Raw genomic sequence first — 115,343 nt, 5'->3', positions numbered from 1 at the left:
GAATTCGGACGTAACCCTGTCGATCATCAATGGCTACGGATATGCGGATCTTCTGTGGGGCACTGATGCAGAAGCGGAGGTGTGGCCCTATCTCATCGACTGAGCGCTTCCTTTCTTTTTGAGTAACGCTATTTCCCGATGTTATTGCCAAAAGTTGTGGATTGATAGACAAATAAGATTATCCTCCAGTATGAATAGATATATATAATAATCAATGTTAAGGAGGATAGTTTTATGATTGAGGTCAAGAGGAACAAAGGAATATTTTCAGATGGAGGCACTAGCTGGTTTATTTTAGAAGAAGTTCTCAGAGAAGGAGCCCAAAAGATGCTCCAGGCAGCAATAGAGCAAGAGGTTGCCAATTTTATAGAAGAACATAAATATAGAAAAGATGATAATGGTCATCGCCTTGCTGTAAGGAATGGTTACATGCCTATGAGAGATATAATAACAGGATTAGGCGCAATTAAAATAAAGCATGAATGAGTAGATGTCAGGAAATTAAGAGATAGAAGAGATGGAGAGATGTTCACATGCCAGATATTACCCAGGTTTTTTAAGACGGATCCCGAGTATTGATAATTTAATTCCAGTATTATATTTAAAGGGTATATCTACAGGTGATTTCCCCACAGCTTTAACAGCCATATTGGGAGATGAAGCTAAAGGAGTATCCGCTTCAACAGTAGCGAGGCTGAAAAGTATATGGGAATCAGAGTATCAAGAATGGTTAAAGAGGGATTAAAGCAATAAGCAGTATGTTTATTTTTGGGTAGATGGAATATATTGTAATGTAAGTATGGAAGAGAAATCATGTATTTTAGTAATAATAGCAGCAGATGAGGAAGGCAATAAAGAACTTTTGGCAATAGCTCCCTTTAAAACCATTCTCTCGCATTATACGCGCTACCCGCCTTCTCGAACATCTGATATTACGCTTTCTTAACTCCCTGAATATCCTGGGGCTACCGTATAGCCTACGATTTGCCTCGTATATCTCCTGAATAATAACATTAAGATCTTCATAATCCATCTTATATCTATTCATCGGATTCTTAAGATAAGAATAATAGCGGCTACGTGATACCCCCAACACTTCGGCCATTTTCTTCACCGGAAACTTGCCGCTATGGTCTCTCATGAATTTATACCTCGCTTCTCGGTCTTTGAGAAAATGGCCACTGCTTTTTTTAATATATAACGCTCCAGTTTTACATCTGCTAATTCCTTCTTCAGCCTATATAATTCCTCATCCCGAGGAATACCTTTCCCAGGAAATGCTTTCCCATTATTATCCCTTATTTCTCTTCTCCATCTTGATAAAAGATCAGGCCTTATCCCTAAATCTTCAGATATCTCACTAGTTGTTTTACCGCTTCTCTCCAGCAACTCTACTGAATCAATCTTAAATTGTTTGTCAAATTTTCTTCTTGATTTCATTGACTCCTCCGTTAAGCTTATTATCATTTCTTTCGCTTAACTTCGCGTCCTCTTTTTTAGGGCAAGGCCATAATCACCATGTTAAGACGCATGGCGAATAGAAGCACAAATTCTCAAATGCTACTCGATTAGGTGTCAAGTGCATATATGTGTCTCGAACCACGTGCCAGCCATGTCGTACTTTAATAAAAAAAAGTATTTTCATCTTCTCACACCGAACATATTAATATATAGTTTCTGTATAATAACATATATAAATAACTAACAAGTCAAATTAAAAAAATTTGATACTTATATAGCTGGATAACATTCAAAATATAATAATATCCAGAAACAGGATATCCCCCCATGCTGCCCAATTCATCGCCTATATTGTTTTTGGTGAGGGCTTTTTTATATGTATCAGCAATTTTCATAATATCAAAGTGTTTTCATCTTCTTTGATATTATTTTATGCACAGAATTGATTAGCATTTAAAATCTTAAATCTCAGTACGAAGGGATACTAACCAATACAAGAAACATTATCTCCCAAGTTTGAAGAGTTATTACCTAGGTCGGGAAGAATATTACCTAGGTCATAGTTGTTCTCACCCGAACCAGAGCATTAATCTTCAGGGGAATTACCCTTTTGGCGTTTTTTTTCTTAAATTGTGACTACTCAACTATGGATACAATAATATTTATTTCACAAAAAACAGGTATAATGAGTTGAAGTTGATTAAAATGTCATTCCCCTGCATTCACAGAGCCTGCCCCTGTGCATACCAGGGAATGACATCTGTCACAAGTTCTACTCCCCCACTCTATGAGCATTGACTGGCATGGTAGTAGTTTAATTTAGTATGTATTTTTTTAATCTATGTTATTCCTAGGGAGGCGGGAATCTCTCATTATCCTAAAATAATGAGGAGCTTTCTTTAATATAAAGATTCCGGTATTCCACTCCGTCTCAACCGGAATGACATGTACAAAATAATGTAACCTACCCATTTAATTTACTAGCACTGGCATTTTCTATGAATATATACTTTTAAAGTTGACGTATTAAATTCAGAATGCAAAAATGTCTGACAAATATACAGACTCATCCTTCTCGTTATTTCTTCAATAAATACATTTTAAAACTAAAATAACAGGTGATAATTATGAAAGTAATTGATCTTCAAACGCAGATGACTACAGAGAAGGGCGCCCTATTCCCTAAAGATTTTAAAGCACATTTTGAGGCAACCTTCAAAACCATCATCCCCTATTATCAGACTGAAGAGGAGATGATGCAGGTTTTTAGAGAAGCAGGTGTTAAGGCAATCTTTTTAACACCAGCTCCTACAAATTATGAGATGATGGCAGAGATTGGTGAGTATATGCTAAAGGTAAAGAACGACTTCCCTGACGACTTTTATGGAAGTTGGGCGCCCTTTAATCCCGAATTCGACATCAAGAGTTATGTGATCGAATTGGAAAAATATATTGATAGGGTTGGATCCTTTGGAATATTCTATTATGGAGCTTCATGCGGTGTCCCTGCAAATGATCCCAAGCTATTCCCAATCTATGAACTCTGCAGCGCTAAAAATGCCCCGATTAAGATTAGTGTGGGTCATACTGCATTGGGAGCTGGCACGCCGGGCGGCATGGGCATAAGGCTGGGATCCGAGAGGCCCATTCCCAATATTGATGATGTCGCTGCTCAATTCCCAAACCTAAACATAATTGCCTCCCACTGCCCATGGCCCTTCCACAGTGAGATGATCTCAGTGATGGTTCACAAGGCTAATGTTTATAACGAAGTGCATGGCTGGTCTCCAAAATACTTTCCAGAAGAGCTAAAAAGAGAGATCAATGGAAGATTAAAACGCAAAATCATGTTCGGCTCTGATTACCCCTTCTTCTCCTTTGAAAGGCTCTTTCAGGATTGGGAAGCAGAGGGTTTTAAACCTGAAGCCATGGAAAATGTTTACTATAAAAATGCTGAAAATGTATTTGGTAAGCAATAATGCCCTACGAAACACGCCATAATATACATGAATGCACAGATTGCGGCGCCTGCAAAGAGTTTGTAGCATGTCCTGGGGCTAATGAAGAGATCTGCATTGGCTGCGGCGCCTGCAATCTCATCTGTCCAAACCAGGCTCTCGAATTAGTAGAGGCTAAAAGGAAAAGGGAAGTACAGATTGAGGTTAACGGCAAGGAAAAGAATGTGCCAGAGAGGATAACTGTAAAAGAGGCCCTCTGGGAGAGTGGCCATGGTATCAGCGCCTGTTTGCCAGGCAGTGACGATCTATTCGCCCCTTGCGGGGTCGGCGCGTGTGGGAATTGTGCTGTAGATATTGATGGTGAGATCAGGTTAGCCTGCGTAACAGAGGCAAAAGCGGGGATGAAGATAAAAACCGACCTGCCTGATGACTATATACCACGAAGGATTGTTGGTCCCTTTGGTGGACATCCTGATGGCGGGGTGGGCACCTCATGGGAATTTAGAAAAAATTCCACTTCTCAGTTTATAGAATTATGCTGCATTGTGGCTGGATGTAATTTCAGATGTCCACAGTGTCATAACTGGATGATTACGCATATGGGGAAAGGATTAGCCTTCACTCCTCAGGAAACAGCGAAAATGCTCACTAATAAATTAAAAGAATTAGGTTTAGAGAGCTTTTTGCTATCTGGTGGGGAAATAACCCTGAATAGGCCTTGGCTGATCCAATTAGTACAAGAGCTTAAACAGCTTAATCCGGAACCAGGAATCCGCCTTCACATCTCCACAAATGGATCTTTGCTAACTGAAAACTATATTGATGAGCTAATAGATGCTGGATTGAATGTCTTTGGGATTGACCTTAAGGCCCTGCATGTAGAGACCTTTATGAGAATTACAGGATTAAAGAATAGGGAATTGGCTCAAAGATGCATGGATACAGCCTGGAAGGCTGTAGCATATATTTCAGAGAACTATCATGATAGTGTATTTATGGGTCTGGGAGTGCCCTATAATGAAGAACTGATCTCTTTTGAGGAGATTCGACGCATGGGGAGGGAAATCTATAACATTGATCCATCCATCCAAACCACTGGCATGGCTTATTTCCATGGTGATTATAGAAGCCAAATAATGTGGCCCAGCTTTGATGAAATGAAGAGGGTTCGCCACATCCTGAAGGAAGCTGGGCTTACGACGGTTCAGTGCTTTGCCAAAGAGTTTATTGCGCCTTCAGATCCATAAAATAAAATTCTTTCTAATTATAGGCTTAAACTATGATATCCTCATCATCCATTTTCATTCTTAAACTTTAGCCTTTGGAGGCGTCAGGAAAAAGGAAAGGATAAAGCCGATCATCATTATTAGGATGATGATCATAAAGGCAAGGTCATAGCTGCCAAGGGCATCTGCTATATAACCGGCCCCCACCGGCACTATAGCCCCGATAACAACCAAGAAGGGCATAATAAAACCCATAACATTAGGGAACAGATCCTGTCCGAAGTAATTGGCGACTAACGCGGATATTAACACAAGGATAGTCCCGTAACAGACGCCAAAGAATGGCCCTGCGATCATCAGCATTGTAAAGCTGGGTCCCTTCCAAATGCCGATGAAGGAGATCGACATTACCAGGCAGGTAATATTGATAATCCATCGGGGTTCAATATAGTCTCCAAGCCAACCCATTGGGAAACGAGCCACGCCTCCTGCAAGGATAACAAATCCGATAATAGAGGCTGCCTGCATTTCAGAATACCCAAGATCAGTTATATGGAGCACCCCATGAACCACCATCATATACAGACCCATGATCTGGCTGATGTTTATTACAAGTGAAAACCACAAAAAACGCGTTCTAATAGCATCCGATAACATCCATTCAACAGGGGTCTTATAGGTACGCGCCACCCTTGCCTTCCCTAGCGCGACCTCTTCTTCATTTGGCGATATGCCGTCAGGATGCTGTCCCAAATCCACAGGATTATCCTTTAACCAATAGCTTATTGCTAGAGCTAACACACAAAACATCCCACAAATCAACCAGCCCCATCTCCAGGAGTTAGTATTCTGCATTATCCATGTAAAGGTGGGTGTGGCCACAAATCCACCCACCGATGCGCCGGACATCACTAATCCCAAAACTGCCCCACGTTTGACACTAAACCAATTGGTCACAGCAGTCTGATGAACTAGTAGGCCAGCAAGGGCAAAGCCGATTGACATGATAAAACCCCAAAGCAGTATCCAATGCCAGAGCTTGGTAACTGTTCCAAGAAAAAAGAGCACAATAATCATAATGAGAATACCTAAAGATAGCGTCTTCCTGCTACCGATCCTCTTTATCAAAAGGGCCACAAGGGGACTCAACAGGCCTACTACTATTCCCCTGATGGTGTGAGCTATGGCGGCCTCCCCACGACCCCATCCCATATCCTTAATCATATTGGGAAAGATCACTGAAAAGCCATAGAAGACGATACCGAGTCCGATGAAATAGGTAGTAAAGAGGATCCCGGCATTTTTCCAACCATAAAAACCTGACATTTTTTGTTGTTCATCCATAAATAAATCGCTCGCTTGTTATGAATACTCTTTGGGGGTCTGGTCAATACCAATCATCTCTCGCGCCTGCGCGGGTGTAGCGACCTCCCTGTTTAATTCATGCACTATGCGTACAGCCCGCTCAACCTGCTGGGCATTGCTCTTTGACAGTTCTCCCTTGCGATAATATACGTTATCCTCCATTCCTACCCTTATATGTCCGCCCATGATGAGGCTTAGTGCATTAACCGGAAGCTGCAGCGGCCCAATGCCAATAGCGGAAAAGAGGGACTTGGGAGGCATATTCTCTATCATCTCCAGAGCTGTCATAACAGTGGGCGGACTGCAGGCGCCATCCTGCCCAAAAACGAGCTGGCACCAATATGGTGGATCGACCAATCCCTTGCTGATTAGATTATCAACGAACCACCAGCTCTGGCTGTTGAAGACCTCGAGTTCAGCCTTTACATTATTGATCCTCATTGCCCGAGCAAGCTTTTCAGTTTTGCTATAACCCAGCGGGATCACTCCCTCGAACTGCATAAATCCATCATCAGTATGCTCAAATCCTCCGCCGGCCAGTCTACTCAAGGCATTATCATTTGATATCTCAGCCCCCTTTGGAGCCTTTATCCTAACGCGCATATAGAGCATACCAACGTCTAGCGAAGCCACCTCAGGATTACATTCAGCGAAGTGTTTAACCATCTTTTCCTCATCATCTGTATAGAATACTGGTGTGCCTGTATTATTTATGATTATATCCGGGCACCTCTCCCTGATAAGCTTATTCACCCTGTAAAAATCTTCTGCGCTCTGAGATTGCGAGGAGTAATTTGATTTTGGATCTCGGGCGTGGATATGCACGATGCTGCATCCTGCCTTGTATGCCTCATATGTAGAATCAGCCTGTTCCTCCGGTGTTTCAGGCAAATCCGGATTCGCGGCCTTCCCATGGATTCCACCTGTAATCGCGCAGCTAATGATTACTGGGGGCCATTTGGTAAAGTGCTCACGCCACTCCCTATTATCAGTGAACCTCCAACTCGTGTCATCTAGTGTTAAAGCCATATTATACCTCCTTAATTAAAAATAAAAATATTACTAAAGTCATTATCTGGTTGTTATTAATAGCATAGAAAAAATCTAGAGGAAATATCCCACAGCATTTCTGAATATGGACATCCCCTCCCCCTCTTCCGGGAGGCTTATACCCCTCCTCTTTGCCCACTCCTTTTGATAGGTCCAGTCATCGCGATGTGTGAATACTATATTCCTTTCAGGATGAGGCATCATGCCCAAAATTCTGCCGCTTTTATCGGTTATTGCCGCAATATCATTGATTGAGCCATTGGGATTGAATGGAAAAGCGCCATCCGCTGGCTTGCCATCAGGGTGAGAATACCTCATTACAACGAGATTGTTATTCTCTATTTTGTTTATTATGTCCTGAGGGGCATACAAATTCCCATCCATATGAGCGACCGGAATATGCAGCCTCTTAATACCCCTTGTAAATATTGATGGTGAATCCGCTTCAATCCTCAAATCTACCCATCTGCATTGATATCTCAGGCTGTTATTGGGTTCTAAAGAGACCTCAGCATCCCCAATGATCCCCTTCAGGCCGGGAATAATGCCAAGATTTACCATAATCTGAAATCCATTACAAATCCCAAGCATGAGGGTATCCCTTTCAATAAAATCTATAAACTCATCCAATAAATTGTTTTTTATTCTGTTTGCCATGGCCTTGCCGCTGCCGGTGTCATCCCCATAAGAGAATCCCCCAGGGAAAACAAAGATTTGATAATCATCGAGTATCAATGGATTTGAAATAATATCATTGATGTGTACAATCTTTGCGAGAGCGCCGGCCTTATCAAAGGCATATCTGGTCTCTTCATCGCAATTTATTCCATAACCGGTCAAAACAAGCGCATTCGGCTTTGACATGTTTCGTTCCTTTGATTAAAATAATTCACCAACCAGCGGCAGTCATTGCCATTATAGCCTGCTCAACCGGTCTTTTCCGAGGATAGAGCCTCTTCCCAATACCATGAGTTAGCCAGATTGGCAAACCTCCCCAACTCAAGATTCTAAGTCCATATCCAAAGGCAAGGACATCCTCTGTCTGATCCTCATCTTCACAGGGCTGAGATAATTCTGCCCGTGAGAATATATGAGCATAATCAAAAAACAGATTCACCCTTAAACGCTTATGTAGATTAAAACTGTATTTTAGGTTCATTAAACCGAATTCCTCAACAAATCTGAACTCATCCAGCGTGAATCCATGCACCACATCCAATTTCACATTATCAATGGTGGATCCGAATCTAGGTCTGGTAAGGAAGTCGTTATCCACCCCGCCCTTATATCGTAATCTCAATACAACATTGTGATTGTTATTTAATAACAGCCCTGAAGTTAGAATGGATGAATAAATAATAAAGGTTTTTGCCTCCCCTCCTATCTCATAATCGGGGGGTTCGCCCCATCTCCCCCATCTGCTCCTAATGCCATATCCGATCCAGGAGGTTAGTTTAATCCCCTCTGTAAGTTGGTCCACCCCTTTCTCCGTTAATCGATCAAAGCCAAAATCAATCCTTGGGAATATATTTATATGGTTTTTGGGCATAATAAAGTCTGAACCAGTATCCCTTTTAATAAAAAAATATTGTCTAGAGTCTAATGAGAATGCAAAAGAGGTACTCCATGGAAGAGAACATTTCAGGGAAATTATCTCAGAGATGTAATTAGTATAAAATCTCTTTTCCTTTTGTAAAATTCCGCCCGCAAACCCGAAGTTCGTCCCACTGGCATATAGAAACGATCCGATTACTGTCTCGCTCAGGGTGGTATTTCTCCAAGGAAATTTACGCTGTATGCATCTAGCCGTTAATTTATAACCAACCCATAATAACGATAAATCTATATTAGTATTAAATATATCCTCCTGTTCTGTTTTAAAGACCGGAGCAAAATTAGAGTTCCTGTCATCTGTAGGCATCTCGCCTATCAATAGTATAATTGTATTTATATCTTTAGGGGATTTTTCTTTTAATTGATTTATTTCAACCTCATCCTGACTAATTCCCATCTCTCTTGGAAATATCTCTTTCTCAGCAATATCATTATCCCATTCCTCTCTCTCAATTATACTCTCTCCTTCAATGGAAATCACTGGAAAGGGCGCATGTATCTGTGCTGTTGTAAAGATAAACAGCGCCTTAATGATGATGGAGATACTTTTTCCCTTCCGCTTGACTTTAGAACTGCGACTTCCGATCCTTATATTCATCACTTTCAAGTAAGTAAATCTATCAATCATCCTTCTGTACATTTATAGAATCACAGGACTATCTTTTAACAAATCAGCAAAAGGGATCGGCTTTCCCATCCCTAACAAATAATTGCTTTCAGGAAAAATTACTACCCTTTGTGATTATAATCCTTGAGATCCTATAGGCTCGTCTTTTGAGAGATGGCAAACCCAGGGTCAATGTTGATAAAATGGAGTAGAGTCTATTTGCATTTTTTATCATGCTAATCTCTATTGGTTTAGGACTCGACTCCAGGCCATATTTTTCTGGCTTGTCCTTCAGTATTGTGATCACATGAAGACCGCTGAATTGATCTTTACCATATATGCTCGCTTTAGGATACTCATCCTTAATCTTTTTGAGTCTCTTGCTAGCCCTATCCAAGACCTTTATCCTATCATCATAGAGTATAGATTTTGTCGGGCATACTGCAGCGCATGCAGGGATATCCCTTTCATTAACGGTACATGCATGGCATTTATATGCCTTGTTCTTCTTAATCGGTTTATCAATTCCATATTCGTTAAAATCCCTATCGCTTACATGGGGCACATTATAAACGCATTCTTCCTGACAGGCGCCACAACCAATACATATATTCTGGTCTATTACAACCCAGCCTCCCCTCTTGGAGATGGCCTTTACCGGACACACCCTTAAACAATTTGGCTCTTCACAATGATAGCATTTCTGATGCATTATCTGCCAAAGTGGCTTCTCAGGGTCTTCCCGATCCAATTCATAAAACCTCACAAGATTATAGGTTATTGCTGAAAGCCCTTTCGGATTCGTATACTCAGGGGCGGCAAAGAAGCTTGTATCCTCAGCAGGAAGATTATTCCACTGCTTACAGGCGACCTGACATGCCCTGCACCCCATACATTTGGTTGTGTCGATCAAGAATGCCTTTTCCCCCATCGGTCACTCCTCTTTGTTAATATCTACGAGAAAGGCAATAGGCTCATTATTCTCTAGGTTAATATTGTTATAATAAGGTCTGCCCCTGCCATAACCAAGGGCGAAATGACTGTGAATCCCAATTATCTCAATATCCCTGCCATTTATCCTAAGCGGCTGCAACCTCCCTGTTACCAAAGCAAAGGCGCTCATCCTGCCAAAGGGGGAGCTGATCTCAACCCTGTCCCTATTCCTTATCCCCTTCTCCCATGCCAGGCTAGGGCTGATCTCACAAAATATATCCGGAGACAACTCTGAGAGCCATGGCATATTCTTAGTCATAGCGCCTGATCGCCAATGCTCTGTCACCCTGAAATATGTGGCCAGATATGGAAAGGAGTCGGGCTTGACGTGTTTATTCACAATTATCTGTAAAATTGGATAATTATTCTGAGAACTCAATATGTTGATACTTGGGCTCCACTTTGACTCATAGTGTTCAGGTATGGGACCGCCTGTCATAGTATTGGCAAATAATCTTCCGACGCCCTCAGGCAGCATTATAAAGGGATTCATCATGTCAGGGGCGGCATCCTCGCCGCCATGGACCATATCTCCTTCCCATTCACTTCCATTCCAACTGGCAACCCGCTTGGCGGGATTCCATGGATCGCCCTCCCTGTTTACCCCAGCCCTGTTATAGAGCACTCGACTATTGGCTGGCCAACACCAGGCCCATTCCGGATACATTCCAAGCCTGTTAGACCCGTCCTTCATGCCCCGCCTGGCCATCATATTGCATCCATCATTATAGCTTCCACAATAAAGCCAGTTACCGGATGCTGTGGAACCGTCATTTTTCAAGGAGATAAAATCCCCTAAAGGCTTCTTTGTGTTCCAATCAAAACCATTGATCTCCCTGGCAACCATATGGGGACTTGGGGCATCCCCGTCATCATGAAAATTCCAGTAAGCATTTAATATTGGATCTGGGAACCTGGCCCCCTTGTCCCTCTCATAGAGTCCCCTGATTTTTCTGAATAAATTATCAACTATCCATAAATTATCCCTTATCTCATCTGGCGGCGAAACAGCCTTATATCCCCACTGAACCCATCTCCCTGCATTGGTGACACTGCCCTCCCTCTCAATTGAATTGGATGAAGGGAGGAGAAATACCTCGGTCTTGATCCTCCTGGGATTTGCACCGCTCCTCTTCCAGAAGTTAGATGTCTCTGTTTCAAAGATGTCAACAGCCGCAAGCCACTCAAGATTCTCCAGAGATTTTGCAGCCGCTTCATTATAGAAGCATCCGACTAGCGGGTTTGCGCCAATTAGGATAGCGCCCTTGTGCCTGCCATCGCCCATATTATTAAATACATCGACATTCCCATAGGCTCCGCTGACCTTAGGCAGCCAATCATAACAAAAATCATTCTCCCTATTGGCGGCATCTCCGTAAAAGGCCCTTAAAAGACTGACCATATACTTCCAATTATTCTTCCGCCAATTGATGCTCATCGGATCATTTGCTGAAGGTATTGTCTTGCTTATATATGCATCCAGATTTGGATGTTTCCTTGTTTCCGGTATTGGCAGATATCCAGGTAAAGAATGCCAATGAATGCAGTGATCCGTAGCGCCCTGAATATTCGCCTCATGTTTAAGGGCATTTATGCCGCCCCCCGCCACGCCAATATTACCCATAAGCAACTGAAGCAGGGCAAATGCATGAATAGCATGAGACTCTCCAGCATGTTGATCCTCATTCATAGAATACATTATTGTCGCCGCCCTGTCGGGCTTATGGGTGGAGGTAAATATCTCAGCGATCCTTATAAATGCATCCTCAGGACAGCCTGTCAGGCTTGAAATCCTTTCGGGCGTATATCGCGAATAGTGCTCCTTCAAGAGCTGATAAACTGAGTTGCGATTCCTGAGGGACACATCCATCCTGGGGACGCCCTTTCGATCCTTCTGATATGCCCAGCTCGACCTATCGTATTCTCTATTCTTAGCATCGTATCCGCTGAAGATACCATCGTGAAAACTGAATTCCGGATTTATCAGATATGCGCCATTAGTATATTCAATCATATATTTCCTGTTGATCCGATCATGTTGAAGGGCATAGTTGATGATTCCGCCAATAAAAGCGATCTCAGTCCCGGGCCGAATCGGCGCATAGAGATCAGCCAGTGAAGAACTCCTCGTAAATCTTGAATCAATGCTCAAGAGCCTAGCATCCCCCCCCTTTGCCTTCATTATATATTTGAATGAAACCGGAAAATCTTCAGCCGGATTGCTGCGGATCATCATTATTACGTCAGCATGCTGTATATCAATCCAATGATTTGTCATTACGCCATGCCCAAAGGCATTCTCCATCCCCTCAACAGTCGCTGAGTATCCCCTAATGCCCTGATTCTCTAGATATGTTATACCGAGTATCCGCGCGAACTTTGTCCAGGCATAACACTCCTCATTGGTAAGGGCGGTACCGCTGAATCCAGTTATACCGGCGGTTCTATTCACTATAAAGTTATCCTCCTTCTCGAGGAAGGTCTTATCCCTTGTCCTTTTGATCCTGTTAGCGATCTTTTTAATGGCCGCATCCCAGGATATCTCTCTCCACCTGGTGGAATAGGGAGCGCGGTATAACACCCCTTTGGGCCTCATGTCATTGAGAGTGGTCGCCTGATATAGGGCTATCCCCTTCGCGCAGAGGGAACCCCTATTAATCGGATGATCAGGATCCCCCTCAATGTTAACCACTACCCCATCCCTCACAGCGACAACCAGGCCGCACCCTACACTGCAATAGGGACATATGGTAGTAACCTCGATGGTCCTTTTCAGCTTATGAGGCTTTGTCTTACAGCTATTCAGGAATGGCACGCCCCCAAGGAATGTCCCGGAAATGGTCATCCCGGAGAGCTTCAGAAATTTCCTTCTGGTTACATCCATATAAATACTCCCGCATAATACAACTCAGAGAAGTCAAATCAAGGCTTGAGATATAGGGATCACACACCCTGTCACAATATTTTGAGAAGTATTTACCGTGAAATGAATATTAAGTCAATTTAATTATTTAATGAATGCTAATGCTATGGGCAAGTTCTCAAGAAATAGAAGGAAAATCCCCCAGGGGATAAACCCTCTCCCCCATGTACCCAATGGCTATCCCCAAGGGGATAAACCTCATCCCCTATGTACCTACGGCTATCCCCCAGGGGATAAGCCCCATCCCCTGTGTAACTACGGCTATCCCTCAGGGGATAAGCCCCTTCCCCTATGTGCTGATTGCTCTTTATCGATGATTATCGATGTCGTGAATTCTGATTATAATGGGATTGGCGCAAAGGGATGGCTTGATATCAGTCGCTTAATAAGCGAACCAGAGAACCTCTAGACGGGAGGCAAGCGCTCAGATTAAACATTAAAACGACGAGGTTTCGAAATGCGGACTCCCCTGCGCAAAGCAGGTTTGCGGTTAGGGATTATATATAAATCTGGAACTGGATAGTCCCCTTTTTCTCGCCAGAACTAGCCTTATGATCATTATTAAGGGGATTCTGATATTCAATCTTTAGGTTGGCATTATGCCCGTCAATAAAATAATTCACACCCCCAATAGCATATGCCCTTTCATAATCACCAGATACGTCCCCCCAGTCTTCATAGGTCCAGGAGAGGTATTTGCATACAAGTTGAATGTTTCCATTGAAGAGGAATCCTATCTGTCCAAAAAATCCATATTGATCATGAGCAGAAAAGGAATAATAGGGCCTGTTCTTCACATCTATAAAGGCACCCTGAATCGCAAGCGCCATGCCCTCCCCAAGGTCATAATCGATTACAGCGTCCACTGTCCAGGCCCTGTAGGCCTGAAGCCCGCCATATCCCCCTGTATTAAAATCATAATCTCGAAACGCATGGTTCTGATAGTCAAAACCCGCGCCCAGTGAGATGATCCTCTTTTCGCCAAGATAATTTCCGCTATAGTAGAAACCTGTCTCCGGATCCATCAGATTGATCTGGATTCTGCCACAATATCGCGGATAATCGTAGGGATTGATGTCATCGCTAGCAGTATCTTCAGTATAATTATAATTCTTAGAGACTCCCTGCCAGATCCCGATTCTGTAATCGATGAGCCCCTTCTTGCCATTCAGGGTATCCAGAAGAAGCCCCCTTACCTCTACCCCAGTGTCTCTCCATACATTTGTTATCCCCCTTAAGGGGATCACCTCCTCATTATAATCAACACCGAGAAGATGAGCCGAATACTGCCTGTTATGGTGCATAAAGGGCACTGATATCATTCCCGCTGCGATCTGAAGCTCATCCGCTGCCCTGTAATTGATATAAGCATCCTGGGTGAATGCCTTATTCTCGCCATCACTATCATTATCATACTCGCCTATTCTGAAATCATCGGTCTGCATAAAAAATGTTACATCCCTGGCAACCTGCCCCTCAAGAATAATTCTCGACCTTCTCACTATAAAATTCTTGGACCAAATGGCGTCATCACTCTCATTCTCACCGGATTGAGGAAAATATGTATTCTGTGTATACCCCTGTACCTGTAAAAGATAATGAACCGAAATCCATCTGTTCTCGCCAAAGGTTAATCTTGTAATGCGCTTATCCTCTGCTAATAGCGGCATTGCCAGCGACATAGTCACCATTAGTGTTACAATATATCTCGATATTCTTAACATATGATAATCCATAAATAGGTAATATTATTGTACGCTTAGTAATTATCATAAATTGCACCTGCAAAAGATGATAATCCCTAGGATGAATCAAGCTCTTTGGATTTATGCATTAAATCCTAAATAATTCAGTTATACCATTTAAGCCGATCAATATATATGCAAGCCTTGCTGAGCAGGGCAATAGGCATAGTGATAATCTATAATCGGTTGTAGGGGTGACCCAGTGGATCACCCCTACTAAACCCTTTTACCCCAAATACTCGCGTTGACCCTTGAATTTGCAAATTATAACAACATTTATAGGACTCATCGGTTTCTAAAACCTGAGTAAATAATTAACGATATTTATTCAAATAGAAAACTACAAAATCGAAAAAATCACATGTTGTAGTATTTATAGAACACTTCTTAACCTATGAGTAATAAGCTGCATAATGTTTATTGATATTGTAGGATTCTCTTTTAGTGTCAATAAAAAATCATTCCTCTTAATAGATAAAAACCTCGTTTTTTCCATGGTTTTCACGCTTGCGCTTCTCGGTTCTTTGTCAATAATGGAGAGTTCTCCGATACAGCTTCCGGAATTCAGCCTACTCAAGACCCGATCCCTTGTATAGACCTCAACCTCCCCTTCCAATATGATGAAGAGTTCGTCGCCAATTTCACCCTGTTTAATGATAACCCTATCCTTCGGAACCTCAATCTCCTGTGTAATATTTGAAATGTGGATCAGTTCATTTATCTGTAATCCACTGAATAGGGCATTCTCCTTTAGAAATGTAATCTTTTCAATAAGTGAAAGCATCTCAATCCCCTCCTTTGAGTTTATATCAATCGATTCAAAGGGATTCGTCTTGATATTTCTCAGGCTAACATCCTGGAAAAGGATAAATAGAGAGAAATTTAATATATCAAGGATCTCATTAGTAAAATTCTCGGTTAAATGGTTCAATGATTTTATTGATTCATCATTCAGAAATATATCTATTTTCTGATGAATCCTTTCTCCTTCAACAAAAATTGATAGGGCCTTTTTGGTCTGCCTTCCCGAGGTTTCAATATATTCAAGCAGACAGTTGTCTAAATCCCTATCCTTCAAGAATAGAATGGACTCATAGGCTTCTTCAATATTTGTGCCGGTAAGTATGGCTATAGCCTTTAATATGAGATGCTTGTGAAATTCAATAATATCCTCTATACAATTACACAGGAATTTAGGGATCATTGGATTACTAAGGGCATCCCCCCTGATCCCTTTTATTGAATCGATTAATTCTACCAGTTTTATTATCCTATTGATCTCAAAATCAATAAAGGTATCAATTGTATCCCTGGGCCTATGGTTCATGCTCATCATGTAATTAAGATAATTTGAGAGCCTTGCACAATCCTCTTCCTGAAACAACCGCCCTACAATTCTTACAGCAGTTGTTTCATCATATTTGAAAAGCCTTCCCATCTGGTCTTGAGAAATATCTTTCCTATAATCCAGCAGGATTGTCTTATCCGCCTCGCTTATTTTGCCAGCTAACATGGAGAGATTAATAAGATAATTGATCTCCGCATCCCGATAAACATGAAATATTTTTTTTAACTCACAGGCTGACAATTTATTTGAAAAGGGGATAAGGCTTTTCAAAAATTGAATATTTCCAGTTGCTAATGCAATATCCACAAGATGATTTAAAAAGTATAAATGAGGCAGAACCTGGATAATTATTACAAACTCAATGGATTCCATTTCTCCCTGTAGTATGCCCTCTTTGATCTCCATAACAGACTCAATGCAAAAACTATCCAGATCCCTATCATCGCTAATCATTCCATGCTTGGATAGGAGTATTGAAATTGCATATTCTTCGCTCTTCAGGGTTTTATGATATCTATGCCTGAGGAGCCTCTCCCTCTCTTCATATCCCAATTCCGTTAATAGGTACAGGGCCCTGCCCCGAATAAAGGGTTCCTCATCCTGGAGAGCCTTGGATATGATAGGCATAGTCAGATCATGCCTCTCAGCGTCTAAAAGATTTATGATGCCCTCCTTGGTGTGAGTTGATAATCGGTCGAAATGGCGATTAAGTAGGGGCAGCATATTCAGCGCCAGCTCCCGATTAAACAGAAACTCTATTGTCTCCAGATTTTCTTCCACCCAGATTGGATCGGATAAGAGGTTTGAATAATCATCAAATTTTGGATATTCCTCATCCCCCTCAATCGTGTCAAAGGAGAGCCTCTTCCTTAATGATTTTATATATGCCCTATTCTGGCAATATGTGAACAATAGATAAAGCGCCCCTATTGATAGTGTTAAAACATAGCCTTCATAGATTGAGAAGCCCTCGCTTATCAACAGGATAATCCCGCCCCCAATGATCATTCCAATGGGACTTATTATTCCGCTAATAAAGGATTTGAACTCCGCAATCCTATCCCTGGGAGATGCCGCAATAATCGTATTATAGATAGGGGTCCTTATAATTACGCTAAGATTCTTTCTCCAGAACCTTATCAATATCCCTATTATAATATTAGGGAAGGCGATAAATAATGAAATTAGCGATAAAAATGAGATGGGATAGACAAGGTTGGAATTCCGCACACCTATCCGATCAATTACCCCTGAGACTATAAAAAACTGAATAAAGAGGGTGATGAAGTCTGTAATAAAGGTATACATGGAAAGAAAAGCCGCGAGTTCATTTTTCGTATGAAAAATATTGTTAAAAATTCTGGAAAAGTAGAACTCAGAAATCTGATTGGCTATGGACATCATGAATACAGCAATAGCTGAATATAAAAAAATTGGCGATGAATATGTAATCTTAAATCTTCTGAAGATTTTTTCAAATACTGTATAATCCGGCAGCAATTCGAACCTGCTGATTCTTGCATGCTCCTTGCTGATGCCTTTAGAGAATCTCAGCAGGAGAAAGGGGATAAATAGCAGAAAAGCGTTTATTGCCCATATATAAATGCCGTATTCTGATATGCTCTCTGAAAAGAGGGTAAAGACTATGAGGCTGATCAGTATCCCCCCCAACTTGGCGCCGCCCATGAGGAAGGGCAGTATCCTCTTTGAGCTTCTCAAATTGAGGAATTGAAAGGCAAAATTAAAAAAATGCATATCCAGAAAAAAGGTAAAGAGGTAATTGCCCATATACATATAGAAGGGAAGCCATGAATAGTTGCCCTGTAAATAAACAGAGGCCAAGAGTATCATTATTGTGGAGAAGCCAATTAAAAAGATATAGGCCTTTTTAAGGGACATCTTTAATAAAAAATAATTGTAGCATATGCCTGCTGTTATAATGGCAGCTCCATTATATATAAAGAATCTCGACAAACCCTCTGCGCCGTATTCCTTTAAGAATATGGTTTCAGAGAATATCTGACCTATGGCAAAGAAGGAACCTGATAAAAAGTATAAGGCAAAGAGGGGTATCACAAAGCCAAGCTCATCCCTCCTAATGGAAAGGATATTCAACGCGGTTCTTCTAAAATTCATTATCGCTCTACTCCCCCCTCCCCTTCAATTATTGATCATCTTGATTTTAATATTAGTGGGAATTTTGTAAATTGAAAAACAACTTCTAATTTTTATGCAACTTCAAAATTGTATTCAATAATGTTTTTCCTGTTTTATCAATTAGGATTTTTAATGGGCTGTGTTGCACCTCAAATTTGAATTCCGGCCCCCTTAAGCATCTCATAGTTTACTAAAAAATGGAGCTTTTTAATAAAGTTCTACTAATTATACAATTTTGTATTTTTTATCATTTTTTAATATTGTTGAACAATTACAAAAATTATAAAATATTTATAATTTTTCCTTGACTCAATCTTCCATGTAATTTCTATTGTTTTTTGTGCTTATCAATCAATATTTTTTTAATAATACAAATATGAATATGGATGCTGAATATGACTGAAAAATATGGAGAAAAATTAGCTTTAGCCTTCATCATAATACTCGCTATAATAGGAATTATAGGATATTCCCTTCAGAGTTCAGAATCACCCATAAGAGTACTCTTTAAAACAAAGGGTGGAGCAGTGATTTTTGATCATCGAGCCCACCTTTCAGAGAATGAGTATGGAATAAAATGCATAGAATGCCATCACGACATTGATGATGAGACAAAGGCTAATGAAAAAAACTGTAGAAGTTGTCATGGTCCTGGAAAAGAATGTGATGCAATATGTGAGGATGCCCCTGTTCATAAGCAATGCATCGGCAACAACTGTATAGAATGTCATAACAAACAGGGGATGGACGCAGGCGAATGCAGTCTTTGTCACCGTCAATAATATCAGCAAATTTTTAGTAATTTACATAGATTAGAAAAAAACGGATTTAGGAAGATAACATGAATTTAAGAACAATATTCGGCATTCTGCCACCAAAGCTAATCTATTCAGATGACAATCTACCCATTGAAGAGTGTTCACTCCCCCAAAAGTCTATTATTCTACAAAGCAGCGAAGATCCAATAACGTTAGAGGTAGGCGATAAGCTAAAAAGTGGAAAAAAGTTGGAGTCATGCAGCATAGAGACGGGAATGTTCTCCCCTGTCACAGGTACCATCACGGAAATATCTACAATCAAGTGGACTGATGGAAAGGAGTTTACAGCAATAACGATTGAAACATCAGGTAGTGATGAATGGGATTCTTCTTTAAATGAAGGAGAGGATTTATCAAACAAGAGTTCAGAGGAAGCACAGGCTAAATTAAAGGAACTCGGTTTTGATCTTGGTATTTCTAATGATAAAAGGATTGATACAATAATAATAAATGGGCTTGACTCTGATTTGCTTGTTTCTAAAAACCAACAGATTCTCAGGGAAAAGCACGAGAACATCAAAGAGGGTGTTGAGCTTTTAAAGAAGATAACTGGAGCTAAGAGGGCAGTTTTGGCCATTCCCAATAACATATCAGGCCTCTCTATAGGCACAGAGATAACAGCGGTTAATCCTGTCCATCCCAATGGGATGTCCGACATGCTCCCCAGGTTAGTGTTAACCGATGGCGAAATTGATAATTCCTCAGTTTATAGTGTTGAATTATTGAACTCAATCGTTGAGTCACTTAAAAGTGGAAAACCTCCGGTTCATAAGGTTATTACACTAATAGATAAGGGAGGCAAAGCCCTTAAGAATTTACGTGTAAGGATCGGCACACCAATATCAGTCGTTCTTGAATCAAATAACATTGCCATCCAAGATAATGATAAGTTAATATTAGGCGGGCCAATGCTGGGCGAGGTCACATATCTTGCGGATTTTCCGGTTACCCATAAAACCGAAGCCATTTATATTCAGGATAGTGAAGAAGTAGCCCCTATCGCTAATATAACATGTATTAATTGCGGAAAATGTGTGGATGCTTGTCCCTATAATCTCCAGATCAATCTTTTGGGTAGATATTCTGAATTCTCATTATTCGAGAGATGTGAGGAGTTAGATATTGATTATTGCATTGAGTGTGGTCTTTGCGCATATGTATGTCCTGCCGGTAGGCCTCTTGTACAATATATACAGTTTGCCAAACATGAAATAAAGGAATTGAAGAATAAGGAAGAGGAAGAGAGTACACAATGACAACACAAGCAACAGCTTCTCAAAAGTTAGTAGTTTCTCCATCGCCGCATATTCATTGTGGCGAAAAAGTTTCACATCTATACTATACCATCTTAATAGCGCTTCTCCCTGCAGTCATTTCAGCAGTCTATTATTTCGGATTTCATGCGATAAGGGTTATGGCAGTGGCCATATCGAGCGCTATGGCATCGGAATGGATTATTCAAAAATTATTCAAAAAATCAGCAACAATAACTGATGGTAATGCCATTTTAATAGGATTATTGTTTGCATTGATAATCCCACCAAGCGTGCCCTGGTGGTTGGTTATTATTGGATGCTTTATTTCGATTCTTATAGGCAAGGAACTCTTTGGCGGTACTGGGTCAAATCCATTCGCTCCTGTGCTTATTGGATGGGCAGTACTCCGAATATCATGGGCAGACCTTATGAATTTCGATCTGGCCATGATAAATTACGATCTTGGAGTCTCCATGGAGTACCCTCTCTCAGTTTTAAAGAGATTAGGCGCATCTGGTGTGAGTAATATTCAAACATCAGACCTGTTAATGGGCAAGCAGGCTGGCGGAATGGGAGCATCAGCCATACTATGGATTATAATCGGCGGTGTATTCCTTATGATAAGGGGGGTTATACCTTGGAGGCTTTCCTTATCCTTCCTGATTGGAGTGATAATCTTTTCAACCCTCTTTCATCTCACTGATTCAACTAAGTATGCAGGTCCCATCTTCCATTTATTGACTGGTAATGTGATGATTGGAGCATTCTTTTTAGCAACTGATTATTCAAGCTCACCAGCAAATAAAATTGCCATGATTGTCTATGGGATTTCATGTGGTTTCCTTATTGTAATATTCAGGATTTGGAGCGTTTATCCTGACGGTGTTGTATTTGCGATACTAATTATGAATATCTTTAATCCTCTAGTTGATAAGATCACCCCAAAAATACCAGGCAAAAAAGAGTAAAGGATATAGTCATATGAAAGAAATCATTAAAATGATCGTTGTATTATCAGTGATATGCGGTGTTTGTGGTTTTTTATTGGCAATGGTTAAAGCGCAAACTGAAGAGCGTATCGAAGAGCAGGTCTTATTGAATGTAAAGGGGCCGGCAGTAAACAAGGTGCTTGCAGGCTCCACAAATGATCTTATTAAGGATCGAAAAAAGATCACCCTTGGCGAAGAGGAGATGGTGGTATTCGTAGGCAAAAAGGATAATGAACCCTGGGGGGTCGCCTATGAGATGAGCGCTGGAGGTTTTGGTGGCGACATTGGCGTTATCGTAGGATTTGATCTAAATACAAATACATTAGCTGGAATTGGTGTTACGACTCACAAGGAAACCCCTGGAGTTGGTTCAAAAGTAAAGGACGATAATGCTTATGCGGATAATTTTAAAGGAAAATCCATAAAGGATAATTTCAAGATAAAGAGTGATGGCGGTGTAATAGATGCTATAACCGGCGCAACGATTTCTTCAAGGGGCGTGTGTACAGCAGTACGTAATGGAGTTGGATTGTTTGAGGAAATTAAATCTAAAATGAAATAAATCACTATAATTAGGAGTTAATAATGTCTCTTATAAAGGATTTTACAAGGGGATTATGGAATGAGATACCACCATTCAGGCTGGTATTAGGTCTCTGTCCAACACTTGCAGTAACTAAGTCTGCGGATAATGGTTTAGGAATGGGTATTGCTGCAACATTTGTGCTCCTTTGCTCAAATATAATTGTATCATCACTTCGTAATATAATTCCTAAGAAGGTACGAATAGCGAGTTACATAGTAATTATTGCCACCTTTGTAGTAATTGTTGAGCTTACAATGCAGGCATATGTTTATTCACTCTATGAACAGCTTGGAATATTCATTCCATTAATAGTAGTTAATTGTATTATACTCGGGAGGGCTGAGGCCTTTGCATCAAAAAATCCGGTCATAAACTCAGCAGCCGATGGTTTAGGAATGGGATTGGGATTTACAATATCCCTCACTGTTCTGGGTGCTCTTCGTGAGGTATTAGGAAAGGGTACACTTTTTGGTTTGAATATTATGGGGGACGCTTTTCAACCATTCAACTTTATGGTTGAGGCTCCAGGCGCCTTTGTATGCCTTGGCGTACTTCTAGGGCTTATGAATGTTGTAAGTGAGTAGTGATAAATTCACGTATAGGTCACCAAATAGATCATCATTTAGCAACTCATTAGTATAGAGAGAGGATAGGATGGAATATATAGTACTCATAATCAGCGCTGTTTTAGTTAAGAATATTTTACTTGCAGAATATCTTGGCAATTGTCCCTTTGTTGGGGTTTCTAAAAAGATGGATACTGCAATAGGAATGGGAATGGCGGTAATATTTATCTTAACCCTTGCAGGATTAATCACCTGGATTGTTCAGAAATATGCATTGGAACCGCTTGATATTGTATATCTACAGACAATTATCTTTATTCTTGTTATTGCATCATTAGTTCAGCTCGTAGAGATGTTCTTAAAGAAATCAGTCCCACCACTATATCAGGCTCTTGGTATATTCCTGCCGCTTATCACTACAAACTGCGCAGTTCTTGGTGTTGCTATTATGAATATAAAAAAAGATCACGATTTTATTGAAATGTTAATCTTTTCCTTTGCTTCTGCTATTGGTTTTACCCTTGCACTCATTATGCTCGCAGGCTTAAGGGAGAGATTTGAAATATCAAACATCCCTAAACCCCTTCAGGGTACAGGCATTGCATTGATATCAGCAGGCCTCATGGCGCTAGCATTCTTCGGATTTGTCGGTGTTGACAGCGCTCTCAAGGCACTATAAAAACTAACTATAAATTTTTACTTATGATAATACCTACTATATTTTTACTAACTTTAGGCATGGCAGCTGCGGTTGGTTTGTCTATAGCCTCAAGGCTCTTTTATGTATGGGAAGATCCCAAAATCGTTGAGGTAGAAGAAGCCCTTCTTGGCGCAAATTGTGGAGGCTGTGGTTATGCTGGATGTTCAGCTGCAGCGGTAGCAATTGTAAGCGGTGAGGCATCAGCCAATGTATGCATTGCTGGCGGGCCTGATATAGCCAACAGAGTCGCTGAAATAATGGGAGTCACCGTTGAGATCGGTGAGCCAGAGTTGGCCAAGATGTATTGTCTTGGTGGAGAAAGAGCTGAGGATAGATTTACTTACAACGGTATAAACGATTGCAGGGCTGCCTACTTATATGCTGGTGGAGACAAGGAATGCGAGGTGGGTTGCCTTGGATTTGGCAATTGCATAAAGGTATGCCAGTTTGGCGCTATTGAAATGGGCAAATTAGGTGTGCCTGTCTTTAATCCAGATAAATGCGTATCCTGTGGGTCCTGTGTAAAGACGTGCCCTAAAGGGATCATCTCCTTAGTGCAGACGTCAACCAAGCTATTACACCTAAACACAAATGATGAATGCCTGGCCCCCTGTAGACAGCGATGCCCCGCACAAATTGATATTCCTTCTTATATCGATGCCATTCGCTATGGAGATTATGAGAAGGCTGTACAAGTTCTAAAAGAACGAAATCCTCTTATACTTACTTGCGGTCGCATCTGCCCTCACCCATGTGAGGATTGGTGTAGGCGTGGGGAAAGCGGCCAGGATGATCCAGTAGCCATAAACATGTTAAAGCGATTTGTTGCTGATTGGGAGATGAAATCCGGCAAAAGGATAGAGATTTCATTAGCCCCAAATACCGGTCATAAAATAGCTGTGATAGGGGGCGGTCCAGCGGGATTGAGCTGTGCCTATTTTTTACGCAGACTTGGTCATGATATTACTATTTTTGAATCAATGCCTAATCTGGGTGGGATGCTTCGCTATGGCATTCCAGAATACAGATTGCCAAAGGCAATTTTAGATTGGGAGATTAAGGGAATACTCGATCTCGGAATTGAAGCGAGAACCAACGCGCGTTTTGGGGAAGATTTTGACACTGGTTTCCTACTCTCATCAGGATATAAGGCAATATTCCTGGCAGCGGGCGCATGGATAAGTTCAGACATGCGTTGTGAGGGTGAGGATATGGAGGGCGTATGGGGTGGAATAGACTTCCTAAGACAAAGGGACCTTGGAATCGATGTAGATGTGGGCAAACGTGTAGTCGTAGTAGGTGGTGGGAACACTGCCATTGACGCAGCTCGAACCTCTAAGAGACTGGGCGCTGATGTAACCCTACTCTATCGACGCAGCCGAAAGGAGATGCCGGCAAATGAGGTAGAGATTATCGCAGCCGAGGAAGAGGGTATAAATTTTCACTTTCTGGCAGCACCCACACGTGTTATTGGAAATGATCAAGGGGTTGCAAGTAAGCTGGAATACATTAAAATGGAACTCGGTGAACCCGATGAATCAGGAAGGAGAAGACCAGTTGAGATACCTGGTTCAGAGACCACCCTTGAGGTCGACACCATTATAGCTGCAATTGGTCAAAAGGTTGATGTCTCTTATGTTGAAGAGAGTTCTAAACTTGAAAAGATACAATATACACGCTATAAAACAATAGATGCCAATGAGGATACTTGTCAAACAGATATTCCATATCTCTTTACAGCAGGCGATTACTTTACTGGTCCTGCTTTGGTGGTTGATGCTATAGGCGGTGGCAGGAGAGCAGCGCGAGCAATACATCTATTTGTATCAGGTAAAGACTTAATCCCACAAACAGATCTACAGAAAAAACGTATACCAGGAACAGAAATCAAAGCAATTGACGGTATAATCAAAAAAAAGAGAGTTGAAATGCCAGAACTTCCTGTGGATGAACGCATCACAAACTTTCAGGAAGCAGAACTAACAATAACCGAGGAAGAAGCTTTGAATGAGGCAAGGCGATGTTTGAGATGCGGACTCACCTGCTATTGGCGTGATGATGAAGAACGTATTGCTTAACATATTTTAAATACAAGAAGATAAGTCTTTAATAATTATATAAACATAACAATTTGCAGCTTTGCTGTAAAATGATCAGCAAAATCAGAAATCTATAAAAAGGGATTCAAGACATGCTAATACCAACCATATTTCTTATAAGCCTTGGCTTTGTGGCTGCTGTTGGCCTCTCAATTGCCTCCAAGGTATTCTATGTATGGGAGGATCCTAAGATCGAAGAGGTTGAGGATTCGCTACTCGGAGCAAACTGCGGTGGTTGTGGCTATGCGGGTTGTGCAGCAGCAGCGGCAGCGGTTGTAGCAGGAAAGGCTGGACCAGATATATGCGTAGCAGGGGGACCTGACATTTCCCTACGAGTTGCAGAGGTTATGGGAGTAAAGGTAGAGATAAAAGAGCCAGAGATTGCTTCTTCCAGCTGTAGGTATAGTATCGAGGAGGCTGACACAAAGTACAGCTATTATGGAGTAAATGACTGTAGGGCTGCAATGCTATTCGCTGGTGGCGCTAAGGAATGCCCAATCGGATGTCTCGGTTTGGCAACATGCGTAAGAGCATGCCCCTTTGGTGCTCTCTCTATGGGCGAGAACGGATTACCCTATGTTGATCAAAATAAATGCAGAGGGTGCGGAGTATGCGTAGAGTTGTGTCCAAAGAATATTATTAAGCTAACCTCCACCACGAACAGGATGATAGGTGAGAATAGATATGATGAGTGCACTACCCCATGTCAGAGGACATGCCCAACTGGTATAAACATACCGGCTTATATTAGGCAGATCACTTTAGGAAACTATAGAGAGGCTATCAGAATAATTAAGGAAAAAAACCCTTTGCCATTGATAGTTGGTAGGATCTGTCCAGCACCTTGCGAGTTTGAATGTCGTCGTAACTTTGTAGACGAGCCAGTGGCAATTAACAACCTCAAAAGGTTTGTTGCTGACTATGAGATGAATAATAAAGAAAGAGTACATCCATATAAAGCTCCAGAAACTGAGAACAGAGTCGCAATTGTAGGTGGTGGGGCGCAGGGATTGACAACAGCTTATTATCTTGCTTGTCTTGGACATCAACCAACTATTTATGAAGCAACATCAAAACTTGGAGGTATTGTTAGAAGTGTAATTGCAAAAACAAGATTACCTGATCATATCATTGACTGGGAAATTGATGGAATATTGAGTGCAGGTGTTAAAGCGAAAACGGATATGATCTTAGGAAACGATTATACAATTTCATCCCTTCTAAATGATGGATATGATGCGGTTGTGCTTTCAAGTGGAGGATTAGACAGCCGTAAGATTCTCAGGGGCAACATTGATCTTGAAGAGACGATCCCGGGTATATACATGCTTTTGGACTTTTTAGTAAGCTCATCAAGGGGAGAAAGCCTATCAATAGGCAAGAGTGTATATATAATCGGCGGTGGCAATTCCACACTACAGGCAGCAAGTATATGTAAAAAAAATGGAGCTGACAGTGTCACAATAATATATCCCTATACACGAGAGGATCTATTGTCAAGGGAGATAGATATTGAGAAGGCTGAGAGTGAAGGCATTAAATTCCTATTCTCAACAGTTGTCAATTCCCTTACTGGTGAAGAGGACCGTCTCTCCCAGATTGGGTTGAGAAAGAGTGATGGAACTACCGAAAAAAGAGATGTAGACACAATTATAGTAGCTACAGGACGTTTGTCTGACTTGGTATTTGTCAAAGAAAAAATCGACGAAGAAAATAAATCAACAACCAATTCAAAAGGATGGCATACACTCGAGACCTTCAAGATGTTTCCTGATAATAAAAGTGATGATATATTCAATCTTAGCGAGAATGCTATGATAAATGATAACATGGCTGTGGTTAAAGCAATTGGCAGGGGAAGAAAGATTGCCAGAGCAACGCATTTTTATCTTAATGAAAAGGAATTAACACCTCAAGAAAATATGATAAAAACTGATATGGAAATATTGGATGTTGAAGGTATTGAAAACGTTGATGCCATAACAAGGGAGATGATGCCAAAGAGCGAAATCGGTTTTCAGTATGGAGAGATTACCAGAATGTATGAGAAGACTGAAATCAATATAGGTCTAACCGAAGAAATGGCAAAGAAAGAAGCAAACAGATGTCTCGATTGTGGATTAATATGCTATAAGAAATCACAATAAATAACCATTATTATCTTATTTATTATATATAAGGGAGATGATTGATGACAATAAAGAGTGCTTATGAGATAACTAGTAATTTTAATAACTTCCTTGAAGTAGAAGAATTGGCCAAAAATAAAGAAACAGTTGATAACATATTATCTATGTATAAGAATAGACCGGGTGCCCTAATACCAGTTTTACAACAGGTACAACAGACATTAAAATATCTTCCACCTGTAGTGCAGGACTATATTGCACATGGTTTGAATATACCTTCAAGCGATGTCTTCGGTGTAGTCTCTTTCTATTCATTTTTTAGTATGACTCCTCGCGGTGAAAATATAATCAGAGTCTGTTTAGGAACAGCATGTTATGTAAAAGGCGCGGGGCAGATTGTTGAGAACCTTGAAAGAGGGCTTAACGTAAAGGTTGAAGAGGGAGGAACCACTGAAGACAGGAAGTTTACATTAGAGGTGGTTAGATGCATAGGGGCATGCGGATTGGCCCCGGTTGTTGTGGTTAATGAGGATACTTATGGAATGGTTGATCCTGCTAAGAGTATGGATATACTTAAATCCTATTAGTTGAATCAATATTTAATTTTATTTATTATTTTACTGCGGAGGTAAAATAAAATGCCCAAGCTAAAAATTGAAGACCTTAAAAAGATTAAAGAGGGGGTAAAAGGAACCCTAACCCTAAGAGAGGGAACACAGCGAGTAAAGATAACAGTACATATGGGAACCTGTGGGATAGCCGCAGGGGCAAGAAAGATAATGGACACCCTTCTAAAGGAGATAGAGAGTCGTGGAATTACAGATGTAATATTGACTTCATCAGGTTGTGCCGGTTTATGTAATCAGGAGCCTATGGTAACGGTTGAGATAAAGGGTGAAACGCCAGTAAAATATAGCAATCTGGATGAAAAGAAGATTAAGGAAATATTTGACCAGCATGTAATTAATGGCAAACAGGTCTTAGATTATGTGTTAGCTCGAGGTAGTGAGACTACAATCTAAAAACTATTTAATATAGATTAAGTAATTGAATTTCATATTTACAAATTTTAAACAATATTTAATTTAGTAGATTAGAAGGTAAACCATGGATAAATTATATCGTGTAAATCTCCTGGTTTGTGCAGGAACAAGTTGTGTATCAGGTGGCTCTCTCTTGTTAAGAGATGCACTTGTAGAGGAAATCCAAAAAAGGGGATTGCAGGATGAGGTTGCAGTTGAGACAACCGGATGCAATGGATTTTGCGCAGCAGGACCGCTTATGATTGTTTATCCAGATGAGATATTCTATAGACAATTAAAAGTAGAAGATGTCCCCTTTTTCGTAGATGAACATCTAATCAAGGGACGTATTGTAAGAAAGCATCTCTTTGAAGAATATGAGCAGAAGCAGTTGGTCCCCAAGATGTCTGATATAGGTTTCTTCAAAAATCAAATGCTTATTGCGCTGCGAAACCGAGGAATGATAAATCCAGACAAGATCGATGAATACATTGGAACAGATGGATATTTAGCCACAGCAAAGGCATTAAATGATATGCCCCCTGAGCAAATAGTTGATGAAGTTTTGAAGTCAGGCTTACGAGGACGAGGCGGGGCTGGATTCCCGACAGGCCGTAAGTGGCAATTTTGTATGAATGCAAAGGGTGACACCAAGTATATTTTATGTAACGCTGATGAGGGTGATCCCGGAGCCTTTATGGACAGATCTATCCTAGAGAGCGACCCACATTCTGTCTTAGAGGGGATGATAATTGGAGGGAAAGCAATTGGCGCCAATAAGGGTTACATCTATGTCAGGGCAGAGTATCCCTTAGCTATTGAGCGATTGAATACAGCCATAGCGCAGGCAGAGGATTATGGTTTGTTGGGTGAAGATATTCTAGGAAGTGGATATAATTTTAATATTGAACTCTATCATGGAGCTGGAGCCTTTGTATGTGGAGAAGAGACCGCATTGATGCAATCCATTGAGGGCAAGAGGGGTATGCCCAGGCCGCGCCCACCATTTCCGGCCAATAAGGGATTATGGGCAAGCCCTACGGTCCTAAACAATGTAGAGACCTATGCTAATGTTCCTAGAATTATTTTAAGAGGTTCTGAATGGTTTGCAAACATTGGCACAGAGAAGAGTAAGGGCACCAAGGTATTTGCTCTAACTGGTTGTGTGAGAAACATTGGTCTAATTGAAGTACCCATGGGAACACCACTCAGAACCATTGTTTATGATGTTGGAGGAGGTATCCCAGACTATAGGAAGCTTAAGGCAGTACAGATTGGAGGTCCATCAGGAGGTTGTTTGCCAAATAACTTTATAGATGTTCCAGTTGATTACGAATCCATAACAAAGACTGGTGCCATTATGGGTTCCGGTGGTATGGTTGTAATGGATGATACCAGTTGTATGGTTGATGTTGCCAAGTTCTTCATATCATTTACGGCTGATGAATCCTGTGGCAAATGCACACCCTGTAGAGTAGGAACTACTATTTTGCATAATAAATTAACAGATATAACTGAGGGTAGAGGCAAACCAAGCGATATCGAACTTCTTCAACACCTATCTAAAAACATTATCTCTTCATCCCTCTGTGGCCTAGGACAGACAGCACCAAACCCAATTCTAACAACTATCAAATATTTCAGAGAAGAGTATGAAACTCACATTAACGATAAAAAGTGTCCAGCAGGTGTATGCCGCGAACTGATTATCTTTACAATAGATGAAGAAAACTGTACAGGTTGTGGATTATGTAAAAGAAGATGTCCCCAGGATGCAGTTATCGGTGAAAAGAAGAAACCTCATTCCATTGACCAGAGCAAGTGTATCAAGTGTAGAGCATGTTATGACGCATGTAAATTTAATGCCGTGGTAATTACATAATTTAGGCGAATCTAAATCAATATAAAAGATATTTATCTTTTGCTGTTTAAAAAATTAGGTAGAAGATAAATGAATAACAAAGATTATTCATTATAAAAAAATATATTATATAGCGAGGAGCTATGAGTTCAGATAATATTATAATAATCAATGATAGAGAATATATTTTTGAAGAGGGCGAGACAATTTTAGAAGTAGCTACACGAAATGGGATTTTTATCCCAACCCTATGTCATCTCGAGGGCACAACCCCCACCGGGGCATGTCGGGTATGTGTTGTAGAGGTAAAGGGAGCCCGTAATCTTGTAGCTTCATGTACAATGCCTGCTTCAAATAACATGATAGTGCATACTGATTCACCAAAAGTAATTGAGGCCCGTCGCTTAATTATTGCGCTTCTCATGGCGTCAGGAAACCATAACTGTACTGCACGTGGAAACACTGAGAAAGACTGGACTGATTATCAGCTTGAAGTGCGAGACTATGATGGATTCACTGACATATGTGATAAGTATGGAACCTGTAAACTACAGGAATATGCATATCTTTATCAGGTATCGGACCTTAATCTTGGTGAAATAAAGCCAGACTATGAGATGGAGTCAGTAAATCCATTTATTATACGAGATTTTTCACGATGTATTATGTGCGGACGTTGTGTTAAGGCATGTAATGAAATACAGGTGAATAATGCAATTAATTACGGATATCGTGGTATAGCTGCAAAAATTACAACTAGAGGCGATGATCCACTCAATAATTCAGATTGCGTATTCTGTGGTGAATGTTTACAAGTCTGTCCTGTAGGGGCTCTAGTTGAAAAGGATAGTCGATATGTAAGGCCATGGGAACTTGAACGTGTGGAGAGTATCTGCACATATTGCGGTACAGGATGCTCTATAGACCTCTTTGTAAAGGATGGAAAGGTTGTAAAGGTATCCGGAACTGAATCAGGAGTAGTAAACAGAGGCAGTCTTTGTGTAAAGGGTAGATTTGGCAACAGCTTTATCCATAGTCCTGACAGATTAACAAAACCGCTCATTCGAGAGGGTGATCAGCTTAGAGAAGCCACTTGGAGTGAAGCCCTTGACCTAATCAGTTCGAAACTCACTGAAATAAAAGAGAAGGGAGGACCTGATAGCATAACAGGACTTTCATCAGCTCGTTGTTCTAATGAAGATAATTATATAATGCAAAAATTCTTTAGAGCGGTGATCGGTACCAATAATATTGATCACTGCGCCCGTCTATGACACTCATCAACAGTGGCCGGTCTGGCCACAGCATTCGGAAGTGGCGCAATGACTAATTCAATCGATGAGATCGATAAAACAGATTTAATACTATTAACCGGCACAAACACCACTGAGAATCATCCAGTTATCTCAAACAGAATGAAAAGAGCTGTAAACCAGAGAGGTGCAAAACTCATTGTCATTGATCCCCGCGAGATAGAGATAACAAGATTTGCTGATATATATCTGCAACCCAAGCCAGGAACTGATGTCGCCTGGATCAATGGTCTGATGCATGTAATTATAAATGAAGATCTTCATGACAAAAACTATATAGAGAGTAGAACAGAAGATTTCGACAAATTAAAAGAGATTGTAAAAAAATATAATCCTGAACATGTTGAAGGCATTACTGGAATACCAAAGGATAGTCTAATAGAGACGGCAAGACTATTTGCAAAGGTGAAAAAAGCATCAATATATTATGCAATGGGCATAACACAACATATTTCAGGCACAGATAATGTTAAGTCTTTGGCAAATTTAGCTATGATATGTGGAAATGTTGGTATTGAGGGAGGTGGTCTCAATCCATTAAGGGGACAGAACAATGTTCAAGGTGCCTGTGACATGGGTTGTTTGCCAAATGTATATCCAGGTTATCAGGCAGTTGGCGATGATGCTATTGCGGCAAAGTTTAGCAGTGAATGGGGCAAACAAGTCTCTACAAAACCTGGATTACCCTTGACTGAAATCTTTAATGGAATAGAAGAAGGCAGGGTAAAGGCTCTATATATTATGGGAGAGAATCCTCTTCTTAGCGACGCTGACTTAGACCATGTAGAGAAGGCTATCAAGGATGTAGAATTTTTAGTTGTACAGGACATTTTTTTATCTGAGACAGCGAGTATGGCAGATGTGGTTCTTCCAACATCATCATTTGCTGAAAAGGATGGAACCTTTACAAACACTGAACGGAGGGTTCAAAGGGTCCGTAAGGCTATCCCCTCACCTGGAGAAGCTAAGGATGACTGGAGAATATTTGTTGAACTATCAAAAAGAATGGGGTACGAGATGAATTATAATACATCCAGTGATGTATTTACTGAGATATCTAAATTAACCCCAAGTTACGGCGGTATAGACTATACTCGTATTGAGAGTGAGGGTGGAATCCAATGGCCATGTCCCACATCTTCACACCCTGGCACAAAATTTTTACATGAGGCGGCTTTTTCAAGGGGTAAGGGTCTTTTTCATGCTATTGACTACACCCCTCCTGCAGAGTTGCCTGATGACGAATACCCACTAATACTCAGCACAGGTCGAGTACTTCAACATTATCATACTGGAACCATGACACGAAGGATTGAAGGTCTTAACGAATTATATCCTGAAGGGATTGCAGAGATAAATCCCGTTGATGCTAAAAAGTATGATATTAGTGATTCAGATACAATAATGGTAACCTCAAGAAGAGGATCAATCAAGGTTACTGCAAAAATAAATCACCGTTCTCAGAACGGAGTAATATTTATCCCCTTTCATTTTGCTGAAGCGGCAGCTAACAGATTGACGAATCCAGCGCTGGATCCAGTTGCCAAGATTCCAGAATTCAAGGTATGCGCTGTTAAAGTTGAAAAATAACCGTCATTCAATTCATAAAAACAATAAAAAAGCCACATGAGAATAAATCGAATGTGGCTTTTTATTATTTTTAATTCAATTTTTATAAATTCTTAATCTAAAAGATGACCATCTCCTCCCTCAACTTGGATATCTCATCCTCTGATAAACCGAGACGCTCAGAGAATACATAATCTGTATGTTGACCGAATGTTGGTGATGCACTGTATTCTCTCTTAATTCCAGCCAACTCCCATGGAGCCCCGATAACGCTCTGCCTTCCAACAACAGGATGTTCAACCTCAACGGAGAAATTCCTCTCCTTAAGATGAATATCTTCATATAACTCCTTGCTGCTCAATGAAGGAGTAGCTGCCACACCGGATTTCTGAAGCATCTCCATTACTTCATAATGCGTGTGGTTCATTGTCCATTGGCTAATCAATTGATCCAATTCTTTCTCATTTTGCTTTCTGGAGTATGCATCACTGAATCTCTCATCCCTTGTCCAATCCAGATGATCGACTACATCACAGAATGCTTTCCATTCATCATCATTACAAATTGCTATGCTAACCCATTTATCCTCCCCTTTACATCGATAACAATTATGTGGGGCCATGATGCTATCTTGATTCCCCATCGGCGAGGCAACCCTCTGGTTCATAGTATAATCCATAATCTTATCACCGAGTAAGACGCTAATAGATTCTGTAGAGGATAGATCAATGTACTGCCCCTCCCCGCTTTTTTGCCTATGCACAAGGGCTGCCATTATAGCAAATGCGGCAGTAGCCCCGCTTATCAAGTCCATTCGTCCAACCATTGGATGTGGCATATCATCAAGATAACCATTAAGATATGCTGTGCCGCTTAGGGCTGCAAAGCTGACAGCAAATCCTGCGTATCGGCTCTCAGGCCCCTCGCTTCCCCTAGTGGAGGATGCTAGATATATCAGGTCCGGTCTAACCTCTTTCAAAATATCATAGCCCATTCCAAGTTTATCCATCACACCCGGGCGAAAGTTGTCTATTGCGATATCGCTGAGTGCAACAAGCCTCTTGGCTAATTCAACTCCCTTGGGAACTGTAATATTGAGTGTTATGCTATATTTATTTAAATTCAGATCATGAAATATTGTCGATTTTTCCTTCTCAAAGGAAAATTGTTGGGTAGTAATAGATTGAAATCTGGCAAAATCAGGCCGGGTATCACTCTCTATTTTTATTACCTCAGCGCCCATTTGAGATAGTAACATAGTAGCGTAAGGTCCTGCCCAAATTTGGCTAAAGTCAGCTATTCTTATTCCCTGTAATGGCTGTTCCATTATATGACACCTCCCATCCTTAATTTTACAAATTCATCATCGCTATATCCCAAACGATTAATATATATCTCTTCGTTGTGTTCACCGAGGAGGGGAGCTGCCATTCTAACCCTCCAGGGAGTTTTTGAAAATTGATATGAAGCGGATGGATATTTGAGTCTCCCAGCTTCAGGGTGATCTATATCTACAAAAAATCCACGCGTACTTAATTGCTTGCTATTGACAACCTCATCGATTGAGCATACCATACCAACCATCCCCCCACCGATCTGACCACCATGATATATCTCCTCCTTAGTAAAATTCAATAATTCTTCACCCATAAGTGTTTGAAGAACTTCCGAGTGTTCAATGCGAGATTCCATTGAGGCAAACCTCTCATCCTTAGCCCATTCCGGCTGACCCATCATATTTACGATCGATTCCCATTGGCGATCGTTCATCGCTACGGCTACCACATATCCATCCTTACACTTAATATAACTTAATCCCCCTTCATACACCTCTGTAGGTACCCGATGGGCGATCTTCCCCTGGTTCGGATAATGATCGAATTCAACCCTATCCAAATTAATTAAGGCCTGTTGCTTCGAAATGTCGATATGTTGCCCCTCACCTGTAATTGATCGACTAAATATTGCACTTAGGGTTGCTGTTGCAGCGCTGAGTCCACATAAATAATCATCCATAAACCCAGGGGCCTTTATCGGTTCTCTATCATAATTTGATGAACCAAGGGGATTCATAAATCCTCCGCCAGCAACATGTGATAAATTAAGATTGTATGCCTTATAATCTCGATATGGCCCTGTTTGTCCAAAAGGGGTAATGGATGTCATGATTAATTTTGGATTGATCTCCTTTAGATGTTGATATGACAATTCAAGCTTTTTCATAACTGAAGGTGGATTGTCCTCAATCAATACATCCATCTCAACTATCATCTCTTTAAATATCTCTCTACCCCTTTTAGTATTGATATCCATCGTTATTCCCATTTTGTTCGTGTTTAGATACAGGAATAGCCCACTTCTCTCTCTATGCGGCATATCACCTAAAAAGGGTCCCCTACCCCTGGCATCGTCTCCACCTTTAGGATCCTCTAGCTTAATTACTTCAGCGCCAAGATCAGCTATGAGTTTGGAGCAATAGGGACCAGAGATAAATCCAGCAAATTCCAATACCTTTACTCCATCTAAAGCCATTGTTGACATATTACACCTCCACCCTTAAAGATATCTTTTATTTTCTTGGGAATAATATTGTAAATATTAACCCTACATTAATAAAACACACTCATATCATAAGTGAATTCATCATAATATATGATCTGTTTAGAGAATCTGTAACAAAAGTCAAGGGGAAATAATGGGAAAAACTTGAAAAATATCCTATTGATTTGACGGCGAAGTTATAAAAAAAATCATCGGCAAGAGCTATGACCAATGATCATCACAATAGAATTCAATAATTTGAGTCTGTAGTGATCTCTTTATTGAACAATTCCCTCAACAGTAACACTATTGAGACTTTGAGCGATTGTATCCAATGCCTTGAAGGATGCGCATTGCCAACCGGAATTTTTATCGTATATAACTCTGGTAGGAATCTCTCGAGTATCAAGCAACTTAAATAATTTAATAATGCTGGGAACTGTTGATGAGTTCATATATTCTAATTTCAAAAAATCAATTGTTAGTTCAGCCCCATCAAAATTATCTATTATTTCATCAAAATATGGATTGATGACTGCCCCAGGATCCCTCTCCCTGCTCTTGCCAAACCAGGATATTACTACACTTTTTTCGTTATCCTCAACTTTTATGACAAGATCACCAGATATCAATTCTTTCATTTCCTTTCTCCTGATTAAGATAAATGTTGTATAGGAGTCTTCTCTTAATAATAATCAATGCATCAAGAGTAATTAGACAATTCCCATTATTATATTTTAATCTGTGCACTAACGGTTAATATGCTCTTATCATATGAGTAGTTCAGGTCGCAATGAGCCTCATAGGCCATACGATATAATCCTAGCTGGCTCTCAGAAACCTTGGAACTCTCCATTAACTCGATTAATCTGTTAGTATATAGAGTAAATCGATCCTCGCTATTCATTATTTTTTCAATGCTATATTTCAGGTTCTGAACATTTCTATCTGTTAATACTCCATTTTTTACCTTAACTGTTAAGGTATCATCCTCTATTCGAATCTCAAATTCTATACCTGATAGATTTGGTACCGTTTCACCATACTTAACAGCATTCTCTACCAGTTCTGTAGAGACCATTCTAACTGAATCAATTATCTCAACCGAAGCATCAGGCAGAATCTCCTCAATTCGATCATTAACATTTAAAACAATATTCCATGTTGGTTCAATAAAAACTTTAATTAATTTATTACTATCCATGTCATCAATATCAGTTAGATAATAATCGAGTTTCTGCTTCTCCTTCTTAGTTAAATTGATAAATTCAATGCCAAGATAATAGGAGGTATCATTCTTACTCAACTCACATCTAACTACCTTAGCATCACCCTCAAAAAATTCAAATGAATTAGGTCTTAAAAAACGGACATTTATCATTTTACCTATATCAATGGATTTGCTAAATTGAATTAATATTCCACCAGCACTAACATCAACTGATCTCCCCTGATCAATTTGTTGTTTTACATTATCCTTCATTTTGATCCTCACATTATACTCTCCCCTTAAACGCTTATATCTCCTTCGATCTCTTATCCTTAGATTATTCATCAAATTCCCTCCTAAATTAAGCATTTGCAGGAATTGAAATATTATCAATTATACCCACTTATAGTCTTGCTTGGACAAATACTCAAATTTAAATTATCTGTATCTGTTTGTGAATGCATGAATTACTAACAACCTATTTCACTTCTCTTACTGAAGCAATTAACTCAGATCTTTTAATAAAACCAATATATTTCGGATTGCCTGCTACCAATTGTATTATCCTTTCGCTTGATAACTCTTCTGGTAAAGATCCTCCAGAACGACTCTGCTTTTTAAGCCAAAAGTTATATAATTTATTTACAGTCATGTTTAGCTTCTGAGAACAGAATGCTTCTTTAATATTACTATCCCTGTTAATCAGAACCTTTATTCTATCTCCATTGGGCCATCTATCCTTAAAGCCCGTAAATATCATTAAAATCTGCCCCTGAGTTAGTGATGGCTGACTCTTGTTAACAATTACTACTATGTCAGTTGCCTGAGCATTAGTATAGCCCATATTGGTAAATGTAGTGATAATATATAATATTAACAGACTCTGTAATAGTAACTTATTCTTTAATTTCATCTAACTCCTCATTAAAAGGCCAGAGTAATAGATGCCTGATATGTATCCATATTATTATTTATATTCCTATCAAATGGACTTTGCATATTAACCGAATACCATTCAGCTTTGATTGTAACCCTTTGTTCGGGTTTAAGATTTATTCCAATAATATATGATTCCATTTGTTTAGCAAAAACTAATAATTGTGTGTCTTTACTCCCAGACTGTAAAGACTGATATCTAAAGTATGGGGTTACCTTACCATATATTTGATATTCTACTTGTATGTAATAGACATCAAGTTTAAATTCCTCATGCCCTCGGGGTTGCCCTGAAATTGTATATATTATCCGATCATCTTCAAATTCATCAATCCATTGTCGCATCCCCTCTGCTTGAACAATGAAAAGGCCATTAAATGGCAATGAGCCAATGGATATTCTGCAGTGAGCTAGCGCTGCTTCTTCCATTTGTTTTGCAAAAAATCTTTCTCCATATGATGGGTAATCCACATAATATGCAGTCATTGTGCCATCATTGCTAGGGATGTCCTCAATTGTACCAGTTTTGTACAGAAGCAACGATCTCTCACCCATGTATCCTGAGCATCCAAATTCTATATCTATAAATTCAGCAATTGATAATATAGTAAAGTTAAGAAATCCTCCAAAGGCTTTGTTCTTATCCTCATTATCAAAAATTGCATCAGTATTTGACACACCATTGCCAATATATGCAGCATAATCTAGCATAAAATTAGTATTATCAAACTGCATCTTACCCAGAAACTCAATTCCTGTCTGTCTTAAGGGCATTCCTATACTTTGATATGGAAAATTAACTAAATAAGGAACCCGTATGCTGGTTATAATATGAGCACCGTGATCCTGACTCCAAATGCCAAAAGGGGTGAAGTAACGACCAAATCGAAATGTAGCGTAGGGTAGATAGTTCCATTCAATATAGGCTCTTTCAATGTGAATGGAACCATATCTAAATTGCTCTGTTTGGGAATCAGCTCCCTCATTATCAAAGGGTGTAGATATTATAACATCTGGGATTCCATCATTATCCGAATCAATTAATGTACTTTCACTTTCTCCGGTAGGAGTATAAAGATATCTAATCTCAGCAAAGGCTAACCAATTCTCCGATGCAAAAAATGTAAAAAAAAGATTTAGGAGATTCTGCGTAAAATGACCTCCCCCCTTTACTCCTGTATATGAGGCTATAATATTATCATTTGATTCGTAATCGCGTTTCTGATATTGCAGATCAATAAATCCTGATATGTTGAATTTCTTTTCTTCATCTTCAATTATTGTTGTTGCCTCAGCATACAATATATGCTCCTTTAGTGACAAAATGAACATTTGAAGGTTAGAAATAAATAGAAGCAATATTACAGAAATAAATATTCTTCTCATTTTATCTCTCCTTAGACAATAAGCCTTCCTTGGTTTATGTTGTATTTCTTATTTGAGATCTCTTGAAAATTCTAAGTTCAAGTAACAGTATTGCTTCTCTTTTAATTATCTAATGCAAGGACAGGTAATATACTTATGCTACAAAATCCTTTGTGATTTCATCAATCTCAAATGGATTTCACTATACATTTTAATAATACAGAAACTCTTGATCTATAGCAGCAAGGTCTGCTGCATTTATTTTGTAAAAAACCCTTAAATATTTTTCTGATTACAATTATAACATTAACAAAATAATCATTCAAATATTATTTTTTGATATTAATATACAAAAATGTCCAGTTCATTCAACATTCTTATCATCAAGTAGTATATTTGATAATTCGACAAGAATCCCCTAATTATCTGTTGATCTTACTGCTTTTCTAAAAAAAACGTCACGCCCTTTTGAAGCATTTTATATAAAGTGTCCCATTTTACTTCTCTGGATGGCTATTTGCATGATCTTTTAATAAAAACGAGTCAATTGTGTAGAATAAGGTTGACTTTTCGATTCGATATTCTTATCTATTAAATAGAATTGAAAATAAATTCTCCTCGTAGCATGGTTGCAAGATATCAAAAACTAATATGGTCATTTTTCCGCAGAAGATCTGCTATGAATTAGACCCTAATAAAATTAAAATAAATGCATTCTTTCTAAGGAGGCATCACCATGAAACCCCAGGTATTAAAAACAATCACCATGGTTTTTATCTTAATAATGTTAGTTGCTCTGGCAATCAACACTGCCTGCAAAGATAACGACAGCAACGGAAACATGTACATCCCTTTTGTGACGAATGGACTAACTGGAACAATCAAAGACACAGAAGGCAACGCAATTGAAGGAGTAACAGTTACAGGCGGGAACAATACCTCCACCAGCAATAGTGACGGTACTTTCTCAATCCCAATGGTGGCCGGTTCGGATCAGACAGTACTTTTCAACCGGGAAGGCTATGTCGAAACATTGAAGATAGTGGATATCATCGAAGGCGAGACCACAGACATAACAGTTATATTAGCGATACAGGAACTGGCAGGAAGGCTGGATGCAGGAACAGGAGGCACTGTCAAAGGGAGCAGGAATGCTTCCCTTACGGCAGGGCCCGGCGCATTCGTGGATTCGTCTGGGGATGTCGTTTCAGGGGAAGTTGATGTTTATATAACCCCTCTTGATCCTACGAAACAGCAGGAAGCAAACGCGTATCCAGGCGTACTGAAAGGGAAAAATAAGGATGGAGAAGAAGTCATACTGCAGAGCTACGGAATAATGGACGTCACTGTTAAAAAGGACGGCGAGAAACTTCAGGTGACGCCGGGCAAGACAGTGAACATTCAAATACCGCTTCCTTCAGGAACTGGCGCCAGACCGGACACGATCAACATGTGGTATTTTGACATGGAATCCGGTTTCTGGATACAGCACGATAATGACGGGACTTATGATGCCCTCACAAATACCTACGCAGCAGGCATCAGCCATTTTTCATTCGAAAATAGCGATAATCCTTTTACACCTTCATGCATTTACGGCAAGGTAGTGGACTCCGAAGGCAACGGCATAGAGGGGGCTTATATAACCGCCCAGCAATATGGAGATGACGATAACGGCAGGGGCGTTTACTCGTGGATGTATACGAACCGGGACGGAAATTACTGTATGACAGTTGAATGGGATACAACGGTTTTACTGACAGCTGAATATGAAGATACTATTACAACCCGCATTATCACTGCCGGTAGTGAGAGATGTTTCAGTTATCCTGCCGACTGTGGAGAGGACTCGTGCAAGCATATACGGCCTATCGAAAACGGAACCCCTGATCCCGGGGAACTACTCGAGGCTGATTGCGAGATCGATTGGATGGATAATAATCCTTTCAGCGGCACCTGCGCCATGAATCTCGTCCGATTTTACGAGTGTTTCTCACCTGAAGGAGCCTGTTCGTATGTGATAGATCCCGGGTTTTTAGGTGGTATACCCACTTATGAGATGGAGTTTGCCAACGGCGCCAGAGTTGAATCAGATTACAATATGATTACAGGAGCAATAGAGTTTGAACACTACGGACCTACAGGTACGCTTTGCGGGACCATGACATATGATGAAGATACAGGGGGCACAAAAATTATTCTTGAGAACGGCGATGAATATATAATAAAAACAACTGAAGACGGAGGAGTTGAAATTGAATGCCCCGTCGGCTCATTTTTAGTGAACACAGAGCAGGAAATCGCCCTAATGGGTTGCACCGCCCAGGCCGGAGACGACAGCAGCGGAGTGGAATGCGAGGCTGAAGAGGGCTCATTCATGGCTCCGTGCGATTTCACTTCCGACTGCCAGGATGGCTATGAGTGTTGCGGCGATTTCATGGATGATCAGCTATGCATGCCTTCGTCCATGTGTTCAGCTTACGAGGATTCCTGTTCGACTAATCTTGACTGTGCAGAGTTCGGCCATGACTGGGTATGCTGTAATAATGGATTCTTTAAGTCATGTATGCCTTATGATGCCTGCGCGGAATTGGAATAGAGCCGGTAGCCGGTAACAAATCATTATATAGATTTATAGCCCGGTGTTCCAATGCACGGCGTATGTGGTATGATGTATGATGAACACCGCAAATACATTCGAATCTTCTGAAATTACTATTTTTAATTATTAACGTAACTGCTCAGCTAATGTCATTCCCCTGTATTCACAGGGCCAAGCTCTGCGAATGCAGGAATCTTAAATGTTAACAAAACCCTACTATTAATTGCTATAGATTCCGGCATTCCGCTACGCTATAGCCGAAATGACATACTTTAGACATCCATAACTCATCACCTTTATACATCTTTATCTATTAGTGTATATGAAAAACACCCGAGTAGATACTTATTATCGAAAAAAAATGATTGAAAAAATCTATAATAGATATAAGTATTTCAATATATTTCGGGATGTAGCGCAGTTTGGTAGCGCGCTGTGTTCGGGACGCAGAGGCCGGGAGTTCAAATCTCCCCATCCCGAATTGATTCTTGTTTACGTTATTATTTCCAAATGAGAAACATATTCTTTAAGTTCCATCCTAATTCAATATAATAAATCTTCTCATTTTTAACCCCAATAGACCAAGCAAAGGAAAACCTCTATGAATATCAATGGATTAAATATTATGGGGATATCTTCAACCCTATCGGATACCAAGGATGCGGCAGAAGCATTAGTAAAACTTATTGATATTGTTACATCCGCTATGCAAACAGTAACAAGCATGATAGGCTTTAAGGTGTTGCTCCTATTCTTGGCAGTTATATTATTATCATCTGGATTAGCATTTTTTGGCATACCCAGAGGCAAGGCATCATTCTTCATCTCACTCACTATCGTTAATCTATTCTGGATTGCGCTTGAGAGAAGCTTTAATACAGAATCCTATGATTATATATTCACTATGCTTAAAACAAATCTTGTATTACTTTTACCCTTTCTAATATTATTTATTCTAAGTAGATTACTGCCATCTATCATTAACAAGACCCTCCCGAAGATTCTGTCATTCATTAGAGCGCCACTTTTCAAAAAAAAGATCATTAACAAGATAGAGATTATCAATATATCTGAACAATATCAGGAGGTTAGTTCACAATTCCAGAGGTCATTACTAAGGGATATCCTTCACAACAAAAATGACTTAATAATCCTATCAAACTCAACGCTCAAGCACAAAGAGGAGTTGGAAGATATACTTAAAGGATTTCCTAAATTGATCAATTGAATCATGTAGAATGCGGGAATCGCATCATGATTCTATTCAATAAGGACTCCTACATGCACAAGGGCGACAGGGTGGCGATCATTACATCCCGCTTATTGTACAATTATGTAGATATCTCTACTCAGCCTTAGGAGATTTTCCTTGATTATTTCCTAATATTAGAATAATATGATTTATTGATGGATTGATATAAATCCATATATATGCGGAAATAAGGAGAATCATGATGGGAAAGCCACGGATCGGAATACTAACAGCCGGAGGGGATTGCCCCGGTCTTAATGCTGTTATTCGAGGGGTTGTGAAATATGCCATAATCAATTATGATTTAGAGGTTATGGGTTTTTTGGATGGCTTCAGGGGGCTTGTTCTAGATGACTATATTGAACTCAACTTTGAGACTGTCTCCAACATCCTTAACTCAGGCGGCACGATTCTTGGAAGTTCCAATAGAGATAATCCCTTTTCATTCTTCTATGATAATGACCAGGAAAAACCCTTAGATGTCTCTGACAAGGCTATTGAGACCTATGATAAACACAATCTATCTGCATTGATATGTATTGGCGGAGATGGAACGCTAACGATGTCATATTCCTTCACCAAGAAGGGGCTTAATATTGTTGGTGTTCCTAAAACCATAGATAATGATGTACAGGGAACTGATCAAACCTTTGGTTTCGACTCTGCTCTATCGACAGCTACCTTTTCAATTGATAAAATTCGCACAACAGCCGAGAGTCATCATCGAGTAATGGTAATCGAGCTTATGGGTAGAACAGCAGGGTGGCTTACCCTATTCTCTGGCATTGCCAGCGGGGGTGATGTAATTCTCATTCCAGAAATACCCTATAGCATAGATATCGTATGTGAATATGTTGCCAGAAGGAGCAAGGAGGGAAGAAGGTATAGCATTGTTTGTATTGCAGAGGGCGCAAAGCAAAAAGATAGTGACATCGTAATCCTAGAGAGGAGAAATAAACGAACCGGAGTGGTGCGACTGGGAGGCATCGGCAATGTTGTATCAAATGAAATTGAGAAGAGAACCGGTGTTGAATCCAGGGTAACAACACTTGGACATATTCAAAGGGGCGGCGCGCCAACCCCATTTGACCGTGTTTTAGCCACTAGATATGGCTGTAGAGCCTTAGAGCTTGTAATGGAAAAGCAATTCGGTGTTACTGTGTGTCTGAATGGCAATCAAATCAATCATTTTCCACTTGATAAGGTAGCTGACAATCCGAGGTTGGTTTCACCGAACTCTGAATATATAAAGATAGCCAAGGCAGTGGGTACTTGTTTTGGAGAAGAACCTTTTTCATAGGTAATAATACTTCACATTCCACTCTCTTACGGTGCAAAACCCCGATCTTACGGTGTAAATCCCGATCTTACGGTAGCCCCCGCTGCTGTCAGCGCGCTCAGCGCTTGCGGCGCCCAGAAACAGCCTTCAGTCTTCTGCTTTCAGTTTTCGCGCAAGCCCAAATAACATTTGAGTGTGGCCAAAAACAATATTTTAGGATTTAATACTATAAACTATTCCCAATTTTGTCTTCAGTATACCCGCTATTGCATCTTTATTGAATCATTAAAAAATCCATAATTCATATCCATCTGTGTCTGTATAAACTCTAAAACATAGCCTGCCATTATAGACTGTTAAATATGAAGAAAAGCTGCTTCCACTTCCGACATAGATATCAGCAGCCTCCTCAACTGCTCCAGTTGTCTCATAATAACAACATAATTCATATCCATTTATCCCGCCATCAGCGCTAAAATATAGCTTGCCATTATAGACTGATAAATATGCAGGATCGCTGTCTCCACTACTGTTTATACCGATCATATAGTATTTCTTTTCTACCTTAATATTTATAGAATCAAATTTCGAATTGTCCTCTACTGAAGTTGCAGTAACAGTTAGCGTTGCGGCACTGGCGGATAAAGAATTCATATCTACTGAAGTATACATGCCTGACTGGTCTATTACACCTTTATCGCTCTCTATTGCGCTGCTAACCGACCAGGTTACGCTGGTATCGGTAGCATCTGTTACTGTAGCTGTAAACTGAAAGGATTTGCCTGTAATTACAGTAACATCGGACTGATCTATGCTCACTGTAATTTACGGTGGAGTACTATCATCATCATTTTGATCCAGGGGCAAAGGAAAATAACCGCTGCCCCCATCATCTTCGTTGCAGGAACAACTGTTGAAATTCATCATAAAAGCTATGATGAATATTGATGTTAATAACGAATATATTTTTTTAAACCTCATGGGATACCTTCTAAAAAAATTATTCTTTTTAACGGGAAGAAAAACCCTCGCCTTTAGGCGAAGGCTTTAGTATATTTTCGGTATAAAAAATTACAGAAGATCGAATCATACCATCTATGATGGTAAATATCATATTGTCTGAGTAGCCAAATACCACAAGCCTTTTTTCGCGGGGGAATTGCTGAAGGTATTAGAAATTTAATCCATGAGATACATCTCGCAAATGATATTGAGATAATAAAAGAGCATGTATCGAAAGATCATGTATACAGACAAAGGGTATAATTAACGATTTTTATTCATGTATTTATGCCGCAGATTTTCGCAAATAAACACAGATTTTTTTATTTTTTTGAAGTTTTTAAGCGATTGAAACTAAACAGCCAACGATAACTTTGTTTAGTTTGTAAAAGTTCATATGAATATACAATCCTTTTAATCTGCGTTCATTTGCGGCATAAAATCACAGATTATCACCATCTTAAGTATACATATTTTTGTATCAGTTCCCCCTCATCTATCAGTAAGCAAGTTAGTTCAAAGCATTAAGGGGAAGACGACTCGTAAGATGTTGATGGAATATAAGAGACGGAATAGGGAATTTAGGGAACGCCATATGTGGGCTTGTGGATATTTTGTAGCGAGCTTTGTGACTATAACAGATAAAGTAACAATAGAGTATATAGAACTGCATGGCAAAGAGCCCACAGTCGACGATTTTACGGCTAATGTATAGAGTGTAGGCTTGCGGTTTACGAGTGTTTTTTCAAGCTACCGCCTTAAGAGGGTAGTAGTTGACTTGTATAATAAAATTATAATTTATACTCCTTTAGTGAGTGATTTATGGAACATACATCCCCCTTTTGATTGATTTGATCCTTATCCATGTCTTCTTTTTCAGGGGTGTCCTCCTCTTAAATTCCCTTGGAATAAATCTGAACCCTTCAAAAATACCCTTTAGATAACTCTTGAGTTTCCCATCTTTGGCAGCGATTATAAATGTGATAATCAACCTGGGGATTATAAAGATCAGGCCCTTGATAAAGGGATAATACCTAACTACCATCCATAATTGATTTCTTCGATGATAATAGTATTCTCTTATACCTAAACGTTCAACCCTTGACTCATTCTTCACTACATTATGATAGACTATTACCGAGGGATAATAGAGAATATTGAAATCATTATCTAAAATCCTAAGGGCTAGATCAGGCTCTTCATTATGCATAAATAAATCCTCTGAAAACAGGCCGGCCTTTTCAAAGACCTCTTTCCTAAAAGCGACCCCTGTTCCACTAAAATAATCGGAATAGAATTCTTTATCATAATAATCATCTAATGGCATGGGATGCCACCATCTATCTATATCATCTTCTTTGTTATAGTGTTTAAGAATTCTAAATGCCAGGCAGGCTATTTGAGTATTTTCTGCAAATTTCTGATCTATCTTGTGTAAACCATCCCTATCCTGGAACATTACATCACTATCTATGCAGATAATTATATCCCCTTTTGCATCCCTTATGCCCATATTCCTGGCAACGGCTGGCCCCTGATTTTTATTAAGAGTAATGATCCTAGTCTTTGGATATCTCCTCTTTATAGATATGACAGAATCATCGCTTGAATTATCATCTACTACAATTACCTCGAAACTGTTATGATCTTGATTATAGACGGAATCCAATGCCCTTAACACATCATCTTTTCGATTATAATTTGGAATAACTATTGAAAATATCATATTCATCTCATTTTATAAACAATATAGCTATATCATTATTAGTTAGGATATCAATTGTAATTTATACTATTGATCCAAAATACAAAGTCAAGAAGAATTGTTTGAACCTGAATCATATTAACTCCCCTTTGAAAGGGAAAAAAAATGAATCTATGATAATTCCCCTTACAAAAAGTAGACCCACTCATAAATTATTTTCTATAGATAATTGATAAAGTGAAATAATTTGTATAGTTTTCTTGACATTCAAAAATAAATTTCATATTATATGTAACATCTAGTGATTTAGATGAATCATCCTAGAATATTTCTTCATAAAACTAAAAATATATTGACTCTGCACTATTTTTCTGCATTAGAAGAGATGAGTATTTTAAAATATGTAATTTTAGCGTATCATAATCTCAATATATCATTAAAGGCAATTTATTGAAATTTTCAAAGGGCGCTACAATTATCCATAAAGGTACTTTTAATTTGCATAAATAAGCAGAAAATTATCAGCGGATACTATATTTTATTTGGGAGTTGAATTATGAGCATATCCATTGGAATTAACGGATTTGGACGAATAGGTCGCAATGTTTTACGTGCTATCACACAGGATCAAAATAAGTATGGAGACATAAAAGTAGCAAGCATAAATGACCTTACTGATGCTGCTACCTTGGCACATCTATTGAAGTATGATTCAATTTTTGGCATTTTCAAGGGTGACATTATTCATACTGATCAATCCATCATTGTTAATGGTAATGAGATCAAGGTTCATTCTGAAAAGGATCCCAATAAGCTTCCATGGAAGTCAGAAGGGGTTGATGTTGTAGTTGAAGCTACCGGCATATTCAGAAGCAAGGACAAAGCCATGGCTCACATCAATGCAGGGGCAAAGAAGGTCATTATTACCGCGCCTGCCAAGGATGAGGATATTACGATTGTGCTTGGTGTTAATGAGGATAAATACAATCCGAAAGAACATCATATCATTTCCAATGCATCCTGTACCACTAACTGTCTTGCTCCAATTGTAAAGGTTATAAATGATTCCTTTGGAGTGGAAAAGGGTTTAATGACAACAGTACATTCCTATACAAATGATCAAAGACTACTTGACCTGCCTCATTCTGATTTCAGGAGAGCCAGAGCTGCTTCACTATCCATGATACCAACAACAACAGGAGCAGCGAAGGCTGTTACACTGGTTATCCCTGAATTGAAGGGAAAGCTCGATGGCCTTGCGATTCGAGTTCCCACTCCAAATGTATCTATAGTAGATTTCGTTTGCACAGTAAATGCTTCCATATCCAAGGACGATGTTATTTCAGCCCTTAAGGAAGCTGCAAAAAATCATATGAAGGGCATTCTGGATGTTTGTGAGGAGGAATTGGTATCAGTAGATTTTACAGGCAACTCCTTTTCATCAATTGTTGACGCCCCGGCTTCTTCAATTATTGATAAAAATATGATAAAGATCCTGAGTTGGTATGATAACGAATGGGGGTATTCCAACAGGGTAGTTGATTTAGTAAAATATATTATGAAATAGGACTTGAAACCAAATTATTATTATCCTTTTACACTCCTCCGCCTTCAATGGAGGAGTAATTATTTTTTATAAAAGCGCTGTTATATACCTACAATAATATTGTAATCAGTTTTGATGCGAAGGAGGCTGAAGTTGGGAAGAAGAATGATATTCGCAGGGAATTGGAAGATGAATAAATGCTTCCAAGAGGCCATAGAGCTGACAAATGACATTATTAGCGGTTTAGATGATATTGGGGAAAGGGAAGTGATAATCTTCCCGCCCTCTATATACGTGAAGGAAATCATTGATAAATGCAAGAACACAATAGTAGAGGTTGGTGTTCAGAATATTTATTATAAGAAAGAAGGCGCTTTTACAGGTGAGATATCACCGATGATGGTAAAGGACGTTGGCGCAAAATATGTTTTAATCGGCCATTCGGAGAGAAGGCATGTCTTTGGGGAGACTAATGATGATGTTGAGAGAAAGGTTAAGGCAGCCTTTGAATATAATCTAAATCCTATACTATGTGTGGGTGAACTCCTTGAGGATAGGGAAAAGGGATTGTCTGATGATGTTGTAAAAAAACAGGTACAGGAGGCACTGAAGGATATCAGTGAGGAAAACATACAAAACCTGATTATTGCCTATGAACCAGTTTGGGCCATTGGTACAGGGAAGGTCGCTACACCGGAGATTGCTGAATCCATGCATCATTTTATAAGAAAAACGCTTATGAATCTTTATAATGATAAATTAGCCCAAGAGATACCAATTCTATATGGCGGCTCAGTTAGTCCAGACAATATTAAGGGCCTGTATTCAATGAATGAAATCGATGGGGTTTTGGTTGGCGGAGCTAGTTTAAAGTCAAAATCTTTTCTTGACATAATTCATGTAGATAGATAGTTGTGTTCTAATATAATTTATTAAGTGAACTCATTATATTTTGCAATAAACTTCAGAGGTGCATATATATGGATATTTTGATATCAGTAATAACGGTATTCTTTATGATTTTAGCTGTATTATTGGTAATAATAATTCTTCTTCAATCGGATAAGAGTGCAGGAATGGGTATATTAGGTGGTTCAAGCCAATCTACGTTTGGGTCATCTACATCAGATGTTATTACTAAAGTTACATCTATTATGGTTGGCCTCTTTATGGTAAGTTCTCTGGGTTTGGCAGTCCTTGAATCCTTTAAGCTTAGTTCCCTGGAAAAAGATTTTACATCTGAGGAATCCAAACCCGCTGAATTTAAAGAAGGTATAGACAATAATGAAAAGAGTAAAGATCAACCACAAAACGAAATGCAGAGCAATGGTAATAAATAATCTCCTATGAAAGGGAGACTATAACATAATTTAAATGAATGTAATTATTCAGAGTAATTGCTAGAGATTCACGAAGTATTAAGAGGATAAGCATAACTTTCAGGAATTACTATTGTAAATTGCTTTATGACGGAAATTACTATGATTAATACCAATTGTCGATTATGCTTAAGGATATCAATACTTTTGCTTATAACTCATAAATATTATTCTTTGTGTACAAGCGGCTGAATAGTTGATTCTAATTTAAAATCACACATATCTTATTAGATTTAAGGAGGATTTTCGCATATGGCTAAAGAAGTTTACGTTGATGAGAGTGAATGTACAGGTTGTGAACTCTGTGTGGATACCCTTCCCGATGTTTTCGAGATGAAGGGAGATGTCAGCGTTGTTCATAATCCTAATGGAGCAAGTGAAGAGCAGATTCAAGAGGTTATTGATGATTGTCCCTCTGAGTGCATTAAATGGAAAGAGTAGATAAGATAAATTAAATACTCTGATATTAAAGAGATTATTGAATAATAACGAATAATTAAATAGAGGCATATTACTTCCCCTTCATTCGAGAAGGGGAAGTTTACAAAATTTAAATAGGATGTTCATAAATGGGAGAACCAAACATTAGGACCTTTGCCTATAAATGCAAATGCGGATTTGTGCGACATGTTTTTATTGATTTTGGAATTCCAAAGGAATTCACAAAATGTCTTAATTGTAAAAATGATATAAAGCGACAAGATCTATAAAATATTTCGTTAAAATTACACAAAGCAGAACATTAGATATTCTCCTCCTACTATTACTTGATAAATGTTATATAAATAGATGGAAGCGATATATAATTTCACAAATAATGATATATCCCTGAATACATAAATTATTTTGCGATTAAGTTATTATTCCTGTAAAAAAATCCAAAGAATCGCCCAAAGGTGCCAAAGACATAATTTCATTATTATGATTATATTATGAAACAGTTAAGTATATCATCTAATAAAAAAATTGTAATAGCAGTAATGCTATTATCTTTATTATCAAGTTCTATTGCGCTTTCCGTTGAAACCTATTTAAACGATACAATAAGTGAGGATATTGAACAGAGCAATAACAACAACATACAGCCCAATGATAAATCAAAGAATGCAAATATTGATATGAAAATTGTCTATGGTTATCAATATAATAATGTACTTTCAACTATTAATCTATCTCAAGAGGGAGAGGATTTTGTTTATCTCTTGAGTTCACATTTTAAGAGATCTAACGATTTTGGTTACAATGGTCGGAAATACACTAATTCGAGTTTTAATGAGAATAGAATTGGATTTACGGGCAATTCCAATATACTTGAAAGAATGAAATTAACATTCGACGCAGTTGTGGATAGCGATTCCAGAGGTATGTTCAACAATCCTGTTTATAGCCGAGAAGAAAAGGATAAGTTTGAACTCTCTATCAAGAATATTTATGAGTATTCAACCTCCTCTGAATGGTATCTTAGCCTTGGTGGTGCCGGTTATGTTCATAGGTTGAAGGCTATTGAATTTGATGATAGAAAAAGCAAATTAAACCAATTTAATTTCGACACTGGCAGCGAATATATTTGGTCTGCACACAATAGGATTAGATTTGGAATAGGAGGATTCCTGTATAATTATTCCGTAAGATATATTGATAATGATAGATACCTTGATTTTGAGATTATAGATGATATAAATGTCTCAAGTAATTTTGGAATAAGTATAGGTCTGGGTTATGATTGGAATAAGGATGAAGATCCCCTTCTCTTCCCCTTCCCAATAATTGGTTTTTCTCTTAAGGGCTATAAACATATATCTTCTTTTATTTTATATCGATATGATATAGTCCCCTTTAAGCCAGAGGAGTTCTATCTTGGACAGAAATATATTAAACCTAGCTATGACCTTCCACCAGGGAGGGTGCATCATGGGGATATAAGATTAGAATACAGGATGAACAGTAGACTAAACTTGAAAGGAAATCTGGAAATCGAAAAAAATAATAATTTCTATAACTACGCAACTGTTAATGGGAATGTACTTAGTGCAGATACTATTTCAGTGATACATTATAACACAAGGATTGATACAAATTTGATATTGTATAAAAAGATACTGGAACTCGCTTTTGGTTTTGAGTATTCCTATTTTGATGCAGATAAAAATATTACCTATATTGCCAACAGAAAGTTTTCTAACACGATTAAGTATAATGGAAAGAAGTGGAAGCTGGAATGGACAAATAAGTATATTGGTAGAGTTGACACTGATCCTGATGAAGACAATAAACTTGAAGAGGCTATGATAGGTTATTTTGGTATACAGAGGCAGGTTCATGACGGATTTTATGCATATGCCAGAATTGAAAATCTTTACAACAATAAATATAACCTTCGTGAAGACTATCCAGAGCCTGGGTTTCAACTACTTGGCGGCTTGAGAATATTGATATAAAGTTCAATTGATGAAAAGCGATGTTATTATCTCCCTTTTCGATTCCATCCCATTATGGGTCATGATCCTCCCTATAATATTATGCTCAATCGTTAGTCTGGCAATTATCATTGAAAGAGTCATATTCTATAAAAGAATTAAGCATGATTACAGGCTAATTGTCCGGAATATCTTAACTCTTACAAGCTCAGGCAAGATTGAAGAAGCAAAGGCCTTCTGCTTTAATTATAGAGGCCCAATTATCACAATGATTCGAAATGTGCTTGAAACCTCCTCTAAGAAAGATGATACTGAAAGAATAATTTTGGAATATTCAGGAGGTGTGATTAGGGTACTTGAAAGAAATGTTGGAGTCCTTTCAACAATTGCAACCATATCACCGATGTTAGGATTATTGGGGACTGTTACAGGAATGATGAAGTCCTTTAGCGGGCTTTCACGGGTTGGTCCTGTAGCTCACGATCTTCTAGCATATGGCATATCCGAGGCTTTAATAACTACCGCCTTTGGATTGCTTGTGGCAATCCCTTCTTTAATCTTTTACAATTATATGGTAGATAAAATTGGATATTATATTACTGAATTAGAGTTTGTCGCTAAAAGCTTAGAACCCAGATCATCTCTTTATTCACAATGATAAATAGTATATAATGTTCAGGATTTTAAGCCCTTATCCCAGCCATCTGAAATAGACACTATATTTGAATTTTCTATAGTTTTATTTATCAAGGATAATAGGAGATGCTTTTCAATATTTTCACTTGCTGATCCTTCTCAACCTGAGGTTGTAGTGATGTTTGGCAACTTTATTTTATATACATGTTATCTCCATCAGTAAAAAATGAATTACAAGAGGGTTGAATGACCCAAAGATTTAGCAGCCGGTTTCAACATAAAGCTCAGATTGATATTACATCCCTAATAGATCTAGTATTTTTACTGGTGGCTTTCTTTATGGTGACCTCTAGTCTTGGAAAGGTATCCTCAATCATCGTCCACCTCCCGAAAGCGGTACAGACAGGAGAACAAAAACAGAGTAATATTATAATTTCGATAACCGAAAGGAATGAGGTATTTATAAATGATGTAAAATATGATATAAACTCCCTTTTAGATGAAATAAAAAGGATACAGGGTAACGTTAAAGATAAAACTGTGATAATACGAGGAGATAGGAAGGCTAATTACGAAACAATTGTAAAGGTAATGGACTATTTAAATCAGGCAGGAATACCCAAATTTACACTATCCACTGTCAAATAAAGAACAGCCTATTGTTCTTATAAATATTTCCAAAATGAGAGAATACTATCTGTTGTCCATCCTCAAAAAATTTACTATCCTGACAGCATTTTGAGTCGAGTATAAAAAAATACAATGCACTAAGGAAGTGGTAATATTTTCTCATACTACCATCAAGTCATCCAAGTCTCTCCTAACATTTATAATGTTGAACCATTTATTCATATTTCCTTGACATAGAATTACAGACAAATTAAAGAGACCTGAACAAGGAGATATCCCTATATTATTAAAAAGTGTATGAAAACCTATTTATTTATGAGAAGTATTTTAATACTGACTTTATCCATCTTGGCTGTATTAACGTTTAATGGAGGATTTTCATTACCTTCAAAGTATGAGGGGATGATTGTCCGTAAACTCGAATTTGTTGGCCTCGAAAACATAGATATTGATGATTTACTTGACGTAATGATTACTGAAGAGGGGTTTCCACTCAAGGCCTCAGAAATAAGGGAGGATATTAAGGCTGTTTTTCGAGAGGGGAAATTACAGAATGTATTGGTAGAGGTAAAAGAGCATCTTGATGGAGTTCGAGTGAGATTTATATGTAAAGAGCGACCAATTATTAAGGAAATCAAGTTCAAGGGCACAGAGGAGCTTAGCGAGGTTGAGTTAACAGAGATAATCTCTATTAAAGACGGAGATGTTTTAAGAATTAATATTATAGAAAAAAACATAAAGCTAATCAAAAAGAAGTATGAAGATGATGGATTCTTTAATGTTGTTGTAAAGTATGAGATTAAAAGAGATAAAGAGGATGAAAATATTGTAACTCTTATATTTATTGTAGATGAGGGTGAGGAGATTAAGGTTGCAAAGATTTCGATACTTGGTGCAAGAAAGATATCAGCTGACAAGCTTACTGATGCTATGGAGACTAAAGAGGATGGGTGGTTTAGGGATGGCACATTCAAAAAGGGGATTTATGAGGAGGACAAGAGTAAGATAATTGCATATTACAGGGAAAACGGTTACCTCGATGCTGATATAATAGAAGATAAGGTAGATTATGAATGGGAGAATCCTGAAGAAAGAGAGAAAAGGGTTATCTTTATTACTATCAAGGTTATCGAGGGGGATCAATATTATTTTGATGGATATACATTAAGCGGGAATGAGGTTTTCGCTAGCAGGGTGTTTGAGGATAGATTTGAACAGCGGAGTAAAGGATCAATATTTAATGATACAAAATTCCAGAAAGATAGACAATTGATAAGCTTTACCTATGCCTCTAAGGGATACATTTTTGCTAGAGTAATCCCAACCAGGATCATACAAGAGAGAGAGGTGGATATTGATGGAGAGAAGAAAATTCAGAAATTTCTAAAGATTGACATCAAGATTGAGGAGGGAAAACAAGCTTATATAGAAAATATCATCATTAAGGGAAATAAAAAGACCAAGGACAAGGTAATAAGAAGAGAATTAATAATAAAAGAGGGGGAACTCTTTAACTCAAATAAGGTTCAGCTTTCAAGGGAAAAGGTGTTTAACCTGGGATTTTTTAAACAGGTCAATTTTGATATCAGGCCTGGCAGTAGAGAAGGTTTAATGAATCTAATAATTGATGTGGAAGAACAACCGACTGGGACGATCTCACTGGGTGGCGGTTATGGCACTAGCACTGGATTTTCCATCTTTACTGATGTGGGCGAGAACAATCTTCTGGGAAATGGACAAAGGGTTGGAGTTAGATTTGAGTATGGACCGAGGAAGAGTTCCATAACCCTCAGTTTTAGAGAACCCTGGTTATTGGATTTTCCAGTAGGCTTTACAGCCTCAATTTTTTATGAATTGTATAGAGTAACTGATGTGCAATCCATGTTTGTCAATTCCGATGATACAGCTGAGTATCAGAAACAGGCCTTTGGGTATTCTCTTGGGCTAAGCTACAGATTCTGGTATTATTATGGTGTTGGTTCTATATGGAGTCATTCCTTTAAGAGTTACCTCGATCCATCAGGGAATAGTCCGGATTATATCTTTTTTGATGTGGCCAAGGGATTACAGGAGAAGAGAACCCTCACTCTATATTCCTACCGCGACTCAAAAGATAATTATATGAATCCCACCAGGGGATCGAGGGTAGAATTCTCAGTTTCATTTACTGGCGGTTATATTCTAAGAGGTGAAGATCATTATATAAAATATAATCCTGAATTCTATCATTACTACTCCCCTTTTCATCTGCCCTTTTTGAGATCGCATCCCTGTGTAATAGAACTTAGAACAAACGCAACCTTTATCCGTCCACCCTTCAACAGGGGAAAGCTTCAGAAGATTCAACCCAGGGATGAAAATGAATGGTTGGATTCCTCTGATAGACTCTTCTTAGGAGGGGTTGAGACATTAAGGGGATATGGTATAGATGATATTGATCTGCCATATTCATGGCAGGAGGGGCTCTTTAACAGAATACTCTATGGGATTGAATTTAGAATACCGATTCATCCTCAGATGTTATGGATTGCACTTTTCTTTGACGCAGGTTCACTCTGGACTGAAAGTTTTTGGGAGGAGAATATGAGTGAGAAATATCAGGAGATAATAAGGAATGACAAAGAGATAGATCCAACTGATCCAAATGATGAAGTATTGCTCTATGATATCAAAGATTTTCACAAGGCTGATCTGATGTCTTATTTTAAATATTCCTGGGGATTCGGTTTCAAGATCCAGATCCCAATGATGCCACTCAGGTTCTGGTTTGGGAGGAAGTTGAAATGGGTTGGAAGGGATGACGGCTTTTTTAAAGAGATTAGCGGATTCGACTTTCAGTTTGGGATTGGCGATATGCGGTTTTAGTCATGAATGACAGCATATACAATCTCATATTGAAACCATTTGAACGCTCTGATTCTAATCCATATGTGTTATACAAGACAGATTGTATACCTTCTCGCTTATGGCAAACAAACTTTCTCCTCGCCTTTTGCACTAAAGTCATATTGGCAATAATGACGATCCTTATATATAGTTGTGGCACAACCATAGAGAATGTGCAGTATGAGGGATGCTCGAAGATTAGATGTGTTAACATTAATATAATTTTTGATTATATGGTAAATAATAATCCAGAAGCAAAAGCCTTAAGGGATCGCATAAATCAATATCATGAGTCTATTAATGAACTCAACATCGATCTTGATAAAATTAAAAATGAGGAAAAGAAAAAGCTCATTATAGATAAGAGAGAGAAGATCAATCTACAATTGAATAAGATCAAGGGGGATGAGGATTACTACAAGGGGATAATACTCAATGAAATAGATAGAGCGATTATAAACATAGCTAAAAAGAGAAGGATCGATTTTATTATTAATATAGGTGAGGGAGCAATCTTTTCAAAAAAGGAATATGATTTAACTGAGGATGTGATTAGAGAGATTGTAAGGTTTAAGAAGAGAAATGCTCCTGTGTCAAGATAGAGGGATTTATAATAATGAAACTTTCAATAATTGCTGAGATACTAAATGAAAACTATTATGGAGAAGATGTTGATATTCATAGAGTCGGGAGTCTCGATACAGAATATGAGAATGCAATCATATACGTTGAGGAAGAGAGATATCTGGACAAAGCCCTATCAAAAAATCCTGTTGCTATAATACTCCCCCATGGATTGGTCCCAGAGGATATTCCTTATATTGCTGTCACTGATACAAAACTTGCATTTATTAGACTTCTGGAGTTATTTCCGATGAGAAGGGAGTACCTTGGAATAGACAAAAATGCTCATATCCATAGTAGTGCACATATAGGTGATAATGTAACAATAATGACAGGCGCTGTTATTATGGAGGATGTTGAGATTAATGATAACAGCGTAATATATCCTAACTGTACAATTGAAGGAGGGGCAAGGATAGGAAGGAATTCAACCCTCTATTCTGGTGTAATAATAGGTGAAGAATGTGTTATTGGTGATTATTGTATAATTCATTCAGGAACAGTAATTGGCTCTGATGGATATGGTTTTTATGAGAAGGATGGCAAGATCATTAAGATTCCTCAAATTGGCAGTGTTAAGATTGGCAATAATGTTGAAGTCGGCGCAAATTGCTGTATAGACAGGGCTACAGTGGATATTACAGAGATCGGTAATGATACCAAACTGGATAATATGGTCCATATAGCCCATAATGTAAAAATTGGAGAGAGATGCTTAATTATAGCTCAAACCGGTATATCTGGATCGGTTACTATTGGCAATCATGTAACCATCTTCGGACAGGCTGGAATTGGAGATCATATATCTATAGCTGACGAGACGATTATTATTGGACAAAGCGGCATTCATAATGACATAAAAAAGCCGGAGGTTCTCTTTGGCACTCCAGCCAGGCCGCACAGGGAACAGCAGAAAATTCAGGCTGCAATGAAATATCTGCCAGAACTCCTGAAAAGGATGAAGAGATTAGAGAGGAAAATAAGAGAAACAAGTGACGATTCACAAGACAGCAATAATTGAAGGCGACGTTAACATTGGAGAGAATGTAACGATTGGCCCTTATGCCTTTATATCTGGCAAGATAAATATTGGCGCAAATAGCATGATTGGTCCCTATGTCCAAATTGAGGGAAGCATAAACATTGGGGAGGGGAACCAAATATTCCATAGCGCATATATAGGTGCTCCTCCTCAGGATGAGGGTTATGAAGGAACTGAAACCTATGTTGAGATTGGGAAGAATAATATTATTCGAGAATTTGTCCAAATTCACAGGGGCACTAAGGAGGGATCAGTAACTAGGCTTGGCTCGGATTGCTTTTTAATGGGTGGTGTACACATAGCTCATAATGTAAAAATAGGCAATTCAGTAATTATGGCAAACTATACGGCCCTAGCAGGTTACGTTGAGATAGATGATTATTCATTTGTCTCCGGTCTCAGTGGATTTCATCAGTTTACAAGGATCGGCAAGTATGCCATGATTGGAGGATGCTCAAGGATATCAAAGGATTGTCCCCCTTTTATGATAGTTGAAGGAAATCCGGCAAGGATTGCTGGAATCAATGTTGTTGGTCTAAGGAGAAGGAATTTTTCATCGGAAAGAAGGAGAGCAATAAAAGAAGCATATAGAATCCTATTCAGATCAGGGAAAAATATGACACAGGCCTTGAATGATTTAAAATCAGACGAAGGGAATGAAGATATCAATGAATTGATCCGATTTATTGAATCTTCAACTAGGGGTGTTACAAGATAAAGCCATCCCTATGGCTACGCTGGTAATAACGGACATGTAAAAAAATGGAATTTATTATTCTGTTATCTTAGCAAATAGGTGAAGGAATTATGATTAGAACTATTATACTCTTTATATCCCTCATAATTATATCATGCAACAGCAGAGAGGAGATTATTAAGAGGACATTTCAAGGCTATAATGGAAGATATCTCATCTATGTATGTAAAAGTGATTATACACTTAAGGTATATGACAGGGATTTCCGAATTATGACAGATTACAAAATTGGTTATGGTCTAAATCCTGATAAAAGACCAAAGCTATATTCTGGCGATAAGCGTACACCTGAGGGTGTATATCGAATCATTGAAATATTGAGCATGGATGCTGACAAAAATTCCAATGCCTATAAAAAGCTTAAGTCAATGAATCAGGTCTATTTTCGGGCTAAGGATGGTCATTATAAGTTTGGGAAAAAAGATATTGATCTCGGTGATAACGCCTATGGCCCTAGATTCTTTCGACTGGATTATCCCAACCTGAATGATAAGCATAGATACAAAGATGCCTTGCAAAATCGCGAGCTTCCTTTAATAAACCAAAGGACACCCTCGATTGGTTCAGGAATTGCTATACATGGCAATAATGATATTACATCTATAGGGCATCTCTCTTCTAGCGGTTGTATCAGAATGTATAATGATGATATTGTTGAACTTGGGGAATATATACAAATCCATACACCGGTGATTATTTCTCGTAAGTAAATTAAAGTGTTGACATATTCTCTCAACTCATTAAATTTTGAGGCGTAATCATTAACTTAATGGAGGAATAATGACTTTTAATCTAATAACATCAGCATTTGCACAGGGTAGTGATAAAATGAAGGGAAGCGATTCATTTGGTATTTTATTCCCGATTATTGCCATGATATTAATATTCTATTTCCTTTTAATCAGACCTCAGCAGAAAAAAGAAAAAGCCAGAAAAAGCATGATATCAGCAATAAAGAAAGGGGATAAGGTCTTAACAGTGGGTGGCATCTATGGGGTTGTAGTTAATGAAAAGGATGATGACACAGTGATTCTAAAAATAGCTGATGGAACAAAGGTAGAATTTTCTAAAGCATCGATACAGTCAAAAGTGTCATAACATGGTTTTATCATCAAATTACAATACATTTCTGGGGTATAGCGACCCATCCTGATTCAAAGTGATTTTACCCTGTTATGATTTCATCATATATAATTAAGAAGAGATTCTGATAACTTTCTATACTCAACACAAATTATTCAACTTTAATAATAAGATGGAAAGAAGAGTACCACCGCAGGTGTGGATTAAACCTCATTTATTTAGAGTTACAAATTATAATAAATACCTGAATGATGTTAATACATGCGTAAAAAAATCCATCAATCCACTCTAGTCTTCATTATAATTGCCCACATGTTTTATTACAATGGTAATGAGATATATGGGCAAACAGATATTCCCAATAAAAATGAACACGATACGAAGATTAAAAAAACAGAAATATCCGATGTTGAACCGACCTTAAAAGATAATCAAGTGGATAGTGTTGACAATGAAGTAAAGGCTGAAAACCCTCCTACTCAGAAGGAGACTCAATCATCTGAGAAGAAAGAGAGGGGCAAGGAAGAGGAAGTAATTAAAGATATTGAAGATAAAACAGATGTTGATTTAAAAGTAAAAGCAGAAGCGCCTAGGGATAAGAATAAAAAGCGAAATAATCAGATCAAGGACTATGGATTATTAGAAGTGATTGAGGGTGAATTCAAGTATAAAAGAATCCCTGGATACAAAACTTCTGATAAAACTGACACCGAAATCCTATCCCAGGATAGATTACAGAGCCATCCCATAGATAATGAGAGTTTAACCCCAAAAGGGGATGGACTTGATGATACCAAGAAGAATAATTTTGATACCTTAATAACTATTGCTCTTATTTTAATTGTTGCACTGATATTTATTCTATATAGGATTAGATCTAAAGAGAGGAGTAGAGGCAGTGTTCTAAAAAGATTCCCCAAAGGTTAGTAAAGTATATCCTGCGTTTATACCAATATTATTTACTTTCTCTTCATTTAAAATTAAGGGAATAATTTATTAAGGGTGTATCTTATCTAAAGGTATAAGGAGTATCGCTCTTCATTGCTGATAAAAGGCTTATAAGAGTTAAAGGCAATAGAGCTGGGATGCGATTTTTCACCATAGATACTCAGGGCAGGGTACAAAATCGACTATCAGTGTATTGACGACAATTACACTGATAATTCAATAAATGTATCGGATTATGCTATAATCCGAATTAAATGAATGTAAATTTAATATTACTAAAGAGGTATGATGTCAAGAGGAATGATATATAAACTAATATTTATATTATTTATTATTGTCTTCTCAATTATCCTCATCTTCCCAACAATAGGGAATAAGAAGATGGAGATAGTGTTAAACCTAGATGCATCTCTTAATGATATTGATGCAATAAAAAAGAGATTCTCTAGTGGGGATTATTATGTAAGCAAAGAAGATAATAAAATAATCGTTGAGGGAATCAATTTAAATGATGCAATAATGAATGAGGTTAAAATATTCCCTGGGGTTAAGGAGACAGAGATTGTTCCTCATTGGGCGGAGAAGGCTGTTCTTGCAAAGAAAATCAATTTAGGTCTCGACCTTCAGGGTGGAATGCATCTGGTTCTTAGGGCTAATTTCGGTAAAATTGAAAAAAAGATGAATAAGGAATTAACCAAGAGCGATAAGAATGAGATTACTCAGCAAGCCCTTGAGTTGTTGAGAAACAGAATCGACAAATTCGGCGTATCTGAACCATCGATACGTCCAAGGGGAAACGAAGCAATCGAGATACAATTGCCGGGTGTAAAGAATCCCAAGATCGTAAAAAAGGTAATTGGCACAACCGGCAGGGTTGAATATAGGCTCGTTGACGGTGAATATTCTAAGAAGGCAAATAATTGGCTGAAGTTAAATTACAAGGATGAAGAACTCCCTCAATCTTCTGATGAACAGACTCTATTATTAACAAAAATCTCCAGAGGAATAAAACTCCCGCGAAACCTTGAATTATTATTTTTTTATAAAATGAATAAGGAGATAAAAAAAATATACCCTGCGCACATAACTGCTCTTGAAAAAAATGTATCTCTCGCTGGCAATGATATAAGCAAGTCATGGGTTGGACAGGATGAATATGGAAGGCTAGCGGTTCATTTTACAACCACACCTGATGGCGCAAGCAAATTTGCACAGGTAACGTCAGAGAAAAACCATGGGAAAAAGCTTTCCATTATAATTGATGATAAAGTGAGAAGCGCACCACAGATCAACGTTCAGATCACAACAGGGCAGGCTGTTATTCAAGGTGATTTCACACCTGACGAGGTGAACACTCTAGCACGGATAATCAAGGAAGGAGCCCTACCCGTTGATCTGGAAATAATCGAAGAGAGAACAGTTGGTCCTTCACTTGGCCAAGATTCGATTGAATTCGGAATAAATGCAATTATGATTGGTTTTATTGGAGTAATGATCTTTATGATTTTCTATTATAAAGTTGCTGGAATAATAGCTGATCTCGGTCTTATGCTCAATATGATATTCATGCTTGCGCTCCTTTCCTGGCTCGGTTTTACCCTTACACTGCCTGGTATTGCAGGTTTTATACTCACAGTAGGTATGGCGGTTGATGCAAATGTTATTATATACGAAAGGATTAAGGAAGAGCTTCGAAATGGCAAATCAATCAGAATGTCTGTTGTAAATGGTTTTGATAGAGCATTTTGGACAATCTTTGACGCTAACCTTACAACGCTAATCGCAGCCTTTATACTCTCTCAGTTTGGGACAGGCCCTATTAAGGGTTTTGCCGTTACACTTTTTATCGGAATAATCTGCAGCATGTTTGTGGCCTTATATATAACAAGGTTCATCTATGAGATCATCTCATTAAATAAAAGGGTGAAAAAATTAAGAATATAGGTTTACTTTTAATCTTGCCTTTCACCTATTAGCTTCTTCCACGAATAACTGAATTGGGGAATATAAAGTGGAAGCTATAAACGCATTAGATATAAGGAGTTTAGATTGGAAAAAAATATTGAGTTTCTTAAATACAGATACATTGCTATTGTACTATCCATAACGATTTTTATACTCTTCTTAGTACTTGGTTTCATTAGAGGCGGAATGAACTGGGGGATTGATTTTGTGGGAGGAGTCAAGATAATAGCCAAGTTTGAGAAAAGTGTAGATATTACAAAAATTCGAACAGAATTGGGCAATCAGAATGTAACTGCTCTGGTGCAACAGATTGGCAAAGAGGAGCAGAATGAATATATTATTGCGACAAAATTGCTAAACAATGAGGAGGCCTCAGAGGATAGGTCAAATACCATAAAAGAAGCTTTAACTAAAGTCTTTAATGTGGAATTTCTGAGTACTGAGACGGTAGGACCCGCAATCGGTGATTTTCTAAGACAGTCTGCATTAAAACTCTTTGTTGTAGCACTCGTCTTAATTACACTCTATCTCTCCTTTCGTTTTGAATTTAAATATTCAGTTGGTGCAATTGCTGCACTTCTGCATGATATCATGCTATCAATTGCCTTCTGTGGTATGACCGGGGTAGAGATCAGTATTCCAATTGTTGCTGCCTTCCTATTTATATTTGGTTATTCTGTTAATGATACTATTGTCATCTTTGATAGAATACGAGAAAATGTTGAGGTAAAATCAAAACAAACATTTTTTGAAGTTATAAACAGATCAATCTCACAGTCAATATCCAGAACACTGCTTACATCCCTTACTACTATGTTTGCTGTTTTAGCTCTCTATATTCTTGGCGGAGATGTAATCAATGACTTTGCGCTTGTTTTGCTCTTTGGCGTTATCATCGGTACTTTTTCTTCAATCTATATTGCTTCACCAATACTTCTCGCTTGGGAGAGATTCTCCACAAAATAGAGTATTCAAAATGAATTCACTCAGATTGAATCTTGTCTTTATTATCATCTTTATATTTTCTCCGAGATATCTCGTATTTCCAAAAACCAATAAAGTAAAAATCGACTCACATTTTAGCTCCCTAGCAATTTTAGAATTTTCTAAATATCTCATCTCCAAGGAAGAATACTACAGGGCATATGTTGAACTATTGAGATTGAACTCCTATTATCCAGGACATATTGATAATAGTATTTTCTATACTACCGAACTATTTCTATTATTCAAGGGAAATGACTTTAATACCCTATTACATAAAAGATATGCATCTGAAAATAGGAGTATTGATTATATTGAAGTAATATTTAAATCTGATGTTTATCTTGAAAGATCAGAGTATTTAAAGGCAAACTCCATTCTTCTCTCCTCCTATCAGTTAAAGAGTAAAACAACTCTCGATATATATATTTACAAACGATTATTTCTGTCATATCTATTATTAGACAGGGTAATTGCGGCTAGAAGACTCCTCGATGAAACAGAAAATGTGGAAAGTGGTATATGTACTGAAAAATATGAAGAGCTGGTAAAGTATTCAATCATTAAACACCATGAGTTAAAAAATCCGATCTACTCGTCTATACTTGGGCTAATACCAGGTATGGGATATGTATACTCAGGGAGGAAACCTACGGGTATTATCGCCCTACTATTAGTATCGGTGTTCTCTACATTGACATACCTCTCTTTTAAGACTGATAATAAGGCAATTGGTATAATTGTTGGCACGGCTGGGACATTCTTTTATACAGGGAGCATTATAGGTGGTTTTCTGTCCTCAAAGAGATATAATAGAGAAATTACCAATAGGATGAAAACAAGATTGTTTAAGGAGATGTCTCTTTTACAGGATAGGGAAAATATATATAAAGGCCATGGGATATATAACATCAGATAGAGATAGAGGTTATATGGAGAAGGCTCTCCAATTGGCTTTCTCAGCATTGGGTAAGACATCTCCCAATCCATCTGTAGGAGCTGTTATAGTAAAGAATAACAAGATTATTTCAACTGGCAGCACATCCCCCTGTGGACAGGAGCATGCTGAAGTTGTAGCAATAAGGAATGCTGGTATAGATATAGATGGTTCTGAACTCTATGTCTCCCTTGAACCCTGCTCTCATCATGGGAGGACCCCACCATGCACAGATGCTATAATTCACTCGAAGATTACTAGGGTCTTCATACCTCTCCTCGATCCTAATCCCTTAGTTGCGGGGAATGGCTTAGCAAGGCTGCGTAAGGCTGGTGTGGAGGTCGTATTGCTCTCAGAAATGGCAGATTATGCATCGGATCTAATAAGGCATTTTAAGAAATATATTTTACATAACAAGGGATACATTATTCATAAATCTGCAATTACCATTGATGGGAAGATCGCAACAAGAGAGGGAGACTCAAAGTGGATAACATCCGAATATTCGAGATATATTGTTCACAGATTGAGGGCAATTGTTGATGCTATCATAATTGGGAAAAATACCCTGCAGATGGATAATCCTACACTAAATGTTCGATTGGGTTCATTCTCAGATGAAGTGATAAAATACTTTGAAAATTCGAATATTAAAATAATAGGGAGGGACAGCCTCTTCTTGAAAATGCTCTTTGAAGTAGGCAATAGAGTAGAGGATAGAACCTCAAGTAGAATGATAGTAGGATTACCGGAGCAGATAGATTTCACCAAGAATATCTTTTTTGATGATAATTTTTTCTTTTTTGTAAATGAAAGAGTGAAGGATAGCCTTATAGAGCGTGATGATTATAATATTATAAAAAAACTAATCAGAGATAATAAAATCTTATTTATTGCTGGCAATACTGGAAAAGAACAGATTATCAATATTGTTGATACACTATCACAACTCGGAAAGGTGATGGTTATGTTAGAGGGAGGTGGAAGGTTAGCGGGATCCTTCTATGATGCAGGTGAAATTGACCAATTATTATATTTCACATCTCCAAAGGTGATAGGCAAAGGGATATCCCCTATTGAGGGAGAAGGTGTGAGTTCAATTCAGGATTCATTAAAACTCTATGATATCTCCGCGGCTATGATAAAGGAGGATATCCTCTACAATGCATACAAAGAACCCTTTCATTATAATATGAGGTGAGATTAGTGTTTACAGGTTTAATTGAGAAAATAGGAACTGTGAAAAATATCCGCAAAGCGGGTAATGGAATCTACCTTACAATATCATCTCACAGCATCCTTAATGGAACCCAAATAGGGGATTCAATCAATATTGATGGAGCCTGCCAAACAGTAACTAAGATTGAAGGGGATTCTTTTACCGTATTCACCTCCAGCGTGACATGCAATCTTACAACATTAGGTAATTTTCAGGTTAATAGGAGGGTCAACCTTGAGAGGGCATTGTCTCCGAGTTCACGCATGGGGGGGCATATTGTACAGGGACATATAGACGGCAAGGGATTGATTAACAAGATGCTGAGGGATGGAAATGGGATGACAATCGAAATTACAGTTTCTGAGGATATATTAAAGTACATTGTAGAGAAGGGATCTGTTGCGGTTAATGGAATTTCTCTTACTGTGGTTTCCCTTACTGATAGCAGTTTCAATCTATATGTGATACCTGAAACAATTCAAAAGACCACATTAAATGAATCTGTTACTGGTACAGAAGTCAATATTGAAGTAGACATCCTAGCAAAATATGTTGAAAAGATGATCTTCAAAACAATTGAGGTAGATAAAGATAAAGGATTGAAAAAAAGGCTTATTGAAGGTGGATTCATGTAACAGATTGCTTAATAATAATCTAAGGACATATAAAGGAGCTGAGTTGGATTATTCTCATAGTCCAAAAATTCTCTTCAAGTTAATCATTGCAGGTTTTATTGGTAGTTCAATCCTCTTTTTAAGATGAGAAGAGAGATATATAGCATGAATAACCTCTAAGGCCTTATACCCATCCTCACCACTGGATATAATGTCTACAATCTTTCCATTGAGTAGTTTTTTTGCTTCTAAATATTCTCTCTGAAAATAGTTAGGACCTCCTGTTTTAGGGAAGGATTTCTCAGAGAGATCTCGAAAACCTGTGTATAATCTCGATTTTTTGGTTTGATAAAGATGCTCATATCCATTTCCAATTACAATCTTACCCTTAGTGCCTGATATTTCAAGTTCGAATAGGAAGTATTCCCTCTCACCACCAGCTTCAAGAAAAATGTCTATGCCGCTACTGCACTTCAGCCATGCGCAAACCCGATCCTCAAAACCGCTCTCTCTCTCCTTCCTCTCTATCTCACCCTCAACAGAATTAATTTCCCCAAAGAGGAATCTTATTATATCTATCATATGTGTTCCATCATGAAGCAGGGGTCCCCCACCCTCTTCAATCTTCGATTCCCCGTTATAACCTGATGTCAGAATCGATGCGTATATTGTTTTAACCTCGCCAATGCGACCATTATCTATAAGTCTTCTTACCATCCTATATCTATTATCATATCTTCTCTCGTGGTTTACTATCAAATCCACATTATACCTTTGGGTTGACTTTATAAATAATTGAGCCTGGGATAAGGTAGAAGCAATTGGCTTTTCACATATTATTGTCTTAGCTCCGTTCTTTGATGCAAATATTCCAATATCAGCATGCGACTCTGTCCATGTTGATATTATGACAAACTTTGGATTTACCCGTTCAATCAACTCCTTATAGTCAGCAAATAGATTCTCTTTGGATAGATTTGCACAGCTAGCGAATCTATTTAATCTTTCAACATTGATATCACAGGCATAATTTATTCTTAATCCAACAGAGTTGGCCCCTCCCCAGTGTGTACATGGCTTGTATCTTAAGGGATCAAATTCTAAGGAAAATCCTATTCTTCCACATCCGATGAGAGCGATATTTAGAGGTTTCATTTATCTTGTTTATAGCATAAATTTATCGATTAGAAAAAATAGAAGCGCCTATCTGAGAATTACTAATATAGAGGTATTACACTGTATAAGAAATATTTATAAACTTACTAATAATATAATGATAATAAGAAGTATAATGACCAGAATTCCAATAGCGATATATGAGACCTTAGGGTGGGTTGTATGTTTTGAATCTTTTGTGATCATTCCTTTAGGATTTAATTCAACATCATCAATACTTTTTTCTGATATAAGACCATTTACAGAGGGATTGTACATTCTAAGCTTCACCTGCCTCTCCTCTTCTGTACATTTTCCAAAAATTCCAGGTCCAATCTTTGTTAGAACCTCTAATGGTGTATTTGCTCCTTCCGATTTAATGTCAATTACCTCACAAGCTATTGGTTTGATAAAGTTTTCAATCCTTAGGTTTAGAAGATCAATAAAATAGTTTGCCCTATCGGAATCGGGAATAACCTTACTCATTATCTTATCCCCAACCTTAAGCTCATAAATGGGTGTACCTGAAACTGGTGCAAGAATCAATTGGATTGGGAGTATGACAGCCCCATCTTCCATTGGGTAATTCCCTTCAGATTGATCATTAGCATCTAATGAGGTAAACTCTCTTTGTCTATTCTTTCGAAATTCATCTTCTGAAATCTCCTGGATTGCAGTTTCCAGAATCAAATTCTTATCGTGAATAATCCTATTTATAATATCAGTTATAGTAATGTCAATATTATCGTATTCATAATTTCTGATGTAATCGTATAGATTTGATTTCTGATTCTCATCATTTGCAATTTCCTTAATAATATCCTGTAGATATGATGTCATACTCGGATTACACTCATTATTCCATCTCAATTTCAGAATGGATTCCTCATATTTCTCCCAAGAAGAATGTGGTTCAATTTCATAGGTGCTTGAATAGGTTGATACAAGTATGTGATAAGAATCCATATCTCCACGCTTATCAAAAATAATTAGGAATAACCCATAAAAATTTAGAGAGTTCGATTTAAATCTCCCCTTTAAGATTAGACGATTACCCTCTTCAACGTATTTCTTTTGATTATCTTCTGAAACCATTATAATATCCACGCACTTTGTTAGATAATGTACACACAATACTCGAAAAAAAACCTCATAATGTGGTGTAATCCCCGTTTATATAATTCAATAATGATCGTTTTCAAGGTTAGTCAAATGTGATATCTCTGTCAATATAAAAATAGTGTAACATCGATATTTGAATTCAGTGTAAACGAATATGGGCATAGTTATTTATTCTATTGAATAAATAAAATTTAATATGCGAAGGAGTAAAATAATAAAAATATTATTGACGATACTAAAACAAATTATTAACATTGTAACAAATAATATAGTAATCTGTCCAATATTGTAATGAATACAATTTATATTGACTAGCGAGTTTCATTATGTCACCAAAATGTAGAAATTGTGGATATGAAGGCACGAGAGATAAGTTTCGCTTTCTCAATTATGCTGAGGTTATGGGACCGAATGTCTACAGACACTGTCCCAAGTGTAAATCAGCGGTATATTGTGAAGAATTAGAAGAAGATGAGAAGGAACCGAATGATGAAATTTGGGGAACAGGTAGTTTACGAGGGCAGGTTTTTAAGAGATCCCGAAAATCTGAAAAAGGTAAAGAGTAGTTAATATTTAATAACTACATTATCATATATTTATATATATAACAGTTGTTTTGACCCTTCCCCCAATTTGCATTATACCCGATTGAACTGTCTTCAATCATAACATAAAGATAATAAAGCAATTATTGATATTTGGATAACGTATTAAATTATATTGGTAAATAATCACTTTAGATTGAAGGTATTAACTGGTATAGGATAAAAAACTATAAAGTAATAATTTTAATTTTGAGTTTTATTTGCTAACCTAAACAATTTTGAAAAAATGGGGTCTAAAGATGTTTTATTCAATCCTACAATAAATCAATAAAGGGGAGAGTCAATGAGCGAACAACTATTGGTTACACAGATTCAAAGATTTTCAGTAAATGATGGTCCTGGCTTTAGAACCAATGTCTTTTTAAAGGGTTGCAGCTTAAGATGTTTATGGTGTCACAATCCTGAAACACAGTCAACGGACAAGGAGTTGTATTGGAAAAAGAGGTTATGTGTTCAATGTGGAGCTTGCTTAGATGCTTGCCCCAAAGATGCTATCTACCCACCTATACCACCTGAAGAAGCTCAAATGGAAGGTTCCACATATTATAAAATTGATTGGGATAAATGTGATCTCTGTTTTAAATGTGTTGATGTCTGTGTATATGATGCCCTTGAGATTGTTGGCACACCAATGACTATTGATGAGATTATAGAGGAAGTTGAGCAGGATATTCCCTTCTATAATAATTCTGGCGGCGGAATGACCCTGAGTGGTGGGGAACCCATGATTCATGCAGACTTTGTTATTGACTTACTAAAAGGAGCTCGTAAAAAGGGACTGCATATTTGCTTAGACACGAGTGGACATTGCAAATGGGAATACCTTGAAACACTATTAGATGAAGATTTAGTTGATATATTTTTATTTGATATAAAGCATATAGACACCAATAAGCATAAGGAACTGACCGGTGTTGGTAATGAGTTAATACTTGAAAACTTGAAGAAGTTAACTGAAAGGAGAGCTGAGATTTGGATTCGAGTGCTCGGAATTCCGGGATACACTGATTCATTGGATTACCATAGGGACGTAGCAGATTGCTTAAAGTCATTGCCAGGACCAATTGAGAGGATTGACCTCCTACCCTTCCATAATTGGTGTCAGGATAAATATGGATGGCTTGGCATCGATTGGAAGATGGCTGAAGTTGAGGCTATGGAGCCATCGGAATTAAAATTTGCTTTAGAAATTTATGAAGCTGCTGGATTTAAAACCACAATTGGCGGTTCTGGTTTTGAAGATAAAGTGGCTTAATTTATGGAGAACATAATGGATGAGGAACGATATATAGGTGTAATAAATAATATCCAGAAGATGAGCATGAATGATGGCCCTGGATATAGGACAGTGGTTTTCTTTAAGGGTTGTTATCTCAATTGTGAATGGTGCCATAATCCTGAGGGCAAAAGGCGCTATCCGGAGGTCATACCTTATGTTTCCAATTGCATAGGATGTAGGAAATGCCTAGATGTCTGCCCCACTGGCGCCCTTTCACTGATTGAAGAGAAGAAACCACATATCGACTTGGGTCTTTGTTCTACATGTTTACAATGTGTTAAAATATGTAAAGATGACGCATTGATATGTTGGGGAAAGATTGTTACCGTAGAAGAGGTGATGGCTGAGGTTGAAGAGGATAGGGTTTTCTATAAAAACTCAGGTGGTGGAATGACCATCTCTGGGGGCGAACCCATGGCTCAACCTGAATTTGCTTATGCTTTAATGAAAACCGCCAGGAATCGGGAAATTCATACCGCCCTTGATACCTGCGGACATGCACCCTGGGAGGATTTTGAGCGTGTATTGGAATTCACAGACATAGTCCTCTTCGATATTAAAGTCATCGATCCTCAAATTCACCATGATTATTCTGGAGTTGGGAATGAGCTTATTCATGATAATGTTAAACGTATATCAAATATGAATATTGATATGAGAATTCGAGTCCCAATTATACCAGGACGAAATGACTCAGAGGAAGAACTATTAAAAATTGCCAAATTTATTGAGGAATTAGGCCCATCTGTGAAGGGCGTTGACCTGCTTCCCTATCATCCCTATGCAGGTGCAAAGTATAAAGCATTTGGTTTTGATTACCCCTTTCCTGCTGGAGAAGGAATACAAGATGATCCATTACGGCCTATAGTTGAAATGTTTTTAGATCATGTCGAAGAGGTAACTGTAGGTGGTTAGTAAAGAATATTAATAATAATACCAAATAAAAGGAGGTAAGGAAAATGCCTACATGTGTAGAGTGTAAGAGTTTCTTTGCTTTAGAAGAAGACCCCTCTCGAGGGGATTGTGTAATGAGAGTAGTAGACCCACGCCAAGCTTATTATAAGGCTAAACCAATGGCAGCTGATGAAGATGCATCAAAATGTACTTCATTTCAGAAAAAGTAAAAGTCTATTGGTTGTTTCAATTATATCTTTTCAGTCCCTTGCTTTTATCTAATAATTGAGGAGGAAGCATTTCTAATTGTATTGAAATAGTAAAATCTTCCTCAAAGGACTCGAAGGGATTGAAATAAATTGATATTAAATTGATGATAGAAAAAAGAAGTGATTAAAAATAAACAATATGTAATAGATATAGTATATAGAATTAATTCAACTATATCCTTAACATAAATTACATACATACCCTTCTCCAGTATAATATGATTGATAATACATCAATGCATATAATGAGATAAATCCCTTAAGTTTAAATTAATGTAATTAATAACTTAAGGAATTCAATCATATTGAGTAAAATACTGGAGGGGGTTTTTTATTAAACCAATATAAATGAAAAAAACTGATGATACAAAGCTATATAGATATTTTTCTATTATTACCCTTATCATTGCTATAATACTAGCCCTTATCTCTTACTACTCAATTCTTATAGTTGAGCCAAAAGTTAAGGAATTGTTATCCATGAGTGATAATATTAATGATAATTATAAAGAAGCGTATATTGAACTGAAAAATCCCCAACTATTTGCTGGTTATAACAATTACGATGCTATAGCTCGTCCAATAGAAAGCATAAAAAAGAATTTTAATAATAAGATTGATAATAACGAAGAGTTCGAGATTAACGATAAAATATATTTATCCATTCTATTGGAAAGAAGGATGCTAGGTTCAAGACTTGGTAGAAATACAATGATATTCTTTTTAATGTTGTCAGCTCTAGGTTTTGTATTTTGTCTGTACGAGATTAAGCAAAAAAAAACAAGATCAATAGATTGAAATATTTAGAAAAACAACGACTTCATCCAAAGATATAAAGATATATAGATTAAAGGGATAACTCACCGAGTCTTATAAATATGACATTACGAAGCACTACTAATAATGACTTTCAATTAGATTAAATTATAATTCAATATTTTTAATGTAATATTGTAATATAAGTGATCAAGGGGGAATACATGCCACATAGTAATCTAACACAAAAAATGTCACACTTCTGCAGCGACACTTGCCCTGTTTGTACTAGAGCACGCAAAAAGGGAGAAGGTTTTTTTTATAATTTTGTAAAATTAAAATTATATAGAAAATCATGCCCATTTTGTCGATCCTATGAAAAGGTACATGGTAAACCTGCATATAAATGAAAACATTCATTTATTAGCAAATTTTCCAATGTTTGTTATAGAATTATTCACCATTATATCTTAATTCCTAAAAATATATACTATTCTATATGATTTATACATTCCAAACGAAAATTGGCCAATAGCTGTTTATTGGTTGAATCAATATATTATAACGAATTGGAGTAAAATGAAGGGGATATGAGTTATATACCTAGCTATATATCTCTTTATGAAGAGGGAATACTCACAAAAAGAATAGAAGCTATTCGTAAAGGGATCGAAGGCTGTATGCTTTGTCCTCATAAATGCAATGTTGATAGAACCAAGCATAGAGATGGCAAGTGTAAGAGCGGTCAGCGACCAATTGTCTCATCCTTCAATGCACACTTTGGAGAAGAATCCTGCCTCGTTGGACGCTATGGATCAGGTACAATATTTTTCACTAACTGTAACCTTTCATGTATTTTTTGTCAGAATTATGATATCTCTCATTTAGGCTCAGGAAAAGAAATATCCTATAAGGATCTTGCTAACATTATGCTGAACCTTCAAGCAAAGGGATGTCATAATATAAACCTTGTTACACCAACTCATATGGTTTACGCTATTTTACGGGCACTTCCTATAGCAATTGAAGGTGGATTAAGGATTCCACTTGTTTACAATTCTGGTGGATATGATTCTATTGAGACTTTACACCTTCTTGATGGGGTGATTGATATATATATGCCTGATTTTAAATTTATGGATTACACAATCGCTGAAGAATTAAGCAATGCCAAGAACTACCCTAATATCGCCATGAATTCCTTACGAGAAATGCATAATCAAGTGGGAGACCTATTAATAGACGACAGAGGAATCGCTTATAAAGGATTAATGGTAAGACATCTTGTGCTACCCAACAATATTGCTTCTACTGATAGAGTGATTTCATTTATTGCAAATCTATCGAAAAATACTTATATTAACATTATGAATCAGTACAGGCCTGCTTTCAGGGCCAGAGAATGTTTTGATCTAAAAAGAAGGATTACTCTTGAAGAGTATGACAAGGCAATCGATGTTACCTCAAGTGTAGGCCTAAAGAGATTAGATAAAAACAACTTCTTTATAGGATGATTGTATGATTATACTATATCGTCATCAGGAATAGACTCCACTCCACACAGGCATGAAGGAACTATCTCATCAGTGTCATATTGCTACTATTTGAACAAGCCCACATCATTATCGATAAACCTATAGATTGATATTGCTCACAACGGTTGGTTGCTCGAAAGGTTCAGCAAGCCTGATATCTGGTTCAATGGCATATAACGCCTAAAAAATACACCGTCTGCAGCCTTTATATTTAATGAATAAATCCCATTAAAATATAATTTCTTGACTAAGGCAAGAATTACATGTATAATAAACCAGCATTAGTTATTCCTATATTAGTCCCTATGAGCATTCTTCTAATGAAGAATTAAATCTATCAATCTCTCTTAGTCTTATTATCTAAAATATCAACATTTGGCAATAACGCTTTCTTTATCTTTTTACAAATATTTTTTCAATTTATCTTTAGTATGAGATTCTACTAAGCAGTAAAAATAATATTTATGGTTTATAAAATGGAAAAAAAGAAGATACTTATTGCAGAAGATAATGAAGCAAATGCAGAGCTTTTGTTAGCGATATTAAGAAGGGCTGGATATTCGGCTGATGTTTCAAACAATGGCAAGAAAGCCTTTGATACTATAAAAAGAAATAAATATGATGCTCTACTTACTGACTGGATGATGCCTGAAATGGATGGCATTGAACTGATAAGAAGAGTCAGGGATACAATTAAACCAGTGCCGATTATAGTGATAATCACTGCTCTATCATCCCCAGAGGCTCGCAAACATGCTTTAGATTCAGGATCTGATGATTTTATTGTTAAACCCTACGATCCTCAGGATATAATTACTAGGCTCGACAATCTTTTCAATAGAGAGAAACAGCCCTTCCCTTCAGTAATACCGAAACAGACAAAAAAATATAATATATCCGCGCCATTCACTGGAGTCTGCATTGCCGCGAGTTCAGGAGGTCCACAGACTTTGAAAAAAATACTCAGCACCCTAACTGTCACAAAGGATGCAGCCTTTTTTATTGTACAGCATAGCCCTTCTTGGGCATTGGAGGACATGGCAAAACGTTGGAATGAAATCTCTACAATGGAGATAATTCTAAGCACTGATGGTATTGCTATTGATCCAGGTAAGATATATTTAGCGCCTGGTAAAACCCATATGACTGTTGAACCTGGCTCGATGAAAATTCGTCTGCTTGACGATCCACCTGAAAATTATGTAAAACCTGCTGCTGATCCTCTCTTTAGAAGTGTTGCGAAAAGTTTTGGGAAGCGCAGTATCGCTGTAATTGTAACTGGGATGGGGCGCGATGGCGCTCTTGGAGCATCTCATATTAATGCCACAGCAGGAATTGTTATTGCGCAGGATCCTGAAACAGCCATAGTAAAATCCATGCCAGCAACAGTAATCAAAACAATTCCCAGTACTATTGTTGTTCCCCTTTCTGAGATTCCTGAGACAGTCAATAAATATATTGAAAAGCTCTCTGTGAATAAAGAGAATAAAATATTACACAAAGTTTATAATTAAAATAATCAATCACAATTGATTACCCCAATCTATCAAGCCATCTGATCCAGCGTAATTATTCACTGCTAAACTAAAATTGACAAAAATTATCCTCTTGTATTATATTGATAGCAAAATACTGCTTTAGTTTCATAGAGGATACTAAAGGTGGAATCAGAATGTGTTATAGAATTCGCTCACATTCATCTTTTGGTTTGTCAGATCACCCTGGCTATTGGAACTAACAATGTTTATCTATTATCATCAATGCTTTTTTATAGAGGGAAGCTATAGGAAAATTCAATAGGTTTCCAAATAATTATTAATGAACTGATTCAAATAATACGATTTAGAAAGTATATTCACTATCTATAATCGCATACTGATTTTTATATTGAGGCAATAAAACATGACACAAAAATTTTTTAATATACATTATACATTCATCATCATTTTGTCATATTTTTTCATTCCTACATTAGCAGTATCACAGGTTATTAGTGTTGATAAAATTTCAAATATAGGTTCACCTATTAACACAATGAGTGATGATTTTTCTCCTTCATTAACCGCGGATGAGAAGATAATTGTTTTTAACTCAAAACGAGAAAATAGTCGTTATCAGGACCTCTATATTAGCTATTTCAATAATGATGGTTGGAGCAACCCAGAACCGCTTACAGCATTAAATTCTCTTTATAATGATGAAACACCATATATTACTCTTGATGGAGCATTTATATTTTTTTCATCAGACAGAGATGGAAGCTACGAGATGCCTGCAAATTCATATGGTCAAATAAAGGTGTCATATGATCTATATGTATCAAAAAATGTTAATGGCAAATGGGCAAATCCTATTAAGATACCAGGTACTGTAAATGGAGTGCATCACGAGCGCTCTCCAAGCCTTAGCATGGACTCCAATACTCTTTATTATACAACCTGGCCCTTTGGAGATATCAGCAAGGCAAAGATTATGTCGGCTAAATATGTTAATGGTGAATTTATCAATTCTACACCCATGCCATCCCCGATCAATATGAATACTCAGGATATTGGATTAATCCCAAGTTTGGATGGAAAGGGATTCTATTTTTCTTCCAGCCGACCAGGTGGATATGGTGGTTGGGACCTTTATTATATAAATTACCAAAATGGAAAATTTGGTAAAACCGTAAATCTTGGACCAGAGATAAATTCTGAGTATAATGAGACGCATCTCTCCATAATAAACGAATCACTCTATTTCTGTTCCAACCGTCAGAATGGATATGGCCTCTATGACATTTATTCATCTAACATAACTAAAGATGATCTTGCTTTAAATTTTTTTGTCCGTGATAAAAAGACCCAAAAACCATCATCAGTGCAGATGCATATATCAACCAGGATAAAGGAGAGTGAAGACAAGTCTGTCACATACGAGATTAAAAAGCAAACCGATACCAATGGAGAAGCGATTGTTGAATATCAACCACAGGCTAAGAAGCTGGATGTATTCATAAGCGAGGACGGCTACCTTCCCCTCTTTAAATCAATAGATATTCCAGAAACGAAGGGAGAAACCCAGTTATTGGAATTAGTACCAATTGAAAAGGAGGCTAGCTTTGAAATACATGCAATTCATTTCGATTTTGAATCTTCGAGAATAAAACCTGAATCATTCCCCTATCTCAATGCTCTTGTAGAATATTTGCGGAAAAATCCTACCCTCCGTTTTGAAATTATAGGTCATACTGATCTTCATGGCTCACATAAGTTTAACAACAAACTAAGCATGAGACGAGCGCAAGCTGTAACGAATTATCTTGTTGCCAGGGGGCTGGATGGTAACAGATTCATTGTGAGGGGAGCTGGTAAGACAAAGCCCTTAATACCCAAACTGGGTGCCGGCTATGATGAAAAAAACAGACGTACGGAATTTAAGCTGTTGAATAAATAACTAAGCATGTGGCATAGTATTTTGCATCACCTGTTGGCACACCCGATTCATTTTAGATAAGCTATTCTATTCAACATAGATTGTTGGCTCTATAACATTATTCCGGGAACGGGACTTGCCAAAGGGATACCTTACTCCTATATTTAATAAAAATCCGGACATATCCACCTCCAAATTACCCTTTTTCAGCTTTGCGCCGCGATACCCAAGCTCAGCAAGGAACTCAATACTTGATTCAGAACCAGGTTTTACAGTGGCTCCAGCTAAGAAATGCCAAGTGAATCCACTATAGAATTTCGTCTTATCCTCAGCTATAACTGTAACTCCTGTAACAGAGTCAGTATATGTGGGTTGTTCATAGTTATATATCATTAAAGAATAACCTAAACCAATCGTAAAATAGGGCAATACGAAGGTCTTTTTCTTTAAGTTAGGAAGACGGATTTGCGCATCCAGCAGAATAGGAAATAAATAGGCATTTGTATCAGCCTTAACATCAGCAGTATATTCACCCTGAGGTCTTGTACCCACCTTCCTATCCCATTTTATCCAATATATTCCTGGTTCAATGCCAGCGACAAAATAGGGATCCAGGTCTGCAAAATATGCAAAATTCAACTGTAATCCAAATTTTTCTGGATCAGTTGCATAAGCTGTCCCAATCTTTCCATCAAAAGTTCTTCCTGCTGCTTTCACTAAAGAAGTATTAATTACTGAAAAAGAAATAACAATGATGATAGATATTACATTTTTCATTAAGTTTGTCTCCTAACTAATTTAATTTTAGTGTAGAATGATTATAATATGTATATAAATAAATTGTGAAAACTTTAACAATTCATATAGAAATGTCAAGCGAGAAATAGAAATAAAAATATGTCTCATTATTATTTATACCTTATGGTTGCACCTAAGGAGATAAATCTCACTTCATTTTATCTGACATGAAAAAGAATTATCTGTAATTTAGTTGAATTTCCAATAAATACTTGACGATTGATAGAATATTACTATTATTTATATAAAAATAAGCGCTTATACTTTTAAATTTGTTATCGAAATAAATATGAATCCTTGACAGAGGAGAATAAATTAAGATATGATCAAAACTAAAGATATTGATAGCAATAAAGACTTTAGGGTTGAACAGAGTAAGGAGAAGCTGAGATTATCATCACTTATGATAAATAAGGGACTCAACAAAGAATCACTAATATTTTCATATCTATCTATGTTCTACTCTATAAGGTTGTTACTTATTGATAACAACGATGACTCTGATAATTATAATAAAATTTTTGAATTGATTACAAAATATTTTGAACCTACCGGTTGGACATCAATTAATATTCTTGATGTTATAGATGAGACGAAAATACTTCAAGATTCTGCGAAGAAAAGAACAGATACAATCATCACGAAAGAGGAAGCATATACATTTTTAGAAAAAGCTAAATCCCTAAATGATGAAGCATTAATGAGATTACCAACTTAATGCAATTTTATCACTTATATATCATTTCGAAGGAACTCCTTCTTCCATATGGGAACAGTCTTCTTAATAGTATCAATAATATATCTCGCTGCTTTAAATGCCTCATCCCTGTGAGGGGAGGAAACCGCTATAAAAACACTGGCCTCCCCTATTTCCACCCTTCCATATCTATGATTGATAATACAATCACTTAAGGACCATCTGGATATGGCATCCTTTGCAATTTTTTCAATCTCCTTTTTAGCCATGCATTCATAGATTTCATACTCAAGAAACATTACATCTTGATCATCTGATTTGTTTCTTACCATCCCGATAAAAGTAACAATAGCGCCATCAGCATCAACACCCATCTCATACAATTCTCTGTTAATATCTAAGGGCTCTTCCTGTAATACGATCTTTAACATTTATAATTCTTAATAATACCTAACAGGGTATAGGGTTAAAGAAGATTATACTTATTTTTATATACAATCAAAATGTTTTTATTATTCGATATTGCCTCTTGCCATCACTTAACCACCGCTTACTGGCGGAAAGATTGCTATTATATCGTCCTCAAAAAGAATTTTACTCTCATCACAATAACTCTCATTTACTGCAAATAGCAATTTATCCTTCATACATTTAAGTGACTCAAATTCCTCTACAAGTCTTCGATACACTTCACCAACTGTTGAATTACATGGAACCGACATACATCTTTCCTTAAATCTACAGATATCTCTCACAGCAGCAAATGTAAATACTCTAATTTTCATATAATCCCTTAATTATCAATTACCCATAGTACTCAAAATCAAACAACAATTGATCATTAAAGCAATTGAGCTATTTATTTAAACGATCCCTTTTGACCATAAAAAGGTAATGCTTAATATATGGTTGAATATTTTCCGAAAAATTATTTAATTCTAAATCCTTTGGATTATTGATAATAAGGTCTAGACTTGATTTGGTGATGTCATCTGATGAAGAAAAGATTGTGGTTTTAAAACGCTTTATTATCTCTTTATCATTAGCATCAGCTGCATATTTGCTCATCATTGAGCATAATCTTAATAGATTTGTTTTTCTTTTTTTTTCAGTACCCTTTTTCTCAGCTTTCGTTCCTTTGCTTGTTCCCTTACTTGTAGATTTCCTACTCTTTCCATTGAGATTACTTTTTGTTGTCATTATTACGCACTTCCTTCTATAAATAATCCGAATATTGGCGATATTAGGTTCTTAACTTCAGTTCTGTAAACAAATTTTTTATAAAATCAAAAAAAACTAAATTCAATATTAGCTGTTAAATGATTCTCAATTATTTCCTTTTATGTTAGATGCGAGTTTATCACCAATCTGATTAATACACAAAATTAAAATCATAAGAATAGCAGAAGGTGGCATGATAATCCAAGGGGCGTCAAAGATAAACTTTGCTCCCTCCTGAATCATCAATCCCCATGAGGATATCGTATCAATAGATGAAGCTCCTCCCAAACCAAGAAATGATAGCGTGGATTCCATCATAATACTCGTGGCAATCCCTGTTGTAAATACAGGAATTAAAACAGGTATTAACGATGGAATGATATGATAAAAAATAATTCTAAGACCGCCTGCCCCAGATGCCTTTGCTGAAATTATAAAATCCTCACTATTTATTTCTATAACCTTTACTGAAACAAATCTAGCAACAGGAGCCCATGTGCCAATAACTATTGCTATTATTATGGTTCTATACCCTTCACCAAGGGCAACAGCCAATCCCATAGCGAGGAGAAGTGAAGGAACTGCAAGAAAGACATCCAAAATACCATTGAGTAGAGACCTTATCAATCGAGTACTCAATCCCACGACAAGTCCTATTATTAGTCCCATCAAGGTGCTGCCCATCCTGGATATAATACCAATTATAATTGATATCCTACCTCCAATTAGCGTTCGACTCAGAATATCTCTACCAAGAAAATCAGTACCCAACACATGCCTATCACCGGGCGGGGACGCGCCAGTAAAATCTATTTTAAAAGGGGAATATCCGGATATTTCCTCAGCAAATATTGCAGAAAATGCTATTAGAAAAATTACACTAATATATGATAATATTTCAATATTGTTCTTCCTCAATTTCTTTGCCAACATATTAAGAAAAAATACAACCTAAACATTGTAGTTACTCTACTTTTTTAACGATTATACCCTGCATTAAATCTATTATAAGACCTATAATTAGGAATAAGAGAGTACTAAAGATAATGACACCCTGGATGACCGGTATATCCCTCTTATAGAGCGCAACAATCAAGAGTCTTCCAATTCCAGGCCATGAAAATACAGACTCAGTAACAACAGCCCCACCAAGATAGGTTCCAAAATCCAACAGTATAATAGTCAAAACCGGCGCTAAGATATTCTTAAAGGCAAATAAAAAAATTACCTTGGCCTCATGAAATCCAAGGGATCTCACTGTTCTTATATAATCCTGATTCAACACATAGATCAGTTCATTCCTAACAATTCTCACCAACAAAGCAAGGGACCTGGATGCAAGAGCCAAAGATGGTAATATTATATAAGAAGGGTTAAGCCCATCCCTCCCTGAAGGTGGCAAGAGGTTAAAGTAGTAAGAAAATGTTAAAGATAATACAATACAGCTCACAAAAATTGGAGTTGAAATAAGAATCGATGATATCCATAAGGATGCTCTGTCTAGGAATCTTCCTTTATTAATAGCAGATATTGCCCCAAAAACAATACCCAAAACCGCGGCTATGATCATTGAGGTGAAAGCAAGTATTAGTGTTGCTGGAAACCTGTCAAATATTAACTTATCAACCGGGATATCGGAATGGAGTGACCGGCCCAGGTTAAGCGTGCATAATCTCTCTATATATTTGAAATACTTTACCCAGAATGACTCATTGAGGGAAAGTTCTCTTCTTATCTCATCAATATCATCCTGGCTGGCATATTCCCCAGCAATCATCATAGCTGGATCACCAGGAATAATGTATAGTAGAGAATGAACAATGAGCACAGCCCCAAGCAGTATAAACAAGAGGCGAACAATCCTGTTTGTTGTTGAGATAATCACGATTATGATTCACTTACCATTTCAGTCCCCAACCGAAGGTCCTTATTGATAAAACGGGATTTAAGAAAGACTAATAGCCTGGAGGAGATGTATTATACAGATGATATATATCCAAAATTCTTATCTATTTTAATCCTTTTGAGGTGTACATCCACTATTCTTCCAACCATTTTTTGATTAAGCGGCGATTCTTGAAGTGAAATCTTAATATAATTATCGCTAGTAGCGCTAAACCCTTCCCCACTTCTATTATCTTCAATAACAGATGACAAGGAATGACCCTCAAATTTCTCTCTATACCTCAGTCCAATCCCCTTCTGAACCTGCCTCATTATTTCCTTTCTTTTCAACAACTCTCCATGAGTACAATTCTGTTTCATAATTGAAGCAGGTGTAGTTGATCTCTGAGAATAAGTGAACTGATGAACATATGAGAATCCCACCTCCTCTATCAATTTCAGACTCCCTTGAAAATCTTCCTCTCCTTCACCTGGAAATCCAACTATCATATCAGTCCCAATTGCTATATCTGGTAATCTTGATCTTATTTTATCTATGATTTTCATATAATCATTAATGCCATAGGGTCGCTTCATCATTTGAAGAATCCTGTCTGATCCGGATTGAATAGGAAGATGTATATGTGGACATAACCTCTCACTCTCAAATAGATCAATAAGCTGAGGATTAATATGATTAGGCTCAATGGAGCTGATCCTAACCCTGAATCTTCCCTTTAGAGCGATTATCTCTTTTATTAATTCAGCCAAATCCTTTTTCTCATCAGAATATCTGCCTATAGAGATACCTGTGAGTATTATTTCCGGGCACCCAATCTCTATAAGTCTTCTTGAATGCTCCAGAATATCATCATATCGCCTGCTCTTGGGTATTCCCCTTACAGTGGGAATAATGCAATATGTACACTCTCCATCGCATCCATCCTGTATTTTCATGAAACCCCTGGTACGAAAATACGGGACAGGAGGCTCAATATCATTATCTACCCCTCCACTTGATATAGGATGAGAAATATCTTTAAACTCAGAGTATGTTTTTGTTAAAGGGTTTGGGCAATAGGGTGATTTTGTATCGTCAATTGTCTGAAAAGTATCATTATTCAGTTCCTCAATCCTTGAAGATATTGATCCCTTTTCATTATTCCCAAATACTTCTAAAACCTCAGGCATTCTTTTCAGGCTAAGGGGATCTCTCTGCGCAAGACATCCAGTTACTATTGTTTTTCCCCACCTTGACACCCTTGCTCCTTGACGAATATAATTCCTGCACTTTTTGTCGCTTCTATCTGTAACAGTGCATGTGTTTACAATAACGATATCAACCCTTTTGCCAAAGGGTTTTGCAATCCAACCCATCTGTAATAATTGGTTTGCTATTTCAGATGATTCATATTGGTTAAGCTTACAGCCTAGGGTTTTAATTGAGAATGTCTTATCCATCATGGTTTTCTAAATTTTTTATTTTTTTAAATATTTCAACAATCCTTACTATAGCTGTATAATTTGTTAGTACAGCCATTAAAAAAATAATAATCATCATTGGATATTCAGCCCTTATGCCATAATTTGAAAGAACTATCTTGAGAAAGGGATAAATCACTGATACTATTGAGAGAGAAGCTACCCTCTCTGGTCTCTGCATTATTCCCCGCTCTGTTGTCACACCTATTGCTTCCCCTCTAGCCTTTGCATAGCTGACGAGTTCAGAACCCAAAAGGGCAAAGAGGGATACAGTGAGCATACAAAAATCATCCCTAAAGTATAGGGCTATACCAATTAAAACGATACCATCACTATATCTATCAATACAAGAATCGTAGAAGGCCCCCTCCCTACTAACCTGTTGGGTAACCCTAGCCAATCTACCATCGAGAAGGTCCATCGTGCCACAAATTATCAGGACCCAACCGGCTAAAGCAAAATCGCCTCTGTAATAAAAATATCCTGATATTAATGCAAATACTAAGGATATCCCTGTTAACATGTTCGGAGTCAATCCTAATGCCTTGAAGATAGAGATAAATGGATTGACTACCCAGTACCAGAATTCTCTTATAAAAACACCAATGAATGATTTATGCATACGTCCCAGTACTTCAGGATCATTAGGCCTCTTTGGGTAAAGAAATGCAAAGATAATTAACGCTGCTATTACAGAGCTATTTACAATAATTAGTGGTAGTAATGATATCAGAATCTCATTATTTATCATAGTATGTTATCCAATACTAATTCAACTATTATACTTATGGGATGATGCCATATAGCACAAATGAACAATACTAAATCTATTTTAATGTTAAAATTATGCTAAAGTGTATGTAATAGTCAATACAATTATTCCAAATGATAAAGTATCAGATTATTTTTTAATCCCAAATTGATTTAGGATAATAAAAAGAATTTTATTATTGACTTAATTGCTCTGTAAATTCTCAATACTCTTGAGATGAATAGGAGAGAGATGGCCTCACCACAGCCATTAGCACCTCCCCTTCCCATTATTCAAGAAATACAGTTAAACCACGTATTGATATTAATACTGCTTTATGATTACACAAAATTCAGTATGTTTAAGGCATAACAATTAACCTAATAAATAATCATTAGTTCTTCTCGAGAAAAAAGCTATGTCAAGAATACTATCTGGAATACAACCATCCGGGCAACTACATATTGGTAATTATATGGGCATGATGAAACCGATGATAGAGTTGCAAAGTAAACATGAATTGTTCTGCTTCATAGTTAATTATCACGCCTTGACAACTATCCAGAATGGGGAAAAACTCAGGAAGAACACGATATCAGCAGCGCTTGACTTTCTGGCCCTTGGCATTGATCCTGATAAATGCTACTTCTGGGTTCAATCAGATATTCATGAAGTGGTTGAATTATCCTGGATACTCAGTTGCAACACATCTTTAGGACTACTCGAAAGAAGTCATAGTTATAAGGATAAGATTGCTAAAGGAATAGTGCCCAATTGCGGTCTCTTCTGCTATCCTGTTCTAATGGCCGCTGATATCCTCCTCTTTCAGGCAGAGATGATCCCAGTTGGGAAGGATCAGAAGCAACATATTGAGATGACCAGGGATATTGCTCAGCGGTTTAACTCAACATATGGGGAAACCTTTGTGCTTCCAGAACCCTTGATTTCTGATGATATTGCTATTATTCCCGGCATTGATGGACTGAAAATGTCCAAGAGCTATGACAATGCAATATATATATTTGAATCTGAAAAGGACCTGAAAAAAAAGGTGATGAGGATTGTCACTGATTCCACACCAGTTGAAGATCCAAAGGATCCCGATAGATGCACTGTCTTTCAGTTATACAAACTCTTTGCAGATAGGGATAGGGCTGAGAAATTGCGAGGTCGATATCAGAATGGTGGAGTTGGATATGGAGATGTCAAAAAGGAGTTATTCGGACTAATGTGGGACTACTTCAGACCCTATAGGGAAAAGAGGGATATGCTCAGTAAAGATACAGGGGAGATATATCAAATTTTACAGAGAGGGGCGGAAAAGACTAAGGAGATTGCAAGAAAAAATATCGAGGAAGTTAAACATAAGATCGGATTAAGTTATAAATCCTAGCTAATAGCACTCTTAAATTTTCCATTTAGGACCATTATATACTTCAATTGGAATTATATTATAAAGCAAATACAATAATAGAATACACCCCGAATCTTCCTCAATATCCTTCCAATTGACAACTTATTCATCTCTTTAATTATGTATAAGTCAATTTCATCAATTGAAGTAATACAAAAATGAATAAAGATACCTATTTTTTGTTTACTTAGTGTAATGCACTTTATAGAATAGAAATATAACTATTAAAAAAGCCTCAACAAATGAGAAAATATATATTTATATCAGCTAAGATAAAGGAATATATATGTGATGAGTCTACTCTGAGAGATAATACATTTATATTAGTAGATATTAAACAAAAGATTTCTCATTTATTACATAAGAAGCACAATCCAATCTTCGCAGTCCTCTTTTTAGGCAAGGAGGATCTATTTGAGATAGTCCCCTTCCTCAATGAATTCAATTTCAAGGATATTTCATATAAAGTAATCTTATTTAGTACTGAAGAAGAACTGGGAACCCTGAACTCAGATAACATTAAACACATCTCCGATATCAGATCATCCACAATATCGATAAAGGAATACAACATCTTGACGCAAATAGCATTCCAGCAAATTGAGGAAAAATATTGGCAAAGCAATCTAAAGGATGAACAGATTCTGCATCTTTTGGACACAAAACGAGATCAGGAAGATTTGATTAATATTGGAATGGCTCTTTCAACAGAAAAATCTACAGATAAACTGATGAAATCAATATTATTACTCAGCAAAAAGATTACTGGCGCCGATGCTGGTAGCATATACCTTGCTGAAGAGACGGAGGATGGGAAAAAACAACTACGGTTTAAATACTCTCATACCTTTGAACGGGACCTCCCCTTTGAGGAGCATGTATTGTCAATTGACAAAAACTCCATCGCTGGATTTGTTGCTGTTACTGGTGAAGTGTTAAATATATCTGATGTCTATAAATTGTCTTCTGAGGATCCCCTATCCTTTAACTCCTCCTTTGATAAAACACATAATTATAGGGCTAAGTCAATGCTTGTAGTTCCAATGAAGAATCATGTGGATCATATTATTGGGGTAATACAACTCATTAACAGCAAGGAGAACACCAAGGAGGATACTCAAATAATGAAAAACGCGGCTTACGAGATTAAATTGGAAAATCCTAATGACTTTGAAACCAAGGTTGTTTCTTTTGACCAAAGATACGAGAGCCTAATGCAGGCTGTTGCCGGACAGGCTGCAATTGCAATCGAGAACAACAGGATGATTAAACAGATTCAAAATCAATTTGAAGCCTTTGTCAAGACATCCGTTAGCGCAATTGAATCAAGAGATATTGCCACATCAGGTCATTCCTTTAGGGTTGCTGAGATTTGCAAGGAGATAGCAAGATCAATAGATAGAGAGGATTGCGGGTCATTTAAGGATACACATTTTTCAGAGAACGAGATTAAGGAGATAGAATACGCATCTCTTCTTCATGACTATGGCAAGGTTTATATTGATTTAGCAATATTCAAGAAAGCAAAAAAGTTGTACCCCAAGGAATTTGAAAATCTAATATTAAAGCTAAACTATCTCTATAGATTTATTGAATTGCATTATACAATGCAGGAGAGTTTACTTTCAAGGGATCGGAATCTTTTCAATGATATTGTGCCCGATTTAGAGAGCATGAACCTCATTAAAGAGGATAAACTTCAAAGAATTAGGAGAATTAAGGATAAGGTAAAGGTCTTAAATGAACCAAGAATTATTGAAGGCGATCCAGAAAGGATGTTAAATGAAATCATGAATGATATTCAACAAGTGGAATGTTTTGATATTGAGGGAAATAAAATTGAGTTATTAACTGACAATGAAACCCTAAATCTAAAAATTAAAAGGGGTAGCCTGAATCCTATTGAGAGAAAAGAGATAGAGAGTCATGTTCTCCATACTCACTACTTCTTAAGCGATATTCCATGGCCCCCGGAATTCAAGAATATTCCTGATATTGTACTGAAACATCATGAGAAGCTTGATGGAAGCGGTTATCCCTTTGGCATATCCGGAGAAGAGAATATTCCAATACAATCAAGGATGATAACGATAGCTGACATATATGATGCCCTGATTGCATCGGATAGACCCTATAAAAGGGCGATCTCATGCGAGGAAGCATTATCCATATTAGAAGAAGAGGCAAAGTGCAATAAACTGGATAAAAATATCCTTGAAATATTCATTAAGTACAAAATTTATGAAAAGATTGACAAGAATGCTTTCAAATTGTAATATCATTATCGTGCGATTCCCACACATAACATACTACATAGTTCTCACAATACTTATAATCTTCTGGAGCAATATTGAACTATCCTCTAAAGAAAAAATTACTCTTGTATATACCAATTCATTGAATGGTAATTTTGATTACTGTCACTGCAAAGAAAACCCAAAGGGTGGTCTTGTAAAGCGGGCAACAGAACTAAGGAACATCAGAAATACCTTTGAAAATGTTTTTCTATTTGAGACAGGGGACATCTTTCCTTGCGATCCTGATCACATTATTGCTAAGTACTTAATAAAGGGATATAAGTGTTTGGAATATGATTCCATCATATTTGGGGATCAAGAATTCCTTATCGGCATAGAAAAATTTATCAAGTTCAAGAAGGAGCTTCCATTTATCTGCAACAATATTCTGTTTAAAACGGAGGAAGGATGGATTAGCAATTTTACTCGATTTCTTATTATTAAAAGGAATAATATAGCCATGGGGATTATTGGAAGCATATCAAAAAATGCATTCAGGTATCACCCCAAGGAGATTGTATCAAGGATTAAAATTTTGGATCAGATTAAGGAGATTAAAAGGGATATTGATGATATTCAGAAACAGGGGATAAATCTAATAATCCTGTTATCCCATTCCGGATATGATGAGGACCTACAACTCCTGAAGAAGATTAAGGGAGTGGATGTTACAATCGGAGGGCACTCACAAACACTAATAAAAAATCCAGAGCGAATAGGAGATTCCATCCTTGTACAGGCTGGGGCAAATGGCGCACATATTGGGATACTAGAGTTAATAGTGGATGAAGGAAAAATTCTGTCCTTCAAAAATTCATTCAGATTACCCGATGAGTTCCAACCAGAGGATGATAAACATATCCGCAAGTTGATTAATGAATACAAGAAGGAAATCAAAAAGGAGTACAATCGAATCAGGTTTGACTAATGATTGAGGTTAAAGAACTAAAAAAAGCAATAAAGGAATCCACTTACATCGTTATTATTTCTGTTATAATTGGATTTGCAGTTAATCTGCTTCATCCCAACGGATTTATCCTCATTAGCAAGGAGGAATATAACAATAAAAGGATTGTTTTAATTTCGAGCGAGGAAGCACAGATAAAACATACTGGATCCACGGGTATATTCATTGATTCAAGGTCTAAGGAGGAGTACTATGATGCCCATATCAATGGGGCTATACATATACCTGCAGAACCAGAATCGACTTCCATGCAAAAAATCAAAGCAAACCTTTCCATTCTGAAACAACAGAAGGAACCAGTTATATATTGCTCCGGCACTTCATGCGGAACTTCAGAGATTCTTGCTAAAAGGCTTATGCAGATGGGATTTTCAAGGCACATCTATATTATTAAACATGGATTTCCAGAATGGAGATCAGAAGGTTATCCTGTTGAATACGATACAACAGAAGAGATAATAAGGTATGACCATGATAAGAAATAAACTGAATGATCTATTCTATGGCAATAGGCTGACAGCAATATTGAGAATAATAATGGGGGCTCTCTTTGTATATTCCGCCTTCTATAAGGTTCTTGAACCAAACGCTTTTGTAAGGGTGATTATTAGGTATAATATTATACCTGAGATGGTTACACCCTATGTAGCCATAATCCTCCCATTTATAGAACTAATCCTCGGTTTCCTTCTTCTTATAGGCCTCAGGGTAAGGGCATCATCCTTAACATTAATATTTCTTATGATATTATTTATCTTTGCAATAACACTAAATGTAATCAGGGGAGAATCCTTTGATTGCGGTTGCTTCGAATTCACCAGATTTGGATTTAAAGAAACAATCGGGATATCTATAATAATCAGGGATGTTATTATTCTATTAATACTGCTTTTATTATTCAATGTTAAAAGACATTATCTCTCCCTTGATTCAATTATTGAGAGAGAAAATCTGAGTTATATAGATTAGAAGTCTATACACGGCTAACTCCTATCCCTTATATCTGTATAGCAATCCCTATAGCTGATTTTTGTAACAGGATCTACAATATTCGAATCAAGCTCTAAGAGATGCTTCATAATAAAGCCCCTACTTTTGATCTGAGGATGAGGTATCTTCAATACTTCTGTTTTGAGTATCACATCATCATATAATAGGATATCCATATCAATAATTCTAGGCCCCTTAGGAAGGGTTTTAGTTCTTCCTAATTTTAATTCGATTCCTTTTAATATTTCCAATAACTCAAAGGGTTCAATATCCGTTTCGATTCCAATAACCTGATTCAAGAACATTGGTTGATCTAAAAAATCAACTGGCCTCGTCTCCTCTACAGAACTCATTCTTATTAGCTTAATAGAAGAATATTGAATAAGCTCATATATTGAATTCTCAAGATTAAGTGATCTATTGCCGACATTGGATCCAAGGCCTATGTAAACAAGAGCCATCCCTATAATTTTTCCCTATAATCCTGACCGGATATCTCTAATACTCGACACATCTCTTTGATGCGAGAAAGGATTCGTCCATCCGCTGTATCCTTCAAATGCTTATTGGGATCATTGTTAGAGGTAAAGATAGTAAACCTTTCGGCCTCATATCTGGCATCTACAAGATTGTACAGAGTCTCCTGTTCCCAGACTGAATCGCGCTGTACTCCAAAATCGTCAATTACAAGAATATCAATCTCCGCTAACTCCTTCTCAATTTTAGTAGCCTCTCCATAAGAAGAAGAGCCTTCCACAAAGGTTGATCTCAATCTATTAAAAAAGGTCCTGGATATCTTAATAAGTCTCCCCTCAAGAGCATGTCTTGTAATCAATTCTGTTAATATTATCGCTGATAACAGGGTTTTTCCTGTCCCAAGACCACCCCATAAATACAAACCTTTCGTTATATTCGGGAACTTGCTGATAATGTCATATGCAGCGGATTTTGCCTCCTCTGTTGTCTTGTTTGTGGATTCATAGTTTGTGATGAATCTCCATCGATACTTTCGATCAATACCGGATCTGGAATAGGTATCATTGATTCTATCAATCTTCATTCTTATCTCCCTACAACAGCATTCCAGAATTGTATCATTATTATAATAGTAATAGGGAGATTCCCCACCACAACTACACTCCCAAAGCAGGCATTTGGGGCATGGGGATAATGGCACCTCTCCCATCTCCTGATAATATGGATTTCTTACAATACCAGTGTAATCACAAAAGGAGCAGTACTTTCTCTTGGCATTAACATTTAGCGCAGTTTCTTTTTTCATAAATTCTAACTCAGGTTATAGGTAAAGATAAATAATCCCTTACTTCAATATATGGTATATCGACAAAAGGCCTGTAATCCGATGTCTAAACTAATCTGTACTTATTACAAACAATTAGAAAAATTTTAATAATCATAACCTTTACAACAGTTATTATATTGATAATAACTATAGAATAATCCAACTCCCTGCATATAGTATGATTATAGTCTCATCATTAGATAAATAATATGACATAATCATATATTGTCAATAATTTAATTACTGAATTTCTAAAGTATAATCTTAATTCAAAACAAACCCAAAGGAGAAGGATACTCTTTATGAATCTCAAAAACAAAAATATTTTACAATAGGGGTAAATATATACTTATACAAATAACAATAAACTTATAGCCATAATAAGCATACCTGTAATCAATCCACCTATAGCGATATGATGTTCTCCATATTCTTCAGCAGTTGGCAAAAGTTCATCAAGGGAGATGTATACCATAATTCCAGCAACACCCGCAAAAACTACTCCAAAGGTTACTTCATTAAAAATACTTCTTAATACAAAATACCCGACAATAGCCCCCACTGGCTCAGCTAGTCCTGACATAAAAGACAACCAAAAAGCCTTTCTCCTGCTCTTTGAAGCATAGTATATTGGAACTGATACTGCTATTCCTTCCGGAATATTATGAATAGCTATTGCACCTGCAATACTTATCCCTAAGGCCGGGTCTGACAATGCACTCATAAATGTAGCCAATCCCTCAGGAAAATTATGAATCGCAATCGCCAATGCCGAAAATAATCCCATTCGAAGCAGCTTATTATCCTTATCAGGTGATAATGCATTCATTTTATTAATATTTTTAATCTCATGAGGATTTTCAGATGATGGGATAAGTTTATCAATAATGGCAATAACAGCAATTCCGACAAAAAATGCTATGCAACCATACCAATATCCTGTTTTATTCCCATATAATGGTTTCAAAATATCAATTGCCTTAGCATAAATCTCAACAAATGACACATAAATCATTACTCCTGCAGAAAATCCAAGCGACAAAGCTAATAATTTTGGATTAAATTCCTTTGAAAATAATGACATTACACTGCCGATACCTGTAGATAATCCAGCAAAGAGTGTTAATCCAAATGCTAGTAGAACACCTTGTGATTCCATATTCTCTCCATACTTTATTCATAACATTACACATAACGATTATCAACAAGAAACAAATATAAAAATGACGATTTTTATGCCTGCTTCAATTCAACTATGGGTTCGATTTACACAATATAAAATCATATTATACCCCAAAAGGGGCAGGTAATCCTCATCATTGGAGGGATTGCAACACATTTTATGATATATACAGAATTTCGATTTAATTCTCCATTTTTTATTGATTTTATAGATGTATCCAATATTATCGTCGACGTAATGCAACCTTTTTTCCAGGAGGTCATAAAATGTCAACTATAGAAATTTCATCAGAACGAAAAAGAAAACTCAAAAACCTTATTAAATTGATGAACAAACAAAATGAAAGGTTATTCCCACCAGTACAACCACTTATCGATTCATTTAATCTTGTTATAGATTCAGAAGAGCTTGATTTCCTTTTAAGGATGGGAACAGACAAGTATACCCTTCAGGAAGCAGTCTCAATCAGCAAGATGTCAGAAGATAAAACAAAATCAATCATTAATACACTTATTGGCAAGGGATTCATAACAATAAAATACAATGAAAAATCTGAAGAACACTATGTGTTAAACGCTATTATAGTGGGTTGGATTGAAGCGCAGGTTCCTTATCTTATGGGAAAATCTGAAGAAAAGGAATTCGCAAAAAAATTCCAAATGGAATTTATTCAATTTACCAGAAAATATAACGTTTTTCCTTTGAGAAATATAATGAATACCTTTATTAAACGCTCAATGAAAATACCCAATCAGAGCGTTGGATTTAATGAATTTCCTTTGAAAAGCAACAAGAAGAAAAAGATAGAGATAAACCGCTCAATATCCGAATCGGATTCAAAAATATATCCCATGAACAGCGTTAATGATTTAATAAAGGAATTCGGCAGCAAAAACATGATTGCTCAATTCCCATGCATGTGCAGGCATATGTGCAATATAGCAGATGATCCATGCCGCATAAAGATACCGAACAATGGAGGATGTCTGGGTTTAGGTGATATGGTAAAACCCTATGTCAAGCATGGACATGCTCGAATAATATCAATGGATGAAGCGCTGGATGTTATCCAGCTTGTTCGAGAAAATGGAGCTATTCATACTGTATTTCATGAGAGGGATGATGCAAATCTTCCACAAGTCGGCATCTGTAACTGTTGCTGGGATTGTTGCGGTCTACTGAGAGCTTATAACGCTGGATCCGCCCCCCTGCACTATAAGTGTTATTATTTAGCGCGGATTATTGATAATTCAGAATGTACTGGCTGTAAAAAATGCGAAAAATATTGCCCCACAAACGCAATTTCCATTATAGACAAGATGTGTTATCTCAATAGCAATAGATGTATTGGCTGTGGTCTATGTGTTTTTCAATGCCCAGAGAAGGGTGTTATCGAATTGATACCTAGTGAACGAAATGTATTTTTACCAATTCTAAAAAAATCTGAGGCCAGACTAAAGCTATGATATGAAAGGCGTTACTCAACAAATATCCTTTTTGAGATTAATTATGAAGAATGCACCTTCAATACTCTTTTGACTGAGTATAAAATAATTCTCATATACATCATTACCAAAGAATATGACATGATTGGTTATGATGCTAACCAATCATTTGAGGGATAACTGAGGATATCCGAATTGTTACGTGCGTAAAGGGTGTTATTGATGAAGAGAAAACAATATGAAGCGAATAAAACCACCATTCAGAAAATAGGATTGGTCTTAGGACCAATTTTATTCATATCAATGATGTTTATGGATTTAACTCCAGACAATCCCATCGCCACACGAATGGCCGCAGTAGCCATTTTGATGGCTGTGTGGTGGATTACTGACGCCATTCCATTGGCCGCAACAGCGCTGATTCCTATGATCATGCTCCCGCTTCTTGGAATCTTGAAGGGTAAGGAGACGGCTCCAATCTATTTTAATAGCATAATTTTTCTATTTATTGGCGGATTCATGATAGCCCTGACAATGGAAAAATGGAACCTGCATAAAAGGATCGCACTCTGGATTATCCGCGCTATTGGTGGTGGCACATCAAGGATTATTCTCGGTTTCATGTTAGCTGCCGCATTTCTATCCATGTGGATATCTAACACTGCCACTGCGGTGATGATGATCCCGATTGGATTAGCAATAATAACACAGATGGAGGAGCGATTTGAAAGTGAAAACAGCGCCAAATTTTCCACATCCTTAATGCTTGGGATAGCCTACTCCTGTTCAATTGGTGGTTTTGCAACTCTGGTGGGAACACCACCCAATCTTGCTTTTACTCGCATCTATGAAATGACCTTTCCTAATGCGCCAAGCATCACCTTTGGTAAGTGGATCTTTTTAGGAATTCCAATATCATTGATTATGTTAGGTATTGTATGGACCCTGCTCACACAGGTGTTCTTCAAAGTGCCTGCTTGCCTGCAGGTGGACAGAGACCTTATTGAAAAAGAATATAAAATGCTTGGTTCAATGAGCTTTGAAGAGAAGGGGGTGCTCACTGTGTTTATTGCCACAGCTATTTTGTGGGTGTTCAGGAAAAAGCTTGAATTAGGATTTGTATCAATACCAGGGTGGTCACAATTTATCCCCTATCCGAATATGATTGATGATGGCACTGTTGCCCTATCTATGGCTTTGATTCTATTTTTAATACCTACACGAAGCAAAGGCAACACTTCTTCCACAATTATGAGCGCAGATATTATTACAAAATTGCCCTGGGATATTGTGCTGCTCTTTGGAGGAGGTTTTGCCTTGGCTAAGGGTTTTCAGGTTGCCGGACTATCCTCACTAATTGGCAATCAGTTTGGTGGGCTGGAAGATCTGCATCCTATTCTGATGATAATGATAATATGCTTCTTCATCACTTTTTTAACTGAATTCACATCAAACACCGCCACTACACAAATCATTCTTCCTATATTGGCATCTGTGGCAGTTGCCATGAAAATCCATCCTATGATGCTCATGATACCAGCAACTATTTCTGCATCATGCGCTTTTATGATGCCTGTAGCCACGCCACCCAACGCGATCATATTTGGGAGTGATAGAATAAAAATTATAGATATGGCAAGAGTTGGAATTATAATCAACTTAATCGGGGTGATGATAATAGCTACACTATTCTATGTAATCGGAACACGGGTATTCTCAATTGATAAAAATACTCTTCCAGAGTGGGCTACTTCTATTGACTCTGTGTGACTCACAAAAAATTAATTAGGCCTCAACAATCAATAGAAGTTTTAATATCATACCAATTTTTTATAGCAGAATAGGGATAGCAATAAAGCAATTTCATTGGATCCAAATGATTTGAGATTCCGAGAGAAGCATAACCGTAAGGCTATCCTATACTAATTCACAGAATTCATTGAGCATGATGGCTATAAATTTCATAAACACAATTAATAATCTCTTGAATAAATTATGTTGATTTAAAACCTCTTCGTATACCTATGACAGTAGGGTTTTTTATTACTCTTACTGTAATAATCTTGATGATATTCTTCAGCCTTCCAAAAGATACTCACTGGAAGCACATTTGTTACAATATGATATCCCTTCTTTTTAAGAATATCTATTAACCTATAAGCAGTCTCTTTATCCTCTTTATTATTAACAAATATTGCAGATCGATACTGCTCACCAATATCCGGCCCCTGACCATTAGCTTGAGTTGGATCATGAATCTCAAAGAACAACTTAGCAAGATCCTCATAACTAACCCTGTTCTCGTCATAAGTTACTTCCACCACCTCTAAATGGCCTGTGTTTTTATTAACCACATCTTCATATGTGGGATTATTCAATGCACCTCCCATATAACCTGATGTTGCTGATATGACACCCTCTTCTCGCTCAAAAAAATACTCCACACCCCAGAAACACCCTCCTGCAAAGTAGGCTTTTTTCACATTAGCTTTTTCTTTCTCAGGTTTGAACCTCATCGAAATTGAATTAACACAATGTCTAACATTCTTCTCAGTTAATCCTTCCCCCTCAAAGACATGACCCAAATGCGCTCCGCAATTAGCGCATAATATCTCAACCCTTTTTCCATCAGCATCCCTTTCCCTTTTAATAGCTCCCTTGATTTCATCATCAAAACTTGGCCATCCACATACAGAAGCAAACTTATCATCCGAACTATAAAGCCGCGCATCACATCGCCTACAGTGATAATATCCCTTTTCAAAGAAATCGTTATATGCTCCAGTGAATGGAGCTTCTGTACCCTTATGTACAATGACTCTTTCCTCTTCAGGTGTAAGCTTATTGTAAATTTGTTTCTTCACAGGATGTCCCTCCGAGCATGAAAGAAAATAAATACCAATTCCTATAATAAATAATATTATCCTACACTTCTGCATGAATACTCCCCGATGCACATAACTATCTGCTTAATTCATTAGTATATAATGTAATACAATGATATTCGAAACCACACTGGCTTCTTAGAAGAGATAATGAAATTATCGATAGCTATTTCCTACTATATTTACAACCAAGTCTTACGTTATAAGAATCATCTCATCATTTTTTGTTACAATTATGTTTTCTTATAACCTATGATAATAAATACTCCTTTTTTAAAGATTTTTCATCTTCATTAAATAGAGATATAGCTTTTCTATTTTATATTCTGAAGTTGGGACTACCCTAAATTGTTCATCAGCAAAATGAAACTCGGTAAAAAACTTATAGAGTTGAATGTAGAGAACTTTTTATCTATATTTGAATTATTAACCGGTCTTTCATTTTTCTTTAAGGCTGCTTAATCTATGGCAATTATAAAAATTGAACTTATACTTCTATCAATCAGAGTCTATCTTTCAGCTAATATTGTTTCAATATACTTCACTAATCAAGTAATTTCAATTGAGCAACATACTTTATACTTGCCTCTTCCTCTAATATAAAACTTCCTGAAAAAATCAAAAGTTCTGAATATTTTAGAGTTTTCGAGATATAATGCTTGCTTTACATGCAAAAAATCTCCATGATTTTTCTCATGGAGATCCTTAGAAAAGGATTTACAGAGATGTAAAAAAATTACACGAAGTTCTTGACGATTTGATAAACGAGTATAATGGTGAAAGGACGCATACAGACAAGTATTGTTATGAGAGAATACCCATGTAAACAATTTTGATTCTAAAAGTATTTCTCTAAAAACAATGCTGGATAATAAATTACATACAACGTCTTAAACCGCTATAATCCCTACTGTTTATTAAGACCTTTCCAAATTTGATAGAATATAATACTTACCCTACAACGAAAAATATCTTCCCAAGCACTAATTATTTTTATATTGCATTATATTCTACTCTTTATTAAAGATGATTAGATAACTGCCGAAAAACTATAATTTTGAGAGGGGCAATGTTTGGCAAAAGAAAGAAAAAAGCAACAAGGTTTTGTACAATGTTGAATGTGCTTTTAATAAGGAGCATATTTTTGAAAAGGTCATTGAGATAGAGGAAGGCAGTGAAGATAGCGAATTAGAAATGCAGGCATATTGCCCATTTTGTGACGAATTAATGAATATAAAAATACAAGAGAAAGCGGTTTCGAATGCGGCAATACTTAGAAAATTTGACAACTATTAGCTACCCTTTACAGACGTCATTCTTGCAAATACATGAATATCATACAGATGTCATTCCTACCCCTGTATACAACAGGGGTAAACTCCTGAAGGAATCTCATCATGATTCTATATAAAATAGACTCCTGCATCCGCAGAACCTGCACCTGTGCATACAGGTGAGTGACCTTTGACATATGTCATTCCTGCGAATGCAGGAATCCAATAATGCAGGTGAGACAGTGTGGAAAACTGTGTTTACACCACGCTTTTTGAGCAGTATCCCATTCTGAATGAAGTGATGCTAATAAAATTTGATCACCTTTAGATAAGAGAAGCAATTAAGAAGAACTCGAGATTATTTTATTTTTCTGTAAGTTCTAAATAAGCGGCAGGATATCCCCACTACGTGTGGGCATAACAAGATTTTAACTGCCATTTATTGAAAAGCTACATTCCTCCTTGATCCTTTGATTGAATTATATACTTTGAAAGGAAAGATAATAATGATTTACAAACAGATCAATCCAGACATCAAAAATAAACAAACTGAAGAACTAAAAGAAGAGAACGCTAAGATCATCAAACATCTGGAACAGGGCTTTCCTCTTCGGGCTGATGTGCTCGAAAATATGAAGGCAATATTATCCAACATCATCAATTCAACGCGTGAATTTACAGATGTACTGAAAAAGATAAATAATTCAGGTGACTATTTTGTGATTCAGCTTTTGCACCATGACAATGAAATACTAAACCTACCCTGGATAATGGCTATTGATAAGATATCCAGTCAACCTCTTGGAAACATTCAACAGCTTATACTTACCAAATGTTTACCCGATTTTGTAGAAGATGTAAAAAAACCAAAACCTGCAGAACTTGCGCCCCCTCTCAAGATTTTGATTATGATCTCATCACCTGAGGTTGTTGATTATAAAGGCAGATTATCCTATGAAGATGAAGAATTTCAAATATTACAGGCATTTTACCCCTTGCTCCGTAAAGGCCAGGTGCAGATCGATTTTACTGATGACGGCTCGCTTGAGGCTCTGGAGACAAAGATAAAAAAGAATAGATACCATGTTCTGCACTATTCAGGACATGCCTCTTTTATAGACGGCACAGGTGTGCTAGATTTAGAGAATCCATTAGACTTAACCCTTAACAGGGTAAGCGCAAAGGAATTTGCAGACACACTGAATTGTAATCCTGATTACAAAATTCCATTAGTAGCGCTCGCTTCATGTCAATCTGCACAGGGCAGCAATGAAGAGGGTCTGCGTGGAATAACAAATCATCTGCTAAGAACTGGCATTTCAGCAGTCATTTCAATGGGCATGGCTGTTTTGGACAAATACGCGACCGAATTCAGCGCTCATTTTTATGCGCAGATTGCAAAAAAGCAGAATATTCTAGTCGCGTTTAATTCTGCAGTAACACACATGAAAGAGCAGGAATATAAAGACCAGATCAATGCAAAGGTCAAAACACCGCAACCTTTGCAGTGGATCATTCCAAACATCTATCTCTCAAAAAACATTGAACACCTTGTGGACTGGGATAGCCCACAGGAGAAACTGGAATTGTCCTCCTATCGTTTTATTTATGAAAAGGACAGGCTTCTGCTGAAACATGATAAGGATTATATATTTATAGGCCGCAGACTGGATAAGGCGAGGATTATGCCGCCTTTTTTTGCTAAAAAACCTGTTTTATTAAAGGGCATGGGCGGTGTTGGCAAAACCGCTATGTCAGAACATATGGTACAGCGCCTAATAGCATCATATCCGAAAACAGAGCCCTTTGTTTTTAATGAAAAGATCAAATCCTTCCAGGATATCCAGAATCAACTACAGGAGTTTCTTAAAAAAAAGAGTAAATTTAATAGTAAGGAATTTGGTTTGTGCGATAAGGGCATGGACCAGCTTATGTATCTCGTTGGCCAGACTGCAAGTGTATGCAGGCCTGTCTTTATTTTCGATAATCTGGAGACCTTTCAAAAGGGACCTGGCACAGAGATATCTGAAGAATACCAGGATATTAAGGATGTGATTGATTTCCTAATCCGTGTTCAAAACCACTATGTAATTTTGACCTCCAGGTATCCATTGCCCGATTTTAAAGGCATAGCCAGTTTTGACCTGAATCAGGTTGGCTTTAACGATTTCTGGAAAAAGTGTCACAACCTGGAGCTTTATGGAATTGTTGAACATATTCAAAAATTGCAGAATGAGAATCAGCCTTCATTTCAAAAAAAGCTCGAGTTTGTTGATATTGCAAAAGACCTGCACCAGTCATTTGGGGGCAATTACAGGGCGCTTGAGTTTTTTAACGAACTCTTTAAAAATGACCCTGGGAAAATCAGACATGCTCTCGATTCTCTGGAAACCTTTCGTAAAAAGTATGCAAAAGAAACCGAACAGGTGAAAATGAAGATGAGCCAGAATATTCTTATTGGCGAATTATTTAATCTGCTAAATCCAAAACACCAGGTCATGCTTGGGCTTCTTTCCAATTTTCAGATTCCTGTTCAGCAATTTGCCCTGCAATTGCAAATTCAGGATGCTGAAGATTTAAAGGATATTGAAGACATACTTTCTTATCTAAATGACCTTACACTGATTGAAATATCGCTAAACCCCGAAATAGATAAAGTCTATTTTTACTGCACTTCCATTGTTAAGGATATATTGACTGATGCAGATATTAACATTCCCTCCGCAGACTTTTCACATAAGCAGGCTGGAATTTATCATTATCACTGCTTTGAAAATATTGAAAATTCTATAACTGAGCTTGAACAGGCGTTTTTTCATTTTGAGGGCGCTAACATTAAAAATCGGACAGGGTCTATTGGGGACATGCTTTCAAGTCACTATTATGCCTATTCACTATACCAGAATTCTTACTATTATGCAATGAAGGTTTATCATTTGCTCGGTAAAGGAACAGATGCTTCAGTCCTAAACAGATTAGGATTACTATTACATTTATATGGAAACTATGAAGATGCTTTAGAATTTTTTAATACGACGTTGTTAAAATATGGAGAGATTGGGGATAAATCAGGCCAAGGTACTACGCTAAATAATATCAGTCAGATATACAACGCCCGAGGCGATTATGAGACTGCTCTAAAATATCTTGAGGATAGTTTAAAAATCCGTCAAGAGATTGGGGATAAATCAGGCCAAGGTACTACGCTAAATAATATCAGTCAGATATACGACGCCCGAGGCGATTATGAGACTGCTCTAAAATATCTTGAGGATAGTTTAAAAATAAGTCAAGAGATTGGGGATAAATCAGGCCAAGGTACTACGCTTAATAATATTGGTAGTAATTATTATACCCGAGGCGATTATGAGACTGCTCTAAAATATCTTGAGGATAGTTTAAAAATCCGTCAAGAGATTGGGGATAAATCAGGCCAAGGTACTACGCTAAATAATATCAGTCAGATATACGACGCCCGAGGCGATTATGAGACTGCTCTAAAATATCTTGAGGATAGTTTAAAAATCCGTCAAGAGATTGGGTATAAATCAGGCCAAGGTACTACGCTTAGTAATATTGGTAGTAATTATTATACCCGAGGCGATTATAAGACTGCTCTTAAATATCTTGAGGATAGTTTAAAAATCAGTCAAGAGATTGGGGATAAGAGCGGTCAAATTATAACATTGCACAATATGGCCATGATTGCTATAAAAAAGAACGATTATCAAAAATTTGTTGAATATGAATCAACTGCTTACAAATTAGCAGCAGAAACAGGTGATGCAATGGGATTATATCACGTTGGTCTTGCCCTTGGGCAATTTCTTTATGTAAATGGCAACAAAGAGGAAGGGCGTCAAATTCTTATAAGAAGCTATGAGATAGGCAGGCAGGCAAATTTTGCCGATATTAAATCAGTAGAGAAAATGCTTAAAGAGATGGGAGTGTTGTAGTGTGGCAAGGCTGTATCGTGCAATTTTTTGCGAAAAGATTACGACTATGCATGTGGAGCCCCCCTACCCCTAAATCCCCCCTGACATCTACCCACAAATTAGTGTAAAATAGGGGATAAGGGGATTATAGAGATAAGGTGATTGAATATAAAGAAGATAAACTAACTGAATTAATAATAAAGTCTATTATTAAGGTTCATAATACTCTTGGTCCAGGATTTTTGGAAAGTATTTATAGAAAGGCATTATTAATTGAGTTAAAAAATTGTAATATTACAGCAGAAAACGAAAAGGAAGTTATTATCTTTTATCAAGATGAACAAATTGGCTGTCATAGGCTTGATATTCTTGTAGAAAATAGAATTATTATTGAACTCAAGACTGTTGAAAATCTTAGTAAATCACATTATGCTCAAATTCGTTCATATTTAAAAGCAACCGGACTTAAAGTTGGTATTCTTGTTAACTTTGCTAAGGAGAGGGCAGATTTTAGAAGAATAGAAATTGATTAAATATCTCCATATCTCCTTAATCCCCACATCTCCTTGTTTTACACAAAAAAATGTGGGTAGAAGTCAGTAAATCCGCAGAAGGTGGACTTGAAGATTTGTTCTTGTTTTTGTTTTATAGTTGTAATGGTTATTTGTTTTTTATGAATGCTCATATTGCACCTCTGAAGTAAGTTATTTTGCTTGAAAGAGATATGAGAAAGAATATGACGCTTTTTAAGAAGATACTTTGGTAAAAGCTGAAAGACATACAGGAAGTCCCCCTTTTAGGGGATTTAGGGCAATATTATTAAGTTATGGAAACAATTGTCAGGTACTGTCATTCCTGCGAATGCAGGAATCCATTAGATTGAATTGCACGTAGTATTTTTTTTTTGCAAAAGGCTTAAAATCAGGTATTCTAAGTTACTTTCTCACTAAATCAGAATTTATTTTCTGTAGAGTATGAGTTCTTAGATTCCCGCATTCGCGGGAATGAGTGTGAGATAATGACATTTTGATTATAATAGTTTATCATCACAAAGAAGCGAACAAAATGGACAAACCAAAAACAATAAAAAGCACCAAACCTTCACCAGACACAAGAAGCTGGATTGAATACACATGGAAAGAGGAGCAGGACACGCCCAACCGTTTGGAAGACGCTGCCAAGTTTTTGGCAAGCATGATATCCATATCCTTAACAATCTTTCTGGCAATAGGCAAAAGCTCATTTGAGGTTAAAGAGACATCATGGTCAATTAAGGCTGCAATTATTTTATGGCTGATATCTTTGCTTGCTTCTTTTTTTGTGCTGTTCCCATGGCGTTACAGATATGCAAGCGAATCTGTCCAGTCCATCAAAGCCATGCACAGGAGGGTGGTTTTTGTTAAACGACTGCTGTTGGTTATAAGTCTGGTACTATTCTTAGCATCGCTGACAATTCTTGCAGTCACAATTTTTGCATAAAAGTCACTACATTTGCCTTGATTACTTGTTGCTAAGGACTCCGCTTTTTACAACAAGCAGAGTTGGACAGTTATCTATGTGCTGGGGACTGATCGAATTTATAAAACAGAATGATTGAATACTATGCTTAAACTTTTACATCATTACACAATTAAACAGTGGCAAAAAATAAATAAAGAATATATTGATAAAGACCTGCAAAACAGGATAGACAGCAGAGCGATTATTGTATTTCTGTTATTTACATTTGTTCTTGTGTCTTTAAAATATTTTGGCAAAAGCCCAACATTTTATCAACTTTTTGGAAATTATTTTCAAGTTTACCCGTATCCAGGAATATATTCAAATCTTTACTGGGCGTTCTTCAGAGTTTGCGTTTATTTTATTATTCCTGTAATGGTTATAAAATGCATGTTCAAAGAGAACATCAGGGACTATGGCTTCAGGACGAACAGGTCTCCGAGAGTAATGCTTCTTTATGTGGTGATGTTTGTTGCTGTTTTTCCGCTTGTATATATTGCATCCAAAGATCCAGGCTTTTTACGAACATACCCCTTTTACAAGCATGCTGCAAACACTTGGACTGAACTCGTATTATGGGAATCAGCTTATGCGCTTCAGTTTTTAACTCTTGAGTTCTTTTTCCGCGGGTTTATTCTCTTTTCCTTTTCCAGATACATTGGTGCTTATTCAATCCTTTTGATGTCAGTTCCATACACAATGATCCACTTTCAGAAACCTTTTCCAGAAACATTGGGAGCAATAATAGCTGGCATGTTCCTTGGAACCTTGGCATTAAGAACAAGATCAATTTTTGGCGGGGTAATCATTCATGTGGCTGTTGCATGGAGTATGGATATTACAGCCATGTTCCAAAAAGGACAGTTGCAGAGATTGTTTTAATCCAAAGCAGACTGAGTTTAGGTAAAATAAAATGTAAAGTAAAACTTTGTATAGTGAATAGATTTTGAGACCATTTCAGATAACTGATACGTTGATTTTTCAGCAGCACAATTATTGATTATTTATAACTACTCAGGTGTTTTTTCATATACACTATTAGATAAAATAGTATTAAGGAATTGAGTTGGGGCAGTGTAAAAGTATGTCATTCCGGCTGTAGCGCAGCGGAATGCCGGAATCTATAGCAATTATTAGTAGGGTTTTGTAAACATATAAGATTCCTGCATTCACAGAGCCTGCCCCTGTGAATACAGGGGAATGACATTAGCTGAGTAGTTACGATTATTTATAATTCCCAGGTATAATATAACCTTTTCAACACAAAAGAAACAAGCTCCCCATCAAAAGTCACTCTCTTGTCAGGAAGTTTCTTTTGGCTTGTAGATTAGCGCAGCCACTACCCCGCAGGCAGTAGTATCAATTAAGCCATAAACAAACCATTGAAGAGCAAGGCTGAAGGGGATTGGGTACACAACATATTGATTGAACATCCCCCCAATATACATTAAAAGACCAATCAGCAGTCCGTAACGAACACCCTCTGCAACCCCTTTGCCTTCATATCCTTTTGAGAAGATATAAACGAACAGGAATGAGAACACAAACGAGGTTGCAAGAAATATCCACATTTTCTGCATCATATCAGGGCGCCAGACATGTTCAAGAGTTTCATAGATGGAGCTTAGAATTAAAAACTGGAAAATTGAGTCAACAATCTGAAAAGTAAAGAAGACAGCAATGCTTGCAAGGATATACCTTTTAATGTTCATAATAATACCTCCTTAATTTATATCAATTATCTGCCTTAAGGATATATATCCTAATGGATAATTCAGTATATATTAGTTGTAGGGACGAAGGGCCCTTCGCCCCTACGCTCTCACTCAACAATCAATTTTAATTCCGATATTCCTAACCTGGACAAGCCAGAACCAAAAAGGAAAAGAATTAGACAGGATCACAGGATTTTAAAAATCCTTTTTACCTGTGATCTTGTAATCCTGTCTAATTCTTAAAAGTCTTGCTAAAAAACACAAATATTACTGTTAAGGTACTAAATATAGCATATTGTGAATAGAAGTTACTTAACGTTTCCTTGACGGCTATTGTAGATGATGCCTCCACTCTTAAGATACTGATTGAGAACAGCGGATGCCTCATAACGGCAAATATCCTGCAGCACTATTATTCCACGATCCTTGAGAGAATGCGTCCAATTGGATATCTTGGGCCCTTCATCAAAACCGATATTTCGAGCATCCACTTCCCTTGCGCCGCACACAAGCAGACGGATGCCGGACCAACATACTGCGCCAAGGCACATTGCGCAAGGCTCTGTGCTCGTTACTAGCTCGAATGAGCGCAATCCTTCATAGCCTAGATCATAGTGACCTATCATGTTTTGCGCAATCATTATTGCCATTATCTCTGCATGAGCCACAGAACAGTTGGATTGAGTCACAATATTTATGCCAGGTGCGAGCAATCTATTTGTATTCATATCAAAAATTCCGGCCCCAAAGGGACCACCTGTAGCATGTTCAATATTGAGACGTGAAAGGGTAATGACGAAACGCATGCGATCAGTCACTGTGGGAAAGGTGTGATCAGGATCTGGCAAAATCCCTTCAACCCACTCAGGCAAACGAAATAATATTTCTGGAAAGCGCATTTGATGACAAATTCTATAGTATAATGATATAGAGATGACAATCCTTGGCTAAGCTCTATTAGTTATAAAGTGCTAAATTTATTAACAATCGCTTCAGAGATTTTCTTCTTGTCTCTGATCAATTTTTTATAAAACTCAAAAAGTTCGAGGTCTTGATTCTTCCATATCATCGGTTGCCTTGCTTCAATATCAGCATGCGGTTTCTGTTCTTGAACTGAGCTATTATGCGTCATTCCAACCTCAGTACCGTAATAGATTATGATGGGTTGATTCAATTTGAACTGCACCCTTGCAGCGGATTTTAGCTTTTCTTTGTCATTTGCGCATTCGAACAAGAAGCGGTTCATGTCATGATTATCCAAAAAAATCGCAAGATAATAACATTTTGGATAATGAGAACAATGCATTTCTATTTTTTCTTGAAGCGTCTTTGCATCATAACATGAGGGGGCATGTGCGATATGAGTCTTGATTAGATCCTGAAATTTAAAATCTAATATTCCGTCTAACTCGCCATAATATTCTCTTTGAAGGCTATCCTGGGATATGCCAAAAATCCATCTCATGATTTTTTTTCTAATGTTGATTGAATTAAAATTATCAATCCGAACTCCATCTAAACAGGCTTCACCAATGAGAACTGAGTCAGGGTAATCCCTCTTAATATTTTCCCTAAAATATCTCCAGAAGGAATGTTTAACACCTACAACATGATCAATCCGAAAACCATCAAATCCAATAGAGAGCCAGTATTTAGCTGCATTGATGATATAATCTCTAGTATCAGGATTGTCAAGGTTCAGTTTAGGAAGCTCTCCAAAGTTAAAAAAACAAAGATAATCATCCGGCCATTTGTTAAATATAAACCAATCATAGTATTTGCTGCTTTTATCATGTAATGCTTCTTGAAAATATGGATGCTTGTTTGAACAGTGATTTGGAACAAAATCTGCAATTATGCGAATGTCAAATTGGTGTGCTCTCTGAAGAAACTCCTTAATATCATTTAGATTGCCAAAACGAGGCTCCACTTTCATGTAATCCGTGATGTGGTAACCATGGTATGCGGTTGTCTCATAAAAGGGAGATAGCCAAATAGCATTTACTCCCAGTTCTTTCAAGTAATCGAGTTTCTCAGTTATTGCAGGAATATTTCCTCCAATAAATTCAGGCTTACTCCAGTCTGTTGATCTGTACCCAGCAAATCTATCAATCAGTATCTGATAGACTATGGCTTTCCTAAACCACTTAGGCCACACATATTCGATTCCCGACATGGCCTATCTATCAAGCGCAGCAAAGGCAGGCAGCGTGTCACCCCCAAGGAGTTCAAGAAACGCGCCGCCGCCGGTGGATATATATGACATCTTGTCAGCTAACCCTGATTTATTTACAGCTGTAACACTATCTCCACCTCCGATTATGCTTAAGCTATTGGATTCCGCTATCGCTTTAGCAACCTCGTTAGTCCCCTTTGCAAATGAGGGCATTTCAAACGCTCCCATTGGGCCGTTCCACACAATAGTTTTTGCATTTTTAATTTTTTTGATAAACAACTCAATCGATTCAGGGCCGATGTCAAGACCCATCATGTTATTTGGAATTTCATTAACCCCCACAACCTTTTGAGGAGCATCATTTTCAAAAGCGGGAGCAACTACAACATCAACAGGTAATAATATCTCTACTCCCTTTGAATTATCATCAAGCATCTCCTTCGCTGACACAATTAGATCTTCTTCAAGCAGCGATTTGCCAACCTCATTACCCTTTGCTTTAAGGAATGTAAAAACCATCCCTCCGCCAATTATAAGAGTGTCGACCTTCTTAAGTATGTTTTGTAAAATATTGAGTTTGGATGACACCTTGGCCCCACCTATTAGAGCTATGAGAGGTCTTTCAGGGGTTGTGATCGCCCTTTTAAAATACTCAATCTCATCCTTCAATAGAAAACCGGCAGCACATTCGCTTATATGTCTGGTAATCGCTTCATTAGATGCATGTCCTCTATGAGCCGTAGCAAAAGCATCATTGATATAAACATCCCCAAGCTCAGCTAACCTCTTACCAAAATTTTCTTCATTTTTTTCTTCTTCTGGATAGAATCTAATATTCTCCAGAAGCGCCACCTCTCCTTTGGGCAAACTTAAGATTGTTTCTTTAACCTCATTACCTAATGGTTTATCAATGAATTTCACTTCCTTTCCAAGAAGTTCAGATAACCTCTCTGCAACTGGTCTTAAGCTTAACTCTGGAACCACTTTACCCTTAGGCCTGCCCAAATGGGAGATAAGGATTATACTTGAGCGTTTCTCCAAACAATATTTAATTGTAGGTAGAGTGGCAGTGATCCTAGTGTCATCTGTAATCTTCATTTCATTATCATAGGGAACATTATAATCAACCCTTATCAGAACCCTCTTTTCATTAAGATTTATTTCATCGATATATTTAATGGTCATAGCAATACCCCCATACTACCTTCATAAATTTACTTAAGTAATCTGATATTACTATATGCTATCAATATTAACATAGTCAAGAGTTTTGTTAACTACTATTGAAATCTTTTTTCTTTTTCGTCTTTACTACTATTTTGGAAATGATAATGGAGATTTCATACAACAACATTACAGGGATTGCCAGCATCATCTGGGTGAGTACATCAGGAGGGGTAATCATAGCAGCGCCTATCCAGGATAGAACAACAGCGTATTTCCTCTGCCTAATCAGCAAGGCGGGAGTTATTATTCCAATTTTTGATAGGATCATTACTAAAATGGGCAACTGAAACGTTAGTCCCATCCCAAGACTGAAGAGCAGCACAAAATTAAGATACTTGCTCGCTCCAATGGTATTAGCCATCACCTCCGGAGTAAAACTTATAAGCATCTTAATTGCAAATGGCAGAGTGAGTAGATATGTAAAGGCAACTCCTAAGTAAAAGAGTAGTATTGATCCTAATATTGAACCAAATATAAATTTTCTATCGTCGGTATTTATGGCTGGCTGAATGTATTTCCACAATTCATAAATAATGAGCGGAAGGCTGATGAGCACGGCTGCGATGAGTGAAGCCTTGAGTCGTAATATAAATCCTTCAGTTAGATTGAAAACATTTAGCTTGAGACCAGTTGCCAGAAAGGGTCTATTAATAATCTCAAGTATCTGCTCAGACAGGAAAAAGCTACCCAAGGTAATGATTATTATGGCAGACAAGGTAATAATTAGCCTTGATCTGAATTCATCAAGATGCCCAACCACACTCATGGGCACATCCCCTCTCTCAAGTGCCTTTTGCGACATCTCATCAGCGACCTCAAGTTCCCTCGATTTATCCTCCTTCTCTTTATGTATTGAGATGAACCCTTTTGATGAATCCTTTTTAGCCATTGCTTTCATCTTCTTTTGAGTGGTATTTTTTTTATCGCCCTTTTGGGGAATAGTTGCCTTTTTACTCGCCTTACTCTTATCAATACGTTTATCTTTCTTGTGAGTAGTGTTACTAGAGTTAGTTGTCTCGGGAGTGGTTTTCTTCTTTTTCTTAACTACTGAAGATTTGTCGGTCTTTTCGCTTTTCTGTTCTGATTTTTTGGAGGTGGGTTCTTTATTCTTGGCCAATTGAGGATACCTTAAATACTTTATATGATTGAATATAAATTTATTGTCAGTGATATTGTCAAGTCTTTTGATATTTCATATAGAAAATAAATCTATGAGAATCAACTCTTACTAAATTTAAAGATAATCCTGTTTCATATTCTTGAAGGGAAAATGCATGTGTTTTTTCATATTAAAATAACCTTTATATCTCAAATATCTATGCTAATCAAAATTAATCCTGAATATAGCTGATTAGCGAACAGGCTTCACATTGCTTTTACTATAAATCCTCATTCTAATTTCATTTTAAAAAAATATTAATAATGATTTTTTTGTTGACAAATTATTTCTAGTTATTTAATTACATTAGTGGTAATATATTGCATTAATAACTTTAAATGGAATCGCTTTAAATCTATATTTACTGAATGGCTCTGTTTATAACAAAAAGTTCTTTATAGAATTATCAATTAGGATGTGAATATTATGAATATGAAGAAAATTCTTCAATCAAAAGTGAGGTGTTATCACAATACACATTGACGCATCAGTAGATGAAACTTTTCAATTACTAAACCTGCACAAGATTAGAGCATTATTGGTTATGGATATAACGGACAAGAAGGGAAATCTTGTTGGAATTATTACCGAAAGAGATAGATTAAGTGTATGAATAAAATGAAAAGCACTCGTAAAGAGTAAAAGCTTATTGGGAGGATCAATCATAATGATGAAAATCTCTACTAAGGGCAGGTATGGATTGAGGTTGATGTTGGATCTTGCTCTCTATATTAATGAAGGACCTATCTTTCTAAAGGATATTGCTAAACGACAGGATATCTCTGAGAAGTATTTGGGGCATCTTATTCCTCCATTAAAGGTTGCAAATTTGATAAACTCTAGTCGTGGAGCACACGGCGGATATATGCTAAACAAATCTCCATCTGAAATAACTCTTGGGGAAGTAATAAGAGCCTTAGAGGGCAATCATTGCATTTCTGAATGTGTCATCACACCTGAGATATGCTCCAGATCTTCTATCTGCATCACACGTGATATATGGAGTGAGGTGAGTGAGAAGATGATGGATGTTATGGAGTCTATCACACTTCAGAATATGCTTCAGCGTCATAAAGAAAAGCTGAAATCTCAGCCAATAATGTATAATATTTAGAAACATCAGAGGTATTTGATATATGAGAATAGCAGAGGATGTTACAAAATTGATAGGGGATACACCCCTTGTTAGGCTGAACAGGATAACTAAAGGAATTGGTGCTTCAATTGTTGCAAAGTTGGAATCATTCAACCCGCTTTCAAGCGTAAAGGACAGAATTGGGGTAAACATGATTGATGCTGCTGAGAAGAGGGGGAGCATTAATAAAGACACAATAATCCTTGAACCGACGAGTGGGAATACTGGCATTGCCTTGGCTTTCGTTTGTGCTGCCAGGGGGTACAAATTAGTTCTCATTATGCCAGATACAATGAGTCTTGAGAGGAGAAGCCTGCTCAAGGCTTTAGGAGCTGATTTAGTATTAACCCCAGGAAGTGAAGGGATGAAGGGCGCGATAATGAAGGCTGATGAATTGGTAAAAAGTGACTCAAGATATTTAATCCTCCAGCAATTTGAAAATCCTGCTAATCCCGAAATTCACCGTAATACTACCTCTGAAGAGATATGGAGAGATACAGATGGGAAAGTGGACATTGTTGTTTGTGGGGTAGGCACAGGGGGGACAATCACCGGTATAACAGAGATTATTAAGGAGAGAAAACCAGAAGTTAAAACAATTGCTGTTGAACCGAAAGATTCTCCAGTGCTTTCAGGAGGCACGCCAGGACCACATAAGATTCAGGGCATTGGCGCTGGATTTGTGCCAAAGGTATTAAAAATGAATCTTGTGGATGAGGTGATACAAGTGACTAATGAAGATGCTCTTCAGACTGCTAGGAGATTAGCACGTGATGAGGGTTTGGTTGTGGGCATATCTTCAGGCGCAGCAGCCTGGGCAGCGATTAAGATAGGAAAAAGAGCTGAAAATAGGGGAAAACTCATTGTAGTAGTCTTTCCGGACACAGGAGAGAGATATCTATCTACAGGATTATTCAATTAGTATGAACTCATCATTCAGAATTAATTAAGGGTATGATTACTTTAATTGTATCATGGTCTCTTAAACATTATATACATATTTGTAATTGGGTTAATGAAATTGATATTGCATGAATAAAGTTGTAATCATAAATGGAGGCGAGAAAGAATGAGACAAATATACCTTGATTATGCGGCTACTACTCCTACTGCTCCAGAGGTAGTGAAGGCGATGAAACCATATTATACTGAAATATTTGGCAATCCCTCATCGCTATATTCATATGGTCAGGAAGCACGCAGGTCGGTTGAGGAATCGAGAGAGGGGATAGCTTCCTTTATAGGAGCTGATATATCAGAGATTATTTTTACCAGCGGCGGAACAGAGAGCAACAATTTTGCATTAAAGGGGATAGCCTATGCAAACAGGGGCAAGGGAAATCACATAATAACCTCTCAGATTGAGCACCATTCCATAACCGAGACATGTAAGCATCTTGAAAAAGATGGATTTAGAATTACTTGGCTTCCTGTTGATAGCAACGGATTGGTTGATCCTGATAATGTAAAGAATTCAATAACCGATAGCACAATACTAATTTCCATAATGCATGGCAATAATGAAATTGGGACAATTCAGCCAATAAAGGAGATTGCCAGTATCGCCAGGGAAGGGAAAATTTATATACATACAGATACTGTTCAAACCTTTGGACATTTACCAATAAATATTGATGAATTTGGCGTCGATATTTTAAGCGCTTCCGCTCATAAACTTTATGGTCCCAAGGGGATTGGTGCGATGTATTTAAGAAAGGGCACTAAAATCATACCCTTTTTGCATGGGGGTGATCAGGAGAGGAAGAGAAGAGCCTCAACGGAAAATCTTCCTGGAATTATTGGTTTTAGCAAAGCAGTTGAGTTGGCAAGCCATGAGATGCATGAAGAGGGTGAAAGATTAACCATGTTAAGAGATAAGCTTATAGAAGGAATCATTGAAAAAATCGAGGACACCTCGTTAAACGGGCATCCTGTAAATCGACTTCCCAATAATATCAATATGACTATATCCTATGTTGAGGGAGAGTCAATGATCCTAAACCTGGATATGGAAGGGATCGCATGTTCCACAGGCTCTGCTTGCACCTCATCAAGTTTAGAGGCATCCCATGTTCTCTTAGCAATAGGTTTACCTCCGGAACTCGCTCATGGATCCTTAAGGTTTAGTTTAGGGAGATGGACAGAGGAAAAGGATATTGATTATCTTCTTGAGGTTATGCCTGGTATAGTGGAAAGGCTGCGATCGATGTCGCCGCTATATACAAAGTAGCAAATATTGGACATTCACAATGTGGAGGATTCATAATGATATGACATTAAATGAAGAGGTTACAACATGGAGTTGATCGAAAAAATTATTGAATTAAAGAAAAAAAGAAATGCGGTTATTCTGGCTCATAATTACCAAATTCCTGAAGTTCATGATATTGCTGATTATATTGGTGATTCTCTTGGTTTAAGTATCAAGGCTTCTGAGACTGATAAGGAAGTTATACTATTCTGTGGTGTGTATTTCATGGCTGAAACTGCTAAAATACTCTCTCCTCACAAGACTGTCCTTATTCCGGATAAGGATGCAGGTTGTCCCATGGCAGACATGATCACCGCGAACCAACTTCAATCATTAAAGGAGAAGCATCCTGGCGCAAAAGTGCTATGTTATGTGAACACTACCGCAGATGTAAAGGCCAGATGCGATTATTGTTGTACTTCAGCAAATGCCGTCAATATGACAAATAAGGCTTTTAATAATGATGAAGAAATAATTTTTGTACCAGATAAATATTTAGCTAATTTCGTATCTACACAGGTTGATCGCAATTTCATTATTTGGCATGGATACTGCCCAACACATGTAAAAATATTATCGCAGGATATACAAAAACAAAAAGAACGGCATCCCGAAGCGCGAGTATTAGTGCATCCTGAATGCACACCTGAGGTTATTGAATTAGCTGATGAAGTTCTTTCAACTGAGGGAATTTGCCGATATGTTAAGGATTCGCAATACAAGGAGTTTATCATCGGCACAGAGGTGGGTATGTTGTATAGACTGGAATGCGAAAATCCTCAGAAACTATTTCATCCTGCCTCTGAGTTGGCAATCTGTCCAAATATGAAGCTTACTAATCTAGAAAAGATTATGTGGTCACTGGAGGAGATGAGACATGAGGTGACGTTACCATCTGATATAATTTTTGAAGCGGGCAAGAGCATAAATAAGATGTTAGACTTTAGGGATCAATGAGGTGCAACATGTACTAACCAGCATTTAATCTGACACTCTCGTTTTCTTTTGTTGTCTGTAATTTATTATCCAACATTTTTTATAGAGCAATATTCTTCGAATCTAGAAATGTTTGCATGGGCGTTTTTCCGTAACAATACTTGCCAGTATGTGACCTCTCAACATTATATTCTTTTATCCAATCGTCAAGCTCTTCTTGTAACTCCTCTAAATCTCTGTAAATCTTTTTTCTAAAAGCAACGCAATAAAATTCATTCAACACAGTCTTATGAAATCTTTCACAACAAATGCCATTCGATTGAGGGCTTCTGGCTTTTGTTTTAAAATGATCAATATTTTCAACTGCTAAATACAACTGATATTCATGGTTTTACATTTTCCCACAATACTCAGTCCCTCTATCTGATAATATCCTCAAAAGGGGAATCCCTTGCTCCTCAAAAATAGCAACACTCTGTCGTTTAAAATATCCGCAGCTGTAATAACAGTTTTAGTAGTGTAGAGTTTAGCAAAAGCAACCTTTGTATAAGTATCAATAAAACTCTGTTGATATATTCGGCCAACACCCTTCATTGTCCCAACATAAAACGTATCTTGTGATCCTAAATAGCCAGGATGTTCCGTTTTTAGCTCTCCATAGGCCTCCTTTTCCCTTTTGGCTTTCTCTAAAGCTACTAATTTTGCCTCCGTTAATACTAAATCATCCTGAGCAGCCTTTGACTCTAAGGCCTTAAGCCTCTTCTTAAATGTC

105 protein-coding genes, 1 tRNA gene and 1 pseudogene (1 of these 107 running past the window's edge) are annotated in these 115,343 nt (G+C 37.4%); 68 read left to right on the top strand and 39 right to left on the bottom strand.

Translation table 11 applies throughout. From position 1 onward, the window contains the following. The 3 genes from SVZ03_06740 to SVZ03_06730 form a co-directional block, all read left to right on the top strand. Nucleotides 1-103, top strand: the 3' end of a protein-coding gene (locus SVZ03_06740) for a hypothetical protein (GenBank protein ID MDY6933905.1). The gene continues 1,166 nt to the left of window position 1, outside the view; the window shows 103 of its 1,269 coding nt (coding positions 1,167-1,269); its start codon lies beyond the left edge, outside the window; the stop codon is at nucleotides 101-103. Between the two features lie 131 nt (nucleotides 104-234). Continuing rightward, nucleotides 235-486, top strand: a complete 252-nt coding sequence (locus SVZ03_06735; GenBank protein MDY6933904.1) for a hypothetical protein — start codon at nucleotides 235-237, stop codon at nucleotides 484-486. A 31-nt stretch (nucleotides 487-517) separates the two neighbouring features. After that, nucleotides 518-745 (top strand): hypothetical protein, encoded by a 228-nt coding sequence (locus SVZ03_06730; protein ID MDY6933903.1) that lies wholly within the window; start codon nucleotides 518-520, stop codon nucleotides 743-745. 75 nt (nucleotides 746-820) lie between these two features. On the opposite strand, the gene SVZ03_06725 is transcribed toward SVZ03_06730, so the two are convergent. Together SVZ03_06725 and SVZ03_06720 are read right to left on the bottom strand one after the other, a co-directional pair. Continuing rightward, complete coding sequence (locus SVZ03_06725; GenBank protein ID MDY6933902.1) at nucleotides 821-1,141, bottom strand: IS3 family transposase; 321 nt, start codon at nucleotides 1,139-1,141, stop codon at nucleotides 821-823. Then, nucleotides 1,138-1,440 (bottom strand): transposase, encoded by a 303-nt coding sequence (locus SVZ03_06720; GenBank protein ID MDY6933901.1) that lies wholly within the window; start codon nucleotides 1,438-1,440, stop codon nucleotides 1,138-1,140. The genes SVZ03_06725 and SVZ03_06720 overlap by 4 nt, the downstream gene beginning before the upstream one ends. A 1,148-nt stretch (nucleotides 1,441-2,588) precedes the next feature. On the opposite strand from SVZ03_06720, the gene SVZ03_06715 reads away from it, so the two are divergent. Together SVZ03_06715 and SVZ03_06710 are read left to right on the top strand one after the other, a co-directional pair. After that, the gene (locus SVZ03_06715) at nucleotides 2,589-3,440 is read left to right on the top strand and encodes an amidohydrolase family protein (protein MDY6933900.1); all 852 of its coding nucleotides are present in this window, start codon (nucleotides 2,589-2,591) and stop codon (nucleotides 3,438-3,440) included. Then, nucleotides 3,440-4,666 carry a radical SAM protein gene (locus tag SVZ03_06710; GenBank protein MDY6933899.1) on the top strand — a complete coding sequence of 409 codons (1,227 nt, stop codon included), beginning with the start codon at nucleotides 3,440-3,442 and terminating at the stop codon, nucleotides 4,664-4,666. The genes SVZ03_06715 and SVZ03_06710 overlap by 1 nt, the downstream gene beginning before the upstream one ends. A gap of 60 nt (nucleotides 4,667-4,726) precedes the next feature. Here SVZ03_06710 and SVZ03_06705 read toward each other — a convergent pair whose 3' ends face one another. The 6 genes from SVZ03_06705 to fdnG form a co-directional block, all read right to left on the bottom strand. After that, on the bottom strand, nucleotides 4,727-5,989 hold the full coding sequence (locus tag SVZ03_06705; protein MDY6933898.1) for an MFS transporter: 1,263 nt from the start codon (nucleotides 5,987-5,989) through the stop codon (nucleotides 4,727-4,729). An 18-nt stretch (nucleotides 5,990-6,007) separates the two neighbouring features. Continuing rightward, the gene (locus SVZ03_06700; protein MDY6933897.1) at nucleotides 6,008-7,039 is read right to left on the bottom strand and encodes a 3-keto-5-aminohexanoate cleavage protein; all 1,032 of its coding nucleotides are present in this window, start codon (nucleotides 7,037-7,039) and stop codon (nucleotides 6,008-6,010) included. Nucleotides 7,040-7,114: 75 nt separating this feature from the next. Beyond that, complete coding sequence (gene purQ, locus SVZ03_06695) at nucleotides 7,115-7,924, bottom strand: phosphoribosylformylglycinamidine synthase I (GenBank protein ID MDY6933896.1); 810 nt, start codon at nucleotides 7,922-7,924, stop codon at nucleotides 7,115-7,117. A gap of 25 nt (nucleotides 7,925-7,949) precedes the next feature. Next, entirely contained in the window at nucleotides 7,950-9,302 is a 1,353-nt protein-coding gene (locus tag SVZ03_06690) for a hypothetical protein (protein ID MDY6933895.1), read from the bottom strand. Nucleotides 9,303-9,390: 88 nt separating this feature from the next. Further along, a complete protein-coding gene (locus SVZ03_06685) occupies nucleotides 9,391-10,212 on the bottom strand; it encodes a 4Fe-4S dicluster domain-containing protein (protein MDY6933894.1) in 822 nt (273 codons plus the stop codon). Nucleotides 10,213-10,215: 3 nt separating this feature from the next. Further along, entirely contained in the window at nucleotides 10,216-13,158 is a 2,943-nt protein-coding gene (fdnG, locus tag SVZ03_06680; protein ID MDY6933893.1) for a formate dehydrogenase-N subunit alpha, read from the bottom strand. A gap of 145 nt (nucleotides 13,159-13,303) precedes the next feature. Here fdnG and SVZ03_06675 point away from each other — a divergent pair, with 145 nt between their 5' ends. Then, nucleotides 13,304-13,606, top strand: coding sequence for a hypothetical protein (locus SVZ03_06675; GenBank protein ID MDY6933892.1), 303 nt, complete (start codon nucleotides 13,304-13,306; stop codon nucleotides 13,604-13,606). Between the two features lie 88 nt (nucleotides 13,607-13,694). Here the strand turns inward: SVZ03_06675 and SVZ03_06670 are convergent, their stop codons facing one another. Further along, complete coding sequence (locus SVZ03_06670) at nucleotides 13,695-14,921, bottom strand: porin (protein ID MDY6933891.1); 1,227 nt, start codon at nucleotides 14,919-14,921, stop codon at nucleotides 13,695-13,697. Nucleotides 14,922-15,315: 394 nt separating this feature from the next. Beyond that, nucleotides 15,316-18,426 carry a cyclic nucleotide-binding domain-containing protein gene (locus tag SVZ03_06665; GenBank protein ID MDY6933890.1) on the bottom strand — a complete coding sequence of 1,037 codons (3,111 nt, stop codon included), beginning with the start codon at nucleotides 18,424-18,426 and terminating at the stop codon, nucleotides 15,316-15,318. A gap of 416 nt (nucleotides 18,427-18,842) precedes the next feature. Here SVZ03_06665 and SVZ03_06660 point away from each other — a divergent pair, with 416 nt between their 5' ends. From SVZ03_06660 to fdhF, 12 genes are all read left to right on the top strand, one after another. Beyond that, nucleotides 18,843-19,229, top strand: a complete 387-nt coding sequence (locus SVZ03_06660; protein MDY6933889.1) for a cytochrome c3 family protein — start codon at nucleotides 18,843-18,845, stop codon at nucleotides 19,227-19,229. A gap of 59 nt (nucleotides 19,230-19,288) precedes the next feature. Continuing rightward, entirely contained in the window at nucleotides 19,289-20,521 is a 1,233-nt protein-coding gene (locus tag SVZ03_06655; GenBank protein MDY6933888.1) for a 4Fe-4S binding protein, read from the top strand. Further along, nucleotides 20,518-21,489, top strand: a complete 972-nt coding sequence (locus tag SVZ03_06650; protein ID MDY6933887.1) for an RnfABCDGE type electron transport complex subunit D — start codon at nucleotides 20,518-20,520, stop codon at nucleotides 21,487-21,489. The genes SVZ03_06655 and SVZ03_06650 overlap by 4 nt, the downstream gene beginning before the upstream one ends. A 13-nt stretch (nucleotides 21,490-21,502) precedes the next feature. Further along, the gene (locus SVZ03_06645; protein MDY6933886.1) at nucleotides 21,503-22,072 is read left to right on the top strand and encodes an RnfABCDGE type electron transport complex subunit G; all 570 of its coding nucleotides are present in this window, start codon (nucleotides 21,503-21,505) and stop codon (nucleotides 22,070-22,072) included. A gap of 20 nt (nucleotides 22,073-22,092) precedes the next feature. After that, entirely contained in the window at nucleotides 22,093-22,680 is a 588-nt protein-coding gene (locus SVZ03_06640; GenBank protein ID MDY6933885.1) for an electron transport complex subunit E, read from the top strand. A gap of 70 nt (nucleotides 22,681-22,750) precedes the next feature. Beyond that, nucleotides 22,751-23,341, top strand: a complete 591-nt coding sequence (rsxA, locus tag SVZ03_06635; GenBank protein MDY6933884.1) for an electron transport complex subunit RsxA — start codon at nucleotides 22,751-22,753, stop codon at nucleotides 23,339-23,341. Nucleotides 23,342-23,400: 59 nt separating this feature from the next. Next, nucleotides 23,401-25,440, top strand: coding sequence for an FAD-dependent oxidoreductase (locus tag SVZ03_06630; protein ID MDY6933883.1), 2,040 nt, complete (start codon nucleotides 23,401-23,403; stop codon nucleotides 25,438-25,440). Nucleotides 25,441-25,553: 113 nt separating this feature from the next. Then, the gene (locus SVZ03_06625) at nucleotides 25,554-27,608 is read left to right on the top strand and encodes an FAD-dependent oxidoreductase (protein ID MDY6933882.1); all 2,055 of its coding nucleotides are present in this window, start codon (nucleotides 25,554-25,556) and stop codon (nucleotides 27,606-27,608) included. A 44-nt stretch (nucleotides 27,609-27,652) separates the two neighbouring features. Beyond that, nucleotides 27,653-28,177: an NAD(P)H-dependent oxidoreductase subunit E gene (locus SVZ03_06620; protein MDY6933881.1), complete on the top strand. Its 525-nt coding sequence runs from the start codon at nucleotides 27,653-27,655 to the stop codon at nucleotides 28,175-28,177. 51 nt (nucleotides 28,178-28,228) lie between these two features. Then, a complete protein-coding gene (locus tag SVZ03_06615; GenBank protein MDY6933880.1) occupies nucleotides 28,229-28,612 on the top strand; it encodes a (2Fe-2S) ferredoxin domain-containing protein in 384 nt (127 codons plus the stop codon). A gap of 85 nt (nucleotides 28,613-28,697) precedes the next feature. Further along, nucleotides 28,698-30,494, top strand: coding sequence for an NADH-quinone oxidoreductase subunit NuoF (nuoF, locus tag SVZ03_06610; GenBank protein MDY6933879.1), 1,797 nt, complete (start codon nucleotides 28,698-28,700; stop codon nucleotides 30,492-30,494). Between the two features lie 122 nt (nucleotides 30,495-30,616). Further along, nucleotides 30,617-33,376: a formate dehydrogenase subunit alpha gene (fdhF, locus tag SVZ03_06605; GenBank protein ID MDY6933878.1), complete on the top strand. Its 2,760-nt coding sequence runs from the start codon at nucleotides 30,617-30,619 to the stop codon at nucleotides 33,374-33,376. A gap of 97 nt (nucleotides 33,377-33,473) precedes the next feature. Here the strand turns inward: fdhF and SVZ03_06600 are convergent, their stop codons facing one another. The 6 genes from SVZ03_06600 to SVZ03_06575 form a co-directional block, all read right to left on the bottom strand. Then, entirely contained in the window at nucleotides 33,474-34,682 is a 1,209-nt protein-coding gene (locus SVZ03_06600; protein MDY6933877.1) for a CoA transferase, read from the bottom strand. Then, the gene (locus SVZ03_06595) at nucleotides 34,682-35,896 is read right to left on the bottom strand and encodes a CoA transferase (GenBank protein ID MDY6933876.1); all 1,215 of its coding nucleotides are present in this window, start codon (nucleotides 35,894-35,896) and stop codon (nucleotides 34,682-34,684) included. The genes SVZ03_06600 and SVZ03_06595 overlap by 1 nt, the downstream gene beginning before the upstream one ends. Before the next feature lie 278 nt (nucleotides 35,897-36,174). Further along, nucleotides 36,175-36,537, bottom strand: coding sequence for a hypothetical protein (locus SVZ03_06590; GenBank protein MDY6933875.1), 363 nt, complete (start codon nucleotides 36,535-36,537; stop codon nucleotides 36,175-36,177). A gap of 89 nt (nucleotides 36,538-36,626) precedes the next feature. Beyond that, nucleotides 36,627-37,451, bottom strand: a complete 825-nt coding sequence (locus tag SVZ03_06585; GenBank protein MDY6933874.1) for a PilZ domain-containing protein — start codon at nucleotides 37,449-37,451, stop codon at nucleotides 36,627-36,629. 133 nt (nucleotides 37,452-37,584) lie between these two features. Further along, complete coding sequence (locus SVZ03_06580) at nucleotides 37,585-38,019, bottom strand: hypothetical protein (GenBank protein ID MDY6933873.1); 435 nt, start codon at nucleotides 38,017-38,019, stop codon at nucleotides 37,585-37,587. An 11-nt stretch (nucleotides 38,020-38,030) separates the two neighbouring features. Beyond that, on the bottom strand, nucleotides 38,031-39,428 hold the full coding sequence (locus SVZ03_06575; protein MDY6933872.1) for a hypothetical protein: 1,398 nt from the start codon (nucleotides 39,426-39,428) through the stop codon (nucleotides 38,031-38,033). Nucleotides 39,429-40,143: 715 nt separating this feature from the next. On the opposite strand from SVZ03_06575, the gene SVZ03_06570 reads away from it, so the two are divergent. From SVZ03_06570 to SVZ03_06555, 4 genes are all read left to right on the top strand, one after another. Next, nucleotides 40,144-42,006 carry a carboxypeptidase-like regulatory domain-containing protein gene (locus tag SVZ03_06570; protein MDY6933871.1) on the top strand — a complete coding sequence of 621 codons (1,863 nt, stop codon included), beginning with the start codon at nucleotides 40,144-40,146 and terminating at the stop codon, nucleotides 42,004-42,006. 409 nt (nucleotides 42,007-42,415) lie between these two features. Beyond that, nucleotides 42,416-42,489: transfer RNA gene (locus tag SVZ03_06565), tRNA-Pro, on the top strand. A 121-nt stretch (nucleotides 42,490-42,610) separates the two neighbouring features. Continuing rightward, entirely contained in the window at nucleotides 42,611-43,237 is a 627-nt protein-coding gene (locus tag SVZ03_06560) for a hypothetical protein (protein MDY6933870.1), read from the top strand. A gap of 223 nt (nucleotides 43,238-43,460) precedes the next feature. Further along, complete coding sequence (locus SVZ03_06555) at nucleotides 43,461-44,561, top strand: ATP-dependent 6-phosphofructokinase (GenBank protein ID MDY6933869.1); 1,101 nt, start codon at nucleotides 43,461-43,463, stop codon at nucleotides 44,559-44,561. Between the two features lie 264 nt (nucleotides 44,562-44,825). On the opposite strand, the gene SVZ03_06550 is transcribed toward SVZ03_06555, so the two are convergent. Together SVZ03_06550 and SVZ03_06545 are read right to left on the bottom strand one after the other, a co-directional pair. Further along, on the bottom strand, nucleotides 44,826-45,359 hold the full coding sequence (locus tag SVZ03_06550) for a hypothetical protein (GenBank protein MDY6933868.1): 534 nt from the start codon (nucleotides 45,357-45,359) through the stop codon (nucleotides 44,826-44,828). A 6-nt stretch (nucleotides 45,360-45,365) separates the two neighbouring features. Beyond that, nucleotides 45,366-45,521, bottom strand: a complete 156-nt coding sequence (locus tag SVZ03_06545) for a hypothetical protein (GenBank protein MDY6933867.1) — start codon at nucleotides 45,519-45,521, stop codon at nucleotides 45,366-45,368. A gap of 448 nt (nucleotides 45,522-45,969) precedes the next feature. On the opposite strand from SVZ03_06545, the gene tnpA reads away from it, so the two are divergent. Beyond that, complete coding sequence (tnpA, locus tag SVZ03_06540; GenBank protein ID MDY6933866.1) at nucleotides 45,970-46,257, top strand: IS200/IS605 family transposase; 288 nt, start codon at nucleotides 45,970-45,972, stop codon at nucleotides 46,255-46,257. A 105-nt stretch (nucleotides 46,258-46,362) separates the two neighbouring features. On the opposite strand, the gene SVZ03_06535 is transcribed toward tnpA, so the two are convergent. Beyond that, a complete protein-coding gene (locus SVZ03_06535) occupies nucleotides 46,363-47,268 on the bottom strand; it encodes a glycosyltransferase family 2 protein (protein MDY6933865.1) in 906 nt (301 codons plus the stop codon). A gap of 535 nt (nucleotides 47,269-47,803) precedes the next feature. On the opposite strand from SVZ03_06535, the gene gap reads away from it, so the two are divergent. The 20 genes from gap (at nucleotide 47,804) to SVZ03_06435 (ending at nucleotide 66,935) form a co-directional block, all read left to right on the top strand. Next, a complete protein-coding gene (gene gap / locus SVZ03_06530) occupies nucleotides 47,804-48,814 on the top strand; it encodes a type I glyceraldehyde-3-phosphate dehydrogenase (protein MDY6933864.1) in 1,011 nt (336 codons plus the stop codon). A gap of 132 nt (nucleotides 48,815-48,946) precedes the next feature. Next, the gene (tpiA, locus tag SVZ03_06525) at nucleotides 48,947-49,705 is read left to right on the top strand and encodes a triose-phosphate isomerase (GenBank protein ID MDY6933863.1); all 759 of its coding nucleotides are present in this window, start codon (nucleotides 48,947-48,949) and stop codon (nucleotides 49,703-49,705) included. Nucleotides 49,706-49,773: 68 nt separating this feature from the next. After that, nucleotides 49,774-50,133 carry a preprotein translocase subunit SecG gene (secG, locus tag SVZ03_06520; GenBank protein ID MDY6933862.1) on the top strand — a complete coding sequence of 120 codons (360 nt, stop codon included), beginning with the start codon at nucleotides 49,774-49,776 and terminating at the stop codon, nucleotides 50,131-50,133. Between the two features lie 291 nt (nucleotides 50,134-50,424). Then, entirely contained in the window at nucleotides 50,425-50,613 is a 189-nt protein-coding gene (locus SVZ03_06515; GenBank protein MDY6933861.1) for a ferredoxin, read from the top strand. 128 nt (nucleotides 50,614-50,741) lie between these two features. Further along, nucleotides 50,742-50,882 (top strand): hypothetical protein, encoded by a 141-nt coding sequence (locus tag SVZ03_06510; GenBank protein ID MDY6933860.1) that lies wholly within the window; start codon nucleotides 50,742-50,744, stop codon nucleotides 50,880-50,882. Between the two features lie 222 nt (nucleotides 50,883-51,104). Continuing rightward, nucleotides 51,105-52,610: a hypothetical protein gene (locus SVZ03_06505; GenBank protein MDY6933859.1), complete on the top strand. Its 1,506-nt coding sequence runs from the start codon at nucleotides 51,105-51,107 to the stop codon at nucleotides 52,608-52,610. Between the two features lie 10 nt (nucleotides 52,611-52,620). Further along, nucleotides 52,621-53,247: a MotA/TolQ/ExbB proton channel family protein gene (locus tag SVZ03_06500; protein ID MDY6933858.1), complete on the top strand. Its 627-nt coding sequence runs from the start codon at nucleotides 52,621-52,623 to the stop codon at nucleotides 53,245-53,247. A 224-nt stretch (nucleotides 53,248-53,471) separates the two neighbouring features. After that, on the top strand, nucleotides 53,472-53,873 hold the full coding sequence (locus SVZ03_06495; protein ID MDY6933857.1) for a biopolymer transporter ExbD: 402 nt from the start codon (nucleotides 53,472-53,474) through the stop codon (nucleotides 53,871-53,873). Between the two features lie 297 nt (nucleotides 53,874-54,170). Further along, nucleotides 54,171-56,720, top strand: a complete 2,550-nt coding sequence (gene bamA, locus SVZ03_06490) for an outer membrane protein assembly factor BamA (GenBank protein MDY6933856.1) — start codon at nucleotides 54,171-54,173, stop codon at nucleotides 56,718-56,720. A gap of 2 nt (nucleotides 56,721-56,722) precedes the next feature. Further along, nucleotides 56,723-57,343: an OmpH family outer membrane protein gene (locus tag SVZ03_06485; GenBank protein ID MDY6933855.1), complete on the top strand. Its 621-nt coding sequence runs from the start codon at nucleotides 56,723-56,725 to the stop codon at nucleotides 57,341-57,343. Nucleotides 57,344-57,357: 14 nt separating this feature from the next. Next, nucleotides 57,358-58,386 (top strand): UDP-3-O-(3-hydroxymyristoyl)glucosamine N-acyltransferase, encoded by a 1,029-nt coding sequence (lpxD, locus tag SVZ03_06480; protein ID MDY6933854.1) that lies wholly within the window; start codon nucleotides 57,358-57,360, stop codon nucleotides 58,384-58,386. Further along, nucleotides 58,358-59,125 carry an acyl-ACP--UDP-N-acetylglucosamine O-acyltransferase gene (lpxA, locus tag SVZ03_06475; GenBank protein ID MDY6933853.1) on the top strand — a complete coding sequence of 256 codons (768 nt, stop codon included), beginning with the start codon at nucleotides 58,358-58,360 and terminating at the stop codon, nucleotides 59,123-59,125. The genes lpxD and lpxA overlap by 29 nt, the downstream gene beginning before the upstream one ends. A gap of 89 nt (nucleotides 59,126-59,214) precedes the next feature. After that, entirely contained in the window at nucleotides 59,215-59,874 is a 660-nt protein-coding gene (locus tag SVZ03_06470) for a L,D-transpeptidase (protein ID MDY6933852.1), read from the top strand. 70 nt (nucleotides 59,875-59,944) lie between these two features. Beyond that, nucleotides 59,945-60,262 (top strand): preprotein translocase subunit YajC, encoded by a 318-nt coding sequence (yajC, locus tag SVZ03_06465; GenBank protein ID MDY6933851.1) that lies wholly within the window; start codon nucleotides 59,945-59,947, stop codon nucleotides 60,260-60,262. A gap of 246 nt (nucleotides 60,263-60,508) precedes the next feature. Then, nucleotides 60,509-61,174, top strand: coding sequence for a hypothetical protein (locus SVZ03_06460; GenBank protein MDY6933850.1), 666 nt, complete (start codon nucleotides 60,509-60,511; stop codon nucleotides 61,172-61,174). Between the two features lie 321 nt (nucleotides 61,175-61,495). Beyond that, a complete protein-coding gene (gene secD / locus SVZ03_06455; protein MDY6933849.1) occupies nucleotides 61,496-63,139 on the top strand; it encodes a protein translocase subunit SecD in 1,644 nt (547 codons plus the stop codon). Nucleotides 63,140-63,244: 105 nt separating this feature from the next. Further along, the gene (gene secF, locus SVZ03_06450; protein MDY6933848.1) at nucleotides 63,245-64,126 is read left to right on the top strand and encodes a protein translocase subunit SecF; all 882 of its coding nucleotides are present in this window, start codon (nucleotides 63,245-63,247) and stop codon (nucleotides 64,124-64,126) included. Nucleotides 64,127-64,136: 10 nt separating this feature from the next. Then, nucleotides 64,137-65,063, top strand: coding sequence for a hypothetical protein (locus tag SVZ03_06445; protein ID MDY6933847.1), 927 nt, complete (start codon nucleotides 64,137-64,139; stop codon nucleotides 65,061-65,063). Further along, on the top strand, nucleotides 65,041-66,282 hold the full coding sequence (gene ribD, locus SVZ03_06440; GenBank protein ID MDY6933846.1) for a bifunctional diaminohydroxyphosphoribosylaminopyrimidine deaminase/5-amino-6-(5-phosphoribosylamino)uracil reductase RibD: 1,242 nt from the start codon (nucleotides 65,041-65,043) through the stop codon (nucleotides 66,280-66,282). The genes SVZ03_06445 and ribD overlap by 23 nt, the downstream gene beginning before the upstream one ends. 5 nt (nucleotides 66,283-66,287) lie before the next feature. After that, a complete protein-coding gene (locus tag SVZ03_06435; protein MDY6933845.1) occupies nucleotides 66,288-66,935 on the top strand; it encodes a riboflavin synthase in 648 nt (215 codons plus the stop codon). Nucleotides 66,936-66,989: 54 nt separating this feature from the next. Here the strand turns inward: SVZ03_06435 and SVZ03_06430 are convergent, their stop codons facing one another. Beyond that, nucleotides 66,990-68,069, bottom strand: a complete 1,080-nt coding sequence (locus SVZ03_06430) for a Gfo/Idh/MocA family oxidoreductase (protein MDY6933844.1) — start codon at nucleotides 68,067-68,069, stop codon at nucleotides 66,990-66,992. A gap of 96 nt (nucleotides 68,070-68,165) precedes the next feature. Then, nucleotides 68,166-69,164: a hypothetical protein gene (locus SVZ03_06425; GenBank protein ID MDY6933843.1), complete on the bottom strand. Its 999-nt coding sequence runs from the start codon at nucleotides 69,162-69,164 to the stop codon at nucleotides 68,166-68,168. Nucleotides 69,165-69,517: 353 nt separating this feature from the next. Here SVZ03_06425 and SVZ03_06420 point away from each other — a divergent pair, with 353 nt between their 5' ends. The 8 genes from SVZ03_06420 (at nucleotide 69,518) to SVZ03_06385 (ending at nucleotide 77,967) form a co-directional block, all read left to right on the top strand. Next, a complete protein-coding gene (locus SVZ03_06420; protein ID MDY6933842.1) occupies nucleotides 69,518-69,757 on the top strand; it encodes a hypothetical protein in 240 nt (79 codons plus the stop codon). 322 nt (nucleotides 69,758-70,079) lie between these two features. Then, nucleotides 70,080-71,051 (top strand): glycyl-radical enzyme activating protein, encoded by a 972-nt coding sequence (locus SVZ03_06415; GenBank protein ID MDY6933841.1) that lies wholly within the window; start codon nucleotides 70,080-70,082, stop codon nucleotides 71,049-71,051. Between the two features lie 15 nt (nucleotides 71,052-71,066). Then, a complete protein-coding gene (locus tag SVZ03_06410) occupies nucleotides 71,067-71,990 on the top strand; it encodes a glycyl-radical enzyme activating protein (GenBank protein ID MDY6933840.1) in 924 nt (307 codons plus the stop codon). A gap of 44 nt (nucleotides 71,991-72,034) precedes the next feature. After that, nucleotides 72,035-72,199: a benzylsuccinate synthase gamma subunit family protein gene (locus SVZ03_06405; protein ID MDY6933839.1), complete on the top strand. Its 165-nt coding sequence runs from the start codon at nucleotides 72,035-72,037 to the stop codon at nucleotides 72,197-72,199. Nucleotides 72,200-72,586: 387 nt separating this feature from the next. Further along, complete coding sequence (locus SVZ03_06400) at nucleotides 72,587-73,036, top strand: hypothetical protein (protein MDY6933838.1); 450 nt, start codon at nucleotides 72,587-72,589, stop codon at nucleotides 73,034-73,036. A gap of 548 nt (nucleotides 73,037-73,584) precedes the next feature. Continuing rightward, nucleotides 73,585-74,508 (top strand): radical SAM protein, encoded by a 924-nt coding sequence (locus SVZ03_06395; protein MDY6933837.1) that lies wholly within the window; start codon nucleotides 73,585-73,587, stop codon nucleotides 74,506-74,508. 497 nt (nucleotides 74,509-75,005) lie between these two features. Next, nucleotides 75,006-76,043, top strand: coding sequence for a chemotaxis protein CheB (locus SVZ03_06390; GenBank protein ID MDY6933836.1), 1,038 nt, complete (start codon nucleotides 75,006-75,008; stop codon nucleotides 76,041-76,043). Nucleotides 76,044-76,431: 388 nt separating this feature from the next. Further along, nucleotides 76,432-77,967 (top strand): OmpA family protein, encoded by a 1,536-nt coding sequence (locus tag SVZ03_06385; GenBank protein ID MDY6933835.1) that lies wholly within the window; start codon nucleotides 76,432-76,434, stop codon nucleotides 77,965-77,967. Nucleotides 77,968-78,033: 66 nt separating this feature from the next. Here the strand turns inward: SVZ03_06385 and SVZ03_06380 are convergent, their stop codons facing one another. After that, a complete protein-coding gene (locus SVZ03_06380; protein ID MDY6933834.1) occupies nucleotides 78,034-78,723 on the bottom strand; it encodes an outer membrane beta-barrel protein in 690 nt (229 codons plus the stop codon). A gap of 343 nt (nucleotides 78,724-79,066) precedes the next feature. Here SVZ03_06380 and SVZ03_06375 point away from each other — a divergent pair, with 343 nt between their 5' ends. Continuing rightward, nucleotides 79,067-79,462 (top strand): hypothetical protein, encoded by a 396-nt coding sequence (locus SVZ03_06375; protein ID MDY6933833.1) that lies wholly within the window; start codon nucleotides 79,067-79,069, stop codon nucleotides 79,460-79,462. A 14-nt stretch (nucleotides 79,463-79,476) separates the two neighbouring features. Here the strand turns inward: SVZ03_06375 and SVZ03_06370 are convergent, their stop codons facing one another. The 7 genes from SVZ03_06370 to SVZ03_06340 all read right to left on the bottom strand — a co-directional run bounded on the left by SVZ03_06370 (nucleotide 79,477) and on the right by SVZ03_06340 (nucleotide 84,779). Further along, the gene (locus SVZ03_06370; GenBank protein MDY6933832.1) at nucleotides 79,477-79,872 is read right to left on the bottom strand and encodes a molybdenum cofactor biosynthesis protein MoaE; all 396 of its coding nucleotides are present in this window, start codon (nucleotides 79,870-79,872) and stop codon (nucleotides 79,477-79,479) included. A gap of 108 nt (nucleotides 79,873-79,980) precedes the next feature. After that, nucleotides 79,981-80,226, bottom strand: a complete 246-nt coding sequence (locus SVZ03_06365; GenBank protein MDY6933831.1) for a MoaD/ThiS family protein — start codon at nucleotides 80,224-80,226, stop codon at nucleotides 79,981-79,983. A gap of 70 nt (nucleotides 80,227-80,296) precedes the next feature. Beyond that, on the bottom strand, nucleotides 80,297-80,641 hold the full coding sequence (locus SVZ03_06360) for a hypothetical protein (GenBank protein MDY6933830.1): 345 nt from the start codon (nucleotides 80,639-80,641) through the stop codon (nucleotides 80,297-80,299). A gap of 126 nt (nucleotides 80,642-80,767) precedes the next feature. Next, nucleotides 80,768-81,595: an ABC transporter permease gene (locus SVZ03_06355; GenBank protein MDY6933829.1), complete on the bottom strand. Its 828-nt coding sequence runs from the start codon at nucleotides 81,593-81,595 to the stop codon at nucleotides 80,768-80,770. A 31-nt stretch (nucleotides 81,596-81,626) separates the two neighbouring features. Continuing rightward, nucleotides 81,627-82,547, bottom strand: coding sequence for an ABC transporter permease (locus SVZ03_06350; GenBank protein MDY6933828.1), 921 nt, complete (start codon nucleotides 82,545-82,547; stop codon nucleotides 81,627-81,629). A gap of 92 nt (nucleotides 82,548-82,639) precedes the next feature. Beyond that, nucleotides 82,640-84,010, bottom strand: a complete 1,371-nt coding sequence (mtaB, locus tag SVZ03_06345) for a tRNA (N(6)-L-threonylcarbamoyladenosine(37)-C(2))-methylthiotransferase MtaB (GenBank protein ID MDY6933827.1) — start codon at nucleotides 84,008-84,010, stop codon at nucleotides 82,640-82,642. Continuing rightward, nucleotides 84,000-84,779 carry a CDP-alcohol phosphatidyltransferase family protein gene (locus SVZ03_06340; GenBank protein MDY6933826.1) on the bottom strand — a complete coding sequence of 260 codons (780 nt, stop codon included), beginning with the start codon at nucleotides 84,777-84,779 and terminating at the stop codon, nucleotides 84,000-84,002. The genes mtaB and SVZ03_06340 overlap by 11 nt, the downstream gene beginning before the upstream one ends. 418 nt (nucleotides 84,780-85,197) lie before the next feature. Here SVZ03_06340 and trpS point away from each other — a divergent pair, with 418 nt between their 5' ends. The 5 genes from trpS (at nucleotide 85,198) to SVZ03_06315 (ending at nucleotide 90,426) form a co-directional block, all read left to right on the top strand. Next, nucleotides 85,198-86,172, top strand: coding sequence for a tryptophan--tRNA ligase (trpS, locus tag SVZ03_06335; GenBank protein ID MDY6933825.1), 975 nt, complete (start codon nucleotides 85,198-85,200; stop codon nucleotides 86,170-86,172). 263 nt (nucleotides 86,173-86,435) lie between these two features. After that, nucleotides 86,436-88,469, top strand: coding sequence for an HD domain-containing phosphohydrolase (locus SVZ03_06330; GenBank protein ID MDY6933824.1), 2,034 nt, complete (start codon nucleotides 86,436-86,438; stop codon nucleotides 88,467-88,469). Continuing rightward, entirely contained in the window at nucleotides 88,453-89,418 is a 966-nt protein-coding gene (locus tag SVZ03_06325; protein ID MDY6933823.1) for a hypothetical protein, read from the top strand. The genes SVZ03_06330 and SVZ03_06325 overlap by 17 nt, the downstream gene beginning before the upstream one ends. Further along, entirely contained in the window at nucleotides 89,418-89,942 is a 525-nt protein-coding gene (locus SVZ03_06320) for a rhodanese-like domain-containing protein (protein MDY6933822.1), read from the top strand. Before SVZ03_06325 ends, SVZ03_06320 begins: the two co-directional genes overlap by 1 nt. Next, the gene (locus SVZ03_06315) at nucleotides 89,923-90,426 is read left to right on the top strand and encodes a MauE/DoxX family redox-associated membrane protein (GenBank protein MDY6933821.1); all 504 of its coding nucleotides are present in this window, start codon (nucleotides 89,923-89,925) and stop codon (nucleotides 90,424-90,426) included. Before SVZ03_06320 ends, SVZ03_06315 begins: the two co-directional genes overlap by 20 nt. Nucleotides 90,427-90,440: 14 nt before the next feature. Here SVZ03_06315 and folK read toward each other — a convergent pair whose 3' ends face one another. The 3 genes from folK to zupT form a co-directional block, all read right to left on the bottom strand. Beyond that, on the bottom strand, nucleotides 90,441-90,908 hold the full coding sequence (gene folK / locus SVZ03_06310) for a 2-amino-4-hydroxy-6-hydroxymethyldihydropteridine diphosphokinase (protein ID MDY6933820.1): 468 nt from the start codon (nucleotides 90,906-90,908) through the stop codon (nucleotides 90,441-90,443). Nucleotides 90,909-90,910: 2 nt separating this feature from the next. Beyond that, nucleotides 90,911-91,729: an AFG1/ZapE family ATPase gene (gene zapE, locus SVZ03_06305; protein ID MDY6933819.1), complete on the bottom strand. Its 819-nt coding sequence runs from the start codon at nucleotides 91,727-91,729 to the stop codon at nucleotides 90,911-90,913. Between the two features lie 370 nt (nucleotides 91,730-92,099). Beyond that, nucleotides 92,100-92,909, bottom strand: a complete 810-nt coding sequence (zupT, locus tag SVZ03_06300; protein MDY6933818.1) for a zinc transporter ZupT — start codon at nucleotides 92,907-92,909, stop codon at nucleotides 92,100-92,102. Between the two features lie 290 nt (nucleotides 92,910-93,199). Between zupT and SVZ03_06295 the strand changes: the two genes are divergently transcribed. Then, the gene (locus SVZ03_06295; protein ID MDY6933817.1) at nucleotides 93,200-94,399 is read left to right on the top strand and encodes a 4Fe-4S binding protein; all 1,200 of its coding nucleotides are present in this window, start codon (nucleotides 93,200-93,202) and stop codon (nucleotides 94,397-94,399) included. A 201-nt stretch (nucleotides 94,400-94,600) separates the two neighbouring features. Next, complete coding sequence (locus SVZ03_06290; GenBank protein ID MDY6933816.1) at nucleotides 94,601-96,148, top strand: SLC13 family permease; 1,548 nt, start codon at nucleotides 94,601-94,603, stop codon at nucleotides 96,146-96,148. Nucleotides 96,149-96,381: 233 nt separating this feature from the next. On the opposite strand, the gene SVZ03_06285 is transcribed toward SVZ03_06290, so the two are convergent. Further along, complete coding sequence (locus tag SVZ03_06285) at nucleotides 96,382-97,242, bottom strand: bifunctional methionine sulfoxide reductase B/A protein (protein ID MDY6933815.1); 861 nt, start codon at nucleotides 97,240-97,242, stop codon at nucleotides 96,382-96,384. Nucleotides 97,243-98,367: 1,125 nt separating this feature from the next. On the opposite strand from SVZ03_06285, the gene SVZ03_06280 reads away from it, so the two are divergent. The 5 genes from SVZ03_06280 (at nucleotide 98,368) to SVZ03_06260 (ending at nucleotide 104,854) form a co-directional block, all read left to right on the top strand. After that, nucleotides 98,368-98,559: a hypothetical protein gene (locus tag SVZ03_06280; protein MDY6933814.1), complete on the top strand. Its 192-nt coding sequence runs from the start codon at nucleotides 98,368-98,370 to the stop codon at nucleotides 98,557-98,559. A gap of 484 nt (nucleotides 98,560-99,043) precedes the next feature. Then, nucleotides 99,044-102,493 (top strand): tetratricopeptide repeat protein, encoded by a 3,450-nt coding sequence (locus SVZ03_06275; GenBank protein ID MDY6933813.1) that lies wholly within the window; start codon nucleotides 99,044-99,046, stop codon nucleotides 102,491-102,493. Between the two features lie 137 nt (nucleotides 102,494-102,630). Then, nucleotides 102,631-103,005 carry a GxxExxY protein gene (locus tag SVZ03_06270; protein ID MDY6933812.1) on the top strand — a complete coding sequence of 125 codons (375 nt, stop codon included), beginning with the start codon at nucleotides 102,631-102,633 and terminating at the stop codon, nucleotides 103,003-103,005. 532 nt (nucleotides 103,006-103,537) lie between these two features. Beyond that, complete coding sequence (locus SVZ03_06265; protein MDY6933811.1) at nucleotides 103,538-103,951, top strand: hypothetical protein; 414 nt, start codon at nucleotides 103,538-103,540, stop codon at nucleotides 103,949-103,951. A 123-nt stretch (nucleotides 103,952-104,074) separates the two neighbouring features. Next, entirely contained in the window at nucleotides 104,075-104,854 is a 780-nt protein-coding gene (locus tag SVZ03_06260; GenBank protein MDY6933810.1) for a CPBP family intramembrane glutamic endopeptidase, read from the top strand. A gap of 419 nt (nucleotides 104,855-105,273) precedes the next feature. Here SVZ03_06260 and SVZ03_06255 read toward each other — a convergent pair whose 3' ends face one another. From SVZ03_06255 to tatC, 5 genes are all read right to left on the bottom strand, one after another. Next, nucleotides 105,274-105,684: a hypothetical protein gene (locus SVZ03_06255; GenBank protein MDY6933809.1), complete on the bottom strand. Its 411-nt coding sequence runs from the start codon at nucleotides 105,682-105,684 to the stop codon at nucleotides 105,274-105,276. 311 nt (nucleotides 105,685-105,995) lie between these two features. Beyond that, complete coding sequence (locus tag SVZ03_06250) at nucleotides 105,996-106,586, bottom strand: nucleoside deaminase (protein ID MDY6933808.1); 591 nt, start codon at nucleotides 106,584-106,586, stop codon at nucleotides 105,996-105,998. Nucleotides 106,587-106,648: 62 nt separating this feature from the next. Further along, nucleotides 106,649-107,863 (bottom strand): alpha-amylase family glycosyl hydrolase, encoded by a 1,215-nt coding sequence (locus SVZ03_06245; GenBank protein ID MDY6933807.1) that lies wholly within the window; start codon nucleotides 107,861-107,863, stop codon nucleotides 106,649-106,651. 3 nt (nucleotides 107,864-107,866) lie between these two features. Continuing rightward, the gene (locus tag SVZ03_06240; GenBank protein MDY6933806.1) at nucleotides 107,867-109,048 is read right to left on the bottom strand and encodes a phosphoglycerate kinase; all 1,182 of its coding nucleotides are present in this window, start codon (nucleotides 109,046-109,048) and stop codon (nucleotides 107,867-107,869) included. An 88-nt stretch (nucleotides 109,049-109,136) separates the two neighbouring features. Then, nucleotides 109,137-110,207 (bottom strand): twin-arginine translocase subunit TatC, encoded by a 1,071-nt coding sequence (tatC, locus tag SVZ03_06235; protein MDY6933805.1) that lies wholly within the window; start codon nucleotides 110,205-110,207, stop codon nucleotides 109,137-109,139. 709 nt (nucleotides 110,208-110,916) lie between these two features. Between tatC and SVZ03_06230 the strand changes: the two genes are divergently transcribed. The 4 genes from SVZ03_06230 (at nucleotide 110,917) to nadA (ending at nucleotide 114,592) form a co-directional block, all read left to right on the top strand. Further along, the gene (locus SVZ03_06230) at nucleotides 110,917-111,363 is read left to right on the top strand and encodes an Rrf2 family transcriptional regulator (protein ID MDY6933804.1); all 447 of its coding nucleotides are present in this window, start codon (nucleotides 110,917-110,919) and stop codon (nucleotides 111,361-111,363) included. Nucleotides 111,364-111,385: 22 nt separating this feature from the next. After that, nucleotides 111,386-112,306, top strand: coding sequence for a cysteine synthase A (cysK, locus tag SVZ03_06225; protein ID MDY6933803.1), 921 nt, complete (start codon nucleotides 111,386-111,388; stop codon nucleotides 112,304-112,306). Between the two features lie 147 nt (nucleotides 112,307-112,453). Beyond that, nucleotides 112,454-113,614 (top strand): cysteine desulfurase NifS, encoded by a 1,161-nt coding sequence (gene nifS, locus SVZ03_06220; GenBank protein MDY6933802.1) that lies wholly within the window; start codon nucleotides 112,454-112,456, stop codon nucleotides 113,612-113,614. A 66-nt stretch (nucleotides 113,615-113,680) separates the two neighbouring features. Beyond that, complete coding sequence (gene nadA, locus SVZ03_06215) at nucleotides 113,681-114,592, top strand: quinolinate synthase NadA (protein ID MDY6933801.1); 912 nt, start codon at nucleotides 113,681-113,683, stop codon at nucleotides 114,590-114,592. Between the two features lie 79 nt (nucleotides 114,593-114,671). Here nadA and SVZ03_06210 read toward each other — a convergent pair. Beyond that, nucleotides 114,672-115,343: pseudogene (locus SVZ03_06210) on the bottom strand (integrase core domain-containing protein).

It is taken from the genome of Spirochaetota bacterium (assembly GCA_034190085.1).
In the GTDB taxonomy this organism is placed as follows: Bacteria; Spirochaetota; UBA4802; order UBA4802; family JAFGDQ01; genus JAXHTS01.
Note: the sequence above shows the minus strand (reverse complement) of the source record. Positions and strands in the feature narration are given on the sequence as shown.

Bases quoted from the DNA above. Each gene is read 5' to 3' on its own strand.
- SVZ03_06330 (MDY6933824.1), top strand. From the start codon at position 86,436: ATGAGAAAATATATATTTATATCAGCTAAGATAAAGGAATATATATGT.
- SVZ03_06240 (MDY6933806.1), bottom strand. From the start codon at position 109,048: ATGACCATTAAATATATCGATGAAATAAATCTTAATGAAAAGAGGGTT.
- SVZ03_06485 (MDY6933855.1), top strand. From the start codon at position 56,723: ATGAATGACAGCATATACAATCTCATATTGAAACCATTTGAACGCTCT.
- SVZ03_06470 (MDY6933852.1), top strand. From the start codon at position 59,215: ATGATTAGAACTATTATACTCTTTATATCCCTCATAATTATATCATGC.
- SVZ03_06430 (MDY6933844.1), bottom strand. From the start codon at position 68,069: ATGAAACCTCTAAATATCGCTCTCATCGGATGTGGAAGAATAGGATTT.
- SVZ03_06720 (MDY6933901.1), bottom strand. From the start codon at position 1,440: ATGAAATCAAGAAGAAAATTTGACAAACAATTTAAGATTGATTCAGTA.
- SVZ03_06385 (MDY6933835.1), top strand. From the start codon at position 76,432: ATGACACAAAAATTTTTTAATATACATTATACATTCATCATCATTTTG.
- SVZ03_06710 (MDY6933899.1), top strand. From the start codon at position 3,440: ATGCCCTACGAAACACGCCATAATATACATGAATGCACAGATTGCGGC.
- lpxD (MDY6933854.1), top strand. From the start codon at position 57,358: ATGAAACTTTCAATAATTGCTGAGATACTAAATGAAAACTATTATGGA.
- SVZ03_06420 (MDY6933842.1), top strand. From the start codon at position 69,518: ATGTCACCAAAATGTAGAAATTGTGGATATGAAGGCACGAGAGATAAG.
- SVZ03_06275 (MDY6933813.1), top strand. From the start codon at position 99,044: ATGATTTACAAACAGATCAATCCAGACATCAAAAATAAACAAACTGAA.
- SVZ03_06245 (MDY6933807.1), bottom strand. From the start codon at position 107,863: ATGTCGGGAATCGAATATGTGTGGCCTAAGTGGTTTAGGAAAGCCATA.
- SVZ03_06570 (MDY6933871.1), top strand. From the start codon at position 40,144: ATGAAACCCCAGGTATTAAAAACAATCACCATGGTTTTTATCTTAATA.
- SVZ03_06645 (MDY6933886.1), top strand. From the start codon at position 21,503: ATGAAAGAAATCATTAAAATGATCGTTGTATTATCAGTGATATGCGGT.
- folK (MDY6933820.1), bottom strand. From the start codon at position 90,908: ATGGCTCTTGTTTACATAGGCCTTGGATCCAATGTCGGCAATAGATCA.
- zupT (MDY6933818.1), bottom strand. From the start codon at position 92,909: ATGGAATCACAAGGTGTTCTACTAGCATTTGGATTAACACTCTTTGCT.
- rsxA (MDY6933884.1), top strand. From the start codon at position 22,751: ATGGAATATATAGTACTCATAATCAGCGCTGTTTTAGTTAAGAATATT.
- SVZ03_06415 (MDY6933841.1), top strand. From the start codon at position 70,080: ATGAGCGAACAACTATTGGTTACACAGATTCAAAGATTTTCAGTAAAT.
- SVZ03_06595 (MDY6933876.1), bottom strand. From the start codon at position 35,896: ATGTCAACAATGGCTTTAGATGGAGTAAAGGTATTGGAATTTGCTGGA.
- trpS (MDY6933825.1), top strand. From the start codon at position 85,198: ATGTCAAGAATACTATCTGGAATACAACCATCCGGGCAACTACATATT.
- SVZ03_06340 (MDY6933826.1), bottom strand. From the start codon at position 84,779: ATGATAAATAATGAGATTCTGATATCATTACTACCACTAATTATTGTA.
- gap (MDY6933864.1), top strand. From the start codon at position 47,804: ATGAGCATATCCATTGGAATTAACGGATTTGGACGAATAGGTCGCAAT.
- yajC (MDY6933851.1), top strand. From the start codon at position 59,945: ATGACTTTTAATCTAATAACATCAGCATTTGCACAGGGTAGTGATAAA.
- fdnG (MDY6933893.1), bottom strand. From the start codon at position 13,158: ATGGATGTAACCAGAAGGAAATTTCTGAAGCTCTCCGGGATGACCATT.
- SVZ03_06395 (MDY6933837.1), top strand. From the start codon at position 73,585: ATGAGTTATATACCTAGCTATATATCTCTTTATGAAGAGGGAATACTC.
- SVZ03_06515 (MDY6933861.1), top strand. From the start codon at position 50,425: ATGGCTAAAGAAGTTTACGTTGATGAGAGTGAATGTACAGGTTGTGAA.
- SVZ03_06725 (MDY6933902.1), bottom strand. From the start codon at position 1,141: ATGAGAGACCATAGCGGCAAGTTTCCGGTGAAGAAAATGGCCGAAGTG.
- SVZ03_06620 (MDY6933881.1), top strand. From the start codon at position 27,653: ATGACAATAAAGAGTGCTTATGAGATAACTAGTAATTTTAATAACTTC.
- bamA (MDY6933856.1), top strand. From the start codon at position 54,171: ATGAGAAGTATTTTAATACTGACTTTATCCATCTTGGCTGTATTAACG.
- SVZ03_06575 (MDY6933872.1), bottom strand. From the start codon at position 39,428: ATGAGAAGAATATTTATTTCTGTAATATTGCTTCTATTTATTTCTAAC.
- SVZ03_06445 (MDY6933847.1), top strand. From the start codon at position 64,137: ATGAATTCACTCAGATTGAATCTTGTCTTTATTATCATCTTTATATTT.
- SVZ03_06400 (MDY6933838.1), top strand. From the start codon at position 72,587: ATGAAAAAAACTGATGATACAAAGCTATATAGATATTTTTCTATTATT.
- SVZ03_06560 (MDY6933870.1), top strand. From the start codon at position 42,611: ATGAATATCAATGGATTAAATATTATGGGGATATCTTCAACCCTATCG.
- secG (MDY6933862.1), top strand. From the start codon at position 49,774: ATGGATATTTTGATATCAGTAATAACGGTATTCTTTATGATTTTAGCT.
- SVZ03_06625 (MDY6933882.1), top strand. From the start codon at position 25,554: ATGCTAATACCAACCATATTTCTTATAAGCCTTGGCTTTGTGGCTGCT.
- SVZ03_06545 (MDY6933867.1), bottom strand. From the start codon at position 45,521: ATGAGGTTTAAAAAAATATATTCGTTATTAACATCAATATTCATCATA.
- SVZ03_06650 (MDY6933887.1), top strand. From the start codon at position 20,518: ATGACAACACAAGCAACAGCTTCTCAAAAGTTAGTAGTTTCTCCATCG.
- secD (MDY6933849.1), top strand. From the start codon at position 61,496: ATGATATATAAACTAATATTTATATTATTTATTATTGTCTTCTCAATT.
- SVZ03_06265 (MDY6933811.1), top strand. From the start codon at position 103,538: ATGGACAAACCAAAAACAATAAAAAGCACCAAACCTTCACCAGACACA.
- SVZ03_06495 (MDY6933857.1), top strand. From the start codon at position 53,472: ATGACCCAAAGATTTAGCAGCCGGTTTCAACATAAAGCTCAGATTGAT.
- SVZ03_06405 (MDY6933839.1), top strand. From the start codon at position 72,035: ATGCCTACATGTGTAGAGTGTAAGAGTTTCTTTGCTTTAGAAGAAGAC.
- mtaB (MDY6933827.1), bottom strand. From the start codon at position 84,010: ATGATGGATAAGACATTCTCAATTAAAACCCTAGGCTGTAAGCTTAAC.
- SVZ03_06320 (MDY6933822.1), top strand. From the start codon at position 89,418: ATGATTGAGGTTAAAGAACTAAAAAAAGCAATAAAGGAATCCACTTAC.
- nuoF (MDY6933879.1), top strand. From the start codon at position 28,698: ATGGATAAATTATATCGTGTAAATCTCCTGGTTTGTGCAGGAACAAGT.
- SVZ03_06500 (MDY6933858.1), top strand. From the start codon at position 52,621: ATGAAAAGCGATGTTATTATCTCCCTTTTCGATTCCATCCCATTATGG.
- SVZ03_06255 (MDY6933809.1), bottom strand. From the start codon at position 105,684: ATGAACATTAAAAGGTATATCCTTGCAAGCATTGCTGTCTTCTTTACT.
- SVZ03_06685 (MDY6933894.1), bottom strand. From the start codon at position 10,212: ATGGGGGAAAAGGCATTCTTGATCGACACAACCAAATGTATGGGGTGC.
- SVZ03_06690 (MDY6933895.1), bottom strand. From the start codon at position 9,302: ATGATTGATAGATTTACTTACTTGAAAGTGATGAATATAAGGATCGGA.
- SVZ03_06360 (MDY6933830.1), bottom strand. From the start codon at position 80,641: ATGACAACAAAAAGTAATCTCAATGGAAAGAGTAGGAAATCTACAAGT.
- SVZ03_06630 (MDY6933883.1), top strand. From the start codon at position 23,401: ATGGCAGCTGCGGTTGGTTTGTCTATAGCCTCAAGGCTCTTTTATGTA.
- SVZ03_06555 (MDY6933869.1), top strand. From the start codon at position 43,461: ATGATGGGAAAGCCACGGATCGGAATACTAACAGCCGGAGGGGATTGC.
- SVZ03_06260 (MDY6933810.1), top strand. From the start codon at position 104,075: ATGCTTAAACTTTTACATCATTACACAATTAAACAGTGGCAAAAAATA.
- SVZ03_06730 (MDY6933903.1), top strand. From the start codon at position 518: ATGGAGAGATGTTCACATGCCAGATATTACCCAGGTTTTTTAAGACGG.
- SVZ03_06230 (MDY6933804.1), top strand. From the start codon at position 110,917: ATGATGAAAATCTCTACTAAGGGCAGGTATGGATTGAGGTTGATGTTG.
- SVZ03_06705 (MDY6933898.1), bottom strand. From the start codon at position 5,989: ATGGATGAACAACAAAAAATGTCAGGTTTTTATGGTTGGAAAAATGCC.
- SVZ03_06700 (MDY6933897.1), bottom strand. From the start codon at position 7,039: ATGGCTTTAACACTAGATGACACGAGTTGGAGGTTCACTGATAATAGG.
- SVZ03_06410 (MDY6933840.1), top strand. From the start codon at position 71,067: ATGGATGAGGAACGATATATAGGTGTAATAAATAATATCCAGAAGATG.
- SVZ03_06380 (MDY6933834.1), bottom strand. From the start codon at position 78,723: ATGAAAAATGTAATATCTATCATCATTGTTATTTCTTTTTCAGTAATT.
- SVZ03_06365 (MDY6933831.1), bottom strand. From the start codon at position 80,226: ATGAAAATTAGAGTATTTACATTTGCTGCTGTGAGAGATATCTGTAGA.
- SVZ03_06675 (MDY6933892.1), top strand. From the start codon at position 13,304: ATGGGCAAGTTCTCAAGAAATAGAAGGAAAATCCCCCAGGGGATAAAC.
- SVZ03_06535 (MDY6933865.1), bottom strand. From the start codon at position 47,268: ATGATATTTTCAATAGTTATTCCAAATTATAATCGAAAAGATGATGTG.
- SVZ03_06375 (MDY6933833.1), top strand. From the start codon at position 79,067: ATGATCAAAACTAAAGATATTGATAGCAATAAAGACTTTAGGGTTGAA.
- SVZ03_06735 (MDY6933904.1), top strand. From the start codon at position 235: ATGATTGAGGTCAAGAGGAACAAAGGAATATTTTCAGATGGAGGCACT.
- SVZ03_06460 (MDY6933850.1), top strand. From the start codon at position 60,509: ATGCGTAAAAAAATCCATCAATCCACTCTAGTCTTCATTATAATTGCC.
- SVZ03_06250 (MDY6933808.1), bottom strand. From the start codon at position 106,586: ATGCGCTTTCCAGAAATATTATTTCGTTTGCCTGAGTGGGTTGAAGGG.
- SVZ03_06425 (MDY6933843.1), bottom strand. From the start codon at position 69,164: ATGGTTTCAGAAGATAATCAAAAGAAATACGTTGAAGAGGGTAATCGT.
- SVZ03_06290 (MDY6933816.1), top strand. From the start codon at position 94,601: ATGAAGAGAAAACAATATGAAGCGAATAAAACCACCATTCAGAAAATA.
- SVZ03_06295 (MDY6933817.1), top strand. From the start codon at position 93,200: ATGTCAACTATAGAAATTTCATCAGAACGAAAAAGAAAACTCAAAAAC.
- SVZ03_06355 (MDY6933829.1), bottom strand. From the start codon at position 81,595: ATGTTGGCAAAGAAATTGAGGAAGAACAATATTGAAATATTATCATAT.
- cysK (MDY6933803.1), top strand. From the start codon at position 111,386: ATGAGAATAGCAGAGGATGTTACAAAATTGATAGGGGATACACCCCTT.
- nadA (MDY6933801.1), top strand. From the start codon at position 113,681: ATGGAGTTGATCGAAAAAATTATTGAATTAAAGAAAAAAAGAAATGCG.
- SVZ03_06580 (MDY6933873.1), bottom strand. From the start codon at position 38,019: ATGAAATTAAAGAATAAGTTACTATTACAGAGTCTGTTAATATTATAT.
- SVZ03_06510 (MDY6933860.1), top strand. From the start codon at position 50,742: ATGGGAGAACCAAACATTAGGACCTTTGCCTATAAATGCAAATGCGGA.
- SVZ03_06370 (MDY6933832.1), bottom strand. From the start codon at position 79,872: ATGTTAAAGATCGTATTACAGGAAGAGCCCTTAGATATTAACAGAGAA.
- nifS (MDY6933802.1), top strand. From the start codon at position 112,454: ATGAGACAAATATACCTTGATTATGCGGCTACTACTCCTACTGCTCCA.
- SVZ03_06505 (MDY6933859.1), top strand. From the start codon at position 51,105: ATGAAACAGTTAAGTATATCATCTAATAAAAAAATTGTAATAGCAGTA.
- zapE (MDY6933819.1), bottom strand. From the start codon at position 91,729: ATGAAAAAAGAAACTGCGCTAAATGTTAATGCCAAGAGAAAGTACTGC.
- SVZ03_06660 (MDY6933889.1), top strand. From the start codon at position 18,843: ATGACTGAAAAATATGGAGAAAAATTAGCTTTAGCCTTCATCATAATA.
- SVZ03_06590 (MDY6933875.1), bottom strand. From the start codon at position 36,537: ATGAAAGAATTGATATCTGGTGATCTTGTCATAAAAGTTGAGGATAAC.
- purQ (MDY6933896.1), bottom strand. From the start codon at position 7,924: ATGTCAAAGCCGAATGCGCTTGTTTTGACCGGTTATGGAATAAATTGC.
- SVZ03_06715 (MDY6933900.1), top strand. From the start codon at position 2,589: ATGAAAGTAATTGATCTTCAAACGCAGATGACTACAGAGAAGGGCGCC.
- ribD (MDY6933846.1), top strand. From the start codon at position 65,041: ATGGGATATATAACATCAGATAGAGATAGAGGTTATATGGAGAAGGCT.
- SVZ03_06655 (MDY6933888.1), top strand. From the start codon at position 19,289: ATGAATTTAAGAACAATATTCGGCATTCTGCCACCAAAGCTAATCTAT.
- SVZ03_06615 (MDY6933880.1), top strand. From the start codon at position 28,229: ATGCCCAAGCTAAAAATTGAAGACCTTAAAAAGATTAAAGAGGGGGTA.
- SVZ03_06315 (MDY6933821.1), top strand. From the start codon at position 89,923: ATGACCATGATAAGAAATAAACTGAATGATCTATTCTATGGCAATAGG.
- SVZ03_06665 (MDY6933890.1), bottom strand. From the start codon at position 18,426: ATGAATTTTAGAAGAACCGCGTTGAATATCCTTTCCATTAGGAGGGAT.
- SVZ03_06670 (MDY6933891.1), bottom strand. From the start codon at position 14,921: ATGTTAAGAATATCGAGATATATTGTAACACTAATGGTGACTATGTCG.
- SVZ03_06600 (MDY6933877.1), bottom strand. From the start codon at position 34,682: ATGGAACAGCCATTACAGGGAATAAGAATAGCTGACTTTAGCCAAATT.
- SVZ03_06585 (MDY6933874.1), bottom strand. From the start codon at position 37,451: ATGAATAATCTAAGGATAAGAGATCGAAGGAGATATAAGCGTTTAAGG.
- SVZ03_06325 (MDY6933823.1), top strand. From the start codon at position 88,453: ATGCTTTCAAATTGTAATATCATTATCGTGCGATTCCCACACATAACA.
- SVZ03_06390 (MDY6933836.1), top strand. From the start codon at position 75,006: ATGGAAAAAAAGAAGATACTTATTGCAGAAGATAATGAAGCAAATGCA.